This window comes from Frankia sp. CeCAU1 (genome assembly GCF_977971845.1).
Map to the genome: position 1 here is coordinate 1 of NZ_CDWWXA010000006.1, position 83658 is coordinate 83658.

The following is an 83658-nucleotide window of genomic DNA, read 5'->3' on the forward strand; positions in this document are numbered from 1 at the left end:
GGCCAGGGGGAGGCCGGGAAAGGTCGGGGGTGACCTGGGAGGCCGAGAAAGGTCTGGGCAGGTGCGATCCTGGCCGACTCACGTCCGGTGCCGCCGCTGCTCGGTGAGTAACTCGTAGGACCGCACCTGCTCGGCGGGGGTGACCTGGCGGGGCCGGTTTTGCGCTTACGGCCACGACCCCGCCGGTGGCTACCGGCACCGAGCCTGCCCTACAGCCGACCCGGTGACTCCCATAAGCCTGCTAACTCCCGCTAGGTAGGGCCAGCGGAGTTAGCCGGCGAGGAGCTGGCGGGCCATGACGATGCGCTGGATCTGGTTGGTACCTTCGTAGATCTGGGTGATCTTGGCGTCCCGCATGAGCCGTTCGGCGGGGAAGTCCTGGGTGTAGCCGTAGCCGCCGAGTAGCTGTACGGCGTCGGTGGTCACCTGCATGGCGGTGTCCGACGCCAGACACTTGGCGGCGGCGCCGAAGAACGTGAGGTCGGCGTCCCCCCGCTCGGACTTGGCGGCGGCGACATACACCATCTGGCGCGCGGCCTCCAGCGCCATGGCCATGTCGGCAAGCATGAACTGGATCCCCTGGAAGTCCGCGATGCGCTTGCCGAACTGCTTGCGCTCCTTGACGTAGTTCAGGGCGAGGTCGAGTGCGCCCTGGGCGATGCCGATGGCTTGTGCACCGATGGTCACCCGAGTGTGGTCGAGAGTACGCAGCGCCAGCCGGAGGCCGTGACCGAGCTCGCCGATGAGACGATCCTCGGGAATGCGGCAGTCGTCGAAGAGCAGCTCGCGGGTCGGAGAGCCCTTGATGCCCAGCTTCTTCTCCGGGCTGCCGACGGAGAAGCCCGGGTCGGAGCTCTCCACGATGAAAGCGCTGATGTTGGCGCCGCGTCGGCCGTCGGGGTCGGTGACGGCGAGCACGGTGTAGTACTCGGAGATCCCCGCGTTGGTGATCCAGGACTTCTGCCCGGAGAGCACCCAGTGGTCGCCGTCGCGGACGGCGCGGGTCTTCATCGCAGCGGTGTCGGAGCCGGCCTCACGTTCGGAGAGGCCGTAGGAGAAGGCGGCCTCGCCGCGGGCCAGCGGTGGGAGGTATCGCTGTTTCAGGTCGTCGGTGCCGCCGAGGATGAGCGGGAGGCTGCCGAGCTTGTTCACGGCGGGGATCAGCGAGGAGGACGCGCAGACGCGGGCGACCTCCTCGATGACGATACAGGTGGCGAGCGCGTCGGCGCCGACGCCGTCGTATTCGACAGGGACGTGGGGCGCGTGGAAGTCGGAGGCCACCAGCGCGTCGTAGGCCTCCTGCGGGAACCGGCTGTGGGCGTCGACGTCGGCGGCGTACGGCGCGATCTTGTCGTAGGCCAGGGTGCGCACGGCGTCGCGCAACTCGAGGTGCTCGTCGCTGAGTCGGTACAGGTCGAAGTCGGTGGCGGTCATGGGTTCCTCGCTCACTAGGTCGCTTGCCAGGGCGCTCAGTTACTTCAGTTACCAGGGCGCTCAGTAGGTGCAGAAGAGTTACCAGGGCGCTCAGTAGGTGCAGAAGAGTTACCAGGGCGCTCAGTAGGTGTAGGGCGCTCAGTAGGTGTAGAAGCCGCGGCCGGTCTTGCGACCCAGCAGGCCGGCGTCGACCATGCGGGCCAGCAGCGGCGGCGGCGCATAGAGGGGTTCCTTGAACTCCTCGTACAGCGACTCGGCCACTGCCTTGGTGGTGTCCAGCCCGATCAGGTCAGCCAGCGCCAGCGGTCCTTGCGGGTGGGCGGCACCACGGACCAGTCCCTGGTCGATGTCCTCGGCCGTGGCGAACCCGGACTCCAGCATCCGGATCGCCGAGAGCACGAACGGGATCAGCAGGGCGTTGACCACGAAGCCCGCCCGGTCCTGGCAGTCGATGGCGTGCTTGCCCAGATCGTCCTGCACGAACGCCCGCGCCCGCTCGGTCGTCTCCGGGTCGGTCAGCAGGCTCGGCACCAGTTCGACCAGGGACAGCACCGGGACCGGGTTGAAGAAGTGGATACCCAGGACATGGGTGGGCCGTTCGGTGGCCACGGCGAGCTTCATGATCGGAATGGAGGAGGTGTTGGAGGCCAGCACCGCGTCCGGGTCCTTGACGACGTCGTCGAGTCGCTTGAACAGCGTGGACTTGGCGGTCTCGTCCTCGACGATCGCCTCCACCACGAGGCCGCGGTCGGCCAGGGCCTCGATGTCCTCGACGACCTGGATGCGTTCGAGTACTTCCGTGGCGCTGGCCACCTTGCCGCGGCTCTCCGCGCGGGACAGTGATGTCTCCAGGCGTTGCCGTCCAGCGGTCACGGCGGGCGTGGTCATCTCCACGACGACCACGTCCTTGCCGGCACGGGCGCAGACCTCGGCGATCCCGGCACCCATCAGGCCACAGCCGACGATACCGACCTTGTTGATGGCGTTCACCTGGCTCCTCCTCCACGGTGTTGGTACGCAGTATCATAGTTGTGGAACTACGTACCACCAAGTAATTTCGGTGCTGTGGAGCAGCAGCCGGCCCGCTTGGCCAAGGACAGGCTCGTCGCGGCGGCGTTCGAGCTCTTCGAGGAGCATGGCTTCGAGGGCACGACGGTCGACGACATCGCGCAACGCGCGGGCGTCGGTCGGACGACGTTCTTCCGGATCTACCGGTCCAAGGAGGACGTGATCTTTCCCGAGCACGACGTGCTGCTCGGCCACATCGAAGCCCGGCTTGCGACCGCCGCTCCAGAGACCCGCGGGCTCGCTCTCGCGGAGGCTGCCCGCATAGTGCTGCAGCACTACCTCGCCGAGGGCGGGCTCGCCCGCGCCCGCTACCGCCTGACCAGCACCGTCCCTGCACTGCGCGCCCGCGAGGTGGCCGGCATCCGGCAGTATCAGCGCCTGTTCGCCAGGTTCCTGCGTGACTGGATGGGCAACGCGCCCGACGGCGCCCTGCGTGCCGAGCTGGTGTCCGCGGCCATCGTCACCGCCCACAACCATGTGCTCCGACGCTGGCTCCGAGGCGAGACCACCTCCCCCGGCGAGGAGTTCAACCGTGCGATGGAGGTGGCGCTCGAGCATCTCGAAACACCTGCTGAAGCCGGGACAGCCGTTGTCGTATTCCGCACCTCCGCCGGCGTGGACGCCGTGGTCACCCGGCTGCGTCGGGCACTTGAAGAGGAACAGCGGCGCCCCTTGAGCTAGCGAGGGTGTCTGAAAGGGATGCCGGCGGACCTACTTCGCGGTACTGGTCACGGAAGGGGACGCCTCGGACCGCACCGGGGAACGGTGGCGATCGACCGAAGGGCAGGATGGGCACACGGTCCGGGGCGGACACCGCCCGCCCGGCTGCTCTGCTCGTTGCCCCGCTCGGTCCGTTACCCTGCTACCCCATCCGAAGCTGGAGATCGTCTTGTCCCACCCCGAGGAAGCGGTGATTCTCATCGTCCCGGCGTCCCGGCGGCTACCATGACCGGACGCGAACCCTTCCGCGGCGCGGTCCTCGATGCGGTGCTGGAACGGATCACCTATGCCAACGAGGAGACCGGCTACACGGTCGCGCGGGTTGACACCGGGCGTGGCGGTGACCTGGTGACCGTCGTCGGGGCGTTGCTCGGCGCGCAGCCGGGGGAGTCGCTACGGATGCGGGGGCGATGGGGTTCGCATCCGCAGTACGGCCGCCAGTTCCAGGTCGAGGATTACACGACCGTGCTGCCGGCGACCGTCCAGGGCGTGCAGCGCTATCTCGGCTCGGGCCTCATCAAGGGCATCGGTCCGCGCCTGGCCGAACGCATCGTCGAGCATTTCGGGGTCGCGGCGCTGGACGTCATCGAAAAGGAGCCGGAACGACTCATCGAGGTGCCGAAGCTCGGCCCGAAGCGTACCAGGGCGATCGCCGAGGCGTGGGAGGAACAGAAGGCCATCAAGGAGGTGATGGTCTTTCTTCAGGGGGTGGGTGTGTCCACCTCGCTGGCGGTGCGGATCTACAAACAGTACGGGGACGCGTCGATCGGTGTGGTGCGCAATGAGCCCTACCGGCTGGCCACGGACGTCTGGGGCATCGGGTTCCGCACCGCGGACACCATCGCGAAGGCGGTGGGGATTCCGCATGACAGCCCGCAGCGGATCAAGGCTGGCCTGCTGTTCACGCTGTCCGAGGCCACCGACGGCGGTGGCCACTGCTTTCTGCCCGAGCCCCGGCTCATCAGCGACGCCGTGCAGATTCTCCAGGTCGACACCGGTGACGTCATCGAGTGCCTGGGGGAGCTGGTTGCCGAGGACGGGGTCGTCCGGGAGGAGGTTCCAAGCGAGGATCCGGCGACGCCGACGGCCGCGATCTACCTGGTGCCGTTCCACCGGGCCGAGATCTCCGTTGCCGGCCAGTTGCGCCGCCTGCTGAATACCGGCGCGGACCGGTTGGCCGCCTTCGCCTTGGTGGACTGGGACCGGGCGTTGGGCTGGCTGCGGGAGCGGACCGGGGTCGAGCTCGCGCCGGCCCAGCGCGATGCGGTGCAGCTTGCCCTGACGTCCAGGGTCGCCGTGCTGACGGGCGGACCGGGCTGCGGCAAGAGTTTCACCGTCCGCTCCATCGTGACGCTCGCGTTGGCCCGGCAGGCGAAGGTGATCCTCGCCGCGCCGACCGGCCGGGCCGCGAAGCGGCTGACCGAGCTGACCGGGCACGAGGCATCGACGGTGCACCGGCTGCTGGAGCTGCGGCCGGGCGGTGACGCCGCCTTCGACCGGGACCGCCCGCTCGACGCCGACCTGATCGTCGTCGACGAGGCGTCGATGGTCGACCTGCTACTGGCGAACAAGCTTGCCAAGGCGGTTCCGCCCGGCGCGCATCTGCTGCTGGTCGGCGACGTCGACCAGCTGCCGTCGGTCGGTGCCGGCCAGGTGCTACGCGACCTGCTCGCCGAGGGGACGCCGATCCCGCATGTCCGGCTCACCCAGGTCTTCCGAGCGGCGACCGAGTCCGGGGTGGTGACCAACGCGCACCGCATCAACCGTGGTGACTATCCGCTGGTCCGGGGATTGCCCGACTTCTTCTTGTTCGCCGCGGAGGAGGCGGAGGAGGCGGCGAAAATCACCGCGGAGGTGGTCGCCCGGCGGATTCCGGCGAAGTTCGGGCTCGATCCGCGCCGGGACGTGCAGGTGCTGACCCCGATGCACCGCGGCCCGGCGGGGGCCGGCGCGCTGAACACCCTGCTGCAGGAGGCCCTGACGCCGTCCCGCCCGAACGTGGCCGAGCGGCGCTTTGGTAGCCGGACGTTCCGGGTCGGCGACAAGGTTACGCAGGTGCGCAACAACTACGACAAGGGCGCGAGTGGGGTCTTCAACGGCACTCTCGGCGTGGTCACCGCGCTGGATGTGGAGAACCAGACGCTCACTATCCGGACCGACGAGGACGAGGACATCGACTACGACTTCGGGGAACTCGACGAGCTGACCCACGCCTACGCGGTGACGATCCACCGCTCCCAGGGCAGTGAGTACCCCGCGGTCGTCATCCCGCTCACCACCAGCGCCTGGATGATGCTGCAACGCAATCTGCTCTACACGGCCGTCACCCGGGCGAAGAAGCTGGTCGTGCTGGTGGGATCCCGCCGGGCGATCGGCCAGGCGGTGCGGGCCGCCGGTCACGGCCAGCGGCACACCGCGCTCGACCACCGGCTGCGTAGCGGGTGACTGGTGAACACCACCTACCACCGGCTCGTAACGGTAACGGCGACACGGTCAGCTCGACGCCGCCACGCCCAGGCTCACGCTGGTTGCCGCGGCTATGACCGCTGCCTCCGCTTCCGCGATGACCTTCTTGACGATCGGGGCGACCGGCGTCAGGTCGGTCGCCGTCCGGATCCGCTCCTTCGCGTGCCCGCGGGACGCGCGCTCGGGTGCCACCACATCGAGTAGACAGGCCGGGCCCGCGAGCGCGAGCAGGAGAAGTTCCTCGGCGAGCAGCATCGTCGTCTCCTCATTCGTCGGCGTTCGTGCCCCGGACCCCTACCTGGTCCGGGGACGGGGGCGCCCGGTCGGCAGGCTGGCAATCCCCGGTCGCGAAGCCGACGCCCACAACGGCGTATATCGGCCTCCGACCGCTATGAACCATGTCACATCTACCGCTGACGTTAGATGGAGGCGCTACCTTCGTGCGGTGACGCCTTCCGACACCGCCGCCGGCACTCTGTCGCTTGAGGCCGACGAGGTCCTGGCCCGGCCCGGTCCGGACAACTACAAGTGGATCGCGCTGTCGAACGCGACCATTGGCATCCTGATGGTGACGATCAACAGTTCGATTCTTCTCATCGCCCTTCCGGACATCTTCCGGGGAATCGAGATAGACCCGCTCGCACCGGAGAACACCGCGTACTTCCTCTGGATCCTGATGGGATTCCTGCTGGTCACCTCGGTGCTCGTGGTGAGTCTGGGGCGGGTCGGCGACATGTTCGGCCGGGTGCGGATGTACAACCTCGGCTTCGCGATCTTCACGCTGTTCTCGATCCTGCTCGCCGTCACCTGGATGCATGGCACGGTAGCCGCCTGGTGGATCATCATCATGCGGGTGCTGCAGGGCGTGGGCGGTGCCTTCCTCTTCGCCAACTCCAGCGCGATCATCACTGACGCCTTCCCGGAGGACGAACGCGGGCTCGCCCTGGGGGTCAACGGCGTCGCGGCGATCGTCGGATCATTTCTGGGGCTGTTGATCGGCGGTCTGCTGGCGCCGGTCGAATGGCATCTGGTCTTTCTCGTCTCGGTGCCGTTCGGCATCTTCGGGACGGTCTGGGCCTACCTGAAGCTGCGCGACAACGGGGCGCGCACCCAGGCCCGGATCGACTGGGCCGGCAACATCACGTTCGCGGTCGGCCTCATCGCGATCCTGACCGGCATCGTCTACGGGCTGCAGCCCTATGGCGGTCACACGATGGGCTGGACCAAGCCGTTCGTGCTGAGCTGCCTGTTCGGTGGTCTCGCGGTGCTGATCGGCTTCGTCGTCATCGAGCTGCGCTCCGCCGACCCGATGTTCCGTCTGGACCTGTTCCGGAGCCGGACCTTCACCATGGGCAGCATCGCGGCTCTGCTCGGCGCGCTCGCCCGTGGTGGCCTGCAGTTCATGTTGATCATCTGGCTGCAGGGGATCTGGTTGCCGCTGCATGGCTACAGCTTCGAGAAGACCCCGCTGTGGGCCGGCATCTACCTGATTCCGGTGACCGTCGGATTCCTGGTGGCGGGGCCGCTGGCCGGCCGGTTCGCGGACCGCTACGGTGCGCGTCCGTTCGCCACCCTGGGACTGGTGATCACGGCGGTGGCGTTCCTGCTGTTCGACGCCATTCCCATCGACTTCGACTATCCGTGGTTCGCGCTGATCCTGTTGCTGATGGGCCTGTCCATGGGCCTGTTCGCGGGGCCGAACACCAGCAGCGTGATGAACACCCTGCCGCCCAACCAGCGCGGTGCCGGTGCCGGCATGCTCAACACGTTCCAGAACTCGGCCAGCGTGCTGTCCATCGGTGTTTTCTTCACCATCATCGCGCTCGGGCTGGCCGCCAGCCTTCCGGACGCCATGTACTCCGGACTTGTCGGGCAGGGCGTCTCCCCGGCGAAGGCGCACGAGCTGGCGAACCTGCCGCCGATCGGCAGCCTGTTCGCCGCGTTCCTCGGGTACAACCCCACCGAGCGACTGCTCGGCCCGGACACCCTGTCGCAGCTCGACCCGGCGAAGGCCGACTTCCTCACCGGGCACACCTTCTTCCCGAACCTCATCTCCGGGCCGTTCGGTGACGGTCTGCGCCTCGCCTTCGCCTTCGCTGCCGTCGCCTGCCTGGTCGCCGCGGGCTTCTCCTGGCTGCGCGGGAAGCAGCGGCCGCACGTGCGCCGTCCGCTGCTTGAAGAGACGGCCGAGGGGCTGGCCGGCGCGGGCGACATCGCGGCGATGGAGGACGGCGCCGGGAGCGCTCTTCCGAGCAGCCCCCTGGCCGCCGAGCGATAGGACGCGGGCTGGGCCGAGCGTGAGAAAGGCCCTGACGTCGATGATCAGAGCCGCCGATGGCGCCGTGCGGGCCGATGGCGCCGTGCGGGCCGATGGCGCCGTGCGGAACAATTGCCTGGTGCGGGACGGCGACGCGGCCAAGAGCCCGGTCAAGAGTGCAGCCAAGAGCGCGGTCAAGGATGCGGCTCGTGGCCTGCGCGGGATCGGTCAGGCCGCGCAGGAACTGGGCGTCTCGGTGCGGGCCCTGCGGTATTACCAGGAGGTGGGGCTGCTCACCCCGTCCGGGCGCACCCTGGGCGGGAACCGGCTGTACGCGGATTCCGACCTCGTCCGGGTGCGGCGCATCCGCGAGCTGCAGACGCTGCTCGGCTTCAACCTGGACGAGATCCGCACGATCCTCGCCTACGAGGATCGTCTCGCCCAGGTCCGGCAGGAGTACCATGCGGCGTCCGACGACGCGGACCGCATCCGGCTGCTGACCGAGGGCACGTCGGCATACCGGAGGCTCCGCGTCGAGATCGACGAGAAAATCAGCCGGCTGGTGGCCTTCCGTGACGAGATCGACGAACGGATCGAGCGGGCGGACCGGCTGGCCAGGGGGGTCGCCGACAGCTCCCAGTGATCATCCGATCGTCGGGTTGGGCCGGCGTGCCGGGTCGGTCCGGGAACCTCGACCGCGAGGAGCGCCACATCGTCGTTCAGCGTCGATCGCGTCCAGTCCCGGACCCGGTCGGCGAGATCGGTCAGCGCCTCGTCGAGTGACGTGTGGGCGAACGCGGCCTCGGCCGCGGGCAGCAGGGGGAAGAAGGCGCCGGTCGTGAGGGCGCGTGCCTCGGTGATGCCGTCGGTGTAGAACAGCAGGCGATCCCCCGCCCGCAGCACGGCGTCCGTCACGTTGCTCCCGTCCGTGATCAGCCCGAGCGGTGGCAGCCTGGACGAGACAGTGAGCAGATCCGCCTGCCCGGCACGAACGAGAACGGGATCGGGATGTCCCGCGTTCGCCAGCGTCAGACGGCTGCCGTCGACCTGCCCGACGACCGCGGTGACGAAGTCGTCCAGGCCGCTGGCATCGGCGACCTCCGCGTCGAGGTTCGCCAGCAGATCGCGCAGGTCGCCCGTGCGTCGACTCATCAGCCGGAAGCAGCTGAGCACCCGGCTCGCGATCCGCACGGCGTCGAGCCCCTTGCCCCGTACGTCACCAATGAGCAGGCGGGTTCCCCACGGGCTGTCGACGACCTCGTACAGATCCCCACCGATCATGGCCTCCACGGTGGCACTCTCGTAGCGGACGGCGAACCGCAGCCCGCCGGACGACGACGGGACGGGACTGAGGATCGTCTGCTGCGCCACCTCGGCCACCCGAGTGACGTTCTGCAGCTTCGTCTCGCGTCGGATGTTGTACCGGCTGACCAGGACGGCCATCACTCCGCCGGCCGTGACCCCGACCAGCCGGACCACCTGGGCCGTCGGGCCACCGCCGCTCCGGCCGAACAGGTCATCGTGCAGACCCAGCAGGATGCCCGCCAGGACCGCCGCCACCCCGTAGCCTGCGGTCAGCCGGGGTCCGGCGAACGTGGCCGCGAGCATGGGGCTCAGAATCGCGAGTCCGATCACGTTCCATTTCTGGTTGCTCAGTTGCAGTCCGACCACCAGGGCGAGTATGAGCATCGGGGCGATTGGGGCGAACCAGCGCAGCACCCTCAGCACCCCCGGGAGATCCGCCCGGGGATCTCGCCTTGGCCGGGCCGCATGGGTGTCTGTCTACCCGCGAGCGGTCCGGACCGAACCCGCCGGAGCCTGCTTCCAGGGGTCCTCACCAGCCAGCATGGACGCGCTGACCCGGTGGCGGACCCGGCCGCCGAGACCTCGATCGCGCGCCTCGCCGAGCAGCTCGCGGCGCTGTGAACCCGTTCAGCGGGGTGCCATCCGGATGGCACCGTCGAGGCGGATGGTCTCGCCGTTGAGCATGGGGTTCGCGATGATCTGGGTCGCGAGCAGGCCGTACTCGTCGGGGGAGCCCAGGCGCGAGGGGTGCGGGACCTGCTGGCCGAGAGAGACGCGAGCCGGCTCCGGCAGCGAGGCGAGCAGCGGGGTGTCGAACAGGCCGGGGGCGATGGTCACCACGCGGATCTTCAGACCGGCGAGGTCGCGGGCGATCGGCAGCGTCATGCCGACGATGCCGCCCTTGGACGCCGAGTAGGCGGCCTGCCCGATCTGGCCCTCGAACGCCGCCACGGACGCGGTGTTGATGATGACGCCACGCTCACCGTCGATCTCCTCGGTCCTGCTGATCCGCTCGGCCGCGAGTCGGATGACGTTGAACGAGCCGATCAGGTTGACCTTGACGACCCGCTCGAAGATGGCCAGTGGGAACGGCCCTTCCTTGCTCAGCGTCTTGGCGGCGTTGCTGATGCCGGCGCAGTTGACGGCGATGCGCAGCGGGCCCAGCTCGGCCGCTACGTCCAGGGCTGCCGTCACGTCCTGCTCGGAGGTGACGTCGCCGGGGCTGAATCGCACCGAACTGCCGAACTTCTCCGCGACCGCCGCGCCGTTCGAGGACGGGAGGTCGAGGAGGACCACGCTGGCACCAGCGTCGATGAGCCGGGTGGCGGTGGCAAGGCCGAGGCCGGAAGCCCCGCCGGTCACCACGGCGACTGAATCCGTGATCTGCACGTGAGTTCCTCTCCGGGAGGGACATCGGCCGGAGGCGCGGCCTTGGCTGTGCGGGGTGGAGCTGGGGGAACGAGCCGGCCGTCCCCCGACCGGCGACCAGGGGAGGCGGCCATCCGTGCACACCCCCGAAGACGTGCACACCCCGGAAGAGTAGTGCAAGCCGCGCGGGCGGACAGCGCTCCCGTGGGCCGCCAGCTCCGCGCTGCCCACCGGTTGGCGCGGATTGGGACCGGGCCGGTGGGACCAGGAGGATCAGTAGGTGCAGGTGGGCGGGCCCGGCGAGGGCGCTCCCGGCGGCGCCGGTCCGGCGGCGGGTCCGGCCGCCGCCGGTGCGGGCGCAGGCGCGGTCCTACCGGCCGTCACGCTCGGCGTCACCACCGCGGTGAAGCCGGAGCCCAGGACGAGCTGGACACCGGTGATGCTCGCATCGGCGAGCAGGACCGAGCCGGGCACCGCCGCGGCGACGGTGTTCGCCTCGGCCTCCTGCCCGGGGGCGTAGACCACCCGGGAGGTCTCGTGGGTGAGGACCGAGGCGTTGCCGGCGTTGCGGGCGTGGAAGCCCTTGACAGTCAGCTGCTCGGTGACCTTGGAGGCGAGTCCGGCCCGCGACGAGCCGTTGTAGACGGCGACCCGGACCTGGGAGGGCGCGGCGGCGGCGCCGGGAGCGAGCGCCGGACCGGTCCCCCCGCTCCCGGCGTCGATGGTAGAACTCGCGCCCTCGGCCTTGCCACCCATCGGCGCGACGATGCGCTGCAGGTCGTCCGGCCGGTAGAACTGCACGGAGGCCGGGACTCCGTGCAGGCGGATGTTGCCGTTGTCGTCGATCGCCCCCTCGGCGCGGGTCGGCGCGTGGACGGGCACGGTCTGCATCTGGAGGCCCCCGGTGGCCAGCCCGCGGACTCGGGTGCCGAGGCTGCGCAGGTCGGCGATGCTGGTGCGGTTGTCGAGGGTGAGCGCGCTCGCTGCCGCCGATACCAGCTTCTGGGCCTTGATCGGGTTCGTCAGGGTGTCGTCTGCCATGATCTTGTGGAACATCGAGCCGATGAACTGCTGCTGCCGGCGGATGCGGTCGAAGTCGCCGTCCGGCAGGCCGTGGCGTTGGCGAACGAAGGCCAGGGCCTGGTCGCCGCCGAGCTGGATCGTCCCGGGCCCACCGACGAATCCGCTCATCGGGTCGTTGGTGTTCGTGCTCATCCGCCACCGCCCGCGGTCGTCCTGGTAGCGGCTCGGTTTCGCGTCCGACGGCTTGATGCAGACCTGGACACCGCCGATGGCATCGGTGATCTCCTTGAAACCCTCCAGGTCCATCGAGATGTAGTGGTCGACCTGCAGGCCGGTCAGGCTCTGCACCGTCTGCACCAACAGCGACGGGCCGCCTACGGAGATCGCGGCGTTGAACTTGTCGTGCCAGGCCTTGTGACGTTTGCCGGCCCCATCGGTGTACTCGGGGATCAGCACATACATGTCGCGGGGGAAGGAGACCATGGTGGTGCTCCCATCCTTCGTCAGGTGCGCGAGGATCGTCGTGTCGGAGCGCTGGCCCGGCGCGTCTCCGTACTTACCGTTGGTACCGGCGCGGCTGTCGGTTCCGACCAGCAGGTAGTTCGCGGTCCCCACCCCGCCGGAGTCGCCGCCCGAACCGAGGCCGAGGTCGACCCGGTTGACCTTGCCGTCGACATAGAAGTACGCGGCCCAGCCCCCCACCGTGGCCACGAACACGAGGCAGGACACGCAGGCCAGGAAGACCCGCAACCCGCGACGCCTAGCCGACCGTCCGCCGCGTGCCGACCCGGATCCCGACCGGCCGGACCCCGATCCCCGCGGGTCGAGCCGGGGCGGAAGCACCCGCGCGTGGTCGGCGGCGTCGTTCTGCGGGTGCGGTGCGGTCACTTCCCGCCTCTCCTTGAGCGGTCCGGCGAGCAGGGTCCGGCATGGCACGGAAAGTAACACGAATGGTTTCATGCTCCCTTATGAGGGGTTCAGCCGAGTTTGGCCATATCCGGGTGAGCGGCGGCGGCTCCACCGGCTTCACCGGCGGCGGACGACGATCACATAGTCCGGTCGGGTCCCGCCATCGCCGCCTGGATGTTTTCGGCGGCCGCGTCGAACAGGCGGTGTGCCAGCTCCGACAACGCGCGCGCGGCGGCCACCTCGTCCCCGATCTCGGGAACGTCGGACTCCCCGGGGTGCAGCCGGGCCTGTCCCGTCCCGTGTAGATCGTCGCGGGCGCTGCCGTGCAGGGCCGCATCCGCCTGGGTACGGCCGTGCTGCTCCGTCAGGGAGATCTGCACGGTCCAGGTTCTCGTGGTGGTCATCTCGGCCTCCGTCCGACGAGTTCTCCTCGGATGAGTTCTTCCTGGTTGTCACGTGCCCGCGTGGTCCCCGGTGACACGGGGGGGTGACACGGTGCCCGGCCCGGGCACCGCCCGGCCCGGGCACCCACAGGTGGCGCACGGCCCGTTCCTCGGCGCTCTTGATGTTGGGCATCCTCCGCCTTCCGGTATTGCCGGGATTCACCGTCCCGGCAACGGGAAGGCGCGGGGCGCCGCGCCGGTTGGTCCAGGAGAAACCGGCCCCCGGGAGGGACTGGTCCGAACGCGAGGACGGGAGGCGAGTGGATGACGACCGAGGCACGAGGGCGGATTCGACTCGAACAGGGCCGCAAGCGGGTGCGGACGTATCTGGGCGGCCAGCTGGTCGCGGATCCGTCGGCCGGCGGGATCCGCGGACGGGTCAGCTAGTCGGCACCGACCAGCGCAGCTGGGTGCCGCCGTCGGGGCCCGGGCCGAGTTCGAAGGTCCCGCCGAGATCCCGCGCCCGGGCCCGCATGTTCGCCAGCCCGCTGCGGCGGGTGGTAGGGCCGATGCCGACCCCGTCGTCCACCACGTCGACGGTGACGGCGCCGCTCGCGGCGGTCACGGTCACCTCGACACTGCTCGCCTTGGCATGCCGGGCGGCGTTGGACAGCGCCTCGCGCACGACCGCGATCAGATGGTCGCCGACGGTAGAGCCGATCATCGTGTCCACCGGTCCGTCCAGCCGGACCCGCGGGGTGAAGCCGAACGCGCCGGTCATGTCGTCGATGACGCCCAGGATCTGCGCCCGCAGGCCGCTGCCCGTCGCCGGTGCCGCCCGGCCCCGCAGCTCGAAGATGGTGTGGCGGATCTCCCGTACCGTCTCGTCGAGATCCTCCACGTAGGTGTTCATCCGTTCCGCCCGGGTGGGCCGCTCCTCGCTGGCCGCGAGGCCCTGCAGGCCCATCGCCACCGCGAACAGGCGTTGCATCACGTGGTCGTGCAGGTCGCGGGCGATCCGGTCGCGGTCCTCCAGCAGGGACAGCCGGCCGCGTGCGGCCCGGGAGCGGGCGAGTTCCAGCGCGAGCGCGACGTGCGCGGCGAACGCGGCCGCCAACTCCAGGTCCGCGTCTGTGAACAGGTCACCGCCCCGGCGCCGGGCGAGGATCAGCGCCCCGGACGTGACATGTGACGTGATCAGCGGAACGATCATCGTTGGCCCGATGTCGAGGTCGTGGACCTCGGATTCGGCCAGTTCGCGGACGTCGGCGACGACCAGCGGCGCATGGTCGCATACCGCGCGGCCGGCCAGCGAGCTCTCTATCGGTACCCGTCGGCCCCGCAGCAGGTCCGCGTCCTGCCCGGCGGCGACGTCGAAGGACAGCTCGGTCGCCGTCTCCGACCCGAGGGCCAGCGCCGTCGTGTCCGCGCGGGCGACGTCGCGGGCCCGCTGGACGATCAGCTCCAGCGGGTCGTCGCCGTCGGCGAGCAGATGCCGGGTGATGTCGGCGGATGCCTGCGACCACTGCTGGCGATGCTGGGCCTCCCCGAACAGCCGGGCGTTGTCGATCGCCACACCGGCGTTCGCGGCCAGCGCGAGCGCCAGCTCCTCGTCCTCCGCGGTGAACACCCGACCGCCGCGTTTCTCGGTGAGGTAAAGATTGCCGAAGACCTCGTTGCGGACCCGGATCGGCACCCCGAGGAAGGCCCGCATCGGTGGATGGCCCGGGGGGAAACCGACCGCCTGGAGGTGGTCGGCGATGTCGTCGAGGCGCACCGGCCGCGGTTCCGCGATGAGCAGGCCCAGCACGCCGTCTCCCCGGGGCAGCCGCCCTATCGTCTCGACGAGTCCCGGGTCCATCCCGACGTGCACGAACTGTTCGAGCCGGCCGTCGCGGGAGATTACCCCGAGCGCGCCGTAGCGGGCGTCGACCAGCTCGCACGCGGACTCGACGATGCGCCGTAGCACCACGTCGAGACTGAGGTCGGCGGTGACCATCCGGTTGGCCCGCAGCAGGCCGTGCAGCCGGCTTTGAGTGGCCAGAACGTCCTGGGCCCGGTCCACCAGCTGGGCGAGAAGCTCGTCGAGCTCGAGCCGAGCGACCGCAGGAAAGATCAGCTCTCCCGGCGGTCCCGGAGACGGCGCGGTGCCGGCCAGATCGGAGGTCCCTTCGTCCGCGGAGGCGAGGTCCCGTTCGGACTCCATGTTCTCAAGACGATAACCGACCGGGCCTGGGCCGGCATGATCCGCGGGATGAGGCGATGACCATTCTTCGCTGGCCGCGCACCGGTACGCCACCATGCGGGTATGGATATTGTCAGCGAGGCGGAGTTCGGTCGCCGCATCGAGACCCATCTCGCCGCGGGCTCCGGTGTGGGCGGTGGAGCCGGTACTCGTGGAGCCGGTACTCGTGGAGCCGGTCCTCGTGGAGCCGGTCCTGGGGTAGCCGGTCCTGGCCGATGGCGGTCGGCCACGCCGCGGGTCGTGGCGGCGGGGAACTTCGCCACCCCGCTCGTCGCGTTGCGTGCGATCGACGCGGTGGTGAGTGAATACCGCCTCTTTATGATCAACGCTCAGGGTGGCGTGCCGGAACGCGGCGGCGTGACGCCGGAGACCGCGTTCGTCGGCCCGGCGATGCGCAACGTGCCCGGCCTCGACTACCTGCCCAACCGGCTCAGCCTCGTGCCCCGCCTGCTCGCGACCACTCACCGGCCCGACGTCGTCGTGTTGCACACCAGCGTGCCCGACGGGGGGAAGGTCTCGCTTGGCACCGAAGTCAACATCCTGCCGGCCGCGGTCGAGGCGGCCCGCGCGCACGGGGGACTGGTGGTCGCCCAGCTCAACCCGGCGATGCCCTACACCTTCGGCGACGGTGAACTGAGCATCGATGATGTCGACCTCGCCGTGGAGGTGGAGCAGCCGCTCGCCAGCCCCGCGGTCACGCCCGTCGACGACGTCCGCGGGCAGATCGGCGAGCGGGTCGCCGCGCTCGTCGAGGACGGGGCGACCCTGCAGCTCGGCATCGGCGGTGTCCCGAACGCCACGCTGTCGGCCCTCGTCGACCGGCGGGATCTGCGCGTGTGGACCGAGACCTTCTCCGATGGCATGCTCGCGCTCGAAGCCTCCGGCGCGCTGGCCGCCGGGACACCGCTGCGGACCTCGTTCCTGTTCGGGTCGGCCGATCTCTACTCGTGGGCGCACCGCAATCCGCGGCTGCTGCTGGTGCGCACCGAAATCGTGAACGACCCGGGGGTCATCGCCCGGCAGCCGCGGATGACCTCGATCAACACCGCGCTGCAGGTGGACCTGTATGCGCAGGCGAACGCGTCCTGGATCCGCAACCGCATCTACTCCGGCTTCGGTGGGCAGTCCGACTTCGTCGTCGGCGCGCTGCACGCGGCCGACGGCAAGGCGATCATCGCCCTGCCGAGCCGGCATGCCCGGTCGGGGGATTCCTGTGTGCTGCCGCGGCTCACCAGCCCGGTCACCAGTTTCCAGCACAGCTACGTCGTGTCCGAGAACGGGACCGCGGCCGTGTGGGGGCGCGGCCAGCACGAACAGACCGCCCGACTCATCGACCAGGTCGCCCACTCCGACGCCCGAGCCGGCCTGACGGAGGCGGCCGGGTCGCTGGGACTGCTCGCCGGCCGCGCATCGTCAACCGTCTGATCCGATGATCGTCTGATTCGGTAAGCTGACCAGAAAGCCGAGGAACGCACGACAAGTCACCGGGTGGTCCGCCGCCAGGAGCGGATTTGCGTCAAAAAGCGCGAGAGTGCCCCGGGCATTAAAGACGCGAACACGGCATCCATGGCGGCCATGGCTGCCGCCGTCAAACAGCATGGCTGGAATAAGCCGCCCCCAACGGTCAGTTCTGTCGTTCCTGCGTCGAGAATCGGCCGAGCCCGGCCCCAAGACGCGACACGCAAGTTTTTCAATCGCCGGTGACGCCCAGGCCGACCGCTAGCCTCGCCATGACGGAAAGGAAAGGATAGGTCCACCGTCCGCGGGCAACGGGGTCGTTCATCTTCGGGAGAAAAATGTGGGACAGACACGCGACGGGACTATCTCGTTGGCTACGGGCGCGAATACTCTCACGTCGGCGCCTGACACCGACTCGACCGAATCTCCCGACATCGGCGACGCAGGACGGGTTCTGATCGTAGTTCAGAACCTGCCGATTCTGATCGACCATCGGACGTGGCAGGAATGCCAGGCGCTTCGCGACCAGGGCTACCAGGTTGCCGTAATATGCCCACGGGGCCCGGGGCAGCGGCGTCACCAGATCGTTGACGGCGTCAGCATCTGGACGTATCGGGGCGCACCCCGGACCCAGGGTGTGCTCAGTTACGTCTTCGAGTTCGGCTACTGCTGGGCGCGAACCGCTGTCCTGTCCGTCGCCGTGGCCCGCCGGCACGGATTCGACGTGATCCAGGCATGTAACCCGCCGGACACGTACTGGGCGCTTGCGCTGTTCTACAAGCCATTCGGCAAGAAGTTCGTCTTCGACCATCATGATCTTTGTCCGGAACTCTATCGCTCACGGTTCGGTAAGGACGGTGGGCTGTTGCTCCGCGCGTTGCTGCTGCTTGAACGGATGAATCAGCGGGTCGCCGACCACGTGATCGTGACCAACGAATCTTACCGGCGGCTGGCCCTGACCAGGGGGCGGCTGCCGTCGGAACGGGTGACCGTCGTCCGAAACGGACCGGACCCCGAACTGATGAAGCCCGCCGCGGAGCGTCCCGAATTGCGGCGCGGCCGGCAGCACCTTGCCTGTTATCTGGGAATAATGGGCCCGCAGGACGGTGTCGACCGACTCCTCGATGCCATACATCACTATGTCCATGTTCTCGGGCGCACCGACTGCGCCTTCGCCCTGCTGGGATTTGGTGACTGTCTGGACGATCTGCGGAAACAGTCGAGCCGGCTCGGTCTCGACGACTGGGTCGAGTTCACCGGGCGGGCCGACGACCAGATGATCCGGGACTACCTGTCCACCGCCACGGTCGGATTGTCGCCGGACCCGCGGAGCCCGCTGAACGAGGTGTCCACCATGTCCAAGACGCTCGAATACATGGCCTATGCACTGCCGGTGGTGGCCTATGACCTGACCGAGACCCGGGTGAGCGCCGAGGACGCCGCCGTCTACGTACCCTCCGACACGGTGGCGGACTTCGCCCGGACCCTCGCCGAACTGCTGACGGACCCGGACCGACGCCGGACCCTTGGCGCCCGGGGTCGGGAGCGCATTGTGAACGAACTGTCCTGGCGGTATTCGGAGCCCCGCTACGTCGGGGTCCACGACCGGCTACGTGGTCGCCGGGCCGGCCACCCCAGTATCCCGGTCCCTCGTCAGGGCGGCTTGACCCGAGTGAGCGGCTCGGCAGCGCCGGTTCACGCGACCGGCTCCCGGGAACGAGCGGAACGATGAAGGTCGGTATTCTTGCCGGCGGTCTGGGCAGCCGGTTGGCGGAGGAGACGGTCATCAAACCCAAACCGATGATCGAGATCGGCAACCGGCCGATCATCTGGCACATCATGAAGTACTACGCTCACTTCCAGTTCACCGATTTTACGATCGCCCTGGGGTATAAAGGCGAATACATCAAACGCTGGCTGGTGGACTACGCGGCGCTGACCAGTGATCTCACGGTGTCGCTTCGGCAGGGCGATGTGGAGCGGCACGGGGGTACCTCGGAGGATTGGCGGGTAAATCTGGTCGACACCGGTCAGAACACCGCCACCGGCGGTCGTATCAGGCGACTCGCGCCCTGGCTCGGCGACGCGGGGACGTTCATGTTGACCTGGGGGGACGGCGTAGCGGACATCGATCTCAACGCGTTGCTCGACTTCCACCGCTCGCATGGCAGGATCGCCACACTGACCGCCGTGCGGCCACCCGCCCGGTTCGGTCATCTCGAGCTGGCCGGGGACCAGATCGTGGAGTTCTCGGAGAAACCACAGGCCGGCGAGGGATGGATCAACGGTGCCTTCTTTGCCCTGGAACCGCAGGTCTTCGACTACATTGCCGGCGACGACACCCAGTTCGAGAAGGAGCCCCTTGAGAGGCTCGCCAAGGACGGTCAGCTCATGGCGTATCGGCATGGCGGCTTCTGGCAGTGCATGGACACGGTACGCGACCGCAAACTCCTGCAGTCACTGTGGGATGGTGGCTGTGCGCCCTGGAAGGTATGGGACTGAGCTCGATGCGTATTCTGGTCACCGGACACGACGGATATATAGGAACCCGTCTCATCCCGCTCTTCCGGGCTGCCGGACACGACGTGGTGGGTCTGGACAGCGGGCTGTTCTCTGGGTGTACCCTCGGACCCGATCCGGACTTCGTGCCGGCGTTGAAACTTGATATTCGGGACGTCCGGCCGTCCCATCTGGAGGGTTACGACGCGGTGGTCCATCTGGCGGGCATATCCAATGATCCGCTGGGTGATCTGAACCCAGCCGTGACCTATGACATCAACGCCCGGGGGACGTTGCTGGTTGGGCGTGCCGCCAAGGCCGCGGGCGTACCGCGTTTCGTCTTCTCGTCCTCGTGCAGCCTCTATGGTGCGCACGGAGACGCGCCCATCGACGAGTCGGCCGAGTTTCATCCGGTGACTCCCTACGGTGAGTCAAAAGTGATCGCCGAACGAGAGCTCGCCGAGCTTGCCGATGACGATTTCAGCCCGGTCTTCCTGCGTAACGCCACGGCGTACGGCGTCTCACCCCGACTGCGTGGTGACCTCGTGGTGAACAATCTCACCGGCTACGCGGTGACGACCGGCGAGGTTTACCTCAAGAGCGACGGGACGCCGTGGCGACCGCTGGTACACATCGAGGACATCGCCCGGGCGATGCTCGCCGTGTGCGAGGAACCCCGCGAGAAGATCCACCTCAAGGCCTACAATGTCGGCCGGTCGGCGGAGAACTATCGAATACGCGACGTGGCCGCGATCGTCGAGGAGGTCGTGCCGGGCGGCCGGGTAGTCTTCGCGGACACGGCCGGGCCGGACAAGCGGAACTACCGGGTGGACTGCGACCGTATCGCCGAGGAGATACCGGGATTCCGGCCGGTGTGGACCGTCCGCAAGGGGGTCGAGGAGCTCTACCTGGCCTACGTCGCCGCCGGGCTGACCAAGGAGGAGCTGATCGGCTCCCGCTTCCAGCGGATCCAGCGCATCCAGCAACTCATGGCGGACGGTCTGCTCGACGTCACCCTGCGGTCGGCCGCACCGATGCGGGTGCCATGAGCGTGCTCGGCCGCCGCTGCCGCAGCTCGACATACCTGCGGCGACGTACCCGCGGCGGGGCGGCCGGTTCATCCTTCCCGTTCCGACACCGAGGGTCGTACCATGACTGACCAGTCCACCGCCTGCCCCGCCTGTGGCGGTTCCCGTCTCACCTCCGTCTATACAAGGGACGACGTCCCGTCGCACAGTTGTCTGCTGCTGGCCGACGAGGACGAGGCCCGGGCGTTCCCGAAGGGTGACCTGCGGATCGCCTTCTGCGAGCGCTGCGGCTTCATCATGAACACGGCCTTCGATCCGACCAAGAACCAGTATTCCGCCCGGTACGAGGAGACGCAGGCATTCTCCACCCGATTTCAGGAGTTCGCGCGGGACCTCGCCAAGCGCTGGACCGACAAGTACGATCTGTACGGGAAGACGGTCCTGGAGATCGGGTGCGGCAAGGGTGAGTTTCTCGTCCACCTGGTGGAGCAGGGTGCCGGCGCCGGCATCGGGATCGACCCGGGTGTCCGGCCCGAGCGCATCACCAGCCCGGTTGCCGGCCGGCTGACCTGGATCACGGATCTCTACTCCGAGCGGTATGCGCACCTGACCGCCGATGCCGTCGTGTGCCGGCACACCCTGGAGCACATCGCGCCGGTCGGCGACTTCATGCGGATGATCAGGGCCGCGCTCGGTGACCGGACCGATATCCCGGTCCTCTTTGAGCTGCCGGACGTCCTGCGGGTGCTGCAGGAGGCGGCGTTCTGGGATGTGTACTACGAGCACTGCTCCTATTTCAGCGCCGGTTCGCTGGCGAGGTTGTTCCGAGCTACCGGGTTCGAGGTGCTCGACGTCTCCCTCGACTATGACGATCAGTACCTGCTGATCGAGGCGCGGCCGTCCACCGTTCCGGCGGCCGGTGACCCGCTGCCGATCGAGGACGACCTGGCCACCCTGCGCGTCGGGGTACGGCACTTCCAGCGTGAGGTGGCCACGACGCTGAACCGGTGGAGCGAGATGCTGTGGCGCGGGCACCAGCGCGGCGAAAAAGCGGCGATCTGGGGTTCGGGTTCCAAAGGTGTGTCGTTTCTGGCGACCCTCGGCCCGGCCGCCGACCTGGTCCGCTACGCCGTCGACATCAACCCGCACAAACACGGCATGTTCATGGCGGGCAGCGGCCACCGTATCGTCCCGTCCGAGTGGCTGCGGGAAGATAGGCCGGATCTTCTGATCATCATGAATCCGATCTATCGTGACGAGATCGCGGGGGAGTTGACCCGGCTGGGCGTCGACACCGAGCTGAGGGCCGTCTGAGTGAGCAATGTCTGCCTGGTGAACAACGTCTGTCCGGTGACCAATGTCTGTCCGGCATGCCAGGGCACCGCGCTCGAAGACCTGGTACGTGTTGAGCGTTCGCCGGTGATGACCGGCGTGCTGTGGCCGTCGCGGGAGGCCGCCATGACCGCGCAGCGCCGTGCTCTGGAGCTGTCGCTGTGTGCCGAGTGCGGCACCGTGGTCAATGTCGCGTTCGAGGCCGGCCTCGTCGAGTACGGCGGCGAGTACGACAACTCGCTGCACTTCTCGCCCGCCTTCCGGGCATACGCCGAGGCGTTGGCGGACCGTCTGATCGTCCGGCACAACCTGGTGGGGCGGGAGGTTGTCGAGATCGGGTCGGGCAAGGGGGACTTCCTGCGCCTGTTGTGTGCCCGGGGACTGTGTGCCGGAACCGGGTACGACCCGACCTACATCGGCCCCGAACGTGCCGACGACGCCGCGGTGACCTTTGTGGTCGACCTGTACGGTTCGCGCTATTCCCATCTCCCGGCGGATCTTGTCGTCTGCCGGCACGTCCTCGAGCACGTGTCCGATCCACTGGGCTTTCTGACCGATATCCGTAATGCGCTGGGCGGCCGGGACGCGTCGCTGTATCTTGAGGTGCCCAACGGCGGCTTCGTCCTCGGCGAGGCGGGGGTGTGGGACTTCATCTACCCGCACGTGTCGTACTTCTCGCCGGCTGGACTTCGGCGGGTGGTGAGCGCGGCCGGGTTCACCGTCACCGACGCCGGAACATCCTACGGTGACCAGTTCCTCTGGATCGAGGCCAAGACGGCGCCGACAACCCGTCCGTCCGGTCGGATCGGACCGGCCGCCGGCGAGGACGTGGTGGCGACGGACCGCTTCGTGGTCCAGGCCAGAAAGTTCGGTGACGTCTACCGGGAGGTTGTCGGGCGCTGGTCCGCGCATCTCGCCGACCTGGCGACGGACGCCGATTCCGCCTGGGACGCGCCGCGTGCGCTGGTCTGGGGCGCGGGGTCCAAGGGGGTGGCATTCCTCAACGTGTTGGACGTCGGTTCCGCCGTGCGGGGAGTCGTCGACCTCAACCCGCGGAAGAGGGGCCTGTTCGTGCCCGGCACCGGGCATCCGGTGTTGGCACCCGAGGACCTGTCGGTGGAGCGGGTGGGGCGCGTTTTTCTCCCGAATCCGCTGTATCTGGACGAGGTGCGCGGCCGGTTGGCGGAACTGGGTGTGCCCGCGGAGGTCGTGCCACTTAGCAGCTGACAATCTCGTCAGCAGAGGTTCGGCTCCGGTCGGACGGAGGGACGATGGAGAATGGCCATACCTGCCGACAGCGGCACCCAGGACGAGGCCCGGCTCAAGGGGCCTGATCGCCAGGCGGGGCGTGGTGTCGTGGGGCCTGGTGTTGTGGACCGTGGTGTCGTGGGGCCTGGTGTTGTGGGGCCTGGTGTTGTGGGGCCTGGTGTCGTGGACCGTGGTGTCGTGGGGCCCGGTGTCCCGTCACCCCACCCGGACGCCCGGCCGCTCGTGACGGTGGGACTACCCGTCTTCAACGGGGAGAACTTCCTGGCTCGGGCGCTGGAGTCGATCGTCGTGCAGGACTACCCGAATCTTCAGATCGTCGTCGCCGACAACGGCAGCACCGACCGAACCGAGCAGATCTGCCGGGAATTCGTCCGCCGGGATCCGCGGATCGAGTACCACCGGAGTCCGGTGAACCGCGGCGCGGCCTGGAACTACAACCGGATCGTCCACCTCGCCGCGGGAACCTACTTCAAGTGGGCCGCCCATGACGACCTCTGCGCCCCCGCATTCGTCAGCCGGTGCGTCGCGGCCCTGGCCGCCGCGTCGTCCGCCGCCGTCCTGGCCTACCCCAAAACGGCGCTCATCGACCTGAACGATACGGTGACCGGTGGCTTCGAGGATGGGATGAACCTGTGTGAGCCGACGCCGCACGAGCGTCTGCGACACTTCCTGTCGACCCGTACGGAATACCATCCGGTATTCGGCGTCATACGGGCAGAAGCGCTCCTGAAGACGGATCTCATCGGAAAGTACGTCGGTTCCGACGTGGTTCTCCTGGCGCAGCTCGCCCTGGACGGCCAGTTTGTCGAGGTGCCCGAACGCCTGTTTCTTAGGCGTTTCCACAAGAACACTTCGATGAATGCCAACCCGGGTGCTGCGGAACGCGCCATGTGGTTTGACCCGCACCGGCGGGTGCCGTCGCTGCCGATGGTGGAGAAGACCATCAGGATGGTTCACGTGATCCTGTCCCACGACCGGCTCGACCGGGCCGAGCGGGCTCGCTGCCTGGCGGTTCTGGGGCGGCAGTGGGCATTGCCCCATGCTCGGCACATGGGTGGCGAGGTACGCGCAGCATTCGGGACCCGAATCGGGACCCGAATCGCCGCGAAGTTCCCCTCCCAGCGGTCCAGGTAGCGCGGCGACACGCGGGTCGGCCTGCATATCGGCGCGGCGCAGGGCGACTACATTGAATCGGTCCAGGCTGATGATGGGATCGGTTCAGGAGCATGAATCCTTGGAGCCCCGAATGACAGAACCTTCCGGTCATGGTGCGGACCAGGCCTCGCCGTCGGCGTCGTCGGCTTACCGGGGGAGCCCGACATGGACATCGTGACGGCCGCCAGAACGGCGTTCCGCCGATGGTATGTCATGCTTCCGATCCTGCTCGCCACGGCGGCCGCAATCGGGATCACGATGTCTGTCGCCAAACCCGTCTACCAGACGAAGGCCATGGTCCTCGTGGTTGGCCCGTCGGTGGAGCAGAAGCTCGCCGCATCCTCCTCCGGTTCCGGGTTTATCCTGCAGCCCGTCAACCCGCTTTCCTACTTCGGCGATTCGCTCAAGTCGCTGGCTCTCACGGAATCGAAGATCATGGACTCTCGGCAGGTGCGGGAGGAGATCCGTTCGGCTGGATTCCATGGTGACTACGAGATCTCGGTGCAACCGGAGACGGTATTCCTCGACATAACGGCCACGGCCGCCGATCCCACCGAGGCCACTCGCACCCTGGATCAGGTGGTACGTGTGATCACCGCGAAGTCGAACGGCCTGCAGTCTGCTGTGCCGCCGGACCAGCGTTACCGGATAGCGCCGCTGTCCGAGCCGCCGCTGATGAGCGTGCGGCCCGCCCGCAGCCTCAAGCTGCTTGGCACCGTCGCGTTCCTCGGCGTAGCGGCGGCGCTGGGGCTGGCGCTTGCCGTCGACGCCGAGGTCGGGCGCCGGGCCCGGTCACGGGCGGAGCATTACGGTGCCGCCCGGGCGGGCGCCAGCCGCGGCCGGGGTCGGCGCGGACGGCACGCACTCCCCGAAGATTCCATGGCGGGCACTCGACGGGTCGCCTGGCGGTTCGAGGCGAACCGGTGAGAGGCGAACCGGTGATCAGCGGGCTGGTGGCCGGGTGACCGCCGGCTCTCTCGTCGGCCGGGCGGCCCCCGGCGCCGCCCGGCCGGTGCTCGCCGCGGTCGCGTTCGGATCCGCCACCGTAGCGGCGGCGATGGTGCTCGGGCCGGTCGGGCCGGCCGTGGTGCTGGCCGTCCCGGCCGTGGCGGTACCCCTGCTGGCGAGTCGGCGGGACGCGGTGACGCTGCTGACGTCGATGGTCTTCGTTCTCTTCGCCGTGCCGGCGACCTACCGGCTCCCCCCGTTGGGGAAGCTGACCGTGCCCGTCGGCCTCTGCTGTCTTGCCGGCTGGCTGGTTCACCAGGCCGCACGACGCGCCCGGTTCGACCCGGTGTTCCAGCCGGTGCGGGCCGCGACGCTGGTACTCATATGGGTTCTCACGCTCAGTTTCGCGATGATGTTCACCCGCGTGGTGGAAGCGACAGAGGTCAGCTCCGCTCATCGCAGTCTCGTGACGGTGGTGGCACAGGCCGGGGTGACGCTGTTGGCCGCCGATGCGATCCGGTGCCGGACCCGGCTGGACAGTCTGCTGCGCCGGGTGGTGCTGGGCGCCACCTTCATGGCCGCCATCGGCGGGATCGAGTTTCTGACCGGTCGTAACTACAGCGCCGTCCTGGTCCCCCCGGGACTGTCGCTCAGTCCGGACGTCGATCGCATTGACGTCCGGTCCGGCTTCGAGCGGGTCGCCGCGACGGCCGTGCATCCGATCGAGTTCGGGGTTGTCCTGGCCGTGGTGTTGCCGTTGGCCCTGCACTACGCCATTGCCGCCCGCGGGTGGGCACGGGTCGGTGCCTGGGCCCAGGTCACCGTCATCGGGGCCGTCCTGCCGATGAGCGTCTCGCGAAGCACCGCCGTGAGCCTCGCCGTGGCGATCCTGACCCTGACGGCGATCTGGCCGGTTCGCCGCCGCCTCAACGGCCTGCTGGCGCTGGCCGGGTCCGTCCTCGTCCTGCACACGGTGTTTCCCGGTCTGATCGAGGCGACCGTCTCGCTGTTCCTGCGGGCCGACGCGGACCCCAGTGTGACCGGCCGCACCGAGGACTATGCCCCGGTCTGGAAGTTGTTCACGCAAAGGCCGCTCCTCGGCCGTGGGCTGGGCACGTTCACCCCCCACCAGTACTTCTACCTTGACAATCAGCTACTCGGCTCGGTGCTGGAGACCGGAGTCGTCGGGACAACCGTGCTGCTGGTCTGGGTCGCCGTCGGTCTCTCGGTGGCCCGTGGGGCGCGGCGGCGGGCCCAGGAACAGCGTGACCGGGAACTCGGCCAGGCGTTGACGGCCTCGATCCTCGCCGGGGTCGCCAGCTTCCTCACCTTCGACGCCCTGAGCTTCTCGTTGCTCGCCGGCCTGCTGTTCCTGCTCATCGGCTGCGCCGGAGCACTCTGGCGGATGACCGCCGCACCGGCGGTCCTGGCCCCCGGGGGGCAGCGGTGAGCCAGCCACCGGCCGTGACCCGGTCGGCCGTGACCCGGTCGGCCGCCCCGTCGGGGGCGAGGGAGGCCGTGGCGGAACCGTCGCCGCCCCGTCGGGTGCCGTCGATGGCCAGCGGCGCCCGGTGGATGTCGGTGAACCAGGTTGTCGTGCAGGTCACCCGCCTGCTGGTCCAGGTCGTCCTGGCGCACCTGCTCGAACCGCGGGCGTTCGGTCTCATGACGATGGCGCTGGTCATCGTGATGTTCCTCGAAATTCTGCGGGGTTTCGGGACCGGCATGGCGGTCGTCCAACGAGACAAGATCAGCGAGCGGCTGCTCAGCAGCGTCTTTTTCCTCAACATCGGGCTTGGTCTGGTCATCTCGGGCCTGCTGGCGCTGCTGGCGCCCGGCCTGGCCAGCCTGTACGGCGACTCGGCGCTGACGCCCGTGCTCCAGGTTCTGGGCCTCGGCCTGCTGCTCGCCAGCCTCGGTGACCTGCAGCAGTGGCTGCTCCGCCGGGAGATGAAGTTCGGTGCCGTCGCCGCGGCGAACATCATCGGGACGGCGGCCAACGCGGCCTGCTCGATCGTGCTCGCTCTGCTGGGCTACCAGGTGTGGTCACTGGTCATCGGCTATCTGGTCGGATTCGGGGTCACCACCCTCGTCGCGTGGCTGCAGTCGCCGTGGCGTCCCAGAGCTTCGTTCAGCCCCGCCGAGGTCAGGTCCGTGCTGCGTTTCAGCGCCAACCTGAGCGGGTTCAGCGTCTTCAACTTCTTTCTGCTGCACGGCGACAAGGTGATTGTCGGGCATTTCCTCGGAGCCCAGCAGTTGGGCTACTATGGCCTGGCGCAGCGGGTGCTCATGTATCCGGTGAGCACTGTTTCCACGGCGTTTCAGGAAGTCATGTTCGCCGGTCTTTCCCGGCTCCAGAACGATCACTCCGCGATCCGCCGGGTCTATTTCCGGTCATGCGCGGTCGCCGCTCTGGTCTGTTTTCCGGTCATGGCTGGACTCACTGTCGTCGCGCGCGACGTCGTCCTGGTCGTGCTCGGCGCGCGCTGGGAACGGCTGGTGCCGCTCATCTGGCTGCTCGCCCCGATCGGCGGCATCCAGTCGGTGAGTTTCAGCGTCGGGGTCCTCTACAACGTGAAGGGAAGAACCGACCTGCTGCTGCGCTGGGGAATCTTCTCCGGCCTGCTGATGCTCGGCAGCTACTTCGCCGGCCTGCCGTGGGGAATCAACGGGGTCGCGGCGGCGTACGCCATCGTGATCGTCCTCCTGCTGCCGCCCGGCTTCGCGATTCCCTTCAGCCTGGTGGACGCGAAGCCGCGCGAGCTGGTCACCGCGGTCTGGCCGCACGTCGTGGCGACCGCGGGGACCGTCGCCGTGATGGCCGCCGTCCAGTGGCTCACCCACGGGTTCCGGCTCGCCCGCCCGGTGTGCCTGTTGGCGAGCGTGCTGGCCGGTGCCGCGGCCTACGTCGTGATCACGTGGAGGCAACGTCCACCCGCGTTGGCGGACCTACTGCAGTGCGTCCGGCGCGCGAGCGCCGGCTCGGGGCAGCCTGCTCCGGCGTCGTCGCGCAGAGACGGCGCGCTGGGCCCGACGGCTCACGGGTGAACCCGATGGCTCAACGGTGAAGGAGTTCACTCTTATGAAAGACGCCCCCACGGCGGATCAGCGGGACGTGGTGCTGGCCCTGCCGATCGAGACGCTCCAGGACATGGCGATCAGGGCGTACATGCGTCCTCCCGATCGTCTACTGCTAACCCTGCTGCGATCGTCCCGGGTCCGGCGCGTGGTGGTGGCCGAGCCGTTCCGGAGCCATCTCGGTACGGTGCTGCGGGGTGGCCGGAGCACCGTCCTGCCACCGTCCGGTGGCGTTGAGGGGCATCTGGTGTCGCCGCAGCGGTGGCGCCGCAAGGACCCGGTGACGCTGCCGTCGCTGCGGGCGGCCTATCGGCGGTATGACAGGAGGCTCGGCCGGGCTGCGGCCCGAGCCGGCTGTAAACGACCCGTCGTGATCACCATGTATCCGCCGCTGGCGGGCTTTGCCGACATGTCCTGGGCCGGCTCGGTCATGTACTACGCCCGGGACGACTGGGCAACCTATCCACCGCTACGGCGGTGGCATCCGGCCTTCCGGCATGCCTACGAGGAGATCCGGCGCCGGCGGCTGCCGGTCATCGCGGTGTCCAGGCCGCTGCTGGAACGCCTCCATCCCACCGGTGCCGGGCCGACCGGTGCCGGGCTGGTCGTGCACAACGGTGTCGATCCGGCCGAGTGGCTGCGCCCGCCGTCCCCGCCGGACTGGCTCCGGCGCCTCCCGCGGCCGTGGTGCGTGTACGCGGGCACCGTCGACACTCGCCTCGATCTGGACATGATTCGCCGCCTGGCGTCGGCCGGCACCGTGATTCTGGCCGGCCCCATCCCGGACGAGGCCTCCGTCCGGTTGCTGCGGTTGCTGCGGTCGGTGCGGTTGCCTGGGCATCTGCCCCGGCCTGCCGTGACCGGTCTGATCGCCGCGGCCGACGTGTGCCTGCTCACCCACCGGAGCACTCCGTTGACCGAGGCCATGGACCCCATCAAGATCTACGAATATCTGGCGGCCGGACGTCCCGTCCTCGCCACGGACCTCGCCCCGGTTCGGGGCATCGGGCGGCGGGTCCGGCTGCTGCGCCCGGGGGACGATCCGGTGGCGGCGATGAACGAGGTCCTGACCTGGCCGGCCGTCACGGAGGCTGACCGGCTGGATTTCGTCGCGGACAACAGCTGGTCCGCTCGGCACGTCGCCTTCCTGGACTTCGTCCTTGGCCCGGCCGCACCGGCCGAATCCCGTCTTCTGGCGGCGCGGGCGTAGACCGGCTGGCAGGCCTCGCTCGGGTCTGCGGACCCGCGAAAAGAGCCGGTACGGCGCGGCCCCCGGCTCAGTGGGATATCCCTGGAAGGATTCGATGGCTCGCGCTGAGTTGACCAATCGACACCGGTATGTCCTGATTGGATCCGTGGCGGTGCTTGCGGTGCTGGTGGCGGGCGGTGGGCTGCTGGTCGCCCTTCGCTCGAGAGGCGGGCCCACGCGAACGGCGGGCACACCGGCCCCCGCCACTGTCCCGGCCGGGGTTTCACCGGATGGCGGTGCCTCGGGCCGCGGCCTACCAGGGGACGACCAGGCCGCGGCCCGAGGCTGCGACCGCAAGCCGGACGCCTCGAACACCGGCCCCGCACCCGGATCCCGGTTCCAGCCGATGCCCGCCGGGAAACTGGCCACTCCCGGACAGGTACTGGAGAACAAGGAGTTCTCCGGACTCATCGACATCTACGCCGACAACGTGACGATAAGAAACTCGATCGTCCACGATGGCATCCGCGTGCGCGGAAGCCATGTGCTGATCGATCACGTGGCGACAAGTGGGATTGCGATCAGCGGTGGCACCGGTCACGTCATCCAGTACAGCAATCTTTCCGGTGGCGACGACGGATTCCACATCTCGTCCACGCTCGAACCGGTTTCCGGCGTCATCATCCGCCATAACTACGTCCACGACCGAAGGCCGCCGAAAGGGGCCCATACCGACGGCATCCAGGTCCGCGGCGTCCGGAAACTGAGTGTGGTGTGCAACAACATCGACCTCTCCCCGTACGACAAGACCCAGACAGCCGTCGTCTTTCTGGAGTGGGCGAACGGAGGTAACCGTGACGTGGTCGTCGACCACAATTGGTTGAACGCCGGCGGAACGACGCTCGTGGTCGCCGCCAAGAATCTCCGCGTGACGGACAACCGTTTCGGCCGCGGCTTCCGCTGGAATGTCTGCCGGCTGGGCAACGACGATGCCGGTAGGAGCACTTTCTTCAGTGCCGGGAACGTCTGGGCGGACAACGGCCGGCCGGTGGTCCTGTGCGGCCAGAGCCGATGACCTGTGTGGCCGGACCCGATGAGTGGCCGGACCCGAAGTAAGGTCAGGGACACGACGTCGACGTCGACGGTGCCGGGCTGCCCCCGCGGCTGCTGCCGTCACGCTCCCACGTGCCGAGGTCCCCGCGACGAACCTTCCGGCGGGCGAGCACCTTCGCCACGGTGGAGACCGCGAGGTACGCCGGCGTCGCGCCGAGCAGGCGGGGCTCGGCGCGGACCACCCTGAGCCAGTCCACGGACCCGCCGACGATGCCACGACCATCCTTCGTGGAACCGCCCGCGGGCGCCAGCCCGAGGGCGCGCAGTTGGGCGTTGCCGGCGAAAACCCGGCTCTTTTGTCGAACGAGGTCGCGTGCGGTCCGGGCCGGATGTACGACGAAACAGGTGCCGTCGACCGTGGATCGCTCATCCGGTGCGAACCGGTGATAGAGGAAGAAGTCATCCGCGATTGCGTCCGGGAAACGATCGAAACAGGCCCGGCCCTGCTCGCTCACTCCGATGACCCCACCGATTCGGCCGTTGCGCACATAGGGCAGCCGCAGCCAGATGCGGTAGTAGTCGCGTACTACACGGCTCGTGCCGGCAAGACGGATTGTCAGGCGCGGTGATGCGGCCAGCGCCGGGCCGGTCCGCAGCACGTCGGCCACCCGTAGCAGGTCGGCGCCGGACACCTCCAGGTCGGCGTCCACATAGAATCGCGGGAAGGTGGTGACCTCGGCGTCGCCAAGGTTCAGCGCGGCCGCCTTGCCGGCCTTCGCGGTCTCCACGCAGCGGACACCTCGGTCGCGGACCCGACGGGCGGTCTCGTCGGAGCAGCCGTTGGCGACCACGACGATCTCCAGGTTCTCGGGGGCGGCGCCGTCGGCGAGCCGGTCGAGGCAGCGGCCAATCACGGCTGCCTCGTTACAGGCCGGAATGACGACGCTTGCGCGCGCATGCTTATAGTGCGCCGGGGTGGCGGGGGTTTTTCCGCTCACCCGGTCGGCGCGATCTGACTGTTGCATGACAAAATCCACGGTCTGATCACCCCAGGCCGGCGCCGGCCCGCGCGACGCAGTCGTATTCAGGTAGGCGGGCGGCACACACGGTAGACCATCGTGACCGGACCGGGCGCGTGCGTGGGGACCCGACGACACTTCCCGTGGTGACGCCCGGCGCTGGCGATGAGAACTCTCGTGAATTACCAGAACTTAGGTGGACTAATGGTCGAATGTAATCTTGCGCTTCACTACAGCGGCGGCCTTGACGCGAACAAGTGGCGAGAGCGTCACGGTCGCGGCGAGGTTCCGGACGCTCTTCCGTATGGGTTCGACCGGTTGGCGCGCTATTCAGTGAAAGTCTCCCCGGTTAGCTTGCGGGTATCCCGGGACGCGTTCTTCGTTCGTGGTCCGCGTATTTTCGGCGGCTATGAGTGGGTGGAGACCGCGGCCTCCCGCCGAACGGTCCGCGGCTCGGACGTCGTCTTGTGCTGGGACGAGCGGGTCGGGGTCCCGGCGGCGCTGATGGCGGGAACGCGAAACCATCCCCCCGTCGTGACCGGCGTGATCTGGCTGGCCGATGTCGCCGGTCGACGGCCCGGCTCGCTGAAGATCGCCCGTTGTGCCCTGCGAAGGTCCAGCCGGATATTTACGCTTTCCACCGCCCAGATTCCGCCGCTCCGAACGCAGCTGGGCATTTCTGAAAGACGTTTCTCGCACATCCTGTTCGGGGTCGACTCCACATTTTTCCGGGCCTCTGTCAACCCTCCGAAGAAAGGGCTTGTAGTGAGTGTCGGAAATGATCGGCACCGCGACTTCGAAACGTTGATCCGCGGCCTGGCCCAGGGGCGGAGCAGGCTGGCGGAGCTGAGGCTGGCGGAGCTGAGACTCGAGCTGGTGACAGCCCGAAACGTGGCCGTGCCACCGTGGCTCGGCCGGCGTCGGAACCGTCTTACTCTTCCCGAGGTGAGCGATCTGTACAGGGCCGCGTCGATGGTGGTCGTCTGCCTCCGGCCCAATCTTCACGTGAGCGGCGTAACCGTCGTGCTGGAGGCGATGGCCAGTGGTCGTCCCGTCGTGGTGACCGATACCCCCGGCATCCGGGACTACGTCGATCACGGCCGTACCGGGATTCTCGTTCCGCCCTACGACACCGATGCGCTCGCTGAAGCGGTCGTGCATCTGGTGCTCGACCCGGACCGGGCGGCCGCGCTCGGTGCGGCCGCCCGCCTGGACGTGGAGCATCGCCTGAACACGGAAGCTCAGGCCGGCCGGTTCGCGACTTTGTTGAGAGAGCTCTAGCCCGGCCCGGAAAACGGAGAACCCGTGGTCAGGAGAAATACCGACAGATGGGCGTTCGGGACCGGCCGGGGTCCTCGGGCACCGACGATTTCCTCGGTCGTGGTCGGACACCGGCATGTTTGAATGACGGTGTGGTTTCCGCTGCGTCGTCACCGCCGGCCGGTGAGCGGGGGTCATCCGGTCCCCCGCCGGGGGCGGGCCGGGCTGCGCGCCACCGGCGGGGACGAGCGGGGCGACGCCGGCTCATCGTGATGCTGTTCGCGGTGTTCCTGGCAGGTTTCACCGCGCTTACCCTTCGGCTGTTCGTATTCCCCGCCGCCGACGTGCCCGTCCAGGCGGACGCCATCGTCATGTTGGCGGGTCCGGGGGACAGAACCGGCAAGGCGATCGAGTTGGCCCGTACCGGTTACGCTCCCGTCCTCGTGATATCCACCCCAGGGACTCGGGGGTGCTCGGCCCACGAGGCACCGAAGGCGGAGGTGATCTGCTTTTCTCCGCACCCGGTGACCACGCGGGGCGAGGCGCGGGCCGCCGCTGAGCTCGCCGCCCGACATGGCTGGACCAGGATCCTCTTCGTCACCGGCCGCGCGCAGGACACCCGCGCCCGCATCCGTATCAGCCGCTGCTTCCACGGTGATCTGCGGGTCACTGTGGTCGGTCCGCGTCGCCTCCGGGAATGGCCTTATGCGATCGCCTACGAGTGGGGTGCCCTCGCCAAGGCGCTGATCTGGCAGCGAAGCTGCTGACCCCGAGGAGCAGACCAGGAGACCGGGTGGGAATACTGGCCCACGTTGCGAGGATCCGGAATGCGCCAGAAACGCCCGCCGGCCTGCGGTCGGAGAACCAACCGAACGACAAGCCGTCGTCTAGGGTGAGGCAGGAACTGGCGGCCGGGGCCAGTCGGCACGATTCGCGTTACGGCCGATGGCCGGAGCACCACTGCCGGCACAGATTACCTGGGTCACGGATTACCTGGGTCTGGAGAGGGAAATGGGCGTCGACGTCTCGATCCTGATCGTCTCGTACAACACCGGCGCCATGACGGCGGCATGCCTGGAGTCCTGTGCGGCCGCGTCCGACGGCCTCGCGACCGAGATGATCGTCCTGGATAACGCCTCCACGGACGACTCCGTCTCGATCATCCGTGATCGGTTTCCCAGCGTGAACCTGATCGAGCAGAGGACGAACCTCGGCTTCGGTCGGGCGGTCAACCTCGCGGCCTCCCACGCGAAGGGGGAGTACCTGCTTCTCCTCAACCCCGACACGGTGGTGCTCCCCGGCGCGGTCGCGAACCTGCTGGACTTTGCGCGGGCCAACCCTAGGCACGGCATCTACGGCGGTCGCACCCTCGGTCCAGACCACACTGTCGACCCCAGGTCGTGCTGGGCTGTTCCGACCGTCTGGAGCCATGTGTGCTTCGGCCTCGGACTGTCCACCGCCTTCCGGCGTTCGGCCCTGTTCGATCCCGAATCGATGGGACCGTGGCCTCGCGACACGGTTCGGACCGTGGGGGTGGTGACGGGCTGCCTGCTGCTCATCCCACGCGCGCTGTTCGAGCAGCTCGGTGGCTTCGACTCCCGTTTCTTCATGTACGGCGAGGACGTCGACCTGTCGATCCGGGCCCGCCGGGCTGGCCTGGATCCCGTGATCACACCCGCCGCGGTCGTGGTTCACCATGGCGGTGCGTCCTCCGCCGGATGGGCGGACAAGCACGTGCTGGTGATGACGGGCAAGGTGACATTGGCGCGGACCCATTGGACCGGGTGGCGCCGGACGGTGTGTCTGGCGATGCTGGTCCTCGGGGTGGCGCTGCGGGCGGCCCTCGCCACGGTAATCGGCCGGCCGGCCGGCGCCGGGAGCGGCGGCTGGCGCGTCGTATGGACCCGGCGGGCCGACTGGCGGGCCGGCTATCCGCCCCTTCCGCCAGCCTAGAATGCGCCGGACCGCCGCAGCACGGCGCTAACAGTCCGGGCGATGATGGCGAGGTCGAGCGTGATCGACCAGTTCTCTACGTAGTAGAGGTCGAGTCGCACCCCGTCCCGCCAGGGCAGTTCTGAACGCCCATTCACCTGCCACAGTCCGGTCAGGCCGGGCTTGACCTTGAATCGACGGTGGACGGAGTCGTGATATTGAGCGACCTCTGCCGGCAGCGGCGGCCGCGGCCCCACCAGCGACATCTCGCCGCGGAGGACGTTGACGAGTTGCGGCAGCTCGTCGATCGACAGGTGCCGTAGCGTTCGTCCGACCCGAGTGACGCGGGGGTCGTCGCGAATTTTGAAAAGAGGCCCGTCGGCCTCGTTGCGCTCCTCCAGCGCTGCCCGGCGCCGTTCGGCATCCACGTACATCGTCCGGAACTTGATGATCTGGAACTCGCGGCCGTCCTTACCCACCCGGGTCTGGCGAAACCATGCCGGTCCGGTGCTGTCAACCCGGATGGTCAACGCGACGAGAAGCAGCAGCGGGGACAGGGTAACGAGGGCCACGGCGGCAAGGACCCGGTCGAAGATGTCTTTGGCCACCTTTCGCCAACCGGTATAGACCGGGCTCTCCACGTGTAGCAGGGGGAGACCGGCGATCGGCCGCAGGGATACCCGCGGCCCGGCGATTCCGGCCATGCTCGACGCGATGACAAGATCGACATCGGTCCCCTCGAGGTCCCAGGCGATCCGCTTGGCGGCTTCGATGTTGACCGCCGCGGACGAGGCGACCACCACCGTGTCGGCCATGGCGCGGGCGACGGCGGACCGCAGCGCCGGCAGGGCACCGAGGACGGGAAAGGGAGAATAATCGGCCGAGTAGTCGTCCTGCCGGGGTAGACATGCGCCGACGATCTCGAATCCGGCTGCGGGTTCATATCGGAGCTCGCTGACGAGTTCGGCCACCGTGCCACGGTCACCGACGACGACGACCCGGTGGCGGGCACGGCCGGCCCGCCGAGCCGCCACCAGCCGTCGGCGGGCGAGCATCCGACCGGTAATCAGCAGCAGTAGCCCCAGCGGCAGGACCACCAGACAGAACCCGCGAGCGACTTCTGCGCGCAGGACGTAGGAGAGGATCGCCGTCGTGCCCCACAGCCGGAATGTCGCGACGCTGATCCGCCGGTATTCCTCGGTTCCGATGCCCAGATATTTCGTCTGATAGGTGTCGGCGGCGCCGAGCATGGCGAGCCAGCCCAGCCCGATACCTATCGCGACGGAAAGATATGACGCCCCGTGGACGGTTGGGTTCGCATTCATGCCGAACCGGAGGAGATAGGAACAGGTAAGCGCGACCGTGATTGCCGTGGCATCGATGATGAAGATTCTGACGGTCAGCCTGATCTTCCACTCCGGCGGCCCGGCTGCCGGCGGCTCTGGTTGCCGTTGTCGCGGAATAGCCGGGACGGTCGTGTCCCGGGGCGTGGCCGCCACCGACGAGAGCACCGCGGGGTCCTCGTCCCGCCCTCCGGTCGAGTCAGGCACCTCGGGCCTTCGTCGTGCGGTGTCCCCGGCCTTGGCCATATCGGTTGTTCTCCGCTCCATCGGATGGCAGTGGGTGTTCATAGTTGCTGCTGGATTGGACCTGGAACGATCCTGCTTCCGTAGCCAGCGAAGGTGAGCCAGTCGGTGAGCAGCCCCAGCGACCCGCCGGTCGTGGCGAACGTACGCACCTCAGTGGTCGCGCGTCCAGAACCCCGTCTGGACACCTCGTCTGAACGTGTATCGCCGCCGCGACCGTGTCCCGGTGAACGCATCCGCTGGCCATGCCCCGACCGGCCGAGGAAACGGTTGAGCCGCCGGTTGCGTGCCATCCGCCGCCGGCGATGAGGAAATATCCCGACCCCCGTCGGCGACACGCCAGCATCCCGGGTTTCCAGAGCTATCAACATCCATTATCTAGAGTCACGGCGCGTGACGAGCGCGTGGTCGGAAGCTCGGCAGGACGAAATTCCACCGTGGTCCACCGACTATCCAGGTCTGTCCAGGGGGGCGTCCTTGTCTGGTTCGGGTGATTCGCCATCGGTAAGCGTGGTGATTCCGGCGCTCAACGAGGCGCGGAATCTGCGGGAAGTATTCGGCCGACTTCCGGTGGACGCCGAAATAATCCTGGTGGACGGGAACTCCACCGATGACACCGTCCGACTGGCCCGCGAGCTACGCCCCGACGTGGTCGTCGTCCGCCAGACCCGATACGGCAAGGGCAACGCCATAGCCTGCGGCTTTGCCGTGGCATCGGGGGACATCGTGGTCACGCTCGACGCCGACGGCTCGGCCGACCCGGCCGAGATACCCTCCTTCGTCGCGGCCCTCTTCCAGGGCGCCGACTTCGTCAAGGGAACCCGATTCGCCCACCGTGGCGGCAGCAAAGACATCACCCTGCTGCGTACTCTTGGAAATCTCTTCTTCTGTCATCTGGTCAACCTGCTCTTCCACCGCCGGTTCACCGACCTGTGTTACGGCTACAACGCATTCTGGCGAGATTGTCTGCCGATGCTCGGGCTGATGCCGGGAGAAACCGACGGCATCCGGCGGCATGGCGACGGCTTCGAGATCGAAACCTTGATCACCCTCCGCGCGACCAAGGCCTGCCTGCGGGTCACCGAGGTCGGCAGCTTTGAGCACAAGCGCCTTCACGGCGCGAGCAACCTGAATGCGGGCCGGGATGGTATGCGCGTCCTGCGGACCATCCTCGTCGAATGGTCGGAAAACCTTACCGCCCGGTCACGAAACCGCGCCAGGTGGGACGGCATGCTGCTCAGCCGTCCCGGTCAACCGGTATCGACCATCGTCAGCCAGCGACGTCCGGGTGACCTTCCCCATGGCCGGCGCAGGACAACCGGCGCGACGGAATACGCGTGATGACCCCCCCGGCCGGCACGCGGCTCTCGGTGGTCATCTGTGCCTATACCGAACGGCGCCGGCACGATCTGCAGCGCGCGGTGACCAGCATCGCCGAACAGACCAGGAAGGCCGACCAGCTGATCCTCGTCATCGACCACAATGACCGGTTGCGCCGGTGGGCCGAGGCTGCGTACCCCGGTGCCACCGTGATCCCCAACACCGGCCGCCGTGGCCTGTCCGGTGCCCGCAACTGCGGCGTCGGGGCCGCCACCGGCGACGTGGTCGCCTTCCTGGACGACGACGCCCACGCCGAGCCGGACTGGCTGGCCCAGTTGGCCGCCCACTACACCGACCCCCGGGTCGCCGGGGTCGGAGGTGCCGCCACGCCGGTGTGGCCGCACCGCCGACCCCACTGGTTCCCCCCCGAGTTCGACTGGGTGGTCGGATGCAGCTACGTCGGGCTGCCGACCGACACGGCTGCGGTCCGTAACCCGATCGGAGCGGGGATGTCGTTCCGGCGGGCCGTGTTCGATCGCGTCGGCGGGTTCACCGAGGGGCTTGGGCGGGTCGGCACCACACCGCTGGGCTGCGAGGAAACCGAGTTCGGTATCCGCCTTCAGGCGATCCTCCCGGATGCTGTCGTCCGCTACGAGCCACGGGCACGGGTCTGGCACCAGGTAACCGGCGACCGGGCCTCCCTGCGGTACTTCCTGGCACGCTGCCATGCCGAAGGCCTGTCCAAGGCCGCGGTAGCCGACCGGGCCGGGGCGGACGCGGCGCTCGCCACCGAACGGCAGTACCTGAGGCGGACGCTGCCCCGAGCACTGGCTCGTGACCGCCACAGCCTAAGCACCTGGCCGCGAGCCGGGGCCGTGCTGGTCGGCACCGGGTCCACGGCCGTCGGCTACGCACGCGGCCGGCTACGCCTCGCCGCCTGCCGGCGTGACACGCCACGTCAGCCGATCCCGTCGGAGGTAGCTGTGATCCCGATTCTGCTGTACCACTCGGTGACCGATTATCCGGTGGCGAGCTATCGACGTTGGACGGTCGATACCGCAACCTTTGTCCGCCATCTCACCCTCATTGCCGGTTCCGGCCGGGTACCGCTGACGGTGTCCGAGTATGTCGAACGGAGGCGGCACCAGACCCTGCCTCCGCGACCGGTCCTCATCACCTTCGACGACGGATTCGCCGACAACCTGGCCGCCGCTCGTGAGGTCGTCGCGCACGGGCTCACCGCGACCTGCTACGTCGTCACCGACTGGATCGGCCAGGTCGGCATGCTGCGCGGCGCCGACCTGCGGACCCTGGCCGGCCTCGGGGTCGAGATCGGTGGTCACAGCCACACCCATCCCCGGCTCGACGAGCTTCGCCCCGACGAGGCGCGCCGGGAGATCAGCGACTGCAACGCCCGGTTGACCGCTGCGATCGGCGCACCGGTGGGCTCCTTCGCCTACCCCCACGGCAATTACGACCATGCCGTTCGGCGGCTCGTCGGGCAGGCCGGCTTCACGTCCGCCTGCGGGGTGCGCAACATGATGTCGCACGGCGCCGACGACCCGTTCGCCCTTGCCCGACTGACCGTGACGGTCGACACCCCGGACCGGCAGATCAGGGCGTGGCTGGACGGGGCCGGCCGCGCGGCCCCCGCTCGGGAGTTGCTGCGTACGCGGGGCAGCCGGCTCTCCCGTCGAACGAGGGCTCGGCTCCTCGGCCCGCGGCTACCCTACCGACCAATCGTCACCGATCTGCCCGTACCAGCCGATCTGCCCGTACCAGCCGTCCCGGCGGCGTTCGGGGAGGTGCGGCCGTGACCACCACGCCGCCGGCCATGATGCTGCCGGGCGACGGTCCGATCGCGCTGCACGAGGTAGAACTGTCCGCGCCGCTTCCGGTGCTCACCGGTGACGGGCCGGCACAGGTGCTGGTCCGGCTGCACGGCCGTCCCCTGGGGGTGGTCGCGGCGACGCTGTCCCCGGCCGGCCTGCGCCCGGACCAGCTCGCCGGCCGGGTCATGGACAGACTCGGGCCGGACGTGGCCGCCCACCTGACCGCGGACGGGCTCGCGGTTCCCGAAACGGTCCCGATCGACGGAGTTGTGACGTCAGACGTCTGCCGGCCGGTGCTCCCCGCCGGGCTCGCCGGGACCGTCGTCGTGACAAGCTGCGTCGCCTCCCCCTCGCTGGTGGCCACGCTCGCGGGAATCCTGGCGCAGTCCGTGCCAGCGCAGGAAATCATTGTGGTCGACAACCGGCCGCGCACGAGCGGCATCCGCGAACAGCTCAGTCGGATGGCCGGCGAGGTGCGCTACGTCGCCGAGCCAGAGAGGGGGCTTTCCCGGGCCCGCAACGCCGGACTGGCCGCCGCGACCACACCGGTGGTCGTCTTCACCGACGACGACGTCGAGGTCGACCCGCGCTGGTTGGAGTTCCTCCTGTCCGGGTTCGCCGCCGGCTCGGGTGTCGTCGACGAGACGGTGGGGTGCGTCACCGGGCTGATCCGGCCACTGGAGCTCTCAACCCCGGCGCAGGTGTGGTTCGAGCAGTTCGGCGGCTTCGGCAAGGGCTTCGTCGGACGCCGGTTCGACCGCACCGAAAATCGATCAGGCGACCTGCTCTATCCCTATACCGCGGGCGTGTTCGGCAGCGGCGCGAACAGCGCTTTCCGGACTGATACGCTGCGTCAGCTTGGTGGTTTCGACGAATTTCTCGGCACAGGCACCGCGGCCCGCGGTGGCGAGGATCTCGACATCTTCCTGTCCGTGGTGCGCAGTGGCCACGTCCTGGTCTACGAGCCGGCCGCGCTGATCCGCCACCTGCACAAGCGGACCACTGTCGAACTGCGGCGCCAGATGTACGACTACGGGGCCGGCCTCGGGGCGATGGTCACCAAACGCATCGCGACTCAACCCGCCGAACGCCTCCAGATCGCCCGTCTCGTCCCCGGCGGCCTGCATCGTCTTCTCCACCCACGCAGCAGCAAGAACGCCGGCAAATCCCGTGACTATCCCCGGTCCCTGACCTTGATCGAGTTGGTCGGTGTGGCCCGAGGGCCGGTCGGCTATGCCGCCAGCCGGGCCCTCGCCCGGCGCCGGCAGCGCGATCTTCCTCATGACCACGCACCGACTCCCGGTGCTCTCCCCGCCCCCTTTCCCAGGGCGCCCATCCCCGAACCGCGGATCTCCACCGTGACCACTGGAGCGCAACCATGAGCAGCGTGTACGCCCGCCGAACAACGCAGGCGGCGCTCGTGGCGGTAACCGTGGTGCTCGCCTTTCTTGTGGTCTGCCGAACAGATTCTCCGGTACGGGTCCTGCTCGCCGTCCCCGCCGCCTTCCTCCTTCCCGGGGCCGCCGTGCTGGCCAGGCTCCCGGTCGACGGGACGGCGGCATGGATCGGGCTTGCCGTCGCCATCAGCCTTGCCGTCGACGTCCTGACCAGCATGCTCATGGTCTGGTCGGGATGGTGGCACCCAGCCGTGGTGCAGTCCGTCGTGGGACTTGCCTGCTGCGCGGTCCTCATCCACAGCCTGCGCGCGGAGCTGCGCGCGGAGCTGCGCGCCCAGCCGCGCGCTGACGGGAAGGTGCGAGGGCGTTGACCGGCAGACCGCTGCTTCCGCCGGAGATACCGGATCCCCGGCTCGGCCAGAACGCGGCTTCCCAGCCCCACGCCGCGGCTGCCCGGGCCCGTCTGCGCTCGGTCCGTCAAAGACGGCCCGAGGACCCCGGAATCCGGCGGCCGGCGCGGTTGTCAGGCCCCTTCGCGACGGGCCTTCGCTGGCTGTTTCCGCTGGCGGTCGGCATCACCCTCTGGGGGCTGTCACTGCGGTGGATCCACGTCGAGAACCTCACCGACTACGGTCTCCCGCCGGCACTGCCCATCGCCTGGTACGTCGGCCTGGGCGTGCTCCTGCTCGGCGCTGTCGGCGCCGTCGGGCGGGCCCGCTTCCAGCCGTTCATCGCGGCGGCCTACCTGCTTGCCTGCATTCTCGTGCTCTACGGCACCCTTCCGCTCATCCTGGACGTTCCGCACTACCCCTGGGTGTACAAGCACATCGGCGTGGTCCGCTATATCGAGCAGCATGGCGGCGTTGACATCGACATCGACATCTACCACCGATGGCCCGGCTTCTTCGCCGGTACCGCGGTCTTCGGCTCGCTCGCCGGCCGACCCAACCCGATCGCCTTCGCAGCCTGGACCGAGGTCTTCTTCACCGGCATCGACGCCCTTCTCGTCTGGGCGGCCACCAGGACGCTGCTTCGCGAGCCACGGATCGCTGCGGGCGCGGCACTGGTCTTCGTCGTGACGAACTGGGTCGGGCAGGACTATTTCGCCCCCCAGGCCCTCAGCCGGACGCTGGCCCTCGCCCTGTACCTGGTGCTCCTGCGGCAACTCCGCACCGGCGCGCCGAGGGCCATCCTCCGGCGGACCGTGCGGTCCGCCGGAGTCCACAGCAGAAGGCCGCCGCTGCGCTTCGCCGCCCCGCCAGGCCCAACCTGGCCGCTGCCGGTGGCGGTCGGCGTTGTGCTGCTCCTGGACGGGGCGGTGGTGGTCAGCCACCAGCTGACCCCGTACCTGCTCCTCCTCGGAGTCGGTGCGCTGACCGCGGCCGGGCTTGTGCGGCCGCGGTGGGTGGTGGTCGCCATGGCCGGTCTGACGATCGCCTATCTGATCCCGCACTTCTCCTATGTTCAGGATCATTTCGGGGTTTTCAGCAGTCCCGACCCGTTCGCGAACGCCCGGTCAGAGGAGCCGCCGCTTCCTTCGTCGGGGAAGCTGGCCAAAACCACCGGACTGATCCTGACCGGCACGGTCTGGGCGCTGGCCGGAGTCGGCGGGCTGCGCCGGCTGCACCGCGGTGACGGCCGGGTGCTCCCGCTCATCCTGCTGAGCATCGCACCGGGCGTCATCCTGTTCGGGCAGAGCTACGGCGGTGAAAGCATCCTGCGGGCGATTCTGTTCTCCCTGCCCTGGTGTGCGCCGTTGGTGTGCTGCGCCGTCGTGCCGGTGACCGGGCGGTGGCGACGGCGGCACGTCCTGGCGGGCTGCGGCGGGATTCTCCTCCTCGCCACGCTCTTCATGCCCGCCTTCTTCGGGAAGACGGAACTGAATCTCATGAACGCCGACGAGGTCCAGGCCGGTGATTATCTGTACGCGCACGCCCGGCCCGGGTCGGTGGCCGTGCTGACCGGGGCCACCTTCCCGAGCCGCTACGGGGCTCGATATCCCGAGGTGGACGATGTCCTGATCACCGACACCCTCGGCGAGCGCGCAATCAGGCCATCGACGGTGAATGCCGTGGCCGACTTCATCGGAACGTACCCGGGACGGGGTTACCTCGTTTTCTCGACGGCACAGGAGGTGTATGACCGTGTATACCGGACGGCGACCGCCGGTGCGCTGCGGGCGGTGGAGACGGCCGTCCGCTCCTCGCCGCGGTTCCGCCTCTGGTACGCGACCCGGAACACCCGTATCTACGAACTCGCCGGATAGCACCTGGACCCTGCCGCGGCCCCGTTCGCCGCGGACGCTGCCGCTATCGGCGAACGGGGCCGCCGGCCAGAGCGGTGCCCAGAGCGGTGCCCAGAGCGGTGCCCAGAGCGGTGCCCAGAGCGGTGCCCAGAGCGGTGCCCAGAGCGGTGCGCTGTACCGCAACGGCATGGCGCTGGCGATGAGCGGCGGCCTCTCGTCGTTGGTGGGCAGCCTCTACTGGGTGCTGGCCGCCCGGCAGGCCGACCGGCCATCGGTCGGCGAGGCCACCGCCCTCATTTCGGCCCTCACCGGTCTGTCCTACCTGTGCCAGCTGGGCCTGGGGGGCGCATTGACCGCGTTCCTGCCGCAGGCGGGGGGCCAGGCGCGCCGCCTGGTCGTCGGCGCCTACGCCGGCGCGGCAGGCCTCAGCCTGCTGGTCGGTTTGAGTTTTGCCTTGCTGGCCGCCCGGGTGAGCCCGGCTCTCGCCGTTCTCCAGCCACCCCGGATCGCCCTCTTCTTCGCCATCTCGGTGGCGATCTGGTCGCTGTTCGTACTGCAGGACAACGTCTTCACCGGCCTGCGGAAGGCGGTCGTCGTACCGATCGAGAACACCGCTTACAGCGTCGTCAAGCTCATTCTGCTCGTCACCTTCGGTGGCGGGGTGAGCGGACTGGCATTGTTCACCTCCTGGGTGATGCCCGCGGCGGTAGCCGTCATACCGGCGTCGGTCATGCTGCTGGTGTGGCTGCGACCCGCCGGACGCGCGCCAAGCCCACCCGGGCTGGCCGCGGACTTCCGAAAATACCTGGCCGGCGACTCGCTGGCGGAGCTGGTGTCCCAGCTCAGCACGACGCTCCTGCCGATGATTGTCATCGCCCGGATCGGGGCGACGGAAGGGGCCGCGTTCGGAATCAGTTGGTTGATCATATGCACGGTCGACGAAATCCCCTGGAGCCTCGGGACCTCGCTCACGGTCGAAAGCGCGCAGCCCGGCGCCGACTCTCGCCGCCTCCAACGGGCTATGCTGCGCCGCATTCTCCCGATTGTTATCGGAATCGTCCTCGCCCTCATCGTCGCCGCGCCGCTCGTACTGGCTCTCTTCGGCCCCTCCTACCGGGCCGACGCGACCACCGTGCTTCGACTGCTGCTGTTGGGCTCGGTCGCCCGCACAGTCGTCATCCTGGAACTGTGCACGGCCCGCGCGCAGCGGAGGGCCGGGTGGCTCGTGTGTATCGAGGCGCTGCTGGCGGTGCTGGTGCTGCCCAGCCTCTGGCTGCTGGGTGGGCGCCTGGGACTGGCGGGGGTCGGCCTGGCCTGGTTCGGATCACAGACCGCGACCGCGTGCGTGGTGCTCGCCGCGGGTCGAACCGGCGATGACCAGGTCGACTCGCCACCCTACCGCGGCTTCTCCGCCCGCCCACAGGTCAGCACCGGAAAGCGCGCGTCCTGAACATCGAGATCCTTGCGACTGACATCGCCGACCGCCAGACCCAACAACGCCGAGACACCGGCCAGGACGTTTCCGAAACCCTCCACCGTGGCCTCGATCCCGACTCGGGCGAGTTCGGCGCGAAGACCCGGCGGCGTCCAGCGCCACTTGTCGTCGGCCCCGTCGTCCACGTCAATACGTCCCAGCGCCGGAACCGAGATCAACAGGACGCCGTTCGGTCGAAGAGACCGCCACAGATTCTCCAGACAGCAGCCCGGAGAGGTGTACTGAAGGACCTGAGTGAGAATCACACAGTCGAACTCGGCGGCGGGCAGACTGTCCGCGACATCGAGGTCGACATGAAGATCGGCATGATGGTTCGTCTTATCCCGGTCGACGATCGTAGTCCGACCCGGAGTTCCGAACCGCGAGCTGTATTCCGCGTTTTTGACCTCCAGTACATGCCCCCGGATATCGTTGGCATGCCGACTGATCCACTGTTCGATATAGTGCCGGTCGACCGGCAGCCCGCGGTCCCATCCGTAACGGTCGCTGAACGGTCTGACCCGTTTCATGTTCCCCCACGACACCCGGCGCCCAGGCGCGTTCCGCAGCGTCCAGTACGCCATCTGCCGCACCACTTGCGGCGATCGCCGGTAGTAGCCGAGAGCCCACTCCGGCGGGAATCTCTCCCGCTCGACCGCCGGGTTCCCAGCCCTGGGCCTGTCACGTTGCATCACGTCACGCGTCACAGCCTTTCCGGTTGTCGTCACCGCCAGGCGGCCGTTTGCCGCTCCCGGGCGTAGAGCAACGGTCCGGCGGCGTAGCCGGCGAACTCCCGCAGCAAGGCACCCTTCGGGGCCTGGACCCGCCCGTCGAGCCGCTGGCTCGTCGCATGGCCGATGCGGGCCATCCCACGCAGGCCTCGTGGGATGCGACGTACCACCTCACCCCGGGTCGACCGCTGGAGAAGCAGCTTGGCGAGGAAGGCCGTGAAACCGGAGCCGTAGCCGAACATCTGAGCGAGCAGTGCCGCGTCGTCGGCGCGGTGGTGATGCCAGACGAAGGCGGCTGGTTCGTACGCGATCGCTCGGCCCGCCCGCAACATGCGCACGAAGAGATCGAGGTCCTCGCCGCCCCGGCTCCTGGTGCCCGCTCCCAACGCCTCGTCGAAGCCACCCAGGTCCCGCAGGAACGCGACGTCGAACCCGACATTCGCGCCGGTGCCGACGAAACCTATATAGGGGTACAGCGGACCGTGCCGCTCGTTGTCGGCGAGGTCGAAAAGCACCGGCTCGCAGCGGGTGGACCAGTACGACGCCCGGGCGTCGAAGTAGACTTCGGCCGCGCTCACGATGCTCGCCGTGCAGACGATTCCCGTGACGCACGCAACGTCCGGCCGGCGCCGGAAACCCCGAACCAGCCCGTCGATCCAGCCGGGGTCAACCGAGACGTCGTCGTCGGTATAGGCGACGTACACCCCCCGCGCCAGCGCGAGCCCGCGGTTGCGGGCGCGGGAGAGACCCGGGCGTGGTTCGGGGACATAGCGGAATCGTTCGTCGGTGGCCGACAACGAGTCGACGACCCGCTTCGTGGCGTCGCTCGACGGTGCGTTGTCCACGATGAGGAACTCGACGGCCGGATAGGTGACCTCCGTGAGTCGACGCAGGCAGTTGGCCAGGATCTCACTGCGGTCTCTGGTGGCGACGACGACGGAGACGAGATCCGTGGAATCGAGATCGGTGGATTGAACCTTGTTCGGGCAGGCCTCGGTGGCCGCGGCAGGCCTGGTGCGGGCGTCGAGGCGCTCGAGCGGGCGGAGACCCTCGCCGACCAGGTGATCGTTGATGCGCCCGCCGAACTCCGACCAGACCCTGCCGAGCAGCTCATCGACGTCGATGCCGGTGGCCGTCCTGGCGGCCGCCGCGTAGCCGAGCGGCTCACCGTGCAGCAGGGCGAGGACCCGCGCACGTCGCTGACGGTCGCGTGGCGGCACGACCGAGCGCACGACGCCCCCGGCCGACACCTCGAGCTCGCAGCACCAGATACCCTCGTCGGCTGTGGCTGGGCTGGCCGCGGCTGGGCCGGCCGGGGACTCCCGATTCCCGTGCAGGTTCATCCGGAGCTCCTCGCCTCGTGATCTTCGGCCTCGTGATCTCTGGTGTGTCCGCGGACCGTCCGTTGGACCGGGAGAACTCGACGCAATGCCCCACCCAGTTCCCGCTCGATGTCGGGACGGATGTCGGGACGTCGGTAAACCTGCGATCTGCGCACCGTCTCGACGAGCGCATCAACGCGGGTATGGCGCTCCACCTCGATCCTGGGCAGGGCATAGCGGTCCTGAGCCGTGGGGAAGGCGCGCCGAGTTTGCAGCGCGAACGCCGCGTCGTATCCCGCCTTCTTCACCATCATGCGCACGCGCGCGTCATGTTCCCCGTAGGGATAGGCGAACAGGCGTGGCACGGGCAGCCCGATGGCCGCGAGGTCGCCGCGCGCCGCGGAAAGATCGTCCCACAGGCCGGCCCCACTCATCCTCGTCAACTGCCCGTGAGTGCGGGAGTGCGCCGCCACTTCCCAGCCTTCCTGGTGAAGGGCGCGCAGCCGGCTCGCGTCGAGGAGCGGCAGCCTGGCGGCGCCGTTCACCGCATCCCACCTGTTCCAACCGCCGATCTCTTTCGTGACCACGAAAACCGTCGCGGGAATACCAAGTTCCCGAAGGACGGGCACGGCGTGCTCGAACAGACTCGAATAGGCGTCGTCGAAGGTGAGGACCAGCGACTGATGCCGGGCGGGCCGGCCGTCGAGATGACGCAGGAGTTCATCGACCCCGACGAAGGTGAAGCCGGCGCCCAGCAGGGCTGTCAGCTGGGCCCGGAACTGTGGCGGGGGAACCGCATACCTGCTCAGCAGGGGATCCGACACGTCCTCTATCGCATGATAGGCAAGGACCCGCAGGCCAACGTCCGGTGCGTGCAGGAGACCGCCGCGCTGGTGGGTTCCCCGCCAGTAGGAGCAGTCGCGTAGTCCCAGGAACATCCATCTGGTGGGCCGGTCCACCTTCCCGGCGCTGACTCTTCCGAGCACGAGACCCGCCGGGACGCGGGACGCCCAGGGCGGTGCCGCCGCCGCGGCCCTGGTGAGGCTTCCTCTGATCGTCTTCCCGCCATGCTGGGCAAAGAGCAGGTCACCGAGACCCGGATGTTTTCGGGAAAGCGCGGCATCGGCCTGCCCGGCCTGCGTCCACTGCCTCAGGTGCGCCTCGGGCGAAACGACGTAACGCTGGTAGGAGACGGCGTCGGCGGCGAATCGAACCCGCGCACCGCTCTGCAGCAGCCGGTAGAGGAAGTCGGTGTCCTCACCGCCGAAGCTGCCGCCGGCGGTAAAACTCGTGTCGAAACCGCCGAGCCTGGCGAAGGTCGACGCCCGCATCGACACCTGCCCGGAGAGCAGGTCCGCGACGGTCAGCCGCCCGTCCGACCGCAGCAGCCTCCGGCGGCGTGCCCGGGCCCACCGGTCGACCCCGTAGGTGAGCACCGTGGGAGGCGAGGCGGGGTGCATCGGGATGTGGCCGACCACGGCGTCGGCGCCGGCGGCGAGAAGCCGCTCATGCTCGACGAGGAGCCGCCGGTCCGCCGCCATGTCGTCGTCGAGAAAGAGGATGAACTCGCCGAGCGCGCCCGCGGCGCCACGGTTTCTCGCTGCGGCAGCGCCCGCGTTCTCCTGCCACAGGACTCGCTTGGAGAACGGCAGAGAGACAGCCTGGAGAGCCTTCTCGGTGCCATCTGTGGAACCGTCGACGACGACGATCAGTTCGCAGGGCCACGGCATATCGAGGTACCTGAGTTCCGCAATACTCTGCAATACCACGTCTCGGCGGTTGTATGTCGGCATCACAATGCTGAACCGGACCGAACGCCCATTACGGGCGGGCTGCCCCGCCGAATGGTCCGGGATGTCCACGCTCGGTTTCTCGCGGTAGCTCATCGCGAATTCCGCCGAGCCAACCCGGATGACGCTCGCCCCATGGGCCTGACTCTAGTTCGAGCCGGTCGGTGCGGCGGGGCACGACCCGCGGTCGTGTCGTCCAGGAAGATCAACCTCACGATCGCATTCCACGGGCGCGGATAACGCTACGCGGCACGTAGCGGCAGAGCCAGGTCCCGGTCACCGGCAACGTACCCGGTCGCTTCCTTCGTTTACTTCACACCGTTGATGCGAAGTAATCCCATGGTGGGTAGTACCAGGGTTAGTAATTCCAGGGCAAGGTTCCTGAGGATGGTCATGGTGTGTGGGCGGTTGCGGACTCCCTCGACCGAGGCGTCGCCTGACCGGGGCGCCGCTACTGGGCACCCAGTAGCGGTGCCGCTACCGCGCATCCGGCCGGCGGGGCTGGTCGCGCAGGCGTTCCAGCGCCCGCCGGTCGCGCTTCGTCGGCCGCCCGGCGCCCCGATCGCGTACGGCCAGCACCGGCGGCACCTCGCGCGCGACCGGCGGGCTGCGGTCGACGAAGGACTCCGCGGCAACGGGCGCGCCGACCCGCCTGTGCAGGATCCGGGTGACGACGACGACCCGCTCGTGCCCGGGTTGGCGCACCCGGATCTCGTCGCCGGCCCGCACCGGATGGGCCGGCTTGACCCGCTCGCCGTTGAGGCGGACATGGCCGGCGCGGCAGGCGGCGGTCGCCTGCGATCGCGTCTTGACCAGGCGCACGCACCAGATCCAGGTGTCGATCCGGGCGGTTCCCGCCGGCGACGTCATAGGCGTGGGCGACGTCATAGGTCTGACTGTACGAATCGACCGGCGGACCTGTCGTCGTTCGGGGACGGTCAGGCGGCGACGATCGACCGGCGTGGCGGTAGCAGGGCGCTCGTGACCGCCGCGACCGTGCCGGCGCCGAGACCGGCGTCGGTGAGAGCCGCGACGGAGTCAATGGGGTGGGAAGGCCGTGACGGGCCCGGTGATCGACAGCCGTACGCGGGTGCCGGGTTCGGGAAGCTGGCGCCCCGGCACCCGCGCCGTCACGGTGCGGCCGGACCGGTCGAGCCGGAGCTGGACGGTGGCGTCGTGGCCGAAGTACCGCACCTCGGTGACCCGGCCGACCACCCCGTTCCGCTCCTTGTCCCGCCCTTCGTTCTCGTTTCGGTCCTGGCTCTCGTTCTGGTTCTCGTTCTCGTTCTCGTTTCGGTCCTCGTTCTCGTTTCGGTCCTCGTTCTGGTTCTTGTCGCCGTCCGCTGCGGCGAGGAGCCTGATCTGTTCCGGCCGGACGAGCAGGCGCGCCTCGCCCTGGGGAGACCCGGGCCGGACGGCGAGTTCGCCAAGGTCGCAGGAGGCGGTGAGCCCGGTGACGACGGCGGGCATGAACACAGCGGCGCCGACGAAGGCCGCGACGGTCGGGTTGCCGGGTGAGGCGTAGATGCCCTGGGGCGTGCCGGTCTGGGCGATGCGACCGGCGGCCATGACGGCGACCTGGTCGGCCAGTGACAGCGCCTCGTTCTGGTCGTGCGTGACGAGCAGCGCAGTGGTCCGGTTGGCACGCAGCGCTTCGACGACGGCGCGGGCGGTGTTCAGGCGGAGCCCCGCGTCCAGGGAGGAGAACGGCTCGTCGAGCAGCACCAGGGACGGCCGCGGGGCCAGGGCCCGCGCCAGCGCCACGCGCTGCTGCTGGCCGCCGGAGAGCTGATGAGGGAACCGGCGGGCCAGGCTCGCGTCCAGCCCGACGAGGTCGAGCAGCTCGGCGGCCCGCCCGGCGGATCGGCGTTCGGCGCGGGGCAGGCCGAACCCGATGTTGGCCGCGACGTCCACGTGCGGGAACAGGGCACCTTCCTGCGGGACGTACCCGACCCGCCGCCGCTGGGCGGGAACGCTGCGACCGGGGCTGAACACCCGTTCGGCGCCGAAGTCGATCGTCCCGCCGTCCGGGTCGCTGAATCCCGCCACCAGCCGTAGCAGGGTGGTCTTGCCGCAGCCCGACGGCCCGAGCACGGCCGTCACACTGCCGTCGGGCACTCGCAGATCGATCCCGGCGAGGGCTGTCGTGGCGCCGAACCGTTTGGTGACCTGGCTGACGCTAAGCGCTGTCACGTGCTTCTCCTGGCGGAACGGGTGAGCAGGAAGGTCGCCGGGGCCGACAGCAGCACCATCAACCCCGCGTAGGGGGCGGCCGCGCCGTAATCGACGTCGCGGACGTTGCTCCAGAACTCGGTCGCCAGGGTGTCGGTGCCGGTGGGTGACAGCAGCAGGGTCGCGGTGAGTTCGGTGACCACAGCGAGGAACACCAGGATGGCGCCGGCGCCGACGCCGGGGGCGATCAGCGGCAGGGTGACCCGCAGCCAGGCCCGCGTCGGGCGCAGGCCCAGGGCGTGTGCGACGTCGTCCAGGACGGGTGGCGCCTGCGCGATCGCGCCTCGCACCGCCACCGTGGCCCGCGGCAGGAACATGATCGTATAGGCGGCGATCAGGAGGGTGGTGGTCTGGTACACGGCCGGCAGGATGTGCAGCGATACCGTGACGAGAGCGAGCGCCACCACGATGCCCGGCAGCGCGTTGGCCGTGTAGGTGCTGCGTTCAAGCAGCGTCCCGATCCGGCCCGGGTGGCGTACCGCGAGCCACGCCACCGGAAGCGCCAACAGGACGGTGCACAGCGCGCCGGCGAGGCCGAGTCCGGCCGCGGTCGCGGCGGCGGTGGCCAGTTCGACGGCGGGGAAGGCGGCGGAGGCACCCACCAGCAGCCAGCGGACGAGGCTCACCAGCGGCACGCCGAGCGCCAGGCCCACGATCGCGCCGAGCCCGCCGACGGCGGGGGCGGTGAGCCGGCCGAGCCGGGCGGGTTGCGCGGTGCGGCTGGCTCCGGGCCCGAGCCGGGCGTAGCGGTGCCGACCGCGCAGGCTCAGCTCGGTGCCGACCAGGACCGCGCAGTACAGCACCAGGACGCCGGCGAGCATGTTCGCCGCCGGGCCGTTGAACGACGAGCGGTACTGGTCGTAGATGGCCGTGGTGAAGGTGGGAAACCGCAGCATCTGCAGGGCGCCGAACTCGGCGAGCAGGTGCAGGCCAACCAGCAGCGACCCGCCGAGGACGGCCGGGCGCAACTGCGGGAGCACGACCCTGGTGAACGTCCGCCACGGGCCGAGCCCGAGTGACCTGGCGGATTCCTCCAGCGCCGGGTCCAGCCCCCGCAGGGTCGCGCCGACGGGGAGGTAGACCAGCGGGTAGTAGGCGAGTGTCACGATCAGCAGGGCGCCCGGGTATCCCTCGACGCCCGAGGTCAGCGAAACCCAACCGTAGCTGACGACAAACGCGGGCAGTGCCAGCGGAGCGGCGAGCAGCACGTGCCAGACCCGTCGTCCTGGCAGGGCCGTCCGTTCCACCAGCCAGGCGGCGGCCGTGCCCAGGACGGCACTGGCCGCCATCCCGCCGGTCACGAGCTTGGTGGTGTTGACCAGCAGCTCGCCGACCCTGGGCCGGATCAGCAGCCGCCAGGCCTCCGACCAGCCCACGCTGGCCGTGTATCCGACGACGAAGAACAGCGGGACGGCCGCGAGCAGCGCGACGAGCACACAGGCCAGCAGCAGCGGGCGCGGGTACGCCGGGCCGGTGCGTACCCACCGTCCCGCCGTCGTGGGCTGGCCGTTCAGAGCAGGCCCGCCCGCTGCATCAGTTCGACGACCTTTGGTCCGTTCAGGGTCGAGATGTCGATGTTGGGCGGATCGAGGGTCGACAGCGGCTTCAGCGCAGGGTTCGTGGGGACCGCGTCGGACACGGCGTATTCCAGGGCACCGCTGTCGACCAGTGCCTTCTGCCCGGCGTCGCTGGTGAGGAAGGCGACCAGCCGCTGCGCCTCGGCCTGCTGGTCGCTGGCCGCGAGGACGCCGGCGCCGGAGACGCTGACGAACGCGCCCGGGTCCCGGTGGCCGAAGAAGTGCAGGTCGACGTTCCTGCTGTCCTTGCCCGACTCCGCCTGGTCCTGGTACCAGTAGTAATGGTAGATCACGGCGGCGGGGACCTCGCCCGCGTTCACGGCGCGCAGCGCGGCGATGTTGTTGTCGTAGATCTTCGCGTTGCGTTTCAGTCCGGCGAGCCACTCGGCGGTGGCCCCCTCGCCCTTCACCGCGAGTACGGCGCTGACGATGGCCTGGAAGTCCGCTCCGGCCGCCGCGACACCGACCTTCCCCTTCCACGCCGGTCCCGCCAGGTCCATGATCGACGTGGGCAGCTCGTTCTTGGCGACCTGCCCACGGTTGTAGATGAACACCGTCGACCGGGCCGCGAAACCGACCCAGTTGCCGGTGCTCGGGACGTACTGGTCAGGCACCTGGCCCAAGGTGGCCCGGTCCAGTTTGCTGAAGCGGCCGGCGCGGTCGACCAGCGTCATGGCCGGCGAGTTCTCGGTGACGAGGACGTCCGCCGGCGAGCTGGCGCCTTCCTGGACGATCTGGTTCGCCAGCTCGGGGTCGCCGCCGCGACGCAACTCGACCTTGATGCCGGTCTGCTTGGTGAACGCGTCCACCATTACCCGCATCAGGTCCTGGTGCTGCGCGTTGTAGAGCGTGATCGTCTTCCCGTCGTCCCCCGAGCCGCACGCTGACAGGCCGGCCAGGCCAGCCAGGCAGGTGGCCGTCACCAGCACGACCAAGGTTCTTCCTAACGAACCCATCGGGCTCCTCCACCTGGACACTCCACCTGGACACTCCACCTGGACACTCCACCTGGACAGACACGTCCGACCGACCTCGAACCTCTAATCGGTGTAGAAGTTAACTCATGTTTACCTTAGCGCCGTAGAATGTGACGAGTCGCACAAGTCGGGGGCGCTGGCGGGCGAACCGCGGAGCGGACGCCTGGCGCCGAGCGGGATCGGCACGCCCGCCGTGAGCCGGCCGAGAAGGCCCATGGCATGGAACGAGACCTTCCACGCGGCGACGCCGACGGTGAGCGAGGCCAGCAGCGCCAGGACCGGATGGTCGTCCTGCAGAAGGGGGAACACCTGCCAGTGGGTCAGGTAGATGTAGAGCGAGCTGCCGGCCAGCAGGCCCGCCAGCCGGCGCAGCGGGCGTGGGCAGCGGACGCTCGTGGTCCAGGCCAGCAGGAGCACGCCGCCGAGCACCACGTGCTCCCGGCGTGCGTCAGCGAAGAACCCGGGGATGGTGAGCGCCGCCGCCGCAGTGAGGGCCAGCCGCTGCCGTACCGTGGTCGCGGCGGCGGTGGCCCATCCCAGCGCGAACAGCCAGAGCACCGCCACCGACGTCTGGGTGTGGCGTGGTCCCGGCGGTAGGGCCACGACGTCGAAGCGGGTGAGCAGACCGGCGGCGAGGGCACCGGCTGCGACGGCCCACGGGCGGCGCCGCTGCCAGCGGTCGAACGCCGGCACGCCGAGCAGGGCCGCGAGGACCAGCAGGATCTGGACCAGGGCTTCGACGAACCAGAACTCCCAGGGTGGGCCCGCGCGGTCCGCCCCGAACACGCTGTTGAGCAGCACGATGTTGGCGGGTCCGTGTTCGTCCATGACAAGCACGAGTACGGTGATGAAGACGATGCTCGGCACCGCGAGGTACGCGATGCTGCGGAGCAGCCCGCGGACCCGGTCGCGCCGCGGCGCCGCGGTCAGGTGGAAACGGGCGAAGTTGTAGCCGGCGACGGCGATGAGGAGATGGGCGCCCCCGAGGATGCCGCCGACGGAGTCGAAGGTGTTGGCGTGCGTCCCGACGATCAGCACGATCGCGACCGCCCGGAGCAGCACGCTGGTCTCGATCGAGCTGCCAGAGCCGCCAGCCCTGCGCTTCGGTCGCGTGGCCGGCATCAGATCCCGCACGGCCATGGTGTGCCAGCCGGCGGGCAGGTGTCCGAGGGCGTCCTCCAGCCGCAGTGACAGTTCCACGTAGGACAGCGAGTCGCCGCCCAGGCTCACGAAGGTGCTGTCGTCGGTGACATCGTCGCGGTGGAGCAGCTCGGCGAACAGCCGGCGTACGTCGGCTGTTCCGTCCGACGGTCCGTCCCGCCCGGTGGGCGCGGTCGTGCGCGCCGGTCGCGCGTCGCGGGCGATCTCCTGCAGCGCGACCAGGTCCGGTTTGCCGGTGGCCAGGCGGGGCAGGGCGGCCAGGGGGTGGACGCGGACGGCGTTCTCCGGCAGCCGGCAGGCCCGCGCGACCAGCCGGCGGACCGAAGGCGTGTCCCGGTCGCTCTCGATCATCACATCGACGGCGTCGTCGCTGGTCACGCAGCAGGCGCTGAGCCCCTGGCCGGCGAGGGTGTCCTCCACGTGTTGCAGGTCGATCCGGATCCCGAAGACCTTGGCGAATCTGGTCTGCCGTCCCACGATCTCGTACAGGCCGTCGTCGGTGCGGCGCGCGACGTCCCCGGTGCGCAGCTCGTCGAGCGTCGGACCGAGCGCGAGGTCCGAGGCCGTCCGCGCGTAACCCATCATGACGTTGGGCCCGGAATAGACGAGCTGCCCCAGATCCCCGGTGCTGTCGGTGCTGTCGGTGCTGTCGGTGCTCCTAGTGTGGTCGGCCAGCGGCTCGAGCCGGAACGACCCGCCCGGGACCGGGACTCCGATGGTGTGGGGGTGGGTCGGCGCGAGGTGTGGCGGCAGGCAGGCCATCCGCGCCGTGGCCTCGGTCTGGCCGTACATCACGACGAAGTCCCAGCCGTTGCGTCGTCCGAGCTCGGCGTAGCGGGCCACCCGGTCCGGCGCCAGTCGACCGCCGGCCTGCGTGATGTAGCGCAGATGCGGCAGCGACATCGCGTCGAAACCGATCCTGTCGAGCAGGTCGAACGTGTAGGGGACGCCAGCCAGCGAGGTTCCCTGCCCGTCCCGGAAGAGGTTCCAGAAGCAGGCGTCCACGACGGACAGGGACGTCAGGATCAGACCGGCCCCGCACAGGAGGTGACTGTGCACGACCGACAGCCCGTAGCAGTAGTACAGGGGCAGGGTCGTCGCGGCGCGGTCGCCGGGGCCAATGCCGAGGCACTCGACGATCGACTCGGCATTGGCCTGCAGGTTCGTGTACGACAGCCGGACCAGTTTCGGTGAGCCCGTCGAGCCCGACGTGCTCAGCAGCAGCGCGAGGTCCGGATGAAGGTCGTGCTTCGAGCCCTCCCGCCGCTGCTCGACGCGGGTCCGCGTGCCGGCCGGGCGGATCACCACGTCGGGGTCATAGGACGTGATCAGGGCGTCGGTCGACGCGGCGTTGTCACCCGGCACCAGCAGGACCGCGTGCCCGGCGGACAGCGCCGCCAGGTACAGGACGAGGAGGTCGATCGTGTTGACCGCAGCGAGGAGCACCAGCCGCCGCCCGGCGCCGAGCCGACCGGCGGCGGCGTCGACGCGTGCCGCCAGTTCGCGGTAGGACAGCCGGCCCTCAGCCGTGACAACGGCCGTGCGGTCACCGTGCCGTTCAAGGTGGCGGGCGAGGAACACAGTCGAGCTTGCAAGGGACGGGCCTGCCTTGGTCACCCAGCCAATGTACAAGTAAGGAAAGCCTACCCTAAGTCATACCTCTCACTGCGCCTACGTCATCAATCCGTGACGTTCGGTGCCGTAGCCGCCCATGGATGATCTTGTTGTGTGGCAGTGGCAGTGGCAGTGGCAGTGGCAGTGGCAGTGGCAGTGGCAGTGGCAGTGGCAGCGGTGGTGGCAGTGGCAGCGGTGGTGGCCCCCCGCCCCAGGGCGGCACCCACCTGCTGGGAGGAGTTGAGTAACGCCGCGGGCGATATGGCGTCGTCGTCGGTTCGGAATGATGTCCAGCGGATAAGCGTGGTTCGCCGGGTGGCGGGCATCAGCTTGTTGACCTGTGATGTCGAGCGCCAGCTGACGGCAATGGTCCTTGTATCGGTGACCGACGATGGGAGAATAGGATCGTGAGCGACATAACTGCCTCAGATCGTCGTACACATGAAAGATCCACAAATGTGCCCTGGTTTGGTTTTCTCGCCGTTGGAGCAGTTTTTGCCCTGTTCGCGCTGGCCATTCCGCAGTTCGATCTGACCACGGTATGGTCGATCGCCGTGCTTCTCGGGATCGTCCTGCTCCTCGGTGCGGTGAGTGAGTTGCTGGCGGCGGCGGCGACGGCCCGGGACTGGCGCTGGTCCCATGCGCTGCTCGCGGTGCTGTTCGTGGCCGGCGGGGTGGTGGCGCTGGCCTGGCCGGATCCCACGGTCAAGGCGGTGGGCCGGATCGCGGCCTGGTTCTTTTTGATCAAGGGTCTCTACGACGTCGTCAACTCGTTCGTCGCCCGACGGACCGAGCAGCAGGCCACAGCCGGGCAGTACGCCACCGCGGCGGAGGGCCGCCCCACCCCGGCCCAGTGGTGGATGCCGCTGATCGTTGGTGCCTTGGAGATCGGGGCGGCGTTCTGGGTGGTGGGTTCCCAGCGGGTCTCGTTGCCGCTGCTGGCCCTGTGGGTGGGCCTCACGGCCTTGGCGATCGGACTGACCAAGATTGCCATGGGGTTCCGGCTGCGGGGCGTTTCCCGACCGCCCGCCTCGCTGGAGGGCCTGGCGATTCCCGGCTTCGGCGCCGGCGCGGTGGAAGGCAGGCGGCTGGAGGAGGGGCGCCTCCAACGACCCGTGTCCGGGAACCGTTGACGATCCCGGGTGGTCCCCGGATCCCGGCCCCCCGTTTCTTCCCGGCCCATCGGCTTCCGCCACCGCGGTCGGTCTGTCCCTGACGCCCCACCGCCCCACCGCCCCGACGCGCGTCAGGGCGGTGGGGCGGTGGGGCGTCAGGGTTGTGCTCCGCGGGAGGCTCTTCGCCGCCTCGGCGCGCGTCGGCATAGCCTCGGCGGCGTGATCCGTGAGCCGCTGCCCGTCCCGTCGGAGACGGCCTTCCCGTCGTGGGTGATCCGCTTGCATGCGCGTGCGCTCGCGCGGTTGACCGGCGCGCCCGAGGCGCGGCGCAGCGTCCGGTTCTTCGCCGACCAGGGCCGGGTCGTCGCGGTCCTCGTCGGGCTGTCCGTTCTCGGTTCGGCCGCCGTCGCCGTCGGGCCGTTCGTCCTGCGCCATCTCATCGACACGTCGTTGCCCACCGGCCAGGTGCGTGACCTCGTCGTCCCCGTCCTGCTGCTGTGCGCGGTGCTGGTGTTCGAGTCGAGCGTGCTTTCGGCGCGCATGGCGCTCATCGCTCGGCTCGGCGGCGTTGTCTCCGTGCGGATCCGTCAGACGGTGAACGCTCACCTGCAGCGCCTGCCCTTCGCTTTCTTTCCCCGCAGCCAGCAGGGGGAGGTGATGACGGTGATGTCCACCGACGTCCTGAACACCCAGAACGCGATTTCCGCCACCGTGCAGGCGGTGGTCTGCCGGATCGCGGACATCGTCGTCGGCTCGATCGTCGTCTTCGTGCTGGACTGGCGTCTGAGCCTGGCGGTGATGGTCTTCGCGCCGGCCACGCTGCTGATCGTCCGCTCGGGCCGGCGGCGGCTCGCCGCGCTGTCCATCCGCCAGCGGGAGCTCGACGGTCTGCTCATGGCCCAGGTCGCCGACACCTCGTCGGTCTCCGGGGCGCTGCACGTGCGGCTGTTCGACCGGGTCGACTACGAGCAGACCCGGTTCGACGCGGCGGGCGCCGAGCTGCTCGCCGCCGCCGAGGATCAGGCCCGGCTGATGTCGCGGGTCCGGTTCCTGGTCAACCTCGGGATTATCGCGACGATGACGGCGGTGCTGGCGCTGGGGGCCTGGCTGGTCTCCAGCGGCCGCATCACGCTCGGGACGGTCGCAGCCCTGGGCGGCGCGTTGCTGGTGGCTTTCGGACCACTGTCGTCCGCTGTCAACCTGCGTGCGGAGCTCGCGGGTGCGGGCGCCTCCTTCCGGCGGATCTTCTCCCTGCTTGACGTCCCGCAGGACGAGGTACGCCTGAGGTTCGAAGGGGCCCGGGCCCCCGCGCTGACCGTCCCCCGCGCACCGCGGTCCGGGACGGAACCGGTGCCGGCAGCCGCTCGCCGGGGAGTCGATGCCGGCCGGGGAGTCGATGCCGGCCGGGGAGTCGATCTGACGTTCGACGACGTATGGTTCTCTTACGATCTCGCCACGGCCGAGGACCGGCCGGACGGCGACTGGCCGGACGACGACCCGACGTGGAACCTGCGCGGGGTGACCCTGAAAGTCACCGCGGGGACGACGACGGCGATCGTCGGGGCCAGCGGGGCCGGCAAGACGACCATCGCCTATCTGGCCAGCGGCATGCACCGGCCGCGGCGCGGCGGCATCCGTCTCGGCGGGGTTCCCCTCGACGACATCCCGCCGGATCGTCTGCACACGATGATCGGCGTCGTCCCTCAGGACCCGCATCTGTTCCATGACACGATCGCGGCGAACCTCCGTTACGGCCGGTTGGACGCGACCGACGACGAGCTGCGTGCCGCCCTGGCGGCCGCCAGCCTCTCCGCTCTGCTCGACCGGCTGCCCGCGGGTCTGGCGACCCGGGTCGGCGCCCGGGGCTACCGGTTGTCCGGTGGTGAGCGGCAGCGGTTGGCCATCGCCCGGGTCCTGCTGCAGTCACCACGGGTGCTGGTGCTGGACGAAGCGACCTCGGCGCTGGACACCGTCTCCGAGGCCGCCGTGCGCACCGCCCTGGACCGGCTCGCGGTGGGGCGGGCGTGCCTGGTGATCGCGCACCGGCTGTCCACGGTGATTGACGCCGACCGCATCTACGTGATGGACCACGGCCAGATCGTCGAGGACGGTACGCACAGCGAGCTGCTCGCCGACGGCGGTGCCTACGCCCGCCTCTACCGGCCCACCGTCGTCTGATCGGGTGGGGGCTGTCGGTGGTGGTGCCGTTGCGAGCTGGCCGGCGGGAGGCCGTTACCCGCGTCGGCAGCCTTCCCGGTGCGCCCGGACCGCCCGTAGCACGCCCCGGGCGAGCAGGAACAGCACGAACAGCATCCCGCCGGCCGGCAGCGCGACCAGCAGCGCGGAGACGACCTCCGCGAATGCGGTGACCAGCTTCCCGTCATGGGTCGCCCGGCCCGCCAGCCCGAGATAGTCCCACATGGCCCGGGTCGTCCGGGTAAGCGCGAACGGAACCGAGACCATGAGCACGACCAGGTTCACCAGGATCAGCGGCGCCGCGAGCAGCGCCCAAGCGGTCACCACGATCCGGGCCGGCCGGGTCAGTCCGTCCGGTCGGGTCCGGATGTCCGGCGGGGTCAGCCCGTCCGGTCGGGTCCGGATGTCCGGCGGGGTCAGCCCGTCCGGCCGGGGCCGTCCTGCTGATCGGGCAGGCCGCCCGCGCGGGACGCGGTTGCGTCGCCGTGGCAGCGTCGCGCGTAGCGCCGGCCCCATCCGGTTGAACAGGTCCGGTACCCCGGCCAGGTCGCTGACGATGTAGTAGCCGTCCAGCCGGACGAAGGGCGCAAGCTGGCGCATGGCATCCAGGTGGACAAGGACGACGGCGGTCACCAGCACACCGGCGTGGGTGAGCGCGAGAGCCCCGGCGAGCAGCAGAACGAACAGTCCGTTGAAATAGATGCCGCCGAGGTCGGTGCGCAGCCGGCCGAGCCGGCTCAGCCGGTAGGAGTCGGTGACGTCGGTGAAGAAGGCCGGCCACACCAGGTACATGCCGAAACCGATGACTCCCGGGCGGGCACCGCCGTAGTGGCAGGCCGCGGCGTGCCCGCATTCGTGGAACAGCGCGCCGGCGAGGGCCAGGCCGACCACCACCAGGATCAGCGCCGGGGTCGCGAGCACCTCCGCCGCGCTGTCTCGGACGCTGTGCCGGGCGAACGTCCACACGTCGGTGACCACCAGCAGGGCCAGCAGCAGGGCCACGGCCGCTGGCCGGAACAGCATCGCGAACACCCGGCTGACCCGGTGCACGGCCGGCGCGGGTAGCAGGGTGTGCCGGGCTGCGAGTGTGAACAGCGCCTTCGCCCGTGGTGCCGGGGTGACGCCGTTCTCGCTGGCGATCAGGCCGAGTGGCATGAGCCGATCCGCTACGAGGTACGCGACGTCGGCGCCACTCATCCGGCGGGCGCAGACCACCGTGACCCGGTCGGCAATCGCGGCGACGTCGCGGGCGCCGTCCGCCGCTTCGAGGATGTGCGCGAGCAGTTCGGTGAGTGCGACGACCTGACCGTCGGCGCGGCGGGCCAGGAAGACGGGTCGGGCCAGGCCCGACCCGGTGAACTCGCCGAGTAGCGCCAGGCCGTCGGCCCGGCTCGGTCTGGCGGGTACCTCGGTCGGCCCGGGAACGCCCGTCGGATCGGGAACGCCCGTCGGATCGGTGACGCCGGTGATATCGGTGAGGTCGGGCGTCCGGTCCGGTTTGGAAGGCACCGGCGGCATCGTTGTCGGCCGGGTGGACGACCGGGTGGACTCGGTCATCTGCGTCCCATCCTCATTGTCATGAACTGGCGGGAAGCCGGCCGCCGGTCCGTCGACCGGCGGCCGGCCGGGTGACCACCCCGGAGGAATCCGGCGGTGTATCTGTCGATCGTAGTGGTAAAGTGGTAAAGTGGTCGGTGTTATTTCTGTATGATGATGTTGATGCTCGGTACCAGCGTGATGAGAATGGGCAGGAATCCACCGGCGACCTGCGGCTCCGCATGAGCGTCGATCTGTGCCATTTTCGACCAGGGGGAGCCGACCGGAAAGAAGGTTGGGTCAAACTCCTTCCGACCGATCTCGACCGCGGCGAGAGTCGTCCGCTCGGGTAGTAGTTCCGCCCATTCCAAGAACAGTTCTCCATTCAGCTTGCCGGCGCAGTTGCCCGTGATATCGTTCATTCTTGTTTCCCACCGATCTGAGTTGCCTCGGATATTCGGGCGGTGGGAACGCTAGCCACCGCTCAACCTGGTGGCCAGCACCTGCACAAGGTGTGTCACGGTCGTGCCAGCGTCGGTCGAAACTTCGGCTGGCCTTCTCGGATCGGCCTGACTGAGGCGAGGGCATGCCTTCCGGCCGGCCGAAGGATAGTCGGCCGGCCGGTGGCCGCGGGTGCACGGTGCCCTTGGCGACCTCGGGAGAACGTGGTCGGGTGCGGTTACCCGGCCGGGGAGACCGGCGTGAGGAGCAGAATCGTTCCGGAGCTCACCACTGCTCGATGCGGTTCCAGCTGTTGGCGATGGTTTTGACGAACGCTCCGTCGCTGTAGGCGGTCTGCGGCTCCGGATGATTATCGATTTGCGCGTTGTTGCTGCCCGGCGAGCCGACCGGGTAGAAGGTGGGGTCGAACTCGGTGCGGTTTATCTCGATCGCAGCCAGGGTCATGCGCTCGGGCAGCAGCTCCGCGTGTTCTTGCGCCAGCTCGACGACGTCTGTCTCCCTGCGGTCCCTCATCTTCTGGCTCCCCTGTGTGTCGCTCGGTACCCGTCATGACGCAGGATGTGGGGCACCGGCCGGTGGCGAGGAATCGGCCGGCGCGGGGTCAGCACTCACCGGAGGGCGCGGCATCCGCGGAATCCGCGGAATCCGGTGGTACAACCGAACTGTAGGAGCCGCGGTCACCCTCCGCAACACGGATCTTGTCCTCGGTTGATCTGACCGGTCCAGGCCCACTCGGCGGGTGGTCGGATCATCATCCGAGCCCGGGCGCGAGCCTGGCGTGGGGAAGGCCGATTCTCTACGGATGATTCATCATGGCATTTTTCCCGATGGCGGTAGATGGGTAATCGAAAGCGGTAGACAATATTGAACTATGATGAATTTTGTCAAAAAATATAAAATAATACTGACCAGTGTCGAACAGTTTCGATCCACTCGTTGATGGACGTTCTCTTCCTCGGGGTTATCTTCGGCGGTGGATATCCGGATGCGGTCCGTTCAAACGACAGCAATTTTTCGCGTGGATGGTAGCGTCGTCGGTGTCCGAGGTCCCGCGTGAACGACGAAGGGTGGACAGGCGATGGCCGCGGCACCGATAGTTCCGCTGCATATACGGCGAGCGCAGTTCGATCCGATCGAGGAACTCGTCCGGATCCGGGACACCGACGGCGTCTGCCGCGTTGTCACCGTGTTCGGGGTACCCGCGTATCTGGTCAGCCGGTACGAGGACGTCCGCGAGATACTCGCGGATCCGGGCAGGTTCAGCAACGTCAATCAGTGGGTCGTAGGTCCTGGCGGTCCCGTCCTGAGTGATGAGGAAATCGCCGAACTGCGGGCGGGGCAGATGCTCGCGTTCGATCCGCCAGATCACACCCGGCTGCGCCGGATGCTCACCCCGGAGTTCACCGTGCGCCGGATGCGCGGGTTGGAGCCGCGGATCCGGGACATCGTCGACGCGGCGCTCGACGAGGTGGAACGGGCCGGCCGGCCGGCCGATCTGGTCGCGACCTTCGCGCTTCCGGTGCCGTCGCTGGTGATCTGCGAGTTGCTGGGGGTGCCGTATTCCGACCGCGCGGAGTTCCAGCACCGCACCCGCCGGCAGATCGACGCCTCGTTGCCGATCGAGCAGCGGCTGGCCCTGCAGCGCGAGGCCCGTGCGTACATGGCCGGGCTGGTCACGCGGGCGCAGGCGGCCCCGGGCGAGGATCTGCTGGGCATGCTGGTGCGCGAGCACGGCGACGAACTGAGCACCGCCGAGCTGGTCGGCATCGCCTCGCTGCTGCTGGTCGCCGGGCACGAGACGACGTCGAACATGCTTGCTCTCGGCACCCTGGCGCTGCTGCGCCATCCCGACCAGCTCGCCATGGTCCGCGACGATCCGGCCCAGGTCGAGCCCGCCGTCGAGGAACTGCTGCGGTGGCTGTCCATCGTGCCCTCCGGTGTGCCCCGCACGACGACGACCGAGGTGGAGATCGCCGGTCACCGCATCCCGGCGGGCGAACAACTGCTCCTGGCGCTACCCGCGGCCAACCGAGACCCGGCTCTCGTCGGGGATCCGGACCGGCTCGACATCACCCGTGGCGCTCCCGGTCACGTCGCTTTCGGCCACGGCGTGCACCACTGCCTGGGAGCGCCGCTGGCCCGGATGGAGATGCGCATCGCGTTCCCCGCGCTGCTGCGACGCTTCCCCGATCTCGCGCTGGCCGTGCCCTACGAACAGGTCGCGTTCCGTGCCCATCATGTCGTACACGGGCTGCACGCACTCCCGGTCACCTGGTGAGACCCGGTCACCTGGTGGAAGAGGGCGGAACAGGAGGGTGTCGCATGAAGATTGTCGCTGATCGCGCCGTCTGTGTCGGCGCTGGGATGTGCGTGATGACCGCGCCGGAGGTCTTCGATCAGGGTGACGACGGCCTCGTCGTCACCCTGATCGAAGAGATCGCCGCCGGTCGGCTGGACGCCGTGCGTCGATCGGTCGCGCTGTGTCCGTCGAAGGCGCTGCGCGTGCTGGACGACTGACGAACGGGTCGGCCGCCCGGCGGGCGTCACGCGGTGCAGCTGCTGGTGAAGCTATCCGTGGGCGGCGTGGATCCCGGGGGCGTGGATCCCGGCGGCGTGGACATGGCACCTCCGATGCGTCGCGACCGGGGTCGTCGGGCGCACGTCCGGATGGCGGGCGAGATCCGGTCTCCGCTGATCATAATAGGTTGATGAGCTGACGGATCGCGGCGCATCAAGACCCTGATGCCGCCTCAAGACCCTGATGCGTGGTTCCGTGCCGCTCCAGGGCGCCGTGTTCCGGGGTGTTGTGTTCCGGACCGCCGTGTTCCAGGGTGCTGTGTTCGAATGTTCCAGGGGTACCGTGCTTCCGGTTTTGGGGATTTCTCGACCGAGAATTTCCGTAGGTCCGCTCGGCCGAAGGTGGTCCATGAGCCAACGGGCGCGTCCGCACGTCCACCGAGACGGCGGCGTATATCTTGGGGTCGCGTCATATCAGTCCCGCGTCCGGAGCAGCATCTCCCTAGCGGTGCCACGCTGATATGCCGGCTGAACCCGACAAAACCCTCGGAGGAGACAGACTGTGTCGGATTCGCAAGGTCTTGTGTTCGCGTCAGCGGAGTGGCTGCCCAACGGAACCGAACATTGGGCCAACTTCAAGGTGACCATCTCCAACTACTCCACCGAGGACGTGGTGGATCCGGAGATATCCTGTACGTTCGCCGCGCCCCGGCTCATCCGGAATGTTTACGGCCTGGTGTTCAACCCGGTTGATCGGCCGACTGACGTCGTCACTGGCCGCCTGGTGTCCGAACGGAAGATCATCCAGGCGAGGGGATCGCAGGAGTTCACCCTCGCGATGCAGAACGGTGGGACGGGCGCAGGCTCGGATCCCGCCCTGCTGCCGAACGGCTTCACGGTCAACGGGGAGAACGCCAACCCACCCGAGGACACCGATCCGCCCACGGTGCCGGAGAAGCTGCGCATCACCGGCTGGGCGCCGCACAGCCTGCACCTGACCTGGGATCCGTCCACGGACAACATCGCGGTGGCGGGCTACGAGGTGTTCTACCGGACTCCGGGTGGAGAACCCCGTGTCCTGGCGACCACCGCCGCCGAGGCCACGGTGTCGGGGCTGAACTCGTTGACGGAGTACATTCTGCGGGTCCGCGCGTTCGACGTCAGCGGAAACCGGTCGGAGCTGTCCGAGGAGGTAGCCGCGTCGACTACCGCCCCCCTCCCGGACCCCGGTACCTGGGATGCGCCGCGAGCGCCCTTCGTCGACTACACCGCATGGCCGAACCCGAAGCTCGCCGAATACGGCTCCCTGTCCGGAATCGACAGTTTCTTCGTCGGCTTCCTGGTGGCGCAGCCGGGTGGTGACAAGAAGGTGTACTGGGGCGGCTATCCGAGCTACGGGGAGGCCGCGACAGGCGATTTCGGCAAGGAGGACTTCGCCGCTTTCACCGCGCAGGACGGGAAGGTCATCCTCTCCTTCGGCGGTGCTTCCAACGTCCCCCTGGAGGATGTGGAGACCGACGTTTCCAAGATTGTGGCGACGTATCGGGCGATCCTCGCGAACTACGGGGTCAGCCATGTCGACTTCGACTTCGAGGGAGCGTTCATTCAGAACCGGGCGGGGTTGGAGCGGCACGTCGCCGCCATCTCCCAGGTGCTCCCGGCCTACCCCGGCCTGAAGATCTCCTACACGCTTCCCGTCGACGGTGCTCCCGGCAGCCTGGTGGGTTTCAACCCCGACGGGGTGCGTCTGCTGCATCTGCTCGCCGACGCGGGCGTCCAGCCATCGCTGATCAACGGCATGCTGATGGAGTTCGGCCAGACGGCCCCCTCGGACGCCTATGAGTGCTGCGTGATCGCGCTTAACGGCATGTTCACGCACATCGCCGGGGCCTGGCGCGACTGGGACGAGCAGAAGGTCTGGCGGCGGATCGGCGCCTGCCCGATGTTCGGCCGCCACATCAACGGCCGGATCTTCACGCTGGACCACATGCGCCGGCTCGTGGAGTTCGCCCGTACCCACAACATCGGCGCCGTCTCCGGTTGGGACGCCACCCGGGACTACAACCAGGGCCGCCTGCCCGAATGCGCCGACTTCAACGGGAACGACCTGGCGAAGTGCACCTACGTCGAGCAGAACCCGTTCGACTTCTGCAAGATCATCGCCACCTACCGACCCGAGTCCGTTCCCGCCGCCGCGCTGCGGCGGTAGGTCCGCGCCCGCGGCCCGGCGGCGCACGTAGCCGCCGGGCCGCGGTCCGGCTTTCCTGGCGGCATTCCGCCAGGCGGACCGGCGGATCCGTCAGGCGACGGAGGACATCCCCGGTTCCCAGATCTCGAACCCGGCCGCCAGGTAGCGGTTCCTGGCCGCGGCTCGCATGATCTTGCCGCTGCTGGTCTTCTGTAGCCGGCCCGGCAGGGCCAGCACGAGGTCGTTCACCGAGAGGTCGTGTTCCCGCGTCACCGCCGCCCGGATCGACGCGGCGACGTCCCTCGCGTCGGCGCTGAGGCGCTGCTCGTCCCTGATCTCCTGCACGACGACCAGCTTCTCGCCGTCGGCACCGGGAACCGAGAACGCGGCGCACCCGCCGGGGCGCAACGCGGGGTGGGCCGACTGGACGGTGAGCTCGATGTCGTGGGGATAGTAGTTCCGGCCCCGAATGATCACCAGGTCCTTCAGCCTGCCCACGACGTAGACCTCGCCGTCGACCAGCAGGCCGAGATCGCCGGTGCGCAGGTAGGCCCGGCCGGTCTCGCCGTCGAACTCGGCGTGGAACACCTCGGCCGTCGCCTCCGGGCGGCGCCAGTATCCCTGCGCCACCTGGTCGCCGGAGACCCAGATCTCGCCCACCTCGTCCGCGGGGCACGGGCGTCCCGTTTCGGGGTCCACTATCCGGAGCTCCTCCTCCGGGAGGACGAGCCCGGATCCGACGAGACTCCGGCCGCGCCCGCCCGATGCCGGCACATAGCGCCGGTGACCGAGCGCCTCGACGTCCGCCTCGAGGGCGCGGGGACCGCGGCCCTTCCGGCTGCCGGTCACGAGCAGGGTTGCCTCGGCCAGGCCGTAGCATGGGTAGAACGCCTTCTCGTCGAACCCGTGGGGCGCGAAGATCGCCGAGAACCGGCGCAGGGTCTCGTGACGGATGGGCTCGGCCCCGTTGAACGCGACCTTCCAACAGCTGAGGTCGAGGTCCGGCACATCCCCCCGGGCGGCCCGTGCGACGCAGATATCGAAGGCGAAGTTGGGCCCGCCGCTGGTGTGGGCCCGGTACCGGGAGATGGCCGACAGCCAGCGCAGGGGCCACCGGATGAACGTCATCGGCGCCATGAGGATGCTGGTCGCCCCGAGGTAGAGCGGCTGCAGGATGTTGCCGATCAGCCCCTGGTCGTGGAAGAACGGTGCCCAGCCGACGAACGTCGAGTCCTGATCGTGGTCGAACGCGCGCCGGATCATCTCCTGGTTCGCGGCGAGGTTCCGGTGGGAGACCATGACCCCCTTCGGATCGGACGTGGAACCGGAGGTGTACTGAAGGAAGGCGACGGAATCCGGCGGACAGGGCCGGGGGTGGAAGCTCGTGCCCGCCTGGTCCGTCTCGTCCGTCTCGTCCGCCACCTGGTCGACCGGCAGCCAGGGGAGGGGGCCACGGATCGATTCCACGACGGGCCTGATGTGCTCGACCATCGCGCCGACGGTGAGCACGGCCGAAGGCTCGCAGTCCTTGATGATGCTCCGGGTCGCGTCCTGGATCAGGTTCCTGCGCGGGGGGTTGACGGGGACCGCGATCACCTGCGCGTAGAGGCAGCCGAAGTAGGCGACGATGAAATCCAGACCCGGCGGGAAGAGCAGCAGCGCCCGGTCGCCGGGCCGGCAGTGCCGGATCAGCTCCCCGGCCACGGCGAGCGCCCGCGCGTGCAGGTCGCCGTACGTCAGTACTGCCTTTTCCGCCTCGTGTTCATCCACGAACACGTAGGCCCGCCTGGCCGGCTGGCGGGCGGCGCGGTTCTGTAGGACTTCCGGCAGCAATGTCGCGTGCGGCACTCTTTTTCCTTCCCTCTTTTCCTTCCCTCGACTTTCCCTCCCGCCCCGGAGCGGCTCGACGGAGCTCATTCCAACGCCGCGGCGATGCGCGCCGCTATGGCCACCCGGTGGCGTTGATGGAAGAAGTGATCGCCCGGGAAGGTGTGGACCGCGAAGGCCACGTCCGTCTCGTCCCGCCAGGCTTCGATCTCGGCCAGGTCGACAACCGGGTCCGCGGTTCCGTAGAAGGCCGTGATCGGGCAGCGCAGCCTGGGTTCGGAGCGGTACGCGTACTCCTCGCTGAGCGTCAGATCGACTCTGGTGAGCCGTAGCGTGTAGCGCAGGAAGGCCGCACTCCGATGTGAGCCCCCCGTGTCACCCATCGTCTTCAGCGCGGCAACGAGCGCGTCGTCCGGCAGGTGATGGATCGGTGCCCTGCTGGCGGGCCGGTGCGGCGCCCGGCGGCCGGAGACGAACAGATGCACCGGTGGGATACCCGCCGCACTCAGCGCGCGGGCCAGCTCGAAGGCGACCAGTGCTCCCATGCTGTGGCCATACAACGCCACGGGCGGGTCGATCAGCCGGGTCACCTGCGGCAGCAACGCGTCGACGGCATCGTGCACCAGGCGCAGCGCGGGCTCGGCCACCACGTCCTCACGACCGGGCAGCTGGACCCGCACCGCCGTGACGGTCGGCGGGAACAGCCCAAGCCATCTGGCGAAGGAACTGGCTCCGGCACCGGCGTGCGGGAGGCAGATGAGCCGCACGGCGGCATCCGTCGGTTCGTACCGCAGCCACGTCCGGCCCGTCAGCCCGGTGCCTGATACCCCGGTGCCTGATACCCCGGTGCCCGTCACCCGACACCCCGCACCGAGACCGGAAGCTGCTTCAGCCCGCGGACGATGAAGCTGTGATCCTGCCAGTCGGGTTGCGTGACCAGGAGTTCCAGGCGTTCGGCTCGCCGGTACAACCGCTCGAGGGCGACCTGGGCCTGCAACTGCGCCAGAATCCCGCCCAGGCACCCGTGCATCCCGTGGCCGAAGGCGAGATGCCCTCGTGCGTCGCGGGTGATGTCGAACTCGTCCGGCCGGCTGAACACCGCGGGGTCGCGGTTCGCGGCGCCGAGGCACAGCAGAACCTGATCGCCTGCCCGGATCCGGCTTCCGTCGATCTCGACCTCGCGCGTCGCGACGCGCTTGGTCAGCTGCAGGGGACTGTCGTAGCGCAGAGCCTCGTCGACGGCGCCGCCCAGCAGCTCCGGCCGACGGCGTAGGCGCGCGTCCTGATCCGGGTGCTGGAGCAACGCGAGGAGACCGTTGCCGATGAGGGATTTCGTGGTCTCGTTGCCGGCCACGAAGCACATGATGCAGACGAAGACGAGTTCCTCATCGCTGAGCCGGTCGCCCCCGGCCGTCCGCGCGGCGAGCAGCCGGCTGATCAGATCGTCACCCGGCCGGGACCGGCGTTCGGTGACCACGTCGTCCAGGGCCTGCGCGAATGTCTCGACGACGTCGGATACCCGGGTGAAGTCCTCGGTCTTCATCAGCCCCGGCTCGAGCAGGAAGCGGATGTCATGCGTCCAAGGCCCGACGCGCTCGCGCAGGCTGTCCGGAAGGGCCATCCAGTCGCACATGACCGTGAGCGGCAGGGGCCCCGCAAGATCGGCGACGACGTCCATGCCGCCGTCGTCCCAGGCTCGCCGCACCAGCCGCTCCGCGACCTCGTGGACGCGGGGGCGCAGCTCGGCGACCGCCTGCGCCGTGAATACCCGGTTCACCAGGCCACGCAGCCGGGCGTGGTCGGGGTTGTCGGTGAAGACGAGCGACTTGGTCGCCAGCCGCCCGATCCGCGCCACGTCGTCCCGCGACAGCCGCGACGCCTGCCGGCTGACCAGCTGGGGGATGAGCCCGGCGCTGAACGTCCGGTCGTGCAGGACACCGCGCACGTCGGCGTGCCGCGTGAGCACCCACATGCCCAGCGTCCGGTGGACGGGCTGCGCGCCGCGAAGCCGCGCATAGAGCGGGTACGGACTGCGCCGGAACTCGGCGCCGAAGGGGTTGAAGCGGATCGGTGCCCGGGTGGCTCCGGCGGTCGCGGTGTCGGCGGTCGCGGTGCTGGGTGTCGGGGACGTCATCCCGCCCGTGCTCATCCCGCCCGCACCCCGCGGCCCTCGAAGTATCCGCTCCCGAAGGGCTGAAGGACGAGCCTGAGCAGGCAGATCTTTCCCATCCGGAACCCCAGGGCGGACAGCTTCAGGTAGCGCTCGTACCGGGCGACCACCTCCGGTCCGACGACACCCACGGCCTCCTCGCGGTGCCGGCGCAGTCGGCGGGCCCACTCCTCGCATGTCCAGGCGTAGTCGAGCCGACCGTTGTGCACCGACTGGATCTCGAAGACGCCCTCCGCCGCGGCGGTGATCTCCGTGAGCGTCGGCAGATCCGCCGCCGGAAATATCTCCTGCTGAATGAAGGCGCTCGCGTTCTCGCGGGACATGTTCGCGTAGGCGATCGTCTGCAGCGACAACACGCCGTCCCGCTTCAGCCAGCCGTGGCAGCGGGTGAAGAACTCCCGGTACAGGCGGATCTTCTCGGCGGACGAGTCGTCGGGTCCGGCGAAGTGCTCGAAGGCACCGATGGAGATGATCCCGTCGAACCGGGTGCCGGGTTCGTAGTGCGCCCAGTTCTCCGTGCGCACCTCGACGCCGGGATAGCCGCGGGACCGGACGAAGGCCGCCTGCTCCGCACTGAGGGTGAGACCGACGGAGCGTCGCACCCCGTGCGTCTCCGCCAGTCGCCCCAGGATCGAGCCCCACCCGCAGCCGATGTCCAGAACACTTTCGGCGCGGTCGGCGCGAATCGCGTCCAGGTGGAACCGCAGCTTCCTTTCCTGGGCGGTTTCCAGGGTGTCGTCCGCGCCTTCCCGCAGCGCGCAGGAGTAGGTCAGCGAGCGGTCCAGCCAAAGCCGGTAGAAATCATTTCCGACGTCGTAGTGGTGGCGGATGGCCGCCGCCGCTCCGACCGTTCGATCGTGTCCGACCGAGGTGGCCATGACGACTATGCCACGTGCCGCGGGAGCTGCGTGTGCAGGTACGTGGCGACCGCGTTGAGGTTCGGGTTCTCGAACAACGCCTCGGGCGGCAGGTCGACGCCGTAGCGTTCCTCAACCTCGATCAGCAGGGAGACGGCGAGGGCGGAATCGATTCCCAGTCGATCGAAGTCCGCGTCCGGATCGACCTCCTCCGCGGGTATCTCGAGGAGACCCGCGACATACTCCTGGCACCAGGTGACAATCTCTTCCCTGCTTGGCTCCACCGTGCTCGCTCCTTATACCGCGGTACTCGGAGCGGATCTTCTGGCGGCGATGCGCTTCGCCGCCATCCGCTCTTCGGACGGAAGTTTGACATCCCAGGCGAGGCCACTGACCGCGAGCAGCCTGATGAGCCAGTAACCCGGATCGAGGCGGTACCACCGCAGCCCGAATGAGGGCGAATCGGGGAACGCGTGGTGATTGTTGTGCCACGATTCGCCCAGGCTCAGCAGGGCGAAGATCCCGCCGTTCCTGCTGTTCTCCCGGGACTCGTAGGGGCGGGTGCCGAACATGTGCAGGAAGGAGTTGATCCCCCAGATGACGTGTTCGAGGACGAACATCCGTACGAGACCACCCCAGAGGAAGCCGCTCACCGCCCCGGTCCAGCTCTGGTAGACGAGGCCACCGACGAGCGCCGGGAGCAGAAGCCCGAGCGTCACCCAGTAGTAGTAGAGGCGGGCCACCCGGACCAGCGCGCGGTTCTTGATCAGATCCGGCGCGTAGTGGACGACGTTGGGATATTCGTGGCGGCGCATCCACAGGAAGTGCGAGTGGGCCAGGCCGCGGAGCCGGCCCTTCAGACCGTTGCCGGCGAGATTCGGCGAGTGCGGGTCTCCGTCGCGATCGCTGCACTCGTGGTGCCGCCGGTGCAGAGCAACCCAGGACACCACGCCGCCCTGGCCGGCCATCGAGCCGAGTACCGCGAGCGCGGCCGCCGCGGCCGGCGCCGCCTTGAACGCGCGGTGCGTGAAGAGCCGGTGATAGCCGACGGTGATGCCCAGGCCGGTCAGGAGCCACATCGAGAAGAGCAGGGCGAGTTCGGTGGCCCCGATCGGATGTACCGCGAGAAACGCGATGGCGGCGGCGGTGCCGGTAATCGGGAGGACGTCGAACAGCAGGAAGTGCCGGCGCTGCAGGCGATGCAGGTAGGAATTGCTGATCGTCTTCCGGCGGGGAGTGGATCCATCGGCTCCGTACCCTTTTTCAGAGTACCCGGTTTCAGGAATGTGCGTTGCAGGCTGGAAGCCAGCCATTCTCGACCGCCTCCTCCGGAGGGCTGCGGATGGGTCGTCGGCCCGAACTTTTCCGATCGTAACAGCCGTCGTGGCCGGTTTCGGAACATGCGCCGGAGTAATCGATCGTGAGATTGTGTTTCGTTATCGTCCGCTGCTGAGCCGCACCCGCCGGCTCTCCGGCCCACAGATAGTGCGGGTGCGGCGGTAGTGCGGGTGCGGCGGTAGTGCGGGGTGTCGCCCAGCACCGTCATAGGGCGACACCGCATGGTCAGGGCGACACCGCATGGTCAGGGCGACAGCCGGATGGGGAGTGTCTCCAGGCCACGCACGACCAGATGCGGGCGGTAGGAGGGAGGCTCGGTGGCCGGCGTGAGGCTACCGGCCCGGCGCACGAGTGCCCGCAGGGCGATCTCCGCCTCCAGCCGGGCGAGCGGCGCGCCGAGACAGTAGTGGATCCCCAACCCGAAGCCGAGATGACGGGGGGCGGGCGTCGGCCCGGCGTACCGGCGGATGTCGAACCGGTCCGGCTCCGCGAAGGTCCGCGGGTCCCGCCCGGCGGCGGCCAGCATGGTGACGACGACCTCGCCCGCGGCGAAGGAGCGCCCGGCGATCTCGGTGTCGCGCAGCGCGAGACGCCCGATGAACTGGACGGGCGGGTCGTGGCGCAGCGTCTCGTCGACGAGTGCGGGCGCCAGGTCGGGGTCGGCCCGCAGCGCGGTGAGCTGGTCGGTGTCATGCAGCAGGGCGAGCACCGCGTTGCCGATCAGGTTGATCGTGGTCTCATACCCGGCGACCAGCAGCAGAGCGCACAGCTCCAGCAGTTCGGTCTCGGTCAGGCTGTCACCCTGCTCCCGCACCGCCACGAGAAGACCGAGCAGGTCGTCGGTCGGCCGAGCCCGTCTGGCCGCGATCAGATCCGTGAAGTAGGCGTCGAACTCGACGGTGGCCTTCCCTCGCAGGGCCAGCTCGTCGGGTGTGAGCAGATAGTCCGGATCGAGGCCGCGGGTGAGGGCGGTTCCCCAGGCCCGGAACGTCTCCTCGTCCCGCACGGGCACACCCAGCAGATCGCAGATGATTCTCAGGGGAAGGGGACGGGCGAACGCGTCGATCAGATCCACCTCGCCGGCCGCGAGCGCGGCGTCGAGCAGCGACTCGACCAGGACGGTGATCTGTGGCCGCAGCCCGGAGATGACCCGGGGAGTGAACGCCTTGCTGACCAGTCCGCGCAGCCGGGCGTGATCGGGCGGGTTCACGCCGAGGAGCGACCGCAGCCCGCCGTCGAAGCTGTTGGCGGAACGCCAGGCGTTGGTTCCCCCCTCACCCCGGCCCCAGGCGGCGTCCTGCAGAACGTGCATGCAGTCCTGGTAGCGGGTGAGCAGCGTGACCTGCTGGACGCCCAGCGGCAGACGGTAGAACGGATCCGCCTCCCGCAGGGCGTGGTAGCTGGGGTAGGGATCATGGCGTCGGGCCGGATCGAACGCGCCGAAGGCCGGCGGCGTGCCGACCGCGGCCGCACCGGACGGGGAATCGGCATCCATTGTCAGCTCCTCGCTTCCGGTGGTCGGTGACCCCGCAGCCGCGCCGCCGCCGCTGCGTGCGACCGTGAAGGACGTTTGCAGGGCGAACCGGACTCCCGATGAAGGGAACGCGAACGGACGACGGGAAGAACGGGAAGAACGGGAAGGACGAGAAGGACGAGAAGGCCGCCCGGCTGCTCCCTCATTGAGGGAGAGGCCCGCCGGCGGCGGTGACGACCACCCCGACCGCGGCGGCGATGAGCAGGGTGAGAACGACGCCGCGGCGCAGGGGCAGCAGAAGGATCATGGCGCCGCCGAGGGTGGCATACTGCCAGGGCCGGTCGAGCGCGCCGGCCAGCGGGATGGCGGAGCCGAGGATGGCGCCGGCCGCAGCGGGGGCGGCGCCGTCGAGGAAGGCGCGGATTCGCGGTTCGGCCCGCAGCCGGGCGAAGTGGGGACCGCCGAGCAGGATGAACGCGAACGACGGACCGAAGGCGACGGCCGCGGCCAGTAGCCCGCCGCCAATCCCGGCTGCCGCGTACCCGACGGCGGCGACGGTCTGCACGACGGGGCCGGGGGTGATCTGTCCGAGCGCGACCGCGTTGAGGAACTGGTCGGCGGTCATCCAGTGATAGTGGTCGACCGCGTCGGTCTGCATCAGCGGGATGATGACGAAGCCGCCGCCGTAGGACAGGGCACCAACCTTGAAGGCAACCCAGATCAGCGCGAGCAGCCCGCCGGTGCCGGTTGCCGCGGCGGCGAGCAGGGGCATGGGTGGCGCGGCAGCGAGCAGGGGCATGGGTGGCGCGGCAGCGCCCGGCTGGCGGCCGGGCCGATGGTGGCGGCGGGCGGCCAGCTCGAACGCGCCGCAGCCGAGTAGGACGAGCACCAGCCACGGGCCGACAGCGGCGGCGGCCGTCGCCCCGGCGGCCAGGTAGCACGGCCAGCGCAGGCGGCTGACCGTGCGCGCCCGCTGCCAGCTTGCCGGCAGCAACGCGACGCCGGCCTGGACGGCGACGGCCGCGACCGCGGAACCCGCCCCGGCGCCGGCGGCGCGTACCCACCGCGGCGGCGAGCCGGCGAGGAAGACCGCCGCCAGCGCGAGAATCAGGATCAGACCTGGCACGATGAACGCGATCCCGCCAACGAGCGCACCCGGCCGGCCCCGGAGCCGCCAGGCGCAGTAGATCGCCAGCTGGGTGGACGCCGGTCCGGGCAGCAGGTTACAGACCGCGACGGCGTCTTCGAATTCGGTGGCGGTCAGCCACCGCCGTCGCTCCACGCAGAGCTGGCGCAGCAGCGCGATGTGCGTCGGCGGGCCGCCGAAGCCGAGGCAGCCGATCCGGCCCCATTCCCGTAACACGGCGAGCAGGCTCGTGTGGGCGGGGGTGGCCGCGGACGGCGCATCGAGCTCCACGGTTGATATCCTCTCCTCCCCGAGGGAGGGGATTCCCGGGCCTCGCGGCACCCGGCCGGATGGTCAGGGTCGGCGCCGATCCACGAACCCTCCCTCCCCTGAAGTACTCGACTGAAGCACTCGACCGGCTGGCCGCGAGATGGTGGCCGCGAGGGTGTGTCGCGGCCACCATCTCTGCGGGCCAGGCAGCTCGGTCAGATCTTTCAGATTTTAGCGAGGAGGTTCCGCATACTCGTGATCTCGGCGTTCTGGGTGTTCTGAATATTCTCGGCGAGCTGCTGCGCCGGGGTATGGCGTCCGTCACGGATTTCCGTCTTCGCCATGGTGACGGCTCCCTGGTGATGTGCGATCATCATGGTGAGGAACATCTTGTCGAAGGCGGGTCCGGTCGCGTTCCCCAGCGCGGTCATGTCCGCGCTGGACATCATTCCTTCCATGGTGTCGCCCGGCATCATGGTTTCTGATCCGTGGTCGCCCATGTCATGGCCGCCCATGTCATGGCCGTTCATGCCGGGGCCGCCCATGCCGGGGCCGCCCATGCCGGGGCCGCCCATGCCGGGGCCGCCCATGCCGGGGCCCGATCCGCCGTCGCCGGCGGGGGGAGCGGTGGGCTGCTTCCAGGCCGTGAGCCAGCCGACCATCGTGGTGATCTCCGGAGTCTGCGCGGCGCGGATCTGCGGCGCGAGGGTCTTCACCTCCGGGTTCTGGGCGTGGGTGCCGGCCAGGTCGGCCATCTCGATGGCCTGCCGGTGATGGGGGATCATGTTCTGGGCGAAGGTGACGTCGGCGGCGTTGTAGTCAGTGCTGCCGGTGCTGCCGGTGCTGCCGGCACCGGTGCTGCTTCCCCCGCTGCCGCACGCGGTGAGAACGGCTGCGGCCAGAAGCGCCGGGATGAGCAGGATGAGTCGTCTCATGCTGGTTCCTCGTCTGCCAGGTGTCGGTAGATCCTTGTGCGGGCTCGCGGTGCGGGAGTCCGTGGGGACGCGCAGGCGAAAGCCGACCGGTCTACAGGCGGAGCACGCAGAGGCAGGCGAGTGAGGGTGCGCGGGACGGTGGCGGTCCGCCGGGGGGCGATCGCCCAGGCCGGGATGACGCCGCACGCAGCCGGCTCCGGGCTGCGAAGGTCGAGCGGACGGCGCGGGTGAGCAGCAAGGCGATGAACAGGACGCTGGCCAGGCGAAGGAACGCCAGGCACAGCTGACCGGCATGCCCGTCGTGGCCTGCGTCTGTGGCCGGCATCGTGACCCTGGTCCGCGGATCGAGACCGGCCAGGTGGACGGGCGCGGAGCGCGGATTCATCCCACCGTCGGGCATCGTCGCGTCGGGCATCGCCATTGATCCGCTCCGGGCCGCGGGGAGCCCGTGCGTGCCGGGGTCGGTATGGCCGGCGTGCGCGGACAGGCCGCCGTGCATGAGCAGGATGCCGAGGAGCACGGGCACGAGAAGCGGGAACAGGCGCAGCCTGCCTGGGGTGCTCTTTTCTCTTCCTCGGCGCCGGACCCTCACCGTTGCATGATGCTTCACGCGCAGGCGCTCGGTAAAACCTGCGCCCGGGTCGGCTCGTCTCCCGCACGGTCGAAAGAGCGGCTCACAGGACCCTGCCGACGTAGTAGCTGCTGCTGTAGATGAGCTGCAGGCTGACATTTCGTCCAGTTTGTGGCGCGGCCCACATATAGCCGTTGCCTGCGTAGATGCCCATGTGGGTGATGTTGCCGGGAGTCCCGAAGAAGATGAGGTCGCCGGGCTTCTTCCCGGACCTGGGGATGCGCACCGTGGCCTGGAACTGCTGCTGGGCGGTGCGCGGCAGGTTCCGCCCCAGCTGCCGGTAGACGTACTGGGCGTATCCCGAGCAGTCGAACGCGTAGGGTCCTGTGGCGCCCCAGACGTAGGGTTTGCCATTCTGCAGCGAGGCGAGGTAGACAGCCTTCGCTCCGAGGCTGCTCGCGGGGACCTCGTTCACCCTGAGCGGCGTGTTCCCGCCCATGCCCATGCCCATGGCTGAGGTGCCGCTGCCGCCGGCCCGCAGGGCCGGTGCGTTCACGGTGACGGTGGCCGCTCCGGCCAGGGAGGGGCGCAGCGCGTCGGATCCGTCGAAGACGGCGGTGATCGTGGTGGTGGACAGCAGGCGGGCGGAGATCCGCGTCTCGCCCGCATCGTTGGTGCGCAGCCGGGCGGTGGTGGTCCACTGCGGGCCGTTGATCACCGCGATCCGCACCGTCGCCCCGGCCAGCGGGGTCTGCCCGTCCATACTGATGGCGCGGACCGTGAAGACCACGGGAGTGTTCGGGGCGATGGTGGACCGGTCCGGTGCGATGGACACGGCGGTGAAGGCCGAGTCCTGCTCGGCGATCGCACTGGCCAGGGGCGCCGCGATGCGGGGCTGGGCGCCCGGGAGACCACCACCGATCATGTCTGCCGCGCTGACCGGCGCCGCGGGCGCGGCGGGCGAGTTGCCGGTGGTGGCCAGGGCGAATCCGGTGGACGCGGCGGCGAAGCTGCCGGTGGTCATCAACGCCAGGGTGGCCGTTCGGCGCTGGGCCGGGGTGAGACGTGGCGCGCGCAGGCGGAGCTGCTCGGCTCCGCGCAGGAGCCGCAGACCCTCGATGCGCGCCGTGTCGACAGCCGCGAGTCCGTTCCTGCCGGTGCGATCCACCCTAAAGATCCCCTCTTCGGTCCTATCCGCTCCTGACTACTATGACATGTAGCAGATGGGGTGAGAACGGACAGGGTCGGGGCGGGCTTGCCGTGGGCTGAACGCCAGGTAGGAAAAGAGATTCTAGATCGGATCCGGCCTGCTTCTCCCTCTTCATACCCCTTCATGTCCGGCCTCGGCCCTGCTCTGGCTACTGCTCGGAGTAGTAGTTGAGGCCAGGGCAGTAGTTGAGGTTCCGGTTGGAGGGCTGCCGGGATGGCTCGTCGGCGTGGTCCCGGCTGGGAGCCGACGACCGGCTTCGGCGCGGAGGTGGGTGCGCGCATCCGGTCGGTCCGGCTGTCTACCGTGTGGTTGGCTCGATCGTCAGCCTGGCGATGTGGCTCGCCGCGTTGCGGGCAGGATATTGGGAGGACGCGGGCGTGGTGGAGCGGCTCGGTGATCTGGAAGCCGAGGTTATGGATCGGGTGTGGTCCGCTCGGACCCCCGTGACCGTGCGGGAGGTGCGGGGGCTGCTCGATCGTCAGCTGGCCTACACCACCGTGATGACAGTGATGGACCGGCTGTTCCGCAAGGGCTGGCTGTGCCGGGAGCGGTCGGGACGGTCGTACCGATATGCTCCCGCGCTCAGTCGCAGCGCCTACGCCGCCCGGATGATGAGCGAGGTGCTCGCGGGGGCGGAGGACCGGGGGCTGGTGTTGCTGCATTTCGTCGAGACGATGGACGCGGCGGAGTACGAGTCGTTACGCGGTGCCGTGCAGTGGCACGAGAACCGACGTTCCCGGGGCTGCGACCCGGTCCCGCCGGCGTGACCGCCGCCGTGCTGGCGGCCTATGCGCTGCTGGTCGCCCATGGACTTCCCCGCCCGCTCGACGGGGCGTCCTGGACGTCCCGCGCACCTTGGCTTGCGATCATCATGTGGCTGGCCGTGGAGGTATCCGCCGCCTTCGCTGGGTTCCTCGTCTGCGTGTTCCTCGTCGTGCCCGCGCACGCCGGGGGAGATCTGCTCATCCTGCTCGTGCAGTGGTGCGGTTGGGCCGATCATCGGTTGCCGCCTCTTGCGTGGACGGCGCAGGGGGTGGCGGGAACCGCGGGGGCCGTCGGCGTGCTGCTTCGCCTCGGCTATGCCGCCGTCGGCGTCTGGGGCCGGCAACGTCGGATGCGGCTCCGTCACCGCCGCGACGTTCGCCTGCTGGCCCGGTTCGATGCCGGACTCGGCGTGTTCGTTCTGGACCATTCTCGGCCCAGCGCCTTCTGCCTGCCGGGCGGGGGCGGGACCGTCGTGGTGAGCGCGGGAGCGTTGCGTATCCTGCCGCCGGCCGAGCTGCGCGCAGTGATCGCCCATGAGCGGACGCATCTGCACGGCCGTCACCACCTGCTCCTTACCTGCGCTGCGGTGCTCGACCGGGCGTTCGGGTTCGTCCCCCTGTTCGGTGTGGCCCACGGCGAGCTGCGCCGGCTCGTGGAACTCGCCGCTGACGACGGGGCGGCGCGGGACTGTCCCCGGCAGGCGGTCGCCCATGCGGTCCTGCGGCTAGCCGCCCCGCCTGCCTCCGCGTTGGGCATGGGAAGCACCGCTGTTCGACATCGGGTGCTGCGTCTGCTCACCGCGCGGGAACCACTCGGCCGTTCCGCCGTCGCGGCGTGGGCGTTGCTGATCGCCGTATTTTTCCTGCTGCCACTGGCGGCCGTTGTCCTGCCCGCTCTGAGCGATCTCGGCTACCACTGTGTCTGACCGGAGCGGCGGTCTGACCGGAGCGGCGGTCTGACCGGAGCGGCGGTCTGACCGGACCGGCGCCACGGGGTCGGATCGGCCGCGCATACCCGGCCGATCCGAGTGCCACCGGCGCGGCGGTGCTGTCGGTGCGCAGGTCTCGCGGTGTGCCGATCAGGCCTCTACCGGTGCGTGTGCGGACCATGGTGGTCGCGGTCCCCGTCATGCAGGCCGGGGCTTCCGCGTTGCACATCAGGTGACGGTTGCACATCAGGTGACGGTTGCACATCAGGTGACGTAGGAGAGCGCGCTCATCATGCCGGCTTCCACGTGGTAGGCGTTGTGCCAGTGGATCGAGGTGTCGGCCGGCAATCCGTTGCGCAACGTCAGCCGGAGCCGGTCACCAGCCCGCACCCGTACCTGCGGCCCGGCCCGCCGTCGGCAAGTCCGATGGTCCAGCAGGCAAACAGCCGGATCCAAGCAGGTCGTCACACCTCCGGGGGTACAACCAAGGGGTTGCTGAACGGGTTGATGGAACTACTACACGGCATCGTTGAAGCGGTTACCGTCGGCACAGAAGCAGGACGAACCAGGGGAGTCGATCATGCGCCAGCATCAGCCTCATCGCCCCGCCCCAGGTCGAACCAGCGACAGCCAGCGCGCGAGGATGTCGACGGCGGTTCTGGAGGTCTCCGGCCTGCGGTGGGCGAGTGAGAAGGCGCGCGTCGAGGCTGTGCTGGGACGCCAGCCCGGGGTTGTCGAGGTCGTGGCCAACCCGGTCGCGCAGACCGCCGCCGTGCGCTTCGACCCGGCGCGCACCTCGGTGGCGATGCTCGCGGGCTGGATCCGTGACTGTGGCTTCCACTGCACCGGCCAGTCCGTGCCGGACCACCTGTGCGATCCACTTGCCGAGCCCACCGCGGAACGAACGCCCAAAGCGTCCGAGGCCGTCGGTCCGGCAATCGGGCACCATGCGCACGCGGCGGGTCATACCGTCCCGGTGGGCTCGCCGCGCGACGCGATGGGTCATAGGGGGCACGGTGGGATGTCGATGGCGGCGATGGTTGCCGACATGCGTAACCGGTTTCTGGTGGCGGTGGTCTTCTCGGTGTCGATCATGTTGTGGTCGTCGATGGGCCGGGACATGCTCGGTTTCCACGTGGCCGCGCCGTTCGGGCTGCGCGACGACGTGTTCCAGCTGATCCTGAGCCTGCCGGTCGTCGGGTGGGCGTCGTGGATCTTCTTCGACGGTGCGGTGCGGGCGCTGCGGGCCCAGACCCTGGACATGATGGTGCTGGTCGCGGTTGCGATCGGTACCGGCTGGGGCTACTCACTGGTCGTGACGCTGACCGGTGGCGGTGACGTCTTCTACGAGGCGGCCACCATGCTCGCCGCGTTCGTGCTGCTCGGCCACTGGTTCGAGATGCGTGCCCGCGGGGGTGCGAACGACGCGATCCGCACCCTGCTCGAACTGGCCCCGGAGCGGGCGCTGGTCATCCGGGACGGCGAGCCGGTCGAGGTGCCCACCTCCCAGGTCGTGGTCGGTGACCTGCTGCTCGTCCGCCCCGGCGGGAAGATCGCTGTCGACGGTCTGGTCGAGGACGGCGAGTCCGACGTCGACGAGCCGATGGTCACCGGCGAGAGCCTTCCCGTGCACAAGGCCGCCGGCGCCGAGGTCATCGGCGCCACCCTCAACACCAACGGCACGCTGCGGGTCCGCGCGACCAAGGTCGGCTCGGACACCGCCCTGGCGCAGATTGTCGCCCTCGTACAGGAGTCGCAGAACAGCCACGCGCCCGGTCAACGGCTGGCCGACCGGGCCGCATTCTGGCTGGTGCTCGTCGCACTGCTCGGCGGAATCGCAACGTTGCTGGTCTGGCTGCTGGCCACCGACCGCCCCGCCCAGGACACCGTCCTCTTCGGGATCACCGTGGTCGTCATCACCTGCCCCGACGCGCTCGGGCTCGCCACTCCCACTGCGATCATGGTCGGTACCGGGCTCGGCGCGAAACGCGGCGTCCTTTTCAAGAACGCGACCGCCCTGGAATCCTCGGCACGCACCAGCACCGTCGTCATGGACAAGACCGGCACGCTGACCAGGGGCGAGCCGGAGCTCACCGATGTCCTCGTCGCCGGCCTCACCGAGGACGAGTTGCTGCGGCTGACCGCCGCGGTGGAACGCCAGTCCGAGCATCCCCTTGCCGTCGCGGTCGTCCGTCACGCCGAGGTCCGCAGCTTACCACGCCCGCCTGCGGGCGGCTTCGTCAACATCCCCGGGCATGGCACGGTTGCCACTGTCGACGGCCACCGGGTCGCCGTTGGCAACCTCCGGCTGATGGAGGCCGAGGGCGTCCCGCCCGGGGATCTCGCCGAGCGCCGCGACGCGCTCGCCGCCGGCGGCCGGACCGCGGTGCTCGTCGCCGTTGACGGCAGGCCCGCCGGACTCCTCGGACTTGCGGACGCCCCCCGGCCGACGGCAGCCCAGGCTGTGCGGGCCCTGCACGACGCCGGCGTCGAGGTCGTCATGCTCACCGGCGACAACGAGGCCACCGCCCGCCGGATCGCCGGCCGGCTCGGCATCGACACCGTCATCGCCGAGGTCCTCCCGGGCGACAAGGCCGCCAGGATCGCCGACCTGCAGCGCGCCGGCCGGCGGGTCGCCATGGTCGGCGACGGCGTCAACGACGCCCCGGCGCTCGCCCAGGCCGATCCCGCCATCGCCATCGGCGCCGGCACCGACGTCGCGATCGAGACCGCCGACGTCGTGCTGATGCGCTCCGATCCCCTCGACGTGCCGGCAGCCCTGCTCATCGGCCGTGGCACCCTGCGCAAGATGCGGCAGAACCTGGGCTGGGCCGTCGGCTACAACGCCGTCGCGCTGCCGATCGCAGCCGGGGTCTTCGAGCCCTTGATCGGACTCGTCCTGCGACCCGAGATCGCAGCCCTGTCGATGTCCGGCTCCAGCTTCCTCGTCGCGGTCAACGCGGTCCTGCTCAAACGGCTCCGACTCCCACGCACCCTCACCGCACCGCCACCACCGACCACGACACCGAGCCAAGCCGCTGCCCCACCAGAACCCACACCGTCGCTCACTCGATGATGCGTACGCAGTTCTACGCTGTGGAGCTCGCCTTTACGCTGTGGGGCTCGCCCACCGAGGTCGGTGGAGGGCGAAGAAGCCGTCGACCGCGATGATGCGTACCGATCCGTTCCGTGAGCTCGATCGGCTGACCGAGGAGGTGTTCGGCACGCTCACGCGCCCCGCCGCGATGCCGATGGATGCCTACCGGTCGGGTGACGAGTTCCTGGTTCACTTGGACCTGCCCGGAGTCGACCCGGAGAACATCGACTTGGGCATCGAGCAGAACGTGTGGAATTTTGTGATCTCATCGGGTTGAGCGTCATCGACCGTGTCCGGCGGCAGGCGCATAGCCAGGGTGGATGGCTGCGGTTGGCCACCCCGCCACCGATCGTGCGGCGTGTCCCTGCCCTCACCGACCTGGGCGAGCACCTTCCCGTCTATCCGAGTATCGCCGCGGCCCTCACCGACACCGCCGGCCCGAGCGCCGCCCACCTCCTGCCCCGGCATCGGGCGCCACGGCATACCTCGATTAGACGGCGACCGGCCTGAACGGGGCCTCCTCCCCAGACCGGTGATACGTGCGCGGAACGGGGCAGGCAGATGGATCACATCAGGCCTACTACTCGGCCGTAGGCGCCCACCGGGTCGTCCTGGCTGGGTGGGTCCGGGTGGCGGTGCTCGGGGAGGGCGGACAGCTCCGGCCGGTAGACGACCAGCCTGCCCGCGCGTTCCCGCTTGGCCGCGTACATGGCCAGGTCGGCCTGGTGCAGCAGGCTGTCGGGACTGGCCGGCCGGGTGCTGGAGCCGTCGAGCGTGACTAGGCCGAAGCTGGCCCGCGGGGTGTAGATTTGCCCGGCCAGCAGGCACGGCTCCTGGACTGCCATCGCGAGCCGCTCACCCACCTTCCGGGCGTCGGCGCCGCCGCTGCCGAGAATGATGGCGAACTCGTCCCCGCCGAGCCGGGCGACGGTGTCCACCGCGCGGGTGTCCGCCCGCAGTCGCTCCGCGCTGATTTTGAGGAGCTCGTCCCCGGCGGCATGGCCGAACGCGTCGTTCACCCGCTTGAACCCGTCGAGATCCAAAAACAGGACGGACACCGTCCCGGAGTCGCCGGCGTGGCAGGCGTCGGGGTTGTCGGGGTCGTTGGTGAGGGCTCGTTGCAGCCGCCGAGTGAACAGCGCCCGGTTCGCCAGGCCGGTCAACGGGTCGTGGAACGCCTGATGGTGCAGCTGCCGTGCGCGCTGGCGTACCTCGGCCAACAGTCGGTTACTCTCCGCCAGGGTGACCATCTGCCGGACCAGCGCCACCAGCAGCAGTCCGACCATGCCGTACGCCTCAAACCGGTCGAGCTGCGCACCGGTCGACAGTTTGCCCAGGATCAGCAGGCCGGCCGCACCGAGCACGGCGTAAGGCAGCACGGCGTATGCCCACACCGCCCGGGGGCCGCCCGGGGTGGGGC

The 83658-nt window shown here is 69.0% G+C and carries 71 protein-coding genes and 1 pseudogene; 38 read left to right on the forward strand and 34 right to left on the reverse strand.

Annotated features, from left to right (window positions below; all coding sequences use genetic code 11):
- Positions 1–270: 270 nt before the first annotated feature.
- Both AC08OO_RS02120 and AC08OO_RS02125 read right to left on the reverse strand, forming a co-directional pair.
- The gene (locus tag AC08OO_RS02120) at positions 271–1434 is read right to left on the reverse strand and encodes an acyl-CoA dehydrogenase family protein (protein ID WP_011435988.1); all 1164 of its coding nucleotides are present in this window, start codon (positions 1432–1434) and stop codon (positions 271–273) included.
- Between the two features lie 138 nt (positions 1435–1572).
- A complete protein-coding gene (locus AC08OO_RS02125) occupies positions 1573–2424 on the reverse strand; it encodes a 3-hydroxybutyryl-CoA dehydrogenase (protein ID WP_476607380.1) in 852 nt (283 codons plus the stop codon).
- A gap of 75 nt (positions 2425–2499) precedes the next feature.
- On the opposite strand from AC08OO_RS02125, the gene AC08OO_RS02130 reads away from it, so the two are divergent.
- Positions 2500–3183, forward strand: a complete 684-nt coding sequence (locus tag AC08OO_RS02130; RefSeq protein WP_476611476.1) for a TetR/AcrR family transcriptional regulator — start codon at positions 2500–2502, stop codon at positions 3181–3183.
- Positions 3184–3447: 264 nt separating this feature from the next.
- The gene (gene recD2 / locus AC08OO_RS02135; RefSeq protein ID WP_476618175.1) at positions 3448–5667 is read left to right on the forward strand and encodes an SF1B family DNA helicase RecD2; all 2220 of its coding nucleotides are present in this window, start codon (positions 3448–3450) and stop codon (positions 5665–5667) included.
- A 48-nt stretch (positions 5668–5715) separates the two neighbouring features.
- On the opposite strand, the gene AC08OO_RS02140 is transcribed toward recD2, so the two are convergent.
- Positions 5716–5943 (reverse strand): hypothetical protein, encoded by a 228-nt coding sequence (locus AC08OO_RS02140; protein WP_476611474.1) that lies wholly within the window; start codon positions 5941–5943, stop codon positions 5716–5718.
- Positions 5944–6133: 190 nt separating this feature from the next.
- Here AC08OO_RS02140 and AC08OO_RS02145 point away from each other — a divergent pair, with 190 nt between their 5' ends.
- Positions 6134–7966: an MFS transporter gene (locus AC08OO_RS02145; protein WP_476618176.1), complete on the forward strand. Its 1833-nt coding sequence runs from the start codon at positions 6134–6136 to the stop codon at positions 7964–7966.
- Positions 7967–7985: 19 nt separating this feature from the next.
- The gene (locus tag AC08OO_RS02150; protein WP_476618177.1) at positions 7986–8588 is read left to right on the forward strand and encodes a MerR family transcriptional regulator; all 603 of its coding nucleotides are present in this window, start codon (positions 7986–7988) and stop codon (positions 8586–8588) included.
- Between the two features lie 104 nt (positions 8589–8692).
- Here the strand turns inward: AC08OO_RS02150 and AC08OO_RS02155 are convergent.
- Positions 8693–9634, reverse strand: a pseudogene (locus tag AC08OO_RS02155) (PP2C family protein-serine/threonine phosphatase); the annotation flags it as partial.
- 81 nt (positions 9635–9715) lie between these two features.
- Between AC08OO_RS02155 and AC08OO_RS02160 the strand changes: the two are divergent.
- Complete coding sequence (locus AC08OO_RS02160) at positions 9716–9871, forward strand: hypothetical protein (protein WP_476607386.1); 156 nt, start codon at positions 9716–9718, stop codon at positions 9869–9871.
- Between the two features lie 6 nt (positions 9872–9877).
- Here the strand turns inward: AC08OO_RS02160 and AC08OO_RS02165 are convergent, their stop codons facing one another.
- The 3 genes from AC08OO_RS02165 to AC08OO_RS02175 all read right to left on the reverse strand — a co-directional run bounded on the left by AC08OO_RS02165 (position 9878) and on the right by AC08OO_RS02175 (position 12954).
- A complete protein-coding gene (locus AC08OO_RS02165; RefSeq protein WP_476607387.1) occupies positions 9878–10639 on the reverse strand; it encodes a 3-hydroxyacyl-CoA dehydrogenase in 762 nt (253 codons plus the stop codon).
- Between the two features lie 252 nt (positions 10640–10891).
- Entirely contained in the window at positions 10892–12529 is a 1638-nt protein-coding gene (locus tag AC08OO_RS02170) for an LCP family protein (RefSeq protein WP_476618178.1), read from the reverse strand.
- A gap of 158 nt (positions 12530–12687) precedes the next feature.
- On the reverse strand, positions 12688–12954 hold the full coding sequence (locus AC08OO_RS02175) for a DUF1876 domain-containing protein (protein WP_011435998.1): 267 nt from the start codon (positions 12952–12954) through the stop codon (positions 12688–12690).
- A gap of 303 nt (positions 12955–13257) precedes the next feature.
- Here AC08OO_RS02175 and AC08OO_RS02180 point away from each other — a divergent pair, with 303 nt between their 5' ends.
- On the forward strand, positions 13258–13380 hold the full coding sequence (locus AC08OO_RS02180) for a hypothetical protein (RefSeq protein WP_476606848.1): 123 nt from the start codon (positions 13258–13260) through the stop codon (positions 13378–13380).
- Here the strand turns inward: AC08OO_RS02180 and AC08OO_RS02185 are convergent.
- The gene (locus tag AC08OO_RS02185; RefSeq protein ID WP_011435999.1) at positions 13373–15139 is read right to left on the reverse strand and encodes a GAF domain-containing sensor histidine kinase; all 1767 of its coding nucleotides are present in this window, start codon (positions 15137–15139) and stop codon (positions 13373–13375) included. The two genes, AC08OO_RS02180 and AC08OO_RS02185, sit on opposite strands and share 8 nt — an antisense overlap.
- A gap of 279 nt (positions 15140–15418) precedes the next feature.
- On the opposite strand from AC08OO_RS02185, the gene AC08OO_RS02190 reads away from it, so the two are divergent.
- From AC08OO_RS02190 to AC08OO_RS02245, 12 genes are all read left to right on the forward strand, one after another.
- Complete coding sequence (locus AC08OO_RS02190; RefSeq protein WP_476618179.1) at positions 15419–16603, forward strand: acetyl-CoA hydrolase/transferase family protein; 1185 nt, start codon at positions 15419–15421, stop codon at positions 16601–16603.
- Positions 16604–17120: 517 nt separating this feature from the next.
- Positions 17121–18368, forward strand: a complete 1248-nt coding sequence (locus tag AC08OO_RS02195; RefSeq protein ID WP_476618190.1) for a glycosyltransferase family 4 protein — start codon at positions 17121–17123, stop codon at positions 18366–18368.
- Entirely contained in the window at positions 18365–19138 is a 774-nt protein-coding gene (gene rfbF, locus AC08OO_RS02200; protein ID WP_476606850.1) for a glucose-1-phosphate cytidylyltransferase, read from the forward strand. The genes AC08OO_RS02195 and rfbF overlap by 4 nt, the downstream gene beginning before the upstream one ends.
- A gap of 5 nt (positions 19139–19143) precedes the next feature.
- Positions 19144–20184 (forward strand): NAD-dependent epimerase/dehydratase family protein, encoded by a 1041-nt coding sequence (locus AC08OO_RS02205; RefSeq protein ID WP_476606851.1) that lies wholly within the window; start codon positions 19144–19146, stop codon positions 20182–20184.
- Between the two features lie 102 nt (positions 20185–20286).
- Positions 20287–21477: a class I SAM-dependent methyltransferase gene (locus tag AC08OO_RS02210; protein WP_476618180.1), complete on the forward strand. Its 1191-nt coding sequence runs from the start codon at positions 20287–20289 to the stop codon at positions 21475–21477.
- Positions 21478–22722 carry a class I SAM-dependent methyltransferase gene (locus tag AC08OO_RS02215; protein ID WP_476618181.1) on the forward strand — a complete coding sequence of 415 codons (1245 nt, stop codon included), beginning with the start codon at positions 21478–21480 and terminating at the stop codon, positions 22720–22722. It begins immediately after the preceding gene.
- 219 nt (positions 22723–22941) lie between these two features.
- Positions 22942–23898, forward strand: a complete 957-nt coding sequence (locus AC08OO_RS02220) for a glycosyltransferase family 2 protein (protein ID WP_476618182.1) — start codon at positions 22942–22944, stop codon at positions 23896–23898.
- Positions 23899–24084: 186 nt separating this feature from the next.
- Positions 24085–24846 carry a Wzz/FepE/Etk N-terminal domain-containing protein gene (locus AC08OO_RS02225; protein ID WP_476606855.1) on the forward strand — a complete coding sequence of 254 codons (762 nt, stop codon included), beginning with the start codon at positions 24085–24087 and terminating at the stop codon, positions 24844–24846.
- Between the two features lie 34 nt (positions 24847–24880).
- Positions 24881–26317: an O-antigen ligase family protein gene (locus AC08OO_RS02230; protein WP_476618183.1), complete on the forward strand. Its 1437-nt coding sequence runs from the start codon at positions 24881–24883 to the stop codon at positions 26315–26317.
- 104 nt (positions 26318–26421) lie between these two features.
- A complete protein-coding gene (locus AC08OO_RS02235; protein WP_476616647.1) occupies positions 26422–27915 on the forward strand; it encodes a lipopolysaccharide biosynthesis protein in 1494 nt (497 codons plus the stop codon).
- A gap of 34 nt (positions 27916–27949) precedes the next feature.
- Positions 27950–29155 (forward strand): glycosyltransferase, encoded by a 1206-nt coding sequence (locus AC08OO_RS02240; RefSeq protein ID WP_476608819.1) that lies wholly within the window; start codon positions 27950–27952, stop codon positions 29153–29155.
- A 145-nt stretch (positions 29156–29300) separates the two neighbouring features.
- Entirely contained in the window at positions 29301–30209 is a 909-nt protein-coding gene (locus tag AC08OO_RS02245) for a right-handed parallel beta-helix repeat-containing protein (protein WP_476618184.1), read from the forward strand.
- 43 nt (positions 30210–30252) lie between these two features.
- Here AC08OO_RS02245 and AC08OO_RS02250 read toward each other — a convergent pair whose 3' ends face one another.
- Complete coding sequence (locus AC08OO_RS02250; RefSeq protein WP_476608821.1) at positions 30253–31212, reverse strand: glycosyltransferase family 2 protein; 960 nt, start codon at positions 31210–31212, stop codon at positions 30253–30255.
- 759 nt (positions 31213–31971) lie between these two features.
- Between AC08OO_RS02250 and AC08OO_RS02255 the strand changes: the two genes are divergently transcribed.
- The 3 genes from AC08OO_RS02255 to AC08OO_RS02265 all read left to right on the forward strand — a co-directional run bounded on the left by AC08OO_RS02255 (position 31972) and on the right by AC08OO_RS02265 (position 34419).
- A complete protein-coding gene (locus tag AC08OO_RS02255; protein WP_476608822.1) occupies positions 31972–32487 on the forward strand; it encodes a glycosyltransferase in 516 nt (171 codons plus the stop codon).
- Between the two features lie 251 nt (positions 32488–32738).
- A complete protein-coding gene (locus tag AC08OO_RS02260) occupies positions 32739–33233 on the forward strand; it encodes a YdcF family protein (protein WP_476618191.1) in 495 nt (164 codons plus the stop codon).
- A gap of 244 nt (positions 33234–33477) precedes the next feature.
- Positions 33478–34419, forward strand: coding sequence for a glycosyltransferase family 2 protein (locus AC08OO_RS02265; RefSeq protein WP_476608824.1), 942 nt, complete (start codon positions 33478–33480; stop codon positions 34417–34419).
- On the opposite strand, the gene AC08OO_RS02270 is transcribed toward AC08OO_RS02265, so the two are convergent.
- Positions 34416–35948 carry a sugar transferase gene (locus tag AC08OO_RS02270; RefSeq protein ID WP_476608825.1) on the reverse strand — a complete coding sequence of 511 codons (1533 nt, stop codon included), beginning with the start codon at positions 35946–35948 and terminating at the stop codon, positions 34416–34418. The genes AC08OO_RS02265 and AC08OO_RS02270 overlap by 4 nt on opposite strands.
- Positions 35949–36497: 549 nt before the next feature.
- On the opposite strand from AC08OO_RS02270, the gene AC08OO_RS02275 reads away from it, so the two are divergent.
- The 6 genes from AC08OO_RS02275 to AC08OO_RS02300 all read left to right on the forward strand — a co-directional run bounded on the left by AC08OO_RS02275 (position 36498) and on the right by AC08OO_RS02300 (position 44228).
- Positions 36498–37325 (forward strand): glycosyltransferase family 2 protein, encoded by an 828-nt coding sequence (locus tag AC08OO_RS02275; protein ID WP_476608826.1) that lies wholly within the window; start codon positions 36498–36500, stop codon positions 37323–37325.
- The gene (locus AC08OO_RS02280; RefSeq protein WP_476608827.1) at positions 37325–39121 is read left to right on the forward strand and encodes a glycosyltransferase; all 1797 of its coding nucleotides are present in this window, start codon (positions 37325–37327) and stop codon (positions 39119–39121) included. The genes AC08OO_RS02275 and AC08OO_RS02280 overlap by 1 nt, the downstream gene beginning before the upstream one ends.
- A complete protein-coding gene (locus tag AC08OO_RS02285; RefSeq protein WP_476608828.1) occupies positions 39118–40518 on the forward strand; it encodes a glycosyltransferase family 2 protein in 1401 nt (466 codons plus the stop codon). Before AC08OO_RS02280 ends, AC08OO_RS02285 begins: the two co-directional genes overlap by 4 nt.
- Positions 40515–40904, forward strand: coding sequence for a hypothetical protein (locus AC08OO_RS02290; protein WP_476608829.1), 390 nt, complete (start codon positions 40515–40517; stop codon positions 40902–40904). Before AC08OO_RS02285 ends, AC08OO_RS02290 begins: the two co-directional genes overlap by 4 nt.
- Positions 40901–42799 (forward strand): hypothetical protein, encoded by a 1899-nt coding sequence (locus AC08OO_RS02295; protein ID WP_476608830.1) that lies wholly within the window; start codon positions 40901–40903, stop codon positions 42797–42799. Before AC08OO_RS02290 ends, AC08OO_RS02295 begins: the two co-directional genes overlap by 4 nt.
- A gap of 178 nt (positions 42800–42977) precedes the next feature.
- Entirely contained in the window at positions 42978–44228 is a 1251-nt protein-coding gene (locus tag AC08OO_RS02300) for a lipopolysaccharide biosynthesis protein (RefSeq protein ID WP_476608831.1), read from the forward strand.
- Here AC08OO_RS02300 and AC08OO_RS02305 read toward each other — a convergent pair.
- From AC08OO_RS02305 to AC08OO_RS02340, 8 genes are all read right to left on the reverse strand, one after another.
- Positions 44174–44944 carry a class I SAM-dependent methyltransferase gene (locus AC08OO_RS02305; RefSeq protein WP_476608832.1) on the reverse strand — a complete coding sequence of 257 codons (771 nt, stop codon included), beginning with the start codon at positions 44942–44944 and terminating at the stop codon, positions 44174–44176. The two genes, AC08OO_RS02300 and AC08OO_RS02305, sit on opposite strands and share 55 nt — an antisense overlap.
- Before the next feature lie 32 nt (positions 44945–44976).
- Positions 44977–46326, reverse strand: coding sequence for a glycosyltransferase family 2 protein (locus tag AC08OO_RS02310; RefSeq protein WP_476608833.1), 1350 nt, complete (start codon positions 46324–46326; stop codon positions 44977–44979).
- Positions 46323–48191 carry a polysaccharide deacetylase family protein gene (locus AC08OO_RS02315; RefSeq protein WP_476608834.1) on the reverse strand — a complete coding sequence of 623 codons (1869 nt, stop codon included), beginning with the start codon at positions 48189–48191 and terminating at the stop codon, positions 46323–46325. The genes AC08OO_RS02310 and AC08OO_RS02315 overlap by 4 nt, the downstream gene beginning before the upstream one ends.
- Positions 48192–48572: 381 nt before the next feature.
- Positions 48573–48965 (reverse strand): RNA-binding S4 domain-containing protein, encoded by a 393-nt coding sequence (locus AC08OO_RS02320; protein ID WP_476607960.1) that lies wholly within the window; start codon positions 48963–48965, stop codon positions 48573–48575.
- A gap of 168 nt (positions 48966–49133) precedes the next feature.
- Positions 49134–50288, reverse strand: coding sequence for an ABC transporter ATP-binding protein (locus AC08OO_RS02325; protein WP_476608836.1), 1155 nt, complete (start codon positions 50286–50288; stop codon positions 49134–49136).
- Positions 50285–51763, reverse strand: a complete 1479-nt coding sequence (locus tag AC08OO_RS02330; protein WP_476608837.1) for an ABC transporter permease — start codon at positions 51761–51763, stop codon at positions 50285–50287. The genes AC08OO_RS02325 and AC08OO_RS02330 overlap by 4 nt, the downstream gene beginning before the upstream one ends.
- 74 nt (positions 51764–51837) lie before the next feature.
- A complete protein-coding gene (locus AC08OO_RS02335) occupies positions 51838–52833 on the reverse strand; it encodes an iron ABC transporter substrate-binding protein (protein ID WP_476618192.1) in 996 nt (331 codons plus the stop codon).
- Between the two features lie 138 nt (positions 52834–52971).
- The gene (locus AC08OO_RS02340) at positions 52972–55659 is read right to left on the reverse strand and encodes an AMP-binding protein (protein WP_476608839.1); all 2688 of its coding nucleotides are present in this window, start codon (positions 55657–55659) and stop codon (positions 52972–52974) included.
- 111 nt (positions 55660–55770) lie between these two features.
- Between AC08OO_RS02340 and AC08OO_RS02345 the strand changes: the two genes are divergently transcribed.
- The 3 genes from AC08OO_RS02345 to AC08OO_RS02355 all read left to right on the forward strand — a co-directional run bounded on the left by AC08OO_RS02345 (position 55771) and on the right by AC08OO_RS02355 (position 58949).
- Positions 55771–56067, forward strand: a complete 297-nt coding sequence (locus tag AC08OO_RS02345) for a hypothetical protein (protein ID WP_476608840.1) — start codon at positions 55771–55773, stop codon at positions 56065–56067.
- Between the two features lie 47 nt (positions 56068–56114).
- Positions 56115–56789: an HdeD family acid-resistance protein gene (locus tag AC08OO_RS02350; RefSeq protein WP_476608841.1), complete on the forward strand. Its 675-nt coding sequence runs from the start codon at positions 56115–56117 to the stop codon at positions 56787–56789.
- A gap of 201 nt (positions 56790–56990) precedes the next feature.
- Complete coding sequence (locus tag AC08OO_RS02355) at positions 56991–58949, forward strand: ABC transporter ATP-binding protein (protein WP_476608842.1); 1959 nt, start codon at positions 56991–56993, stop codon at positions 58947–58949.
- Between the two features lie 54 nt (positions 58950–59003).
- Here the strand turns inward: AC08OO_RS02355 and AC08OO_RS02360 are convergent, their stop codons facing one another.
- The 3 genes from AC08OO_RS02360 to AC08OO_RS02370 form a co-directional block, all read right to left on the reverse strand.
- Positions 59004–60524 (reverse strand): hypothetical protein, encoded by a 1521-nt coding sequence (locus AC08OO_RS02360; RefSeq protein ID WP_476608843.1) that lies wholly within the window; start codon positions 60522–60524, stop codon positions 59004–59006.
- Between the two features lie 140 nt (positions 60525–60664).
- Positions 60665–60925, reverse strand: coding sequence for a hypothetical protein (locus tag AC08OO_RS02365; protein WP_476608324.1), 261 nt, complete (start codon positions 60923–60925; stop codon positions 60665–60667).
- 304 nt (positions 60926–61229) lie between these two features.
- The gene (locus AC08OO_RS02370; RefSeq protein WP_011436037.1) at positions 61230–61478 is read right to left on the reverse strand and encodes a hypothetical protein; all 249 of its coding nucleotides are present in this window, start codon (positions 61476–61478) and stop codon (positions 61230–61232) included.
- Between the two features lie 565 nt (positions 61479–62043).
- On the opposite strand from AC08OO_RS02370, the gene AC08OO_RS02375 reads away from it, so the two are divergent.
- The 3 genes from AC08OO_RS02375 to AC08OO_RS02385 all read left to right on the forward strand — a co-directional run bounded on the left by AC08OO_RS02375 (position 62044) and on the right by AC08OO_RS02385 (position 65691).
- Positions 62044–63243 (forward strand): cytochrome P450, encoded by a 1200-nt coding sequence (locus AC08OO_RS02375; RefSeq protein ID WP_476608844.1) that lies wholly within the window; start codon positions 62044–62046, stop codon positions 63241–63243.
- 44 nt (positions 63244–63287) lie between these two features.
- Entirely contained in the window at positions 63288–63482 is a 195-nt protein-coding gene (locus AC08OO_RS02380; protein WP_476608322.1) for a ferredoxin, read from the forward strand.
- A 562-nt stretch (positions 63483–64044) separates the two neighbouring features.
- On the forward strand, positions 64045–65691 hold the full coding sequence (locus AC08OO_RS02385) for a fibronectin type III domain-containing protein (RefSeq protein WP_476618185.1): 1647 nt from the start codon (positions 64045–64047) through the stop codon (positions 65689–65691).
- Between the two features lie 90 nt (positions 65692–65781).
- Here AC08OO_RS02385 and AC08OO_RS02390 read toward each other — a convergent pair whose 3' ends face one another.
- The 11 genes from AC08OO_RS02390 to AC08OO_RS02440 form a co-directional block, all read right to left on the reverse strand.
- Entirely contained in the window at positions 65782–67518 is a 1737-nt protein-coding gene (locus AC08OO_RS02390) for a fatty acyl-AMP ligase (RefSeq protein WP_476608846.1), read from the reverse strand.
- 65 nt (positions 67519–67583) lie between these two features.
- Positions 67584–68264 carry a thioesterase II family protein gene (locus AC08OO_RS02395; protein WP_476608847.1) on the reverse strand — a complete coding sequence of 227 codons (681 nt, stop codon included), beginning with the start codon at positions 68262–68264 and terminating at the stop codon, positions 67584–67586.
- Between the two features lie 86 nt (positions 68265–68350).
- Entirely contained in the window at positions 68351–69631 is a 1281-nt protein-coding gene (locus tag AC08OO_RS02400) for a cytochrome P450 (protein WP_476618186.1), read from the reverse strand.
- A gap of 11 nt (positions 69632–69642) precedes the next feature.
- Entirely contained in the window at positions 69643–70545 is a 903-nt protein-coding gene (locus AC08OO_RS02405; RefSeq protein WP_011436044.1) for a class I SAM-dependent methyltransferase, read from the reverse strand.
- A gap of 5 nt (positions 70546–70550) precedes the next feature.
- The gene (locus AC08OO_RS02410) at positions 70551–70808 is read right to left on the reverse strand and encodes an acyl carrier protein (protein ID WP_011436045.1); all 258 of its coding nucleotides are present in this window, start codon (positions 70806–70808) and stop codon (positions 70551–70553) included.
- Between the two features lie 12 nt (positions 70809–70820).
- Positions 70821–71837, reverse strand: a complete 1017-nt coding sequence (locus AC08OO_RS02415; protein WP_476608849.1) for an acyl-CoA desaturase — start codon at positions 71835–71837, stop codon at positions 70821–70823.
- 269 nt (positions 71838–72106) lie between these two features.
- Entirely contained in the window at positions 72107–73357 is a 1251-nt protein-coding gene (locus AC08OO_RS02420) for a cytochrome P450 (RefSeq protein ID WP_476608850.1), read from the reverse strand.
- 181 nt (positions 73358–73538) lie between these two features.
- The gene (gene chrA, locus AC08OO_RS02425; protein ID WP_476608851.1) at positions 73539–74753 is read right to left on the reverse strand and encodes a chromate efflux transporter; all 1215 of its coding nucleotides are present in this window, start codon (positions 74751–74753) and stop codon (positions 73539–73541) included.
- Between the two features lie 203 nt (positions 74754–74956).
- Positions 74957–75667: a DUF305 domain-containing protein gene (locus AC08OO_RS02430; RefSeq protein ID WP_476608852.1), complete on the reverse strand. Its 711-nt coding sequence runs from the start codon at positions 75665–75667 to the stop codon at positions 74957–74959.
- 91 nt (positions 75668–75758) lie between these two features.
- Positions 75759–76259: a hypothetical protein gene (locus AC08OO_RS02435; RefSeq protein ID WP_476608853.1), complete on the reverse strand. Its 501-nt coding sequence runs from the start codon at positions 76257–76259 to the stop codon at positions 75759–75761.
- Between the two features lie 82 nt (positions 76260–76341).
- Positions 76342–77406 (reverse strand): C40 family peptidase, encoded by a 1065-nt coding sequence (locus AC08OO_RS02440; protein WP_476608854.1) that lies wholly within the window; start codon positions 77404–77406, stop codon positions 76342–76344.
- 347 nt (positions 77407–77753) lie between these two features.
- Here AC08OO_RS02440 and AC08OO_RS02445 point away from each other — a divergent pair, with 347 nt between their 5' ends.
- Together AC08OO_RS02445 and AC08OO_RS02450 are read left to right on the forward strand one after the other, a co-directional pair.
- Entirely contained in the window at positions 77754–78215 is a 462-nt protein-coding gene (locus tag AC08OO_RS02445; RefSeq protein WP_476608855.1) for a BlaI/MecI/CopY family transcriptional regulator, read from the forward strand.
- The gene (locus tag AC08OO_RS02450) at positions 78164–79138 is read left to right on the forward strand and encodes a M56 family metallopeptidase (protein WP_476608856.1); all 975 of its coding nucleotides are present in this window, start codon (positions 78164–78166) and stop codon (positions 79136–79138) included. The genes AC08OO_RS02445 and AC08OO_RS02450 overlap by 52 nt, the downstream gene beginning before the upstream one ends.
- A gap of 267 nt (positions 79139–79405) precedes the next feature.
- Here the strand turns inward: AC08OO_RS02450 and AC08OO_RS02455 are convergent, their stop codons facing one another.
- Positions 79406–79609 (reverse strand): multicopper oxidase domain-containing protein, encoded by a 204-nt coding sequence (locus tag AC08OO_RS02455; protein ID WP_476618187.1) that lies wholly within the window; start codon positions 79607–79609, stop codon positions 79406–79408.
- 175 nt (positions 79610–79784) lie between these two features.
- Between AC08OO_RS02455 and AC08OO_RS02460 the strand changes: the two genes are divergently transcribed.
- The 3 genes from AC08OO_RS02460 (at position 79785) to AC08OO_RS02470 (ending at position 82748) form a co-directional block, all read left to right on the forward strand.
- Entirely contained in the window at positions 79785–82217 is a 2433-nt protein-coding gene (locus tag AC08OO_RS02460) for a heavy metal translocating P-type ATPase (protein WP_476608858.1), read from the forward strand.
- 91 nt (positions 82218–82308) lie between these two features.
- Positions 82309–82515 carry a hypothetical protein gene (locus AC08OO_RS02465; RefSeq protein ID WP_476608859.1) on the forward strand — a complete coding sequence of 69 codons (207 nt, stop codon included), beginning with the start codon at positions 82309–82311 and terminating at the stop codon, positions 82513–82515.
- Positions 82488–82748, forward strand: coding sequence for an STAS domain-containing protein (locus tag AC08OO_RS02470; protein WP_476618188.1), 261 nt, complete (start codon positions 82488–82490; stop codon positions 82746–82748). Before AC08OO_RS02465 ends, AC08OO_RS02470 begins: the two co-directional genes overlap by 28 nt.
- A 56-nt stretch (positions 82749–82804) precedes the next feature.
- On the opposite strand, the gene AC08OO_RS02475 is transcribed toward AC08OO_RS02470, so the two are convergent.
- Positions 82805–83658: diguanylate cyclase domain-containing protein (locus AC08OO_RS02475; protein WP_476618189.1), on the reverse strand; the 854-nt coding region annotated here is incomplete at its 5' end.

Bases quoted from the DNA above. Each gene is read 5' to 3' on its own strand.
- AC08OO_RS02120 (WP_011435988.1), bottom strand. From the start codon at position 1,434: ATGACCGCCACCGACTTCGACCTGTACCGACTCAGCGACGAGCACCTC.
- recD2 (WP_476618175.1), top strand. From the start codon at position 3,448: ATGACCGGACGCGAACCCTTCCGCGGCGCGGTCCTCGATGCGGTGCTG.
- AC08OO_RS02140 (WP_476611474.1), bottom strand. From the start codon at position 5,943: ATGCTGCTCGCCGAGGAACTTCTCCTGCTCGCGCTCGCGGGCCCGGCC.
- AC08OO_RS02160 (WP_476607386.1), top strand. From the start codon at position 9,716: ATGGGTGTCTGTCTACCCGCGAGCGGTCCGGACCGAACCCGCCGGAGC.
- AC08OO_RS02175 (WP_011435998.1), bottom strand. From the start codon at position 12,954: ATGACCACCACGAGAACCTGGACCGTGCAGATCTCCCTGACGGAGCAG.
- AC08OO_RS02180 (WP_476606848.1), top strand. From the start codon at position 13,258: ATGACGACCGAGGCACGAGGGCGGATTCGACTCGAACAGGGCCGCAAG.
- AC08OO_RS02185 (WP_011435999.1), bottom strand. From the start codon at position 15,139: ATGGAGTCCGAACGGGACCTCGCCTCCGCGGACGAAGGGACCTCCGAT.
- rfbF (WP_476606850.1), top strand. From the start codon at position 18,365: ATGAAGGTCGGTATTCTTGCCGGCGGTCTGGGCAGCCGGTTGGCGGAG.
- AC08OO_RS02205 (WP_476606851.1), top strand. From the start codon at position 19,144: ATGCGTATTCTGGTCACCGGACACGACGGATATATAGGAACCCGTCTC.
- AC08OO_RS02210 (WP_476618180.1), top strand. From the start codon at position 20,287: ATGACTGACCAGTCCACCGCCTGCCCCGCCTGTGGCGGTTCCCGTCTC.
- AC08OO_RS02225 (WP_476606855.1), top strand. From the start codon at position 24,085: ATGGACATCGTGACGGCCGCCAGAACGGCGTTCCGCCGATGGTATGTC.
- AC08OO_RS02235 (WP_476616647.1), top strand. From the start codon at position 26,422: ATGGCCAGCGGCGCCCGGTGGATGTCGGTGAACCAGGTTGTCGTGCAG.
- AC08OO_RS02240 (WP_476608819.1), top strand. From the start codon at position 27,950: ATGAAAGACGCCCCCACGGCGGATCAGCGGGACGTGGTGCTGGCCCTG.
- AC08OO_RS02250 (WP_476608821.1), bottom strand. From the start codon at position 31,212: ATGCAACAGTCAGATCGCGCCGACCGGGTGAGCGGAAAAACCCCCGCC.
- AC08OO_RS02260 (WP_476618191.1), top strand. From the start codon at position 32,739: ATGCTGTTCGCGGTGTTCCTGGCAGGTTTCACCGCGCTTACCCTTCGG.
- AC08OO_RS02265 (WP_476608824.1), top strand. From the start codon at position 33,478: ATGGGCGTCGACGTCTCGATCCTGATCGTCTCGTACAACACCGGCGCC.
- AC08OO_RS02280 (WP_476608827.1), top strand. From the start codon at position 37,325: ATGACCCCCCCGGCCGGCACGCGGCTCTCGGTGGTCATCTGTGCCTAT.
- AC08OO_RS02290 (WP_476608829.1), top strand. From the start codon at position 40,515: ATGAGCAGCGTGTACGCCCGCCGAACAACGCAGGCGGCGCTCGTGGCG.
- AC08OO_RS02300 (WP_476608831.1), top strand. From the start codon at position 42,978: ATGAGCGGCGGCCTCTCGTCGTTGGTGGGCAGCCTCTACTGGGTGCTG.
- AC08OO_RS02305 (WP_476608832.1), bottom strand. From the start codon at position 44,944: ATGCAACGTGACAGGCCCAGGGCTGGGAACCCGGCGGTCGAGCGGGAG.
- AC08OO_RS02310 (WP_476608833.1), bottom strand. From the start codon at position 46,326: ATGAACCTGCACGGGAATCGGGAGTCCCCGGCCGGCCCAGCCGCGGCC.
- AC08OO_RS02315 (WP_476608834.1), bottom strand. From the start codon at position 48,191: ATGAGCTACCGCGAGAAACCGAGCGTGGACATCCCGGACCATTCGGCG.
- AC08OO_RS02320 (WP_476607960.1), bottom strand. From the start codon at position 48,965: ATGACGTCGCCGGCGGGAACCGCCCGGATCGACACCTGGATCTGGTGC.
- AC08OO_RS02360 (WP_476608843.1), bottom strand. From the start codon at position 60,524: ATGACCGAGTCCACCCGGTCGTCCACCCGGCCGACAACGATGCCGCCG.
- AC08OO_RS02365 (WP_476608324.1), bottom strand. From the start codon at position 60,925: ATGAACGATATCACGGGCAACTGCGCCGGCAAGCTGAATGGAGAACTG.
- AC08OO_RS02370 (WP_011436037.1), bottom strand. From the start codon at position 61,478: ATGAGGGACCGCAGGGAGACAGACGTCGTCGAGCTGGCGCAAGAACAC.
- AC08OO_RS02375 (WP_476608844.1), top strand. From the start codon at position 62,044: ATGGCCGCGGCACCGATAGTTCCGCTGCATATACGGCGAGCGCAGTTC.
- AC08OO_RS02380 (WP_476608322.1), top strand. From the start codon at position 63,288: ATGAAGATTGTCGCTGATCGCGCCGTCTGTGTCGGCGCTGGGATGTGC.
- AC08OO_RS02400 (WP_476618186.1), bottom strand. From the start codon at position 69,631: ATGACGTCCCCGACACCCAGCACCGCGACCGCCGACACCGCGACCGCC.
- AC08OO_RS02405 (WP_011436044.1), bottom strand. From the start codon at position 70,545: ATGGCCACCTCGGTCGGACACGATCGAACGGTCGGAGCGGCGGCGGCC.
- AC08OO_RS02415 (WP_476608849.1), bottom strand. From the start codon at position 71,837: ATGGCTGGCTTCCAGCCTGCAACGCACATTCCTGAAACCGGGTACTCT.
- AC08OO_RS02420 (WP_476608850.1), bottom strand. From the start codon at position 73,357: ATGGATGCCGATTCCCCGTCCGGTGCGGCCGCGGTCGGCACGCCGCCG.
- AC08OO_RS02430 (WP_476608852.1), bottom strand. From the start codon at position 75,667: ATGAGACGACTCATCCTGCTCATCCCGGCGCTTCTGGCCGCAGCCGTT.
- AC08OO_RS02460 (WP_476608858.1), top strand. From the start codon at position 79,785: ATGTCGACGGCGGTTCTGGAGGTCTCCGGCCTGCGGTGGGCGAGTGAG.
- AC08OO_RS02465 (WP_476608859.1), top strand. From the start codon at position 82,309: ATGATGCGTACCGATCCGTTCCGTGAGCTCGATCGGCTGACCGAGGAG.